Source organism: Capnocytophaga gingivalis ATCC 33624, assembly GCF_000174755.1.
GTDB lineage: Bacteria > Bacteroidota > Bacteroidia > Flavobacteriales > Flavobacteriaceae > Capnocytophaga > Capnocytophaga gingivalis.
On record NZ_ACLQ01000018.1, the window covers coordinates 1 to 115,343 of the forward strand.

The following is a 115,343-nucleotide window of genomic DNA, read 5'->3' on the forward strand; positions in this document are numbered from 1 at the left end:
CCTGCTCAGGAGGGATTGAGGTGAGGCTCATCCTAAATACCAATAACAATAAGATAATCAAAGTCATGATTATCGAAGTAAGAACAAAAGATTTTTGCTTATGAACTGTATCTAATACCATAATAATAATTATTTAGGACGTACTGCCAGTATCAGTTTATACTGATTTTGGTTGGCAATATCCATTACCAAGACAGCATTCTCAATAGGAACACTCTCTTCCACCCGAAGGATAATAGTAGGATTTTCGACTCCTGAGAGCGCACTTTTCAGTTCGTTCTCCATATCAGAGGTGGTTACATGCTTGTTATTGACAAAGTATTGCAAATCCTTATTGATACTCACAGCCACATTCTGAATGCCAGAAGTTTTTCCATGGGCTTTAGGCAACAACATATCCAAGACTTTAGGATTGTTGGACGCTGTAAGCATGAAGAAGATTAAGAGCAAGAAAACGATGTCCGTCATGGAGGACATACTGAATTCTGGCGTTACTTTATTGCTTGATTTGATACTCATTTTCTAAACAGGTTCGTTCAACATATCCAAGAAGTCTACTGTGGTAGCCTCAAGTTTTTGAGTGACATTATTAATTCTCATAACCAAGTGGTTATAAGCTAAGTAAGCGACAATGCCGACGATAAGTCCTGCGACAGTCGTTGTCATCGCGGTATAGATACCTCCAGCTAAGATACTCATATCCGCCTGTCCGCCACTGGTAGCCATAGCATGGAAAGACATGACCATCCCGACAACTGTTCCCAAGAAACCAATCATAGGACCTACCCCAGCCAGAGTAGCCAATAGAGATACATTCTTCTCTAACTTATATACCTCCAAAGATCCTGCATTCTCAATAGCTTTATGGATGTCGTCAATAGGCTTTCCTATACGAGAAATTCCCTTGGCTACCAAGCGAGCTACAGGATTATTATATTGATAACAGAGATTCTTAGCTGCTTCTATTCTGCCAGAAGAAATATTATCACGGATAACATTCATGAAATTGCTGTCAATCTTCTTGGCGGCACCAATGGCAAAACTTCTCTCGAAATAAATGTAAAGACTCATGGCTAACATCAGAAACAAGATACCTATAATAATGCTATTGGCCAGACCACCATTGAAAATAAGGTCCATTATAGACAAACTCTCCTCTTGCACCTCAGCAGAAGGTTGTCCAGCATCTGCTAATGTATTTGCTTGTAATAATAACATATCTTTTTTTATTAGTTTTCGGTAGCAAAATTACATCTTTTCCTATAAAGAAAAATATTTTTAAATATTTTTATCATTTTACCTTTCAAAACGCAATAGTATTAACAGATTTAAACAAAAAAACGAAGGGAATTATTTTTAACTTTTTTTATCATTGTTTTTTTTGTTGGTTCAAAAAACCTTTGTATCTTTGCACTCGAAATAAAGAGGTATTATATACTGCAATTTTTCATAAGTATTGAAATAATAAAGTGAGTTATCAAGGATATAGCTTACTTATAGAAGATAATCTTATAATTGTTTAGTTTTTTCACGAAAGTCCGAGCTACAAAAGTACTCGGATTTTTTGTTTACAAATCAGAGTACAAAGGTAAGAAAAAAATGTAGAAGGAAAAAACAAATTTTCTTATGTAGGGGGTGGAAAAATTCCTATTTTTTCGGTGGATTTAAGGTTGTTTCTCGGATAATAAAGCAATTATATTTGTAATATATTGATAATCAAAATATTATAAAGGTGTAAATTTTTTCAATATAATTTTGGATATACCAAAAAAAAGTGTAATTTTGCAACCTGAAAAAAATGATGGCGAGGTAGCTCAGTTGGTTAGAGCGTTGGATTCATAACCCAAAGGTCACGGGTTCAAATCCCGTCTTCGCTACAAAATGTAAATCTTTGAAAGAGAGTGATTTGTATTAAAAATCACTCTTTTTTTATTGCTGAAATTTTCTATATTTTACGAACCGAATACGCTATCGAATACATTATGAGTAACAGAGGTCAGTACTCAACGTCCAAAAGAGAATTAGGATAAGAGTATAATAATTGAGGGCTAAATATAGAGTAAGAGGTAGAGGAATCGGCAAAGTGTAATTTTTTTACTTTTTTCCTTGTGGAATAGATTTAAGTTTGTATCTTTGCCCCGAAGAAATCAAGTCCCATAGTTTTTAGCTATAGGGCTGATTTTTTAGTATTTACGTCATTCCAGACAGAGAGGGATTAGTCATTTGCTTAATTGGACTTTGCTGGAGTGTCATTTTTTTATTAATTTGTCAAACTAAAAAAGAAATAAATTATGAAAGTAGCTTATTATACAGAAGAAGGATTAAAAGCACTTAAGGCAGAGCTAGATCAGCTACGAGATGTAGAGCGCCCAAGAGCCTCACAAGCTATAGCAGAAGCCAGAGATAAGGGAGACCTTTCTGAAAATGCTGAGTATGATGCTGCTAAGGAAGCACAAGGGCTTCTGGAGATGAAAATAGCCAAGTTAGAAGAGCTTGTCGCTAGTGCCCGTGTGATAGATGAATCACAGTTGGATACCTCAAAAGTATTGATCCTCTCAACAGTAAAACTCAAGAACAAAGCCAACAATGCTGTAATGACCTATACTTTGGTTGCTGAAAGTGAGGCAGACCTAAAGACAGGGAAGATTTCGGTAAGTTCTCCTATAGGGCGTGGGCTTTTAGGTAAGTCTGTAGGCGATATAGCTGAGATAAAAGTACCTAATGGTATCCTTCAGATGGAAATTATAGAGATAACCCGCTAATAAAGAATAACCATGGCATCTATTTTTACTAAAATTATCAACGGGGAGATACCCTGTTATAAGATAGCAGAAGACGAACATTGTTTTGCCTTTTTGGATATCAACCCCAATGCAATAGGACATACCTTGTGCATTCCCAAGAAAGAAGTAGATAAGCTTTTTGACTTGGATGAGACACTATATCACCACCTATTAGAGTTTGCCCGCAAGATAGCAATAGCTCAAGAGAAAGCTATTCCTTGCGAACGAGTAGGGATGGCGGTAGTAGGACTGGAAGTACATCACGCACACATACACCTGATTCCTATCTCGAGGATGAAAGAAATGACCTTTGAGGAAAAGGTAAGCCTTACAAATGAAGAATTTCAAGAGGTAGCCGATAAGATAAAATCTTACCTATAATACAATAGGATTCAAGTATATTACAAGAGAACTTTGTCAAGGGTTTTATGCTTTGACAAAGTTTTTCATTTAAAAAATAAAACAATAAGGCTTATTTTTGATAAAAAATTCTTATATTTGCAATCTGAAAAAACAGTCTGTTTTTCTCATACAAAAAATCTATTTTAGAGAGACATTATCAAAAGATTTATGACAACATATGGGGTTAATCACAGCAAAAGAGTTAGCTAAAGCTATCAAGATAGATAAGTTAGGATTTGTAGGGACTTCTGTGGGCTGGGGGCTTTTACACCTACTACGCTTGGCACCATTGAATAGAATATATGATAGGAACAAGCATTTGCAAGGGGTGGAGTTTCTTTCAGCATTGCTTAAGGAGTTCAAGGTACATTATGAAGTTCCAGAGGAAGACCTCAGAAAGATCCCCAAGGAAGGACCTTTTATTACTATCTCTAACCACCCTTTAGGAGGATTGGATGGAATCATACTCCTAAAGATGCTCATAGAGCAGCGGCCAGACTATAAAATAATGGCCAATTTTTTGCTTTCCAAGATAGAACCTTTGGCTCCTTATATATTCCAAGTGAATCCGTTCGAGGATCATAAAGAGGCTTCCTCTAGCCTGCAAGGTTTTAAGCAAGCCATGGCACACTTAGCTGAGGGAAAACCCTTAGGAATGTTCCCCGCAGGAGAGGTTTCTACGCAGATTAGTGGGAATATTTATGTGGATAAGACTTGGGACAAATCGGCTATTAAGCTTATCAAAAAAGCGAATGTGCCTATTATCCCTATCTATTTCCATGCTAAGAATAGTCCTTTGTTCTACCAATTGGCTAAGCAGAGTGATATATTGCGTACAGCTAAGCTTCCTTCAGAGCTACTTACCCAGAAGAATAAGAGCATAAAAATCCGTATAGGGCGACCTATATTACCTAAGACACAGGATGAAATAGAGGATTTGTATGAGTTCTCCAATTTCCTTCGCAAGAAGACCTATCTGCTCTCGAATACTTATGAGCAGAAGAAGCATTTTAGACCCTTTGCCTCGATGATAAAGGTCAATACTAACAAGGATCCAGAGGAAGTAGCCCCTCCTATAGCTGAGGAACTATTGGAAAAGGAAATAGAAGCTCTACGTCAGCAGAAGGGTACACGCTTATTACAACACAAAGAATATGAGATATTTTTAGCTAAGGCTGAGTATATTCCTAATATTCTTCATGAAATAGGTCGATTAAGAGAAATTACTTTCCGTGAAGTAGGGGAGGGTACCAACCTCTCTATTGATTTGGACGAATATGATACTTACTATCGTCATCTTTTCCTTTGGGAGAGTGACACCAAGCGAATAGTAGGCGCCTATCGTATGGGCTTAGGGAGTGATTTCTTCGATATGTATGGGGTGAATGGTTTTTATACTCATAGCTTGTTCCGATTTGATTCTGAGCTACATACCATGCTTCGGCAGACTATAGAGATGGGTCGTGCCTTTGTAGTGAGTGAGTATCAACAAAAGCCGATGCCTCTATTCCTACTCTGGAAAGGGATTGCCTTGACAACACTACATTTCCCAGAACATAAGTACCTATTGGGAGGTGTGAGTATCTCCAACCAATTCTCGGACTTTTCCAAATCGCTGATGATAGAGTTCATGAAATCCAATTTCTATGACCCTTATATAGCTCAGTATGTGAAGCCTAAGAAGGAATATAAAGTAAAGCTCAAGGATGCTGATAAGGATTTTATCTTTGATGAGACCCAGTCAGACCTTAACAAATTCGACAAAATTATAGACGAATTGGAACCAGGCGACCTACGCTTACCTGTACTCATTAAGAAGTATATAAAGCAGAATGCCAAAGTGATCGCTTTCAATGTGGATCCACTCTTTAACAATGCAGTAGATGGGCTTATGTATATTCGCATAGATGATCTCCCAGAAAGTACCATCAAGCCAGCTATAGAGGAGTTCCAGTCCCAGTTGGAGAAAGGAGAATCCTGAGAAGAGTTTTAAGAGTAAGCTAAGATAATAGAAAAATGCGCAATAAAAGGCGTCTCTACAGGAAAGCCATCTTTAGATGGTGATTAAGTGTAGAGGCGCCATTTTATTGCGCTTGATTAGAGTGCTTGCGTTTTTATTTTAGAAAGTAAAGGTGATTCCAACCATGCTATTGAGCTCAGCAGCAGGAAAATATAAAGGTTTTCCAGAAGCATATCTTCCATGAGCTACATACTTCTTGTTAAGTAAATTGTTGGCTGTTACAGAAAAAAGCACAGACTTGAACAACTTTTGAGGAAGAAGTTCATAAGAAAGGTGAAGAGAATGTACTAAAAAATCTTCAAGCAGGGCATTCTCTTGGTTTTCATTGGTCAAGTATCTTTCTCCTATATATTTAGAAATCAGACTAATCTGGAAGTTATCAATAGGAGTGAAAGAGATTGTATTGCCCACAACCCAATCAGGAGAAAAAGAAATGTCAGTATTCCCTAAGTTAATTTTCTGAGTAGGTGTATTGGGATCCTGAATGGTATAGTCAATATTTTTATTTTTACTAAAAGACACATTAGGAGCCCACTCCCAGCGAGGGGCAAGTGCTACAGTAGCATCAATTTCTACCCCAGTACGATAGCTTTTTCCACTATTTTTGCGTAAAGAATAGCCCGTATTGCTGATATCACCAGTGAGCACCAACTGATCCTTATAGAGCATGTAGTATACATTGGCATTTAGTTTTACTTTTTCAGAGATATAGCGCCATCCCAGCTCGAAGTCATTAACCTTTTCCTGGCGAGGAAGTTCAGCTCCTTTCTTGATATTCTTAGCATATTCCTTGTAATCACTTCGGTTAGGCTCTTTGGTAGCATGAGCAAAAGAGAAATAGAGAGTACTGGCAGGGGAGAGAAAATAGCTAATACCTGCTTTAGGATTGATCATAGGAATAGACTCATTGACTTGAGTTTTCTTAAGAGTAGATCTGAAATTGACTCTTCTGTATTGAATATCCCCGAATAGGCTTAGCTTGGGAGCTATCTGCCAAGTGAGCTTAGTGAAGGCAGATACTTCCTGCTTGTTCCCGTATACCCAATCGGAGATGTCTCTGTAAGGGTTAGTAGCATTCTCAGTCCAAACGGTTTCGTTATAGTGATTTCCTTCGTATACATTGGCGGCTCCTCCTAAGATAAGCTCAATAGCCTGTTTGCGGTAGTTAGCAGAGAATACAGTACCATAGAAATCATTGTCCAGCTGATAGCGAATCACGAAGTTTCCCTTACTGTCCCCCCAATTGTCCATCTGTTCCCAGTATCCTTTTCCTTTGGTATAGTGGAGAGAAAGATTGGTATTCCAATGCTCATCCCACTTTTGAGTCCAATGAAGTTGGGCGTGATCTTGTTGGTAGTTATCAGTCTCGTTATCATAGAAAAATGTTTGTCCACCAACAGTATATTTTCCTGCGGGATTGTACCTTCTATCCTTTTGTAATTGTTCGGCAGATATTCCCTTGTAAGTAAGGTAAGTCTTTTCTGTACCTCCGAAGACCAATCCCTTAATCAGTGTGTTGCTATTGCTATAAGCTCCCTGAAGGAAATAAGACTTAAGGTCAGAAGAAGCCCGATCAATATACCCATCAGAATTGATTTTGGAGAAGCGTCCGGCCAGTTCGAAATGCTCCTTGAGTTTTCCTGTAGAGAACTTAATGGCATGCTTATGGGTCATATAAGATCCGAGGTAATTGGCAATTTGTGCATAAGGTTTTTCCGATGAGGCATCGGAAAGGATATTTAGGCTAGCCCCGAAGGCACCTGCCCCATTGGTAGAAGTACCTACTCCTCGCTGTAGCTGGATATTTTCGGCAGAGGAGGCGAAATCAGAGAGATTGTAGAAGAAAACCCCTTGAGATTCAGCATCATTGTAAGGAATCCCATTGATAGTCACATTGGTTCGATAAGTGTCATTTCCACGAATAAAGAGCGCAGTGGCACCATAGCCTGCCCCATCTTCAGAATAAGAAACCACATTAGGTAGGTTGCCCAGCAAGATCGGTAGCTGTTGCCCAGTGTTTTTTTGTTGGATTTCTTTTTTAGACACATTGGAGAAACTTATAGGAGTGTTTTCTCGGGCGCGGATACCTTGTACCACGACCTCATCCAATGAGATAGTTTTCTCTGAGAGAGAATCCTTGATAGCGGGCATCTCTTGAGCAAAAGAGGGAAGCGAAAGAACTAATGCCCCACAAAACAATGTTTTTTTCATTGTAAAAAAGCGTTTTTTACAAATAAAGGGGCATTATTTGTCATTAGATAATAAAAAAAGGCTTATCTTTGCTACCCAAGTGCAAAAATAAGCCAAGTGATATAGTAATTAGATAGACTTCATTTTTTCCTTTGACTGCATTACCAGCCTAAGTTCTATGGGTATAATCTCAGCTTTTTACAGCACCCCTTGAGATGACCACAAAATTACGAATTATTTTTGAATACGAATTATATTTTAAGAATTTATTTAGAATCGTAAATAAAAATTTTTGGTAAGTTCTTGATATTCTTGTGTATATTGATGGCGTTCTTTTTCGATAATAAGCTTTTCAGCAGTAGGCAAAGGGCTTTCCTGAGCACGTAATAAAAGTAGGCTTCGCTTTATAGGAGAGAGGGAATTCCCCTGAACATGAAGGATTTGAGTAGGGAAGAGGCCGTTTTCCATTGCTATTTGTAAAAAAGACTCCTCTTCTCTGTAGGGAATAATCACAGAGAAAAAGCCCTGAGGGGCTAATAATAAAGGAATACAAGAGAGTAAATCGGAGAAAGGGAGATACTCATTGGAACGTGCCATAGCTCGTACCCTGTCGGGTGAGAGCGTATTTTCGGAGAAAAAAGGCGGATTACTGATGATAAGATCATAGGCAGTAGCACTTGTCGAGGCGAAATCACGGATATCCATTTCGAAGACTTCAACAGCCTGATGCCAAGGGGAGAGAGATACGTTCAGCCTACATTCCTTGGCCGATAGAGGGTGAAGCTCTACCGCATGGATATGGGAGAGAGGGAAGCGCTGTGCCATCATCAGGGAAAGTACTCCCGTTCCGGTTCCTATATCTAATATATAATTAGGATTGATAGCAGGTGTCCATGCTCCCAGTAATACACTATCGGTGCCTACCTTCATAGGGCTATACTCCTGAGAGATAGAAAATTGTTTGAAGCGAAAAGGACTGCTCATAACTATTGGTAAGCCTTTTTGATACGATCCAGCTGACGCTTGTTGTCCCTTTCCTTGATCGTCTCACGTTTGTCATGAAGTTTTTTACCCCTTACCAGAGCAATTTCCATTTTAGCGAACCCCTTTTCACTGAGAAATACCCTTAGAGGTACGATAGTAAGCCCCGAGTTTTTGACTTCTTTGTGTAACTTTTTGAGTTCCTGTTTTTTCAGTAGTAGCTTTCTTTCACTTTTAGGCTTGTGATTGTAGTAAGTACCCCAAGCATATTCCTCAATAGTCATATTGATCACGAAGAGTTCTCCCTTCTCATTGAACTCGCAGAAACTTTCAGCGATGGAGGCCTTTCCCAAGCGGATAGATTTGATCTCGGTACCCCTAAGGACGATACCCGCAATATATTTATCTAAGAGTTCATATTCGAAACGTGCACGTTTGTTCTGTATATTGACGTTATTTTGCATAGTTAAAGTAAATAATAGAATAGAAAACAACCTTTAAAAATTCAGGCGCAAATATACGTTATTTTTATCTAAAAATACTTTTATATGAATTAAAAGTTGTACTTTTGCACCATATTCACAGAGATATTAATTTATGGCACGTGTACTTACTGGTATCCAAAGCACAGGAACTCCTCACTTAGGGAATTTGTTAGGCGCCATATTGCCCGCCTTAGAAATGGCAAAGGATACCCAAAATGACTCTTTCCTTTTTATAGCAGATTTGCACTCCCTTACCCAGATCAAAGATGGCGCATTACTTAGGAGAAACACCTATGAAGTGGCAGCTACTTGGTTGGCTTTTGGATTGGATTATGAGCGAGTTACCTTTTACCGCCAGAGTGATGTAGCGCAAACTGCGGAATTGGCATGGTATTTGGAATGCTTTTTTCCCTATCAGCGACTTACCTTAGCACATTCTTTCAAGGATAAGGCCGATCGTTTGGAGGATGTCAATACAGGTCTTTTTACCTATCCCATGCTCATGGCCGCCGATATATTACTCTATGATGCTGAGATAGTTCCTGTGGGTAAGGATCAATTGCAACATTTGGAGTTTGCTCGCGATGTAGCTGGTCGCTTTAACTACCAGATGGGAGAGACCTTTGTACTCCCTAAGGAAAGTATTCGAGAAGATATTATGATTATTCCAGGAACTGATGGGGAAAAGATGAGCAAATCTCGAAGGAACTATATCAATATCTTTTTGTCAGATAAAGAATTGAAAAAACAAATCATGTCTATACAAACGGATAGTACCCCCTTGGAAGCGCCTAAAGATCCAAACAATTGTAATGTTTTTGCCCTGTATAAGCTATTAGCCACAGAAGCACAGACCGCCCAGATGGCCGCCAATTACAGAGGAGGGAACTATGGATTTGGACATGCCAAAACTGCTCTATATGAGCTTATTTTAGAAAAATTTGCTCAACCCAGAGAGAAGTTTGCCTACTATATGGATCACCTTTCTCAAGTGGATGAGATACTCAGAGAAGGTGCTGAAAAAGCCTCCCAAGTGGCAAAGCAAACCCTACAACGTGTAAGAGAAAAATTAGGATATTTGTAAAAAACATAAAGAATGAGAAAAATACTATTATTTTTGTGTGTACTTACAGGATTTAGCCTATGGGCACAACCTAAACAACACAATAGCTATACAGTAAAAGAGGGAGATACCCTTGAGAGTATAGCCAAGGTATTCCGTGTATCCCCCAGTGATATAAAGTCCCTAAACCCTACTTTGGAAAAAGGCTTACAGAAAGGAATGCTGCTTATCATACCTGGAGATGAAATAAGCTACTTTAACAAAAAACAACCTACTGGTTTTGAGAAGTATACAGTAAAAGACAAAGAGACACTTTATGGACTGGCGCAGAGGTTCCATATTACACAAGATGACCTACGTCGCTACAATATGGTATTGTACAAGAAAGAGTTGCGCAAAGGACAGGAAATTACGATTCCTCTTTACCGAGATGCCCCTAAAGAAATATCCAAAGGCAAGGAAGGACTTACCAAATATATCGTAAAGCCAGGAGAAGGCTTATGGCGTATAGCTCAGAACTATGGAGTAACTCAAGAAACCCTAGAACGACTCAACCCCAACCTGCCCAATCCGCTAAAAGAAGGCATGGAAATATGGGTACCTGCAGGGAAATCAGGTGTTCCAGAAGTGACTACAGACAAGGCTTTGGTACTTTATCAAGTAGAGAAAGGGGAAGGGTTTATGAGCTTAGAACGCAAGTTTGGCCTTTCACAGAAAGAGCTGGAAAAGCTCAATCCGGAGCTCAAAGACGGAATCAAGTTAGAAGCCCAGATCTGGATACCTAAGAACAATTTCTTAGACTATGTAGCTACATTAGGAGGAGCCTCCCAAACAGATGTAGCCACAGGCAATGCCACTGATGCAAATCCTAAGATAAAATCCGGCATGAATCCCTCCAATATCAAGACAGTTTCCTTCGTATTGCCATTTAGAGTTAATGGAATACAGGCGGGGAATATAGCTGATATTAAGATCAAATTGCAGAAAGAAAAAATAACAGCCATAGCCTCAGATTTCTATTCAGGAGCTCTAATGGCCTTGGATTCTCTGCAGAAAATGGGATTCTCCCTTACGGTGAATGTGTATGATAGCAATGGGAATGCTCAAGGAGTGAAAGCCATATCCTCCAGTGAAGGTCTGAAGAACTCACAAGTGATTATAGGTCCCTTTTCTCCTTCAGCCTTCAATGCTCTATCGGAGACAATCACCTCCGACAATATTGCTATATTGGCACCTCTTTCCAACAGAAATATAGAACTCCGTCCCAATGTATTCCAGACAGTCCCTACAATAGAGGTACAACAGAATAGCATGATAAGCTTTATCAATCAGAAATATCCAGATGCCAATATTGTATTACTATCCGATGCCAAGAGTAAGGATATGAATGAAAAACTATTATCCTCTTTTTCTCAGGCTAAAAATGTAGATAATATACAAGGTATACAAAGAGCATTGAACAAAGAGGCGACAAATATAGTTTTTGTATCATCAGATGATGTGGTATTCCTCTCCGATGCGATACGTATACTATACAACATAGCTGGAATCAATGGGAAGAATAAGAACTATAATATTATTATGGCTACTTTGGATAAGGGAGATGCTTATGACCACAATAGTATATCCAATAGCCAGCTATCAGCACTGAAATTCACCTATCCAGCAGCCAATAGATATGCAGGTGAGAGCAATCCTTTTATAAAGAAATACCTCAAGACCTATAAAATATCGCCTAGCAAATATGCCTTTAGAGGATTTGATCTCACGATGGATGCAGTATTGCGAACTAGTTTGGTAGGGAATTTTATCAAAGAAGCCAATATAGGAGAAACCTCCTATCAGGAGAACAAATTCCAATATGTAAAGAATGCAACAAAGGGAGGAGGATATGAGAATAGAGCAGTTTACATATTGCGTTATGAGGATTTGCAAATAAGTGAAATTTATTAGAAAACAGCCAAAGAAATTATAAAATACCGAAAGAGGGGTAAAAAGTTAAAGAAAAGTTTTGTTGAAATGAAAAAAAGTTATACCTTTGCCCCTACGTTAATGAAATTTAATTAAGGATTAAAAATCACATTTATGAGAAAGCAAATTTTAGCTTTGACAGCACTTGTAGCCTTGGGAGCAAACGCTCAAGAATACAACAAATGGTCGATAGATGTAAATGGAGGGGTTAACAAACCTGTTCGCGAATTTACATCAGGATATGCGACAAAAACCCCAAACTTCTTTACAGTTAACGGAGGTGTTCGTTATATGTTCAATAACAAGTTTGGTTTGCGATTAGGAGGAGGATACGATAAGTTCGAAGAAGGTGATAATTCTCCTAAATTCAATTCCAACCTATGGAATGTAAACTTGCAAGCAGTGGCCAATGTAGGTCGTGTGCTTTCTTTCGAAGATTGGACTCGTGATCTTGGTCTATTGGTACACACAGGTGTAGGAATTGGCCAATTGAAAAGTGATAATTTTGACAAAGCAGACAACTTAGGGTTCGTTACCTTTGGTGTTACTCCACAAGTTCGTCTTAGCAATCGTGTAGCTTTATTGCTTGATGGGTCTGTATACTGGTATGCTAGACAAAACAAAACTTTCGATGGTCTTAGCAATACTACTCACGATGGTTTCAAAGGGTTAAACTTTACTGGAACTATTGGTCTTCAAGTAGCTTTGGGTCGTCACATGATCCACGCAGACTGGTATAGTGAAGGAAAAGAACTTGAAAGAAAACTACAAGCTGCTGAAGATCGTATAGCAAAAGCAGAAAGCGATGTAGCAAACTTGGCTAAAAAATTGGATGAAAAAGAAGATAGAATGGTGGATACTAACGGAAACCGTATTCCAGACGAATTGGAAAACTATCTTAATGAAAAATATGGTTCCAATGCTCAAAACAAATATGCTACAGGAGATGCTGCTCGTGAGCTTATCGAAAAAGGATACATCAATGTATACTTCGATTTCAACTCCTCAAAACCTCAAAAATCATCTTTGTGGGCAGTGGACTTTGTTGCTAACTACTTGAAACAAAACTCTGGTGCAAGTGTGAACGCAGTAGGTTATGCTGATGAAAAAGGAAGCGAAAACTACAACCAAAAACTATCTGCTAAACGTGCTGAAGTTATCAAACAATTGTTAGTAGACAGAGGTATCAATGCTTCACAGCTTTCTTTCGAAGGAAAAGGAGAAGATAAGACAGTTAATGCTAATTCTTCTAACGCTCGTCAGTTAGCACGTCGTGTAACATTCGAATTGAAATAATTGAAAATATTAGTATTTTGAAAACCGCCCTCACATGAGGGTGGTTTTTTTATAAAAAAACTTTTCATATTTGAAGAAAAGTAGTATATTTGCGCTCTCTATAGGAGATATATTATTTAGGTAAATAATAATCTAATTGCTTGATAATCAATGAAGAAACTTATTGAGCCTCCCTCAATTTCTTTTTCCATAAGAAAGACTCTGCAGCTGCTTAGGTGTAGAGCTTCTGTTCTTTTTCCTATTTTAATAACAAAGGAGCCACTACAGAGAATAGATAAGAGGACTTTTTCCCTAAGAATTTGAATTTTATTTTCTATTTATTCAGTACCCATTAATTTTCAACAATTAAAATAAATACGTAAATAAAATGAAAAATAAATATATAGATCTGATAGATCAAACCTACTATTTCCCCCAAGATGAATTTACTTTGGAGGGGGACGAACTTCGCTTTCATGATATAGACCTAATGGAACTTGTGCGTGAATATGGGGCACCACTGAAGTTCATGTATCTGCCTAAAATATCAGAGAATATCCAAAGAGCTAAAAAATGGTTTGAAAAAGCCATTAAGAAGCATAAGTATAAGGGTGCTTATAACTATTGTTATTGTACCAAGAGTTCTCATTTTAAGCATGTGATGGTTGAGGCTCTCAAGAATGATATCCAGATGGAGACCTCATCGGCGTTTGATATTAATATCATTAATAACCTCATTAGTGAAGGGCTTATCACCAAGGAAAATTATATCCTATGCAATGGCTTCAAGCGTGATGCTTATATAGATGGTATCGCTGATCTTATCAATCGAGGATATGATAAGTGTATGCCTATCATAGACAACTATGAAGAGATTAATCTCTTTGATGAAAAAATAAAGGAAAATTACAATATAGGAATCCGTATAGCCTCCGAAGAGGATCCTCGTTCGGAGTTCTATACCAGTAGGTTAGGGATAGGCTATAAGAATATTGTGCCTTTTTATAACAAAGAGATAAAAGATAATAAGAAGGTAACCCTCAAGATGTTACACTTCTTTATCAATACAGGGATTAAGGACAATGCTTACTACTGGAATGAGCTACTCAAGTGTTTGAAAGTGTATATACAGCTTAAGAAGGTAGCCCCAGAGTTGGATAGCTTGAATATAGGAGGAGGATTTCCGATAAAGACCTCTTTGGCTTTCGAATATGACTATGCCTATATGGTAGATGAGATCATTCGACAGATAAAGATAGCTTGTGACCAAGAGAAAGTGCCTGTACCAAATATCTTTACTGAGTTTGGTAGCTTTACAGTAGGAGAGGCAGGAGGTGCCATTTATGAAATCATGTACCAGAAACAACAGAATGACCGTGAGAAATGGAATATGATCAATTCCTCCTTTATTACCACCCTTCCCGATACTTGGGCGATTAACAAGCGCTTTGTGTTGCTCCCTATCAACCGATGGAATGATGAGTATGAGCGTGTGCTCTTAGGAGGACTCACTTGTGATGGCGATGATTACTATAATAGTGAGCAGAATATGAACGCTATTTACCTACCTAAGTATAACAAAAACAAGCCTTTGTATATAGGATTTTTCAATACAGGAGCTTACCAAGACTCTATAGGAGGGGTAGGAGGATTGCAGCACTGCTTGATCCCTCAGCCTAAAATAGTTCTTATAGATAGGAACAAGGATGGAGCGCTCACTACACGCCTATTTATGGAACAACAGAAGGCGGAAGAAATGCTCAAAATACTTGGATATTAGTGAAAAATAAGAAAAGGTAATTATATGAAAAAAGTGAGTTAGACTTTGTCTAACTCACTCTTTGTATCTGAGAAGTGCTAATTCTATTTAGAAAAAGCCTCTTTGAGTTGGTCAAGTGCTTTTTTGATTACCGAGCGTGGAGAAGCTAAGTTGATACGCATAAAGCCTGTACCTTCTTTGCCAAAGACACTACCATCGACCAAGGCTAAGTGAGCTTGATTGGTACAGAAGGCAACCAATTCTTTTTGGGAAAGGCCTAATGCTCTGAAATCCAAAAATACCAAGTAAGAAGCCTGAGGAACAAGGTATTTTACCTTAGGCAAGTGTTCATCAATATACTGGATTAGAAAATCAATATTCCCTTGCACATAAGTCAGTAGTTGGCTGAGCCATTCTTCTCCTTCTCGGTAGGCAGCGACCGTTGTCTGGAAAGCAAAGATATTTCCATCGGTGAGCATATAGCCTACGGTTTTGTCCAAGAATTTTTGCCTAATCTCTGGATTGGGGATAATGGCATAAGCACTGGCAAGCCCTGCCATGTTAAAGGTCTTGCTGGCAGAAGAAAAAGTAACACAGTTGGCTGCTACTTCCTGCGAGAGGCTTGCTAAGGAAACATGCTGATAGGAAGGAAGTGTCAAGTCAGCATGAATCTCGTCAGAGATCATCAGTACCTTGTACTTGAGACAGATAGCAGCCAAGCGTTCCAATTCGGCTTTTGTCCACACACGCCCCCCAGGGTTATGAGGATTGCAGAGGATAAAGAGCTTGCAAGTTTTAGCTTTTTCTTCAAAGTCTTCAAAATCGATATGATACTGTCCCTCTTGGAGTAGTAGAGGATTGGTGACTACTTTTCGTCCTGTATTGCGGATAGCTGCGGCAAAAGGATAATATACAGGTGGTTGTATAAGTACATTGTCGCCTACATGAGTGAAAGCCTCAATAGCCATGACCAAGGCAGGTACCACTCCTGGGATGAAACAAATCATCTCCTTATCGATGGAGAGTTGATGGCGTTTTTTTTGCCAATCAATTATAGATTGATACCAAGCTAAGGGTTTTTCAGTATAGCCAAAGATTTCGCATTCTATACGTTTTTTTACCGCTTCTACGATGAAGGGAGGTGTTTTGAAATCCATGTCGGCTACCCACATAGGGATCAAGTCTTCGCGTCCCCAGCGAGGGAGAAGAGCTTCCAATTTTAGAGAATCGGTACCTCTTCGGTCGATAATTTCGTCAAAATTATATATCATAGTTAAATAATTTAGTTACAATGATAAAAGAAAAACAGGAGTCTATGAGATGACAATCTCCTTTACCACTTCCTTTTTCAGGAAATCATTGATGAGTTGGACTAATTCACTTCTGCGGAGGTTTAAGTCCTCTCTCAGGGAGGCATTGTTTAGCGAAATGAACAATTTGTCTCCTTGCAGACGTACATTTTCGGTATATTTCACCACTCCCATACCTGCAATTTCTACCCAAGCCTCCTTTACACGTACCTTGTCAAGGCCATAGTTAAGGTTGTATTGGCTAAAGAGAGCAGGGATAATCTCCTTCAGGGAGCTTTCATTGTAAAAGTTGGCCATATCTTCATAAAAAACAGTACAAAGGTAGTGATATTTTTTTGAAAAAACATAAGAAAAAGAAGAAAATATATTAACCCATAACTAAGAGATTTTTTAGCAAAAAACCATATAAAAAGGGAGTGTAGAAAAAAATTGCGAAAATAATTTGGTTACTACTAAAAAAAATCTTATTTTTGCCGAGTTTTTTAACAACTATTACACCCATGATAAAAATTACACTGCCTGACGGTTCTGTCAAGGAATACAAGAAGGGAATCACCCCTGCTGAAGTAGCCCAAAGTATTAGTGAAGGCTTGGCTCGTAATGTGATATCAGCCAGCTACAATGGTAAGACTATAGAGACGGTTACGCCCCTTGAGACGGACGGAAGTTTAGTGTTATATACTTGGGATAGTCCTGAAGGGAAGAAAGCCTTTTGGCACTCTTCCGCGCACATATTAGCGCAAGCCTTGGAGGAACTATACCCTAATATCAAGCTTACTATAGGGCCAGCTATTGCCAATGGTTTTTATTATGATGTGGATTTCAATGGAAATACGATTACAGACAAGGATTTTCCAGCGATAGAAGCCAAGATGCTTGAGATAGCTCGTGGTAAGTATGAGTTCAAGATGCGCCCAGTGAGCAAGGCAGAAGCTCTTTCTTACTATAAGGGAAAAAATGAGTATAAGACAGAACTGATAGAAGCCTTAGAAGATGGTAGTATCACCTTCTGTGATCATAGCACTTTTACAGACCTCTGTAGAGGAGGGCACTTGCCTAACACAGGCTTTGTAAAAGCTGTAAAGATACTCAGTGTAGCGGGTGCTTATTGGCGAGGTAATGAGAACAATCCACAACTTACACGAGTGTATGGTATCTCATTCCCTAAGCAGAAAGATCTCACAGAGTATCTTACACTCTTGGAAGAGGCCAAGAAGCGTGATCACCGCAAGCTCGGTAAGGAGTTAGAGCTCTTTACCTTCTCCAACAAGGTAGGACAAGGGTTGCCCTTGTGGTTGCCTAAAGGAGCTGCGCTGAGAGAACGATTAGAAGCCTTCTTGCGCAAAGCACAGAAACAAGCGGGATACGAACAAGTGGTAACCCCACACATAGGACATAAGAACCTATATGTAACCTCAGGACACTGGGAAAAATACGGAAAGGATAGTTTCCAACCTATTGCAACCCCTAACGAAGGAGAGGAATATTTGCTCAAGCCAATGAACTGTCCTCACCACTGTGAGATATACAACTCTCACCCATGGAGCTACAAGGATCTGCCTAAGCGCTTTGCGGAGTTCGGTACTGTATATCGCTACGAACAGAGTGGGGAACTCCATGGACTTACTCGTGTACGCTGCTTTACTCAAGACGATGCCCACATCTTCTGTACGCCAGAGCAGCTCGATGCTGAGTTCAAGCATGTGATAGACTTGGTACTCTATGTGTTTGGTTCCTTAGGATTTGATAACTTTACCGCACAGGTATCCTTGCGAGATCCAGAGAACCTATCCAAATATATAGGAACTGATGAGAATTGGGCAAAGGCAGAGAATGCTATTATTAATGCCGCTAAAGAAAAGAATCTAACCTATGTGATAGAAACTGGAGAAGCAGCTTTCTATGGTCCTAAGCTTGACTTCATGGTCAAAGATGCATTAGGCAGAAGCTGGCAACTGGGAACTATCCAAGTAGACTATAACCTACCAGAACGTTTTGACCTATGGTACAAAGGAGCTGATAATGAACTGCATAGACCAGTGATGATCCACAGAGCACCTTTTGGTAGTATGGAACGCTTTGTTGCCATCCTACTGGAACATACCGCAGGAAACTTGCCACTTTGGTTGGTGCCAGAACAGGTGAATATTCTCTGTATCAGTGAGAAATATGAAGGCTATGCCCACAAAGTAGCCAATTTATTACAAGAAGCAGATTTGCGCCCTCATGTGGACAATCGCAACGAGACTATTGGGAAGAAGATTCGTGAAGCAGAAACACAGAAATTCCCTTACATGGTCATCGTAGGAGAAGAAGAGGAAAAGAATGCTACTCTTTCGGTACGTCGTCATGGAGGTGAAGACTTAGGTAGTATGAAGATAGCTGATTTTATCACCTTGATACAAGAAGAAATAAACAAAAATGTACGACCTTTCTCAATAGAAGTTTAACCTAAAAATTGAAAAGCCATTAATAACAAAGTACCCAATAGTAAGAGCGCTGGTGAAGAAAAGACTTCACATCGGATCAACAGAGACATACGTGTCCCCGAAGTGCGTTTGGTAGGAGACAATGTGGAAACAGGTGTCTATCCTACAAAGGAAGCCTTACGGCTTGCAGAAGAAATGGAATTGGACTTGGTAGAGATCTCTCCCAATGCCCAGCCTCCTGTGTGTAAAATCGTAGACTATAAGAAATTCCTCTACGAGCAGAAGAAACGTGCAAAGGAACTAAAAGCAAAAGCAACTAAGGTGGAAATCAAGGAGATTCGCTTTGGTCCTCAGACCGATGATCACGATTATGAATTCAAGAAAAAACATGGGGAGAAATTCCTCAAAGAAGGTGCTAAGGTAAAGGCTTATGTATTCTTCAAAGGCCGTTCCATCGTCTACAAGGATCAGGGGCAAGAGCTCCTCTTGCGCTTAGCGGTGGACTTGGAAGAGTATGGAAAGGTAGAACAAATGCCTAAGCTCGAAGGAAAGCGTATGACGATGTTCATCGCTCCTATCAAGAAGAAATAACAAAATAACAGATATTTTCCTCATTAATTTTTAAGTAACAAAATGCCAAAGATTAAAACTAAGTCCAGTGCTAAAAAACGTTTCAAACTAACGGGCTCTGGTAAAATCAAAAGAAAGCACGCTTTCAAAAGTCACATCTTGACTAAAAAAGCTAAAAAACGTAAGTTAGCTCTTACACACGCTACCTTAGTACATACTAATGACGAGGCTAGCGTAAAGAAACAATTAGGCTTAAAATAATTGTTTCCAGGTTAAAAATAATTGTCTCACCTTGGAGTATGGCTCAAAAAGAACGTAAAGTCGCCTACTACAAAAAAAATTAGAAATTTATGCCAAGATCAGTAAACGCAGTTGCGCGTAGAGCGCGTAGAAAAAAAATAATGAAGCAAGCCAAAGGGTACTTTGGCCGCAGAAAGAACGTTTGGACAGTTGCCAAGAACGCGGTTGAAAAAGCATTAGTATATGCTTACAGAGACCGTCGTAATAAGAAAAGAACTTTCCGCGCTTTGTGGATTGTTCGTATCAATGCAGGGGTTCGTCCTTATGGATTGTCTTATTCAAAGTTCATGGGAGCTCTTAAGGCTAATAAGATAGAGCTTAACCGTAAAGTTCTCGCTGACTTAGCCTTGAATCACCCAGAGGCTTTCAAAGCAATTGTAGAAAAAGTAAAATAAACGTTTCATCAAAGAAAATATCTGTTTGTAAAAAAGGCTATCTCACAAAGGGATAGCCTTTTAATATTTTATAAGTCAATCTCTACTTGGTTGCGCAGTAAGTCCTCAAGGGTTTCTGCCTTGCGTATGAGCTTGGCTTGCCCATCTATCCAGAGGACTTCGGCAGGGCGAGGACGTGAGTTGTAGTTGCTTGCCATAGTATAGCAGTAGGCACCTGCATTCCTAAAACAGAGGATATCCCCTTCGGAGATTTCTGCAATTTGTCGGTTAGAGGCAAAAGTATCTGTCTCACAGATGTAGCCCACCACCGAGTAAAAGCGTTTCTTTCCCTCTGGGTTAGAGATATTTTCTATAAAGTGAGTAGCCCCATAGAACATAGGGCGGATCAGGTGATTGAAACCCGAATCAATTCCGGCAAAAACGGTAGAGGTAGTTTGCTTGACTACATTGACCTTTACCAAGAAAAAGCCCGCTTCACTGACCAAGAATTTCCCAGGTTCAAAAGCCAAGGTCAGGTCTTTCCCATAGAGCTTGCAGAACTCCAAAAAGCGCTGGCTGAGCTTCTCCCCCAGTTCCTCTATATCTGTCTGAATATCACCTTCCTTATAGGGTACTTTAAAGCCACTACCAAAGTCAATAAACTTCAGTTCCCTAAAGTGCTTGGCGGCATCAAAGAGGATTTCAGCGGCGTAGAGGAAGACATCTATATCCAAGATATCGCTACCTGTGTGCATGTGAATCCCATTGATGTGCATTTTGGTATTCTCTACAATACGCAGAATATGAGGTACTTGGTGAATACTTATACCAAACTTACTATCTATATGCCCTACCGAAATCTTAGAGTTGCCTCCAGCCATAACATGTGGATTGATGCGGATACATACAGGTACCTGTGGGTGCTTGCTGCCGAATTGTTCCAAGATGGAAAGGTTGTCTATGTTGAGCTGTACCCCCAGAGAAGCAGCCTCCTCAATCTCCTCCATAGAGACCCCATTGGGAGTGAAGATAATCTGTTCGGGAGCAAAACCTGCATGCAGGCCTAACTTAACTTCCTGTATAGAGACTGTATCCAAGCCTGCTCCCAGCTTTCGCATAAGCTTGAGAATAGAACCATTGGACAGCGCTTTCATTGCATAGTTGATCCTAAGGCTGGGCACAGCGGCAAAAGCCTTGATAAGTCGCTCATACTGAGATCTGATTTTGTAAGCATCATACACATACACAGGACATCCATAAGTATGTGCTATAGAAAGTAAATCTTTGATTTCCATATGAATAAGGGTTAATGGGTTTGTCGGGACAAAGATACAATTTTAAAAAGAAAAGTAAAAGGTAATGGGTAAAAGATTAAAAAAAATTATTCATTAATCATTCATCATTGCTTATTATTTCGTATATTTGCGCAAAGTTAGTCATAATATGAAAGCCCCTACTAAGTATATATTGTTGTCTTTGCTTGTAGAGTATGTGCTTTTTTGTCTCTTTATGCATTTTGTAATAAACCAAAAATCAAATACTTACGTTACCACAATGGGTACCATACGCACCTATGCCGCTATTACAGCACTCTATATACCTACTTTGGTTTTGGCTTATTTTGTAGGGCAAAAGGTGAAATTTCATCTCTATAGCAGGCTAAAGAACTTTATCTTAGGGGTTTTGCTCATTTTTATTTTCTATATCACCACTTTTTGGTTTACAATGATGAGTTTTACTTATTTTCTCTGCCCTGAAGATGATAGACGTTATTGTATGGAGATAACACAATTTGTAGTGTTTGGATATACAATATATGGAATAGGGAAATGGTTGTTTGTCTTTGTGGCATTGCTCTTAGGAGGGCTTTTAATGATGATAAATAATGGCAAGCGAATGACTAATGGTAATCGTATATAAATATGGATGAAATTAGATATCCTATAGGTGCTTTTGAACTTCCTAAGGAAATTACTCAGAAGCATATAACCATTTATATAGAAGAACTCAGGCGATTTCCTTATTTGTTAGAGGAAGCAGTGAAGCAATGTCCGCCGAATATACTCAACCTTACCTATAGAGAAGGAGGCTGGACAATAGCTCAGATAGTACATCACTTAGCCGATGTGGATATGAATAGCTTTATTCGCTGTAAGCTCGCTCTGACAGAGGAAAACCCTATGGTAAAACCCTACGAAGAAACCTTGTGGGCAGAGATTCCTGAGGCAAAAGACTTTTATATATCTCCCTCCTTACGTATCATAGAAGGAGTACACTGGCGCTGGTGGAAGTTCTTGAGAGCCCTCACCCCAGAGGATTTTGAAAAGACTTACCGGCACCCACAGAGTGGACAAACGATATCTATAAAACAAGAAATAGCCAAGAGTGTATGGCATGGCAAGCACCACTTAGCTCATATTGAGTTGGCTAAAAAGCTCCAAATAAGTAATAATAAATTGTAAAATAAGAATATATGAAAAGAAGATTTGTATATCAAGATGCCAAATCGGATAAGTTTTGGGATATTGAGTTTGAAGGTACTACCCAAACTGTCGTTTATGGAAAAACAGGTACCGCAGGGCGTGAAGCTGTAAAGGAATTTGCTACAGCTGAGGAATGTATCAAGGAAAGCGAAAAGCTCATCGCACAAAAACTCAAGAAAGGCTATACCGAACTTGCCGAAGGCGAAGCAGCTCCTGAGAAAAGAGAATACTCTGAAGAGGAAAAGGCTGACTATTTCTTCTGGGAAGCTATAGAAAAGAGCTACAAATACAATAAAAAAGACTGGGAGGCCTATGATTTGGACGAACATATAGAAAAACTCACCACTTACCTTTCCAAATACAGCGAGGAAAAACTGATTCTTTTTGAAAAAACTTTGCAACAGAAGCTCATCTCTCTTTATACAGCTCCTATAGCAGAACTTTCTATTATTTTAGAGAATGAATATGAAAAAGAAGGTGACACTTACAACTTTGATGGTTATATTTCTGATGATGGTTTTATCTATTTCCGCTGTTGGCTACTACTCAAAGGAAAGGAATTTTATGACGATATTACTAAAGATATAGAATCTTTTGTTTCGGGTAAGTACCATTTTGATATAGGAGATACTTGGGGAGAAGGATTACTTTATGTAGCTAGTAGAGCTAATTCCGAAGCCCGTCCAGATAGTGATGAGGATATCATTCGCGATACAGTATATGAAAAATGGCCTGAAATCAATTATGACAGTGGTGACTTTGCTATGGACAGGGAACCCAAGAGTGGAAGAGAACTCCAGAAAATGTATCCTAAATTGGTGGCTGAAATCATGCCCATCCGTTAGTAAATAAATTCTTTAATAACGTAACGATATTCTTCAAAAAGTAGTACCTTTGCTGCCAGATATGGAAAAACAAGAAAGATACGACCGCGCCTATATGCGTATGGCTCAGGAGTGGGCAAAACTCTCCTATAGCCAGCGAAAGCAAGTAGGGGCTATCATTGTCAAAGACCGTATGATCATCTCTGACGGGTATAATGGTACGCCTACAGGTTTCGATAATTGTTGTGAGGACGCTCAGGGGGATACCCTATGGTATGTGCTCCATGCTGAAGCAAATGCCATTCTCAAGGTGGCGGCCTCCACCCAGTCTTGTGCTGGAGCGACGCTCTATATCACCATGTCACCCTGTAGGGAATGTAGCAAACTCATACACCAAGCTGGCATTGTCCGTGTAGTGTACAAGGATTCCTATAGAGATACCAGCGGGATAGAGTTCTTAGAAAAAGCTGGTGTAGAGATTCTACATTTGCCAGAGACCTCTTCAGAGGGAGATAGTCTGTAACCTTTTCCTTTTGTCATGGCCTTAGTATTAGAATGGGACTTTGAGTCTTACCAAGAGGAAGAGCTTCTGGTTGCCCTACATGCGAGATTTGCCCCTTGCAAGATGGCTTATTGGCTCAATACCTCCCTTCATATCGGCCTTAAGCGCGAAAGGAAAGACTTGTATGACAAGGAATTTGATACCTTTTTTCCGTTTTTCTCCTATGAAGGAGAGAAAAAGTGGTATCTGATAACCAACAAAGTACGCAAAGAAGTCTCTGTAGGGATGTTTTTGCAAGTAGAAGAAAATCAATTGCTTATAAAAGAATTGCCTAAAGTAGATTATTTCCTGAGAATCACCCCCTTGGAGGAGCCTCTTAGTGCGACAACACTGCTAAAGGAGCTTCGTTGGATAGACTTTTTCTACGAGATAGCCCTTTTTCCTGAGGGGAAAATCCCAGCCAAAGAGCAGCGAAAACTCAATGAAATCAAATCAAAATTAATTTTTTAAATATATAGTATGATAGGACGAAAAAAAACTAAAATAGTAGCTACCTTAGGACCTGCTACTGATAGCCCAGAAATTCTCAGACAGATGATTTTAGCAGGGGCTAATGTATTCCGTATCAACTTCTCTCATGCCAACTATGACGAGGTGAAGCAACGTATAGCCCAAGTACGTGCTATAGAAGAAGAACTCAAAACCCATGTAGCCCTATTGGGAGACCTGCAAGGACCTAAGCTCCGTGTAGGAGTGATGGAGGACGATGTGGTAGTAGAGAATGGAGATCAGATATCCTTCATCACAGGCGAACCTTTTGTAGGGAATAAAGAGCGTGCTTATATGAACTATGCCCAGTTCCCCCGCGATGTAAAAGTTGGGGAACGTGTACTTTTGGACGATGGTAAGCTCATTTTCGAGGTGATTTCCACCAATGAGAAAGATACAGTAGTAGCCAAAGTACTGCAAGGAGGTGTGCTCAAATCCAAAAAGGAGTAAACCTACCCAATACTAACATTTCCTTACCAGCTCTTACTGAAAAAGATATCAAAGATGCTATCTTTGCTATAGAACAAGAGGTGGATTGGATAGCACTTTCCTTTGTACGCCATGCCAAGGATATAGAAGACCTCAAGACACTGATCAAGCAGCATACTACTGAGAATGTTCCCATTATTGCCAAGATAGAAAAACCAGAGGCTTTAGTCAATATAGATGAGATTATCGCCAACTGTCAGGGACTGATGGTAGCTCGTGGTGACTTGGCTGTAGAGACTCCTGCTCAGGAAGTACCCCTTCGCCAAAAAGAATTGGTACGCAAAGCCAAGGAAGCACGTATTCCAGTAATCATTGCTACCCAGATGATGGAAACCATGATAGAGAGTCTGACCCCTACTCGTGCCGAGGTAAACGATGTGGCCAACTCCATCATAGACGGAGCCGATGCAGTGATGCTTTCCGCAGAAACTTCCACAGGGAAATATCCAGTACAGGTTATCGAGAGAATGTCCAGCATTATCAATAGTGTAGAGGATTGCGAGTTTATCAATGTTCCTCGTATCCCGCCAGTACGTGAGGGCAATGAACGTTTTGTTACTCAATCTGTATGTTTGAGTGCTGCCAAGCTTGCCGATGATATGGATGCTAAGGTTATTTCCACCCTTACAGGTAGTGGCTATACGGCATTTCAGGTATCTGCCTTGCGCCCCAGTGCTCATATCTTGGTCTTCTCCTCCAACCGACGCCTGCTCACCAAGCTCAGCCTATTATGGGGGGTAACGACCTACTACTATGATCGTTATGTATCCACCGATGAGACTATAGAGGACATCAACCGTATCGCTACTCGAGAGGGACACGTGCAAGTAGGGGATATTGTCATCAGCCTTAGCGCTATGCCTATCAGCTACCAAGGCCGTGTGAACACTGTACGTGCTACACAGATATTAGCCTAATTTAGAGAAAAGTGAATAGTAAAAAGGTTGCCATTTTGGCAACCTTTTTTACTGAAAAAGAGGATTAAAATTTGTAAGAGATAGAAATATTGACATTGCGGGGGGCTCCAGGGAAGGAACGTAGCTTGTCATAGCCGCCTACCCAGTGGGTTTTATTTAGGATGTTATTCAGGTTGGCTTGGAATTGTATTTGGTTAATCTTGTAGTAGAGTACTGCATTCACCAGACCATAACCTGGGTATACGGTGGTATTGGCACGGCGACCTACTTGTCCATAGCGTTCGGTAACAAAGTTGTACCCAGCCCCAAAGCCTAAGTGCTTGAGAGAACCTTCAGTGATGATATACTTTGTCCAGATATTCCCAGAGTGGCGAGGGGTTGAGGGACGCTGCATATCGAAGTCCTTTTCGCTATTGGAAGCGGTCTTGGTGATACGGGCATCTATATAAGCATAGCTGGCTAAAATGCTCCAGTTGGGGGTGATTTCTCCCGCGAGGTCAAACTCGAATCCGTTGGACTCCTCTTCTCCGATCTGCATTCTTAGGTCAGGCTTACCAGGTACAGCAGGGGAAGCAGGGTAGAGGGAATTCTGCTGGATAATCTTAAAGACAGAAGCGGTAGCACTCAGGCGCTTTTGGAACCAATCCGTCTTGACCCCTACCTCATAGAGCTCACTATAGACAGGGTCAAAGGGGCCTCCATAGCGGTCAGGGTCTGCCTGTATCGAAGCGGACTGAGGTTCAAAGCCTTTGAGCCAAGTAGAGTAAAAATTAATGTTGTCAGTAGCGGTCACTACCAAGCCTATACGGGGAATAAGAGCTTGTTGTTCTATCTTTTCCTCATTGTTTTCCTTATAGTTGGTATAGTCCACGAAGAACTCCTTACGAAGACCTAAGAGTACTTTTACCATGCTGATTTCCAATTGTTCTTGTAGGTAAACCCCGTGGGAAGTCTGTAGGGAAGGCTTGGTATTGCCAGAGGTAAAGATGTATTTGTTGGTCTCTTTCATTACATTACCAGCAGTAGGGTTGTTTAGGTCAAATACAGCCACATTGGTCAAAGGTTTGCCATTGGCATCCAGTACATAGGTATTGATTTTAGCAGGGTCAAAGGTAGTGGTGGTCTTTCCATTTTTAAGCAAATAGCCTCCTGCGGTAAGCTGTGATGCTCCAGGGAGTAGCTCTACCTGGAAGTAGTCATAGCCAACCAAGAGGGTGTGTTTCAGGGCACCTGTGGCAAAGGTATAGTTCAGGTAGTTATTAAAGCTATTGTTGCGGAAGGTACGCTCTCTGAGCAGTGCTTGCATAAGGATTTTGCTTTGATCCCCCGTGTTGATTTTGTTTCCTTGTTGCATATAGTAGCTATTGGCTTGGTTATGCTCTCTGAGGTCTTCGCTATAGGAGGAATTCAGGTAGGTACTATTGAAGGAAAGGTCTTCAGTGATCTTGTGAGTAAGCCCGAGTGTGATGTTCATTTGAGTTTCCCTAAGGAAGTCATTGGTGGCACTGAGAGATCGGGTAATAGGTACCGAGTAGAGGTCAGCATCACCGAAGATGGTCTGACCACGGTCTACCTTACCATCCAAGCGTTGATAGCTTATATCCACATTGAATCGGGTCTTTTCATTGGGGATAAAGGAAAAGGAAGGAGCAATGGTCAGGGTGTTGCGTCCTTGTAGATCACGATATCCGTCAGTGGTTTCATAGCCAAGATTCAGGCGGTAGAGCAGGCTCTTGCTTTCGTTCAAGGGGCCAGTGAAGTCGCCATAGGCCTTGAGCGTACCCCAGCTACCAGTATTTACTGAAATGGTATGTTGGCGCTCCAAGAGCGGTTTTTTAGTAACTCGGTTGATGATTCCCCCAGGCGCGGCATTGCCAAAAAGCGCTGCGGCGGGACCTTTGATGACTTCTACACGTTCCACATTGGCCAAGGACGAGGAAGACCAAAGGCTTGTTTGGGCACGCATCCCATTGAGGAGGTTACCCGAATTGCGGTTTCCTGTAGTTCGGAACCCACGGATACTAAAATCATTATAAGTGGTGTATTGGCTCACTCCACTGATGTTCTTTACCACATCATTCACAGTGGAGGCACCTTGGTCGAGGATTACTTCCTTGGTTACATAATTGATTGTCTGAGGAATATCACGAATAGCGGTAGCTGTTTTGGTGCCTGAGAAGGAAGAGGTATTCTTGTAGGAACTCTCTCTTCGTCCGATGATTTCCACCTCTTGCAGTTTTTGGGTTTCCTCCTGTAGGGCAATATCCAAGTGGGTATGGTTGCCTGAGGGATTGGGAGTGACCTCGAAGGCCTTTTTGACAGTCTCATACCCGATGGAGCTAAAGATAAAAGTCTGTGAGCCAAGAGGCACACGATGAATCTCGTAGAAGCCTTTTTCATTGGTGGAGGCCCCTTTGGTAGTTCCTTCCAATATAACACTAACCCCTAAAAGAGGGCTCCCTTGTGTATCGGTAACACGTCCGCGTACCGTAATTGTCTCTTGGGCACATAGCGAAGGGATACAGCACAATAGCAATCCCCAGAACAATAAATATTTGTACATAAATAATAATTTATTTAAACTAATTTTAAATAGTATTTTTCAGCGTGCAAAAATAATATATTCTCATGAATTATAAGTTATAGGAAAGTTAATTAATCACTAATCATTAATAATTGATAATTAAATTCGTAATTTTGCATGTTTGTAAAGTGCTATTCGATGATAAAAATAAAAACAAAAGAACAGATAGAGATTATGTATGAGAGTGCACAAGTGGTCTCTCGTACCTTAGGGATGTTGGCCCGTGAGATAAAACCAGGGGTAACTACTTTGTATTTAGACAAGTTGGCTGAAGAATATATACGTTCGCAAGATGCCAAGCCTGGATTTTTGGGCTTATATGGTTTTCCCAATACTCTTTGTGTAAGTCCTAATGCACAGGTAGTGCATGGGATTCCTAACAACAAGCCTTTGCAGGAAGGGGATATCATCTCGGTGGACTGTGGAGCGCTGAAGAATGGCTATTATGGAGATCATGCCTATACCTTTGCAGTAGGAGAGGTGAGTCCAGAGGTAGCACAACTGCTGAAAGTAACCAAGGAGTCACTTTATATAGGTATCCGTGAGTTTAGGCTCGGCAATAGGGTAGAGGATGTGGGCTATGCCATACAGACTTACTGTGAAAAACATGGCTATGGAGTAGTACGCGAGCTGGTAGGCCATGGGGTAGGTACCAAGATGCATGAAGACCCAGAGATGCCTAACTATGGAAGGCGAGGGCGCGGAAAGAAGTTTGTAGAGGGAATGGTAGTAGCCATAGAGCCTATGATCAATATGGGAACTAAGAACATCAACCAGCTGCGTGATGGATGGACGATTCTCACCCGTGATGGTAAGCCCTCAGCACACTTTGAGCATGATGTTGCCCTTGTAGATGGTAAGCCTAAATTGCTCTCCACCTTTAAGTATATTTATGAAGCCTTGGGGATAGAAAGCCACGAGGAGGACGAATTTTTGTATAAGTAATGCGCCTGGTTAAGACCCTTCTCAATACAATACCACGTCCGTGGCTGATCCGTGCCAGCTATTGGGTGAGGCCTCTTTTGGCATTTTACTATAAAGGGAGTCGCTATACGGATCCGATAGATGGGCGTAGCTTCCGTCGTTTCCTGCCCTATGGTTATGGAAAGGTGCGTGAGGGGGTGCTCTCGCCCTCTACCTTATCACTGGAGCGCCACCGGTTGCTATGGCTGTATCTCAAGCGGAAAACCTCTTTCTTTTCAGCTCCGCTCAAGGTATTGCACATAGCCCCAGAACAGGCTTTTTATAAGCGCTTTAAGCGGCAAGCCAACTTGGAGTATATCACTTCAGACCTTTATTCCCCTTTGGCTGATGTCAAAGCCGATATTTGCGCCTTGCCTTTTGAAGATGAATCCTTTGATGTGGTACTTTGCAACCATGTCTTAGAACATATACCAGACGATACCCAAGCGATGCGAGAACTCTATCGTGTACTCAAGAAGGGAGGTTGGGGAATCTTCCAAGTGCCCCAAGAGATAGAGCGAGCCGAGACCTTTGCTGATGATTCTATTACTGATCCCAAGGAGCGGGCGCGTATTTTTGGTCAATATGACCATGTGCGGATCTATGGTATGGATTATTTTGACAAGCTGCGCAGTATAGGCTTTTCGGTGCTGCCCTTGCCATGCACGGAGGTAGCCTCTGCTGAAGAAATAGAAAAATACCGATTGGTAAAAAATGAAATACTCCCTATTTGCTCTAAGTAATAGGGAGTATTTTTATAGGTAGAGACGCAATTTATTGCGTCTTTTTTATAGGGTTATTGTGTGTTATGCAAAGAAAACAATCAGCAACTGAGCGACCATGATACGCATGAAAGTTGTCAGAGGGTATACACTGGCATAGGTCAGAGCCGGTACATCGGAGCCGGTAGAATCATTCGCAAAAGCCAAAGCAGGAGGGTCTGTGGAGGCGCCTGCCAAAAGCCCACAAGTCTCTAAATAATTGAGTTTTCCTCTCCAGCGAGAAATCCAAGCTGTGACTACAAGGGGTACTAAGGTAATGATCGCTCCTAACCCCATCCATAATAGTCCGTCCCCCTCGGTAATGGTTTTGATAAAGTTCTGTCCAGCACCCAAGCCAACACTGGCCAAGAAGAGGACAATCCCAATCTCACGTATCATTAGGTTTGCACTCTGGGATACATAGTGTGTTACCGAAAGGCGTCCGCCATAGCGGCTGATAAGGATAGCAACGATAAGAGGACCACCTGCTAAACCTAATTTGACAGGTACAGGAATACCTGGAATATTGAAAGGAATACTTCCTAAGAGTACCCCTAAGGTGATTCCTAAGAAGAGTTCAGCTATATGAGGGGTGCTTAGGCGCTTCTTTGAGTTACCAAATTCCTTGGTAGCAGTCTTTATGCGTTCTTCATCCCCTACGATGGTAATCGTATCCCCAAACTGTAATTTGGTATCAGGGGAGGCTACAAACTCAATACCAGCTCTGTATACACGCGTAACAGTGACTCCAAAACGCTCATATATGTTCATTTCAGAGAGTTTTTTGGTATAAGCCTCTTTTTGAGTAACATTGATACGGCGGGAAATAAATTTCTTTTCTTTGGCAGCTTCAGTGAAATATTCTTCAGTCTTGACGACAGCCCCAATGAGGTTATTGAGTTTTTCAGTATATTGCTTATCTACTACAAAGAGAATAATATCTCCTTTTTCTAGAATTATATGGTCATTAGCTAGGATTACTTCCCCATTTTTCGAAATTCTTGAACAGATAAAGTTGAAATCTAATGTCTGGCGAATAGCATTTAGTTTTTTTCCGAAAAGTGCGGGATTTTCCAGTTGGAAAGCTATTCGCACTATGGTAGAATGCTCGCCTCTGTGCTTGAAACTATGTAGGCGTTTTTCAGTCTCTATATTGATTCTAAGAAAAGCTTTCATGCCGAGCATGACAAGGATAATTCCCAATACCCCAAAAGGATAAGCCACAGCATAGCCAGTGGAGAGTACTGAGTCAGAAGCCGTAGGGGAGAGGTCGCTTAGAGTGGCCTGAGCAGCTCCCAGTCCTGGGGTATTGGTTACCGCTCCGGACATAATCCCTACCATAGTAGGCATATCTATCCCTGTGAGGTAGTGGAGGGCAATGACAGTAAGCATACATAGCCCTACAACCAATACAGCCAAGGCGTTGAACTTAACTCCTTCTCGCTGGAAGGAAGCAAAGAAACCAGGTCCTACTTGTAACCCAATGGTGTAAACAAACAGAATAAGGCCAAATTCCTTTACAAAATGCTGTACTTCACCATTGACAGTGAAACCAAAATGAGAGGCTGCAATCCCAGCAAAGAGTACACAAGCAATACCGAAGGATACTCCTCCTATACGTACCTTCCCAAGAGCTACTCCTACAGCAATGACTATACTGTAAATTATGACAGTATAGGCGACACTTTCGTGGTTGGTCATTAGATTAAAAAACCAGTCCATAAATACAATTGTTAATTGTTAATGGTTAATTATTAATTATTAATAAGTTGATGAGTCAATATGCTAATAATCATTGGTAGTTCCTTGAGTTTTAGTTTAGGATTTAGGGAATAAGCAATTAACAATTAACAATTGACAATTATTGTTAGTCTCCTTTCTCCTTAGAGAGGAATCCTTTGTCTAAGCTATTAACATCCAGTGCATTGGCGATAAGTTCTTCATTCTCAGTACGTCTTCGGAAGATGTCGATGGCGGTATAGACAGCTTGTCGGAAGGAGCTTTCATCAGCTATACCCCTGTCAGCAATAGCGTAAGCTGTGCCATGATCAGGAGAGGTACGTATTTTGGAAAGTCCAGCAGTGAAGTTGACCCCCTTGCCAAAGGACATCATCTTGAAGGGGATCAGTCCTTGGTCATGATAAGGAGCTATAACCCCATCAAAGTGCTTGTAGTCAGATACAAAGAAGCTGTCAGCACTGTAAGTGCCAAATACTAAAATTCCTTCTTTGTAGAGCTTTTGAACCACAGGGTGAATGATTCTCTCCTCTTCATTGCCGATGACCCCTTGGTCGCCACAGTGAGGGTTGATACCCAATACTGCTATTTTGGGGCGAATAACTCCAAAATCCATACGTAAAGAGGCTTCCATCAGGCGGATTTTCTTCTCTACCAATTCCTGACTGAGGTTTTTTACGACATCCTTTAGAGGGAGATGATCGGTAAGTAAGCCTACACGAAGCTCATCGGAGACCATGAACATCAGGCTATCTCCTTCCAATTCCTGAGCCAAGTAGTCTGTATGGCCAGGGAAGTGAAAACTTTCGGATTGTATATTTTTCTTATTGATAGGAGCTGTAACCAGTACATCGACAAGCCCCTCCTTCAGGGCAGCTACTGCTGCAGAAAGAGATTCCAAGGCGCACTGACCACTCTCGGGAGTAGGAACCCCCAACTGAATGGGAGGTAGCTCCCGCCAGATATTCATGACATTGATTTTGTGATCGATAATAGAATTGAGGTGAACTATACCATTGTAAGTGAAATCAATCCCAAATTGTTTTTTTCCAAAGGCAATCACCTTGTTGGAAGCAAAGAGTACAGGTGTACAGAAGTCCAACATACGCTCATCGGCAAATGTCTTCATTACCACTTCCAAACCTACCCCATTGAGATCCCCTATGGAAACTCCTATACGAATATTTGTTTTTTCGCTCATTTTTTTGTTAATTTGCATCGTCTTTCAGCGCGTGCGTTTGAAGGTGCAAAAATACATAAAATTATTGAAAATGTTTACAGGAATTGTTGAAAAAATTGGTCGTGTGGCAAAAATTTCTCTTCAAGATAAAAATCGCCACTTTTTTATAGAGAGTGAGCTTGCTCCAGAGCTCAAGATAGACCAAAGTGTAGATCATAACGGCGTGTGCCTGACAGTAGTAGGAATCGAAGGAAAAGTGTATGAGGTAGTAGCCATTGATGAAACCCTACAGAAAACTTCTTTAGGTACTTGGCAGGTAGGTGACAGGGTCAATCTCGAACGTGCTATGAAGCTCGGTGAGCGCTTGGACGGACATATTGTACAAGGACATGTAGATCAGACAGGGCTTTGCCACTCCATAGAGGACGCTCAGGGGAGCCGGATCTTTACCTTTCATTATGACCCGTCAGTAGGCAATATGACCATAGAGAAAGGTTCTATTACCGTCAATGGAGTGAGCCTGACGGTGGTTGGTTCACAAAAAGGTGTTTTCTCAGTGGCAGTGATACCTTATACCTATGAGCATACTTCTTTCCATACTCTCAAGGTAGGGGACAAGGTCAATCTGGAATTTGATGTCATAGGCAAGTATGTCTTGGCCAAGGTTGGGGCTTTGGAACTTAAGATCTAACGATTATGAAAAGAATATCTATTAGTTTGTTTTTTCTGCTCTTCTCAGGGACTATGGTGGCACAAAATGGTTTTTTTATGGGCTTGGGAGTAGGAGCGGCGTTCCCTTTGGGAGACAATCAGCAGGCGGGGGTTATGCTAAACCCTATATCGGTGAGCCTACAGCTAGCAGATGAAGGGAGCTTTTTGGGACTTACCGCAGGCTTTTTAATGGCTACAAAAAGACAATATCCAGTCCACTATCAGCGAGACACAGGAGAGAAAAAATATGTCTATGACTATGCGAAAGGAACGTTTTCCTCCACTCCTATCTATGAACATTTTACCTCCGAGAAAAATAGCCTCTCAGGCGTATTTGTGCTTTTGGAATACTCTTATCCTTTCTTTGAAAATGACTACTATCACTTTGGTGCTTTGGCTTCTGTGGGAGGCTGTGGGGTAAGTTTCACTCCCAAGGATGAGGGACTAAAGGATAGAAAAGACTTGGATAAGAACGAGAAAACGCGTATGGTCTTCGCCTTAGGTGTACAGAATACCTTTGAGCTGGAACGGCATATCGTACAACTGAGCCTTCAGTATTTTTTGCAGAACCCAACCCTATCAGGAGTAACACCTTCACTTGAGGGTAATTATTTCCTGATGAGAGTAACCTTTTCAGGAGGATGGTGGCAGTAATTAAGGTAAAAAGTAAAAACGACTAATCACTAACAACTAACGACTAATCCCTAAAACCTAAAAGAAATGACAAATAAAATTCCTCAAGAATGGAACGTTTACCGAAGCTGGCTTGACGATGATCCAGCGGTGTTCCGATTGAACTTAGCCCTTAATGAAGTAGCTCCTTTGGAAGGTTTTTCCTATTGCGTAAGGATTACAATAGAGCTAAAAAATCCTGACAAAAATGGCTTCTCTTCCGATGAGGAACGTCCTACGATTTATGCGATAGAGGACAAAGTACTATGTCCCTTGCAGTCCGATAAAGATATACTAGTGGCTGTGCTTACCGTGCAGGGTGAGGTTACTTGGTATTTTTATTCACAAGCACCTGAGGAGTTGCAAGAACGCTTAAGTGCTACTTGGGATAGTGAGATAGGCTACACTTATCAGGTGGAATGCTCCGAGGATAAGCCCTGGAATTTCTTCCTGAAGGGTTTGTATCCTAATATTTATGAAAAGCAGACCATCTATAATCGGGAGATTCTTTCCGCTTGTGAGAAACACGGCGACCAAGTAGAGGTGCCACGCCCTATAGAGCACTGGCTTTATTTTGATACTGAGCAGGATATGCTTAGTGCTATAGAAAAAGCAGCGACTTTAGGCTTTACCGTGTATAGTAGTGAAAAAGTAGTACCAGAAGAGGGTGAGGAGTCGCAAGAAGATTTAGGCTATTGTCTGATCCTCTCCAAGGAAAATACACCTATGGATATAGATGGTGACACTTGGAATCTGATAGATATAGCCTTGGACACTCATGGTAATTATGATGGTTGGGAGACTATTTTGGTAACAGAAAAAACTAATTAAGCATGAAAAAAATCATTTATATTGTAGTTGCATTATGCATAGCAGGTTGTAACTTTTTTTCTAAACCGTCTTCTTCTGATTCGGATGAGCTAAAGGAACCGCCTATTGTGGCTGGTGATTATTCACAAGAAGATGATGGTTACCCACAGGTGGATACCATGCCTGATTATAGCCCCAATATTCCCGATGGGGTGAGTGATATTACCTTCAAAAGAGAGAAAGGGGAGGCTATCCTTATGGGGGATACTATTGCTACCTATGATAAAAAAGGGAAATTCTTGGAGTATCGCATGGATCTGGATCGGAAGTTTGTTACAATCAAGGCTATTTCGGAGCTAATGTATAATGATACTCAAGAATATTGTAATGAGTATCATTTTGTAAAGGCTGAATTGCCCAATGGAGAACCCCTTATTCTTGACGGAAGGCGTGCCTATAAGCTCTTAGAGAAGCCTTTTGAAAAAGTATTTGGCGCTTCACAGGCAATTCGGATTTATCGAACAGAATATTATGGACAACCTATCTTTACAGATGAGCTTACAGGCTGTGGCTCTCCTTTTGACCCTGTAGTATTGGTCTCCATAGATGGCTTCAAGGGCTTGGTTACTTTGGAGAAAAATGATATCGCTCATCAGGTATTTAATTATGATCATTCTTCAAGGGGAAAAGTAGATTTTTTAGAATTTTGTAATGACGAAGGTTGCGGAGAGAAAGTACTTAATGCAGCACTAACTTCTGATGGAATCGTGCTTAAAATGCATAGAAATTTCCAAGAAGGCTATACTAATTACAAGATACTTTTGACCAAAGAAGAACAAGGGTATAAGGCTACTTACTTGGACTACCCAGAGCCCTCCTATGAGGAATAAAATATAAGTATATCCTAATCAATGCATCAAGATACTAAACAAAAAAAGCTCCAGCAGCATAAGAACCTTGCCTTAGGACTTTTACTACTCATGTTAGCCCTCTATATAACAGCTGTTATCTGTCAGCGTAAAGCACCTCAGTGGAGTTGGGTGGGCTATCTGAAGGCTTTTTCAGAAGCGGCTATGGTGGGAGCCTTGGCGGACTGGTTTGCCGTGGTAGCACTCTTTCGCCGACCTATGGGGCTGAATATCCCACATACCAACCTTATAGAGGAGAGAAAGAACGATATAGGGGAGAACTTAGGAGCCTTTGTAGTAGAAAACTTTCTTTCCTCAGGCCAAGTACGCCCTTATATCATCAAAATAAAACCTTCCTCTTTCCTCTTGGAATGGCTCTCTAAGGAGCGTACCCTCACTCAGCTAACAACTTTTCTCGAAAGTTATCCCCTGCATACCAAAGTAAGTGCCCTCTTGGAGCAGTTTCTTGAGGAACATAAGCATGAGGGGATGCTCACCGAGGGGCTTAAGAAGGTGGCTATCTATCTTGATACCCATCGAAAGACTCTGGAGCGAGAGATAGATGATCAGTTTCCCCTCCTTGTTCCTGCCTTTATCCGAGAGGCTATCGCCCAGAAGGTTGCCGAGGGGCTCTATCAGTATATACTGAAGATGGCACAAGATACCACTCATCCTATCCGAGCAGAAATTACTCAGGAACTTTACCGTTTTGTCCAACAGCTTGATACTCCCCAATGGCAGGGACAACTCACCAGATTGCTGCACAAAGGAATCTCTCACCTCACCGAGGAGCTACGAGCCAATACCTCCTTACAATCTCAGATAGATACTTGGGTGCAGAAGGCAGCCTATCAGTTTGTACTAAGAAACAAACAAGAAGTAGGACATCTCATTTCAGCTACGGTAGCACAATGGGAGGGCAAAGAGTTGAGTGAAAAATTGGAATTGGAGGTAGGCAAAGACCTGCAGTTCATCCGTGTTAATGGTACTTTAGTAGGCGGAGCAGTAGGGCTTATTATTTACTTTATTACACAACTTTTCTAAAAGCTAAATTTTGACTATCTTTGCACCCTGAAAATAAGGTACTATATGAATTTTGAATTACAGACTACAGATACCACCACCAAGGCACGTGCAGGACGTATTACCACAGATCATGGTGTGATAGAAACTCCTATCTTTATGCCAGTAGGGACAGTGGCTTCTGTCAAGGGAGTACAACAGCGTGAACTTACCGAGGATATCAATGCAGATATTATTTTAGGAAATACCTACCATCTCTATTTGCGTCCTACTACTTCTATACTGGAGCAGGCAGGAGGTTTGCATAAGTTTATGCATTGGGATAGAAATATCCTTACCGATAGTGGAGGGTATCAAGTATATTCTTTTTCCAGTACTCGAAAGATAAAAGAAGAAGGAGTGCGTTTCAAAAGCCATATCGATGGTTCCTATCATTTCTTTTCTCCGGAAAAATCCATGGAGATCCAGCGCAGTATAGGAGCTGATATTATTATGGCCTTTGACGAGTGTACTCCTTACCCTTGCGAATATGGCTATGCCAAGCGCTCTATGCATATGACCCATCGCTGGTTAGACCGTTGTATTGCCTATTTGGGAGAGAATGCTCCTAAGTACGGATATAATCAATCTTTGTTTCCTATTGTTCAGGGTTCTGTATATCCAGATTTGCGCAAAATCTCCGCTGAGTATATAGCTTCTAAGGGGGCTGATGGCAATGCTATCGGGGGACTTTCGGTAGGAGAGCCTGCTGAGAAGATGTATGAGATTACCGAGATTGTCTGTGATATACTCCCCAAGGATAAGCCTCGCTACCTCATGGGAGTAGGAACCCCTATTAATATATTGGAGAATATTGCCTTGGGAGTGGATATGATGGACTGTGTGATGCCTACTCGCAATGCGCGTAACGGGATGCTCTTCACCGCTCATGGAACCATTAATATCAAGAATAAAAAATGGGAAAATGACTTTTCCCCCATCGATGAGAATGGCTATACCTTTGTAGATACTTACTATACCAAAGCTTACTTGCGCCATCTCTTCGCTGCTGAGGAATCTTTGGGCAAGCAAATAGCCTCCATTCACAACTTGGGCTTCTACCTCTGGCTGGTGCGTGAGGCCAGACGACATATCATGGAAGGGGATTTCTCCCAGTGGAAAGACCAAATGGTCAGACAAATGAACAACCGCTTATAAAATAGCGAAATTTGATAAGGAATGAAAATAATTGACCGATACATACTCAAGCGCTATTTCTTAACCTATTCGGCGCTCTTTCTGATGTTTATCCCCATTGGTATTTTGGTGGATTATGCGGAGAAGAACCAGAAGATGACGGACAACCATGCTCCCACCGAGGCGATTATCAAGTATTACGCCAACTTTGTGGTGCATTTTGCCAATATCCTTTTTCCTATTTTTCTCTTTCTTTCGGTGATATGGTTCACCTCCAAGCTGGCCGAAAAAACGGAGATTGTAGCCATGCTCAGTTCGGGAATTTCCTACAACCGATTCCTCAGACCTTACTTCTATGGAGCGACAATACTCTCGGTCTTTGTACTGTTGATGGGGATGTTCGTGGTACCTTATTCCAGTGGAGTGTACAATGAGTTCTATGGCACTTATCTTTCTAAGGATCTTTATAGCAAAGGGAGTCGATTATACAATCAGGTGAATAAGAATGAGTATATCTATGTCAGTAGTTTCGATGCCAATACAAACCAAGGGGCGAACTTTGTCTTGGAGCGTTTCGATGGACTGAGGATGACCGATAAGATTACAGCCAATTCCATAGAATGGGTGCAGAATGATAGTGTAAAGACCTATCGCCTCTATAACTATACCCATCGCAAGGTAGGAGACTGGAATGATATCTATGAGAAGGTGTATCAGAAGGATACTCTCTTGAACTTCAAGACCACAGACTTACTCCCGATAGAGTATGCCGCCGAGACTAAAAATTTCTTTGAACTGAACAAGTTTATTGCTGAGGAGCGTCAAAAGGGGTCTCCTAATATCCGCATTTATGAGCTGGTATATTATCGTCGCTGGGCAGCTATCTTTAACGTATTTATATTAACCATTATAGGAGTAGCGGTTTCATCGGTCAAGAAAAGAGGAGGTATGGGAGTCAATTTAGCCTTTGGAGTACTTATCGGATTTTCCTATGTCTTTTTCGAACGTATCTTTGGAATCATGGCCGAAAAGTCAGGGATTACCCCCCTTATGGCGGTGATTATACCGAATGCCATGTTCGCCCTATTGGCAGTGTATATGATACGAAAATCAAGGAGGTAACCTATGAAAAACTATGTGCTATTTCTTGTAAGTATCTTATGTACTTCGTGTTTGGTTTCGCGGATGGCAAGACCTATTATCACAGGTCGGGTGCTGGATTACCAAGGAAATCCTATAGGAAAGTGTCAAGTAGGAGAGGTTTTTACCGATAAGAAAGGATATTTTAGACTTCCAGAGAAAAGGTATCACGAATTTACCTTTATAGGGTTTGAAGCACCGCCAGTCTATGTAAGTGAAGAGGTTAAAAAGGAAGGTTACGAGCCTGATGTGATTGTTATGATGAGTCGTTATGGAGGTGGAAATCGCAGGGGAACCCTTTGGCCTGCAAACGATATTTATCTAAAGCGTATAGGAGAAAAAATAACCTTAAAAGAAGTATTAGACAATACAGAGAGAGAAGTCATCTATACAAAAGAGGGGCAGCTTATGGGCTTTCTTTGTACAGATACAGGAGATATTCCGGCTACACTCAGGGTAAATGATAGGTGGAAAATGTTTGATAGTATAAAAAAAGCAGTATATTATCAGCAGCGAAGGGCATACTATGTGGCAACTAAGATGCTTTTTGATAAAGGAGAATTGTGTTTTTCAGAATATTTGGATGATGAAATGATTCGAGACACTACTTATTACGGGAGGTATGAATTTCTTTCCGATAGTATTGTGCAGATAGAAATGAATCATCCTAAGATAAAAAGAAAATATCGCGCGGAGGATTTTGATAGATATTTTTTCAGTCTCCAACCGATAGAATAAAGAATATAACGTATAAATATATAAAAAATGAATTTATTACAAGGAAAGACCGCGATTGTTACCGGAGGTAGCCGTGGTATAGGGGCTGGGATCGTAAAAGCCTTTATAGAACAAGGAGCCAATGTAGCTTTTACTTTTTATGGTACTGCACCCGAAGAAGCTGAAGCTGAGATACAAGAACTAAAAGACAAAGGAGCTAAAATAAAGTCTTATCAGAGCAATGCTGCTGATTTTGAGGCTTGTGAAGCCTTAGTGAACCAAGTGTTGGAGGATTTTGGAGGAATCGATATATTGGTCAATAATGCTGGAATTACCAAAGACAACCTACTGATGCGTATGAGTGAGGCTGATTTTGATAAAGTTATAGCCGTGAACCTCAAGTCTATTTTTAATATGACCAAGGCGGTACAGAAGGTATTCCTCAAGCAGCGCAGTGGTAATATTATCAATATGAGCAGTGTAGTAGGCGTACAAGGAAATGCTGGTCAGGCCAACTATGCTGCTTCTAAGGCAGGGATCTTAGGCTTTACCAAATCAATAGCTTTGGAATTGGGTTCTCGCAATATTCGTTGTAATGCCATAGCTCCTGGTTTTATAGAAACGGAAATGACAGCTAAGCTTGCTCCAGAGGTAGTACAAGGCTGGCGTGATTCTATCCCTCTTAAGAGAGGCGGAACCGCCCAGGATATAGCCAATGCTTGTGTGTTTTTAGCCTCAGATATGAGTTCCTATATCACAGGACAAGTACTGAGAATAGATGGAGGAATGATTACAGCATAAGGGAAAATAAGATTACTGGTATGAGTTACAAGCTCATACCAGTTTGCGGTTTTTTAACAGCCGTGTTAATAACTTTGTTTTGTCAATCGCAAAAATAGCCGTACTTTTACCCTCTGAAAAAAGAACAAGATATTATGGGCAAAATCATAGCTATAGCCAACCAAAAAGGAGGGGTGGGTAAGACTACTTCCTCTATCAATTTAGCGGCTGCCTTAGGTGTTTTGGAAAAGAAAGTACTCCTGATAGATGCCGATCCACAGGCCAATGCTACCTCTGGATTAGGGATAGAGGTAGAAGGAGTAAAGAGAGGAACCTACGATGTATTGGAGCATTCTGCTACAGCAGAAAGTGCCATACTTCCTACCTCTTCGCCCAATTTAGATCTGATAGCCGCACATATTGACTTGGTAGCTATCGAGATAGAACTGGTCGATAAGTCCCGCCGTGAGTATAAGCTCAAGGAGGCTCTCGCACCTATCAAAGACAGATATGATTATATTATTATAGACTGTGCTCCTTCCTTAGGACTGCTAACCCTCAATGCTCTTACCGCTGCGGATTCGGTGATTATCCCTATCCAATGTGAATATTTTGCCTTGGAGGGCTTAGGAAAGCTTCTCAATACAATCAAGAGTGTACAGAAGCTCCATAATCCAGCATTGGATATAGAAGGTCTCTTGCTCACGATGTATGATTCACGCTTGCGCCTATCGAACCAAGTGGTCGAAGAGGTACAAAAGCACTTTAGTGAAATGGTCTTTGAGACTGTTATCCAGAGGAACATACGCTTGAGTGAGGCTCCCAGCTTCGGGGAAACAATCATTAGCTACGATGCAGCAAGCAAAGGAGCTGCGAACTATATCAGCTTAGCTGAAGAAATTATTAAAAAGAATACCAAGGCATAGCATGGCAAAATCCAATAAAACACAACGATTGGGAAGAGGATTAGGAGCATTGCTCCCTTCCGAAGATATACAATCAGCTACCGATGCACATGCAGAGAAGCTCATTGGCAATATCTTGGAGCTTCCCTTAGATCAGATTACAGAAAACCCCTACCAGCCCCGAACAGTTTTCAGTGAGGAAGCCCTTGAGGAATTGGCTTCTTCTATCAGGGAATTGGGGGTTATTCAGCCTATTACCGTACGAAAGATAGCCACAGATAAGTATGAGCTTATCTCTGGAGAAAGACGCTGGCGAGCCTCCAAAATAGCCGGACTTACTGCCATCCCTGCCTTTATCCGTATAGCCAATGATGAGGAATCTCTCATGATGGCATTGGTGGAGAATATACAGCGACAGGACTTAGACCCTATAGAGGTGGCTCTGAGCTATAATCGTATGATAGAGGAGCTTAGCCTTACTCAAGAGCAGATGAGCGAAAGGGTAGGGAAGAAGCGCTCTACGATCACCAACTATTTGCGCTTGCTCAAGCTTGACCCAATTATACAAACAGGGATACGCGATGGCTTTATCTCCATGGGGCATGGACGTGCCTTGATCAATATAGAAGATAAAGAAGAACAACTCGAACTATACAACCGTATCATAGCCCAAGACCTTTCAGTACGCGATACTGAACAGGCAGTACAACAGCTTAAAAATCCTCAAAAGGTAGCTGTCATTACTCCAAAACAATCCAAAGAGACTACAGCCTCCCTTCCTCCCTTGGTGGCAGCGAAGGTCGATGGATTGCGCCAACGCTTTGGCAAGCACTTATCGGTGAAAATGGATAAAACAGGTAAAGGAAAAATAGAAATTCCTTTCCAAACAGAAGAAGAATTCGAACGCATACAAAAAATATTACACGGTGAGGCTTAGTTTTTGGATAGTAATAGCATTTCTTTTGACGGCAAAGTCTTGGTCACAGTCCGATACTCTTTCTGTAAAGATGAAGGATACCATAGTGGCCGCCAAGGCTATTGTTCCTAAGACATGGAATACCGATCCCCTCTCCCCAGCCAAAGCTGCTTTCTACTCAGCTATATTACCAGGCTTAGGTCAGGCTTATAACAAAAGCTATTGGAAAATTCCTATTGTGTATTTGGCCATAGGGATTCCTACCTATTTGTATTTTAAGAATGATAATGAGTTGCAGCGATATCGTACAGCTTACAAACAGCGCTTAGATGGACGTACCGATGATGAGTTCTATCAAGGGCGTACCGACGGAAATCCACGCCTAAGTACCGATGCCCTGCGCCGTGCTCAAGACCTATATCAGAGAAACAAAGAGATGTCCATGCTCTTTGCTATAGGCTTTTATGCACTGAATATCATAGAAGCTAATGTAGATGCCCACCTCAAGCAATTCAATGTAGATGAAAATCTGGCCATAGAGCCCTTTATGCAGCAGGATATTTACCGTGTTTCCTATGTGGGACTTTCTCTTACTTATAATTTCTAAGAACACTATATAACAAACTTTAAATAAAAATCGAAGAAATGAAAAAGGTAGTATTTGCTTTTGTTCTTTTATTTTCTTTTTCCCTACAAGCACAAGTAAGAAAGGTGCAATTACAGATGAAACCTGCCTTTATAGCCCCCAAGGAATTGGATTTCCCTAAAGAGGACTTGGACTATGCTTTTGAAAAAATCCGCCTTCAGAGACAAAGATGGTATAGCTTCAATTCTTTTGGCCTGAATATGAGTGAGGCAGCATACTCCAACTGGAATGCCGGTGGGGTCAATTCTGTATCTTTCCTTGCCGATGTAAAGCTCCGTCGCCGCTATGTTGTAGAAAAATACTTCTGGGATAATGAACTCACTGCCAATTATGGAGTGAATATCCAAACAGGAGAGCAATTGAGAAAGACCGATGACCAGATTTCTCTTTCTTCGGCCTATGGTTATCGTACTGGATTCAGAGATTGGTACTATTCGGGCAAAATCACTTTCAATACCCAGTTCAGCGATGGGTATGACTATCCCAAAAAGCCCGATGCGGATCCTATCTCTCGTTTTATGGCACCAGGATACTTGTACTTAGGGGGCGGTTTCGAATATGCTCCAGAGAAGACAAAGCTAACACTCTTTATCTCTCCTCTTACTATGAAGGCTACCTTTGTAATGGATCAGAAATTGGCCGATAAGGGTTCTTTCGGTTTGGATCCTGCCGAGTATGATCCTGCCGGTAACTTGCTAAAACATGCCAAACAGCAGGTGGTGGAAGTAGGTTTCCTATTCTCAGGAAAGCATACGGTCGATCTATACGAAAATGTACAGATGACCAACCAATTCTCTTTCTATACACAATATGATAAAAGTTTTGGCAACATAGATGTAGACTGGCAACTTGCTGTAGATATGAAGATCAACAACTATCTACAAGCACGTGTGGGTACTCACTTGAAGTATGATGATATCAAGTTCAAAGAAGAGGTACTCCCCAATGGTACAAAACACCTCTATGGAGCACGCGTTCAGTTCAAACAGATATTGGGGGTAGGACTCAAGTATACCTTCTAAAGCATAAACAGATCACTGGCAATACCATCGGAGAGAAACAATCCTTTCTCAGAGGTGATGATATGCCCATTGTGATATACTAATAAGCCTTTCTCTATATAGGGAAGGGCTTCTTTTTTTAAATAATTTAGAAAGAACTCCCCAAAGTCCCTTTCGATAGCCTCTGTAGAGATGCCCTTTTGTATCCTAAGCCCCGTCATGATACGCTCATTATAACGATCTTTCAGAGAAAGTGTTTCCCTTTCCTGAGGCAATATCCCTTGAGAAATTTGTTCTATATACTTGATATTGTGAGAGATATTCCACATACGCTCTTCTCCTGTATAGCTATGAGCAGAAGGGCCTATGCCTATATAAGGTTTTTGTTCCCAATAGGCGGTATTATTGCGACTGAAATAGCCTTCTTTGCCAAAATTGGAGAGTTCATAATGGATAAACCCCTTGGCTTCTAAGAGGTCTTTTAGTAAGTAAAAATGCTCTTTGGCTTGCCCATCATTGGTAGGGGGGATTTTTCCTTTTTTGATAAACTGATAGAGGGCTGTTCGGGGCTCTACGGTAAGGGCATAAGCCGAGAGGTGAGGAATCCCAAAGGAAAGTGCTTGGAGGATATTCTCCTTCCAGCGAGCAAGTGTCATACCAGGAATCCCATAGATAAGGTCAAGTGTTATATTGTCAAAATATTGTATAGCCTGAGCAATAAAATCCTTAGCTTGCTCAGCCGTATGTGCTCTATTCATCAAAAGAAGATCCTCCTCAAAGAAAGATTGTACTCCGATACTTAACCGATTGATACCTAATTCTTTTAATAACTCTAAGGAGAGTTCACTCTTAGGGGTAGAGAAATCGTCCGGATTGACTTCCATAGTAATTTCTGCCCCCGAAGCTATGCGGTAATGCTTGTGAATGGTAGAAAAAATCTCCTGAAGTTCTACAGAGGTAAGTACTGAGGGGGTTCCTCCACCAAAATAGATGGTCTGCAAGGGCGTAGAGGCTTCAACTCTCCTTAGCTCCAATTCCTTACACAATGCCTTGACCATCTGAGGTTTTCGCTTGAGGGTTGTGGAGAAGTGAAAATCGCAATAATGGCAAGCCTGTCGGCAAAAAGGGATATGTATATAGAGACTATACATTCGGCTTAAGAAATTCTGTTCTCATTGTGCTTTACAAAAGCCTCCCAAGAGGAGTAGCTCTTATTCTTCTCAGTCTTTCCCCCATTGAAAAAATGGCAGACAGCTACAGCTAAACCATCGGTGGCATCCAAGTGTTCAGGAAGTTCTCTAAAGTGAAGTAGTTGTTGTAACATTTTGGCTACCTGTTCTTTAGAAGCATTTCCATTGCCAGTGATAGCCATTTTTACCTTTTTAGGTTCATATTCAGTAATAGGTACTTGGCGCGCCAGGCCTGCTGCCATAGCTACCCCTTGGGCACGCCCCAGTTTGAGCATGGATTGTACATTTTTCCCGAAGAAGGGGGCTTCTATCGCGAGCTCGTCAGGCTTATAGGTGTCGATAAGTTCGGTAGTACGCTCGAAGATGAGCTTTAGCTTTAGGTAGTGATCATCATATTTGCTTAGGATGAGTTCGTTCATTTGGACAAACTTCATTTGATTCTTCATCACCTGAATAATGCCAAAGCCCATCACCGTAGTACCAGGGTCTACCCCTAAGATAATTTTTTCCATCACAAGGGTAGTTTTAACAATGAACCTGCAATACCTCTACCTCTCCCTTGAGCGTAATAGCAGTACAAGTGGCAGGTACAAGTATGGTACTTCCTTTTTCCAAAATCAGCTCAGTATCTCCATAGTGCAGGCTTCCTTTTCCTTCTACTCCCATATATATATGGAAAGAATCTCCAGAGAGTTCCAAGGGAGTCTCTTGAGTGATTTTTAGGTAATCTGTAGTAAAATAAGGAGAGGACACGGCAGGATTGACAGTGTTTTCCTTTTTGGAGTAGGACTTGCGGAAATCATCTTTTCGCTCAAAATCAATAGCCTCCAAAGCAAGTTCTGTATGGAGTTCTCGATAGTTGCCATTTTTGTCCTTGCGGTCAAAGTCATATACACGATAAGTGATATCACTGGTTTGCTGTATCTCAGCCAGCAGTACCCCAGCTCCTATGGCATGGATTTTCCCTGCAGGAATAAAGAACATATCTCCATGACCTACCTTCTCATAGTGAAGCAGTTGGCTAAGAGTCTTATCTGCCAAGTGGGTTTGGTACTCTTCACGACTTACATTTTTATTAAAGCCAATGATAATGGAAGCCTCAGGGTCAGCCTCCATGATATACCACATCTCCGTTTTTCCAAAGGAGTTATGGCGTTTTTTAGCCAAAGCATCATCGGGGTGTACCTGTATCGAAAGATCTTGAGCTGCATCGATGAACTTGATGAGCAGCGGGAAGTCTGTTCCAAATCGCTTATATACCGCACGACCTAAGAGAGCCTCAGGTGCTTGCTCTATGAGTGTCTGTAAGGAAGTACCCTTTAGAGCACCATTGCTAATGATAGAAATATCGCCTTTCACCGTAGAGACCTCCCAACTCTCCCCTATAAGAGGCTGATGGATAGGCTTATGGAGTTCCTTCTCGAGTTTCTCTCCACCCCAAATACGTTCCTTAAAGATAGGGGTGAAAGTAAGTGGATATAAGTTCATTTGTATCAATATTTGAAGGTACAAAAGTACAATTTTTTTTAGAATTACAAGCAGACTTAGGAGTGTTCTATATATTGGCTATTTTTGTTATTTATTTGTTAATCATAAATGGTTTGATTGTAAATAAAAGGATAAATTTTATCTTTGTACCTTATAAGGAGTAAGCATTTATAATAGAGATGAACTTATTTTTGCAGGGAAAGCAACCCCTTTTCTGCAAAGAAAAATAGCAAAAGCCCTTGGGTACAACCCTAAAAAGATAGAAAGATTAAATAAATAACCTGAGTTTTACAAACTATTTTTTAAACTCACTATAGAATAATTGTATAAAATGAAAAGAAAATTACTCATTTTGTTTATAGCCCTTTTAGCTATAGCTTGTAATGGACAACAATCCTCAAAAGAAAATGTAAAACCTCTTACCGAGCAGGAAGCACTTGAGGCTTTCAAAAAACAAAAACATCGTTTTGAGATTAAAGGGTATAAGGTGTATTATAATGACCAACTGATGAAGTTGGATACTATTGCTAACTTCTTCGATACTTTTGGAAAGCCTTCATATAAAGAAGGATATGAATTTGTTTATGACAATATACCTCTTTGGTCAAGAATTTCTTTAGGAGAAGTTAAAGATAAAAAAGGTAGATTTATAGGGAATGTAGATCGTTTTTTTATCTATTTTCGACCTTATGCAGAAGGGAGAGAGGAACTATCAGATCTTTACCCTTTTTATTATGCAGTAAAGAGAATGCCTGAGATAGATGGATATATGCTGGTAGAGGGACATCCTATTCATAAAGATACTACTCCTAAGGAGCTTTCAGAAATACTGAAACCTATCTATGGAGAGCACTTTGTAAACCTGATGGGGACTCCTACAATCGTTTTTGAGCTTAAGGAAGACGAAATCAAGGAAATTATTCCCCATTGGGGGGCTGATAAGTCCTATAAGAATATTTTTATAAGTTTTGATTATTTGATTGATGAACAAACTAAAAAAGTTATTGGATTAAAAAGTGTAGATTATTCTTATTTTTTGTTATAGGTTTTCATAAGACATATTGTATAAAATGAAAAAAGGAATATGGATACTTTTATTTTTGTATGTCTGTCTCCCTATAAGGGCACAGAACTCTAAAGAGTTGATAGAGATATTACTTGATTTCTGTCAGCAGGTAACCCAAGAAGAGCCTTCAGAGGAAAAGATATATGCTATTTTTCAAAGTATATCCCCTGAAAAAAGGTATCTTCTTCTTGAGGAAAAGAAAAGCAGCTTTACAGGATTCACCCAAGAAAAAGTAGCTTATATAGATTTGGATGAGGAAAAATATGATAATAATGCCAAGCTAATATCTTATAAAAGAGCAGCAGCGCGCACATACACCTTAGACCTATCCCTCCATAGTCCCTATAGTATCAAAGCAGGAAAAGTGAGTTATGAAAGGGCTACATATCCTATTTCTTTTCCTCTGCTGACAGAGAAGTTGGGGCGTGTTTTCTATGATACTATTTTCCAAGCCAAGGATACCAAAGTGAGTAACTATATTTATCAGAATCCCCAGACACACAAGAAAGTAGTATTTTCTATACTATCCTATAATCCACCTGAGGCGCCCTATAATATCATATATCGCATTGAGATAGAGGATATTCGTTTCTTTGATGAAGCTTCCTTGAGCAAAGGTAAGTTTTATATGAAAGAAAAGAACTAAAATCACTTGAGGGTGGAATTGGCAACAAAAACTTCCACATTGTAGGTGGAATTGGCGGGCGAGTAAAAAATAAAAAAATAAATTTGCAGATTTGATAAATTGTTGTACCTTTGCACGCTGTTAGAAATCCCAAAAAATGAGAGGGCTAACACAATAGGAATGTTTAATTAAAATAATTTAAGTGTGGACACATTAAGTTACAAAACACGCTCAGTGAACAAGCAATCCGCTGAAAAACAATGGGTTGTAGTGGATGCTGAGGGGCAGAAATTAGGGCGTCTTGCCTCTAAAGTAGCAAAGCTTCTTAGAGGGAAGTACAAGCCAAGTTATACACCGCACGCAGACTGTGGTGATAACGTGATTATTATCAACGCTGAGAAAATAGAACTTAGCGGACTAAAGACAGAAACTAAGGAGTATCTTCGCTATACAGGATACCCTGGTGGACAACGTATTCAATCTTTCAAACAGGTGCTCTCTAAGTTCCCTGAGAGAATTATTGAAAAAGCTGTAAAAGGAATGTTGCCAAAGAACAAATTGGGTGCGGCTCTATTCCGTAATCTTAAAGTATATGCAGGTAGTGAGCACAATCACGATGCGCAAAAGCCTGTTTCTATTAACCTAAATGACCTTAAATAATGGAAGTAATTCACAAAATTGGACGAAGAAAGACCGCTGTGGCTCGTATCTACATGAAAGAAGGAAGCGGAAAAATCACCATTAACAAAAGAGATTTGGCTAATTATTTTACCACTCCTACCCTTCAGTACGAGGTAAAACAACCATTTGCTCTATTAGGATTGGAAGATGCTTACGATCTTAATATCAATGTGTACGGAGGAGGAATCACTGGACAAGCAGAAGCTATCCGCCTTGCGATCTCCCGCGCTTTGTGCGAAGTGGATATCGAAAACAGAGCGATGCTTAAGCCAGAAGGATTGCTCACTCGTGACCCTCGTATGGTAGAGCGTAAAAAATTCGGTCAGAAGAAAGCTCGTAAAAGATTCCAATTCTCAAAACGTTAATATTATATTCAACATTTATTTATTGCCGTATTTCCTTGTCGCATAAGGAAGTTAGTTTAGCATCCAAATACAATGGGCATAAGATATTCAACCACCATTTATTGCTAAATCATACGGAACGTAAACTATTAAAAAAAATGGCAAATTCAATAGAAGTAAAAGACCTATTAGAAGCTGGAGTGCACTTCGGGCACCTTACCAGAAAGTGGAACCCTAATATGGCACCATATATCTATATGGAAAGAAATGGTATCCACGTGATTAACCTCTACAAAACAGCTGCTAAGATAGAGGAAGCTAATGAAGCTCTTAAGAAAATTGCTGCCTCTGGCAAAAAGATTCTCTTTGTAGCTACTAAAAAACAAGCTAAGGATATCGTAGCTGAAAAAGCTACTTCCGTAGGAATGCCCTACATCACCGAAAGATGGCCAGGTGGTATGCTAACCAACTTTGTTACCATCCGTAAGGCAGTTAAGAAGATGTCCTCTATCGACAAAATGAAAAAAGATGGTACTTATGATACCCTCTCTAAAAAAGAAAAATTACATATCACTCGTCTTAGAGAAAAGCTCGAAAAGAACTTAGGCTCTATCGCGGATATGACACGCCTTCCAGCAGCTCTTTTCGTAGTAGATACTTTAAGAGAACACATCGCTGTCAAAGAAGCCCAAAAATTAAACATTCCTATTTTTGCTATGGTGGATACTAACTCCGACCCTCGTGAGGTGGATTATGTAATCCCTGCCAATGACGATGCTTCTCGCTCTATCGAAAAAATCCTCTCCTATGTAGTCGAAGCTATCAAAGAAGGACTTGAAGATAAAAAAGTAGAAAAAGCAGACGAAAAACCTGCTGAAAATTAAATTGTTAAATTCATAAAGTGATTATTTAAAACGCCTATTTTAAATAATCACTTTTTAAAAAAATATAGAAAAATGTCAAAAATTACTGCCGCAGACGTAAACAAACTCAGACAAGCTACTGGTGCTGGTATGATGGACTGCAAGAATGCCTTAGTAGAAGCAGAAGGAGATTTCAATAAAGCTATTGAAGTACTTCGTAAAAAAGGACAAAAAGTAGCTGAAAAACGCGCAGATAGAGAGTCTGCTGAAGGTGCTGCTATTGCAAAAGTTAATGCAAACCATACCAAAGGTGCTATTATCTCTCTTAACTGTGAAACAGACTTCGTAGCTAAGAATGAATCTTTCGTAGCCTTGGCTAACCAATTAGCTGAATTGGCTCTTAACTATAATGACAAAGAATCTTTCCTCGCTGCTCCTTTCCAAGGAATCACTGTAGCAGACAAGCTCACAGAACAAACAGGAGTGATCGGTGAAAAAATAGAAATAGGTCAGTTTGAGATATTGGAAGGAAACTATGTAGATTTCTATATCCATGCAGGTAACAAAATTGCTGCTTTAGTTTCTCTTTCTGCTGCGACTGACAAAGCTCACGAAGTGGCCCGCAATGTATGTATGCAGGTAGCTTCTATGGGGGCTATTGTACTTTCAAGCAAGGATTTCGATCCTGCTTATGTAGCTAGCGAAACAGAAGCACGTATCGCCGCTATTATTAAAGACAACGAAGAGCTTCGCCGTCTTGGAAAGACAGAAAAGCATGTGCCTAAATATATCTCTGCCCTTCAGCTTACTCCTGAAGTACTTAAAGAAGCAGAAGAAGCTGCTAAGGCTGAACTTAAGGCCGAAGGAAAACCAGAACAAATATGGGATAGAATCCTTCCAGGAAAAGTACAACGCTTTATCGATGACAACACTACTCTTGACCTTGAAAAAGCATTGCTTGACCAATACTATATCAAGGATGAAAGCAAAAAGGTAGCAGACTACGTAAAAGCATACAATGTAGAAATTACAGGATTTAAAAGAGTTTCCCTCGTATAATTTTCCTATAATACTAGTTAAAAGGTGTTTCCTTAATCACTTAAGGAAACCCTTTTTTAGTTTTTAGATAATAAGTAAAGCCAGCAAGAGCTCACCGCTGGGGAGGTAAGTAAAGCCACATGAGCGAATATATGTAACAGATAATAATCTCTAAAACCTAGCTTAAAACTCAAAACTCATAACTCAAAACTCTGTATAATTATGAATTCTAAGATTATCATATTCTCAGCTCCTTCAGGGAGTGGGAAATCTACGATTATTCGGCATCTTCTGCAAGAGGCAGACCTGAACTTAGCCTTTTCCATCTCTACAACTTCACGTGCTCCCCGAGGAACGGAAAAGGATGGGGTAGAATATTATTTTATTACCGCAGAGGATTTCAAGAGAAAAATAGCCGAGAATGCCTTTGTGGAATGGCAGGAAGTGTATGCTGGAAACTATTATGGTACTTATCAGAGTGAGATAGATAGGCTCTCCAGCCAGGGAAAGAATATTATCTTTGATCTGGATGTTTTCGGAGGGATCAACCTTAAAAAACATTTTGGAGCACAAGCACTTTCTATCTTTATACAGCCTCCTACCCTTCAGGAATTACGAAGAAGGTTAGAGCATCGCAATACCGAGACCGTGGAGAAGATAGAAATGCGTATTGCTAAAGCACAATATGAGATGGAACAAGCAATCCATTTCGATAAGGTTATTATCAATGATGATCTCTCGCAGAGTGTAGCAGAAGCCCTCCAAATGGTTCGCAATTTCCTCAATCAATAATATAAATTAACTTATCACTCTTCCCATTATGAAACGAAAAATAGGACTTTACTTTGGTTCCTTTAATCCTGTACATATAGGACACCTTATTTTGGCCAATCACTTAGTAGAACACAGTGATCTGGATGAAATATGGTTTGTTGTGACTCCGCAGAATCCTTTTAAAGAAAAGAAAACACTCTTGGATAATGCCAATCGGTTAGAGATGGTTTCACTTTGCTTAGAAGAGTACGAAAAATTGCGTCCTTGTGATATAGAATTTCATCTGTCACAACCCAATTATACCATTGATACACTCATCTATATGGAAGAGAAGTATCCTCAGTATACTTTTGCACTGATTATGGGAGAGGATAATCTGAAATCCTTTACTAAGTGGAAGAATTATGAAACTATTCTAAAAAGTTATTTTATTTATGTATATCCACGTATTAGCGAAGGAGAAGTTTCTGAATTATTGAAGGGAAATGAACATATCATATATGTGAAGACACCTATTATAGAAATATCGGCAACGGATATACGAGAAGATATTGCTTTAGATAAAAATGTAAAACCTCTCTTACCTACAGAAGTATGGAATTATATAGATAAATGGGGTTTTTATAAATAAAAATACCTTTTTACTTATGTGAAAAATAAAAATTAAGGAATGAATTACAATTCATTCCTTAATTTTTATAGTAGTATATAGCTATTTTGTAGATTTTATAATGTTTTTTACTGTATAATTATATCAAATCATCTACTTCTAAAGAATTTCCGATTTCTAACAAATGCAATCTCTTATGTGCATCACTGAATTTTCTTTTTGAAGCCTCTTTATCAATCTTTATAACATCAAAAGTATCGTAATGTACCCCTAATACATTATTTGTTTCTACAAATTTGGCAGCAGTAAGTGCATCGCGTACGCCCATAGTATAATTATTACCAATAGGAAGAATTGCTAAATCCACTTTATACTGATGAGGAATGATTTTCATATCCATGGTAAGGGCTGTATCTCCTGAGATATAGATTGTTTGATCCTTGTAGTTGATAAGAAATCCTGCGGGATTTCCTCCATAGCTTCCATCAGGGAAAGAAGAAGAGTGATCGGCTTTGACCATTTTTATCTTTACCTTCCCGTCCAAGAAACGGTGAGAGCCTCCTATATTCATATCGTACCCATCAAGCCCTAACTTGCGGTAGTGGCCAAGAATTTCAGGGTTGGTGATAAGAGGGGCACCTGTACGCTTAGCGATGGCCTCAGCATCCAAAATATGATCCGCATGTGCATGTGTCAGAAGGATGTAGGTAGCCTCAATACTATTGATATCAATGTGTCCAGCAAGCGGATTGGCACTGATGAAAGGATCTACGAGGAAGTGAGCCCCTTCGATTTGGATATTGACACAAGCGTGTCCTAAGTAAGTTACTTTCATAATGTTCTATTTTTGAGTGTTTTTATATGAAATATTCTATACATTCTCCCTCCCGACAGGAAGTATCATAGCATAGGATAACAAAGCGAAAATCAAACGGGTTGAGGTGCTTGATAAGCATTTCTATCAGCTGGCCTTGGGTCTGGATCATATATTCGCTAAAGTTGTCCACCCGTTCTTGTAAGGATTCCTTCGGAAACAAACTGATACGTAGCGAGAGAATTCGCTCCAACTGCTCTTTGTACTTCTTCTTCTGAGCCTTTAGCAGGCGCTTTTCTAACTGTTCCAATCCCTTGAGTTGCTTCTTCTCCTGAGCTTTTACGGCACCTAAGAAAGACTTATCTGTATGTAGAGCTATTTCCAATAGGTCAGCAAATTGTTTTTCTAACATCTGTTTTTGAGAGGAGAAGTCAATGGGAAATTCTGAGAGCTTTTGGGTGATTTTATTCTCTAATATATTGTTTTTGAGAAAAATATTATGATAAGAAAGCCCTAATTTCTCTATATTTTTTCGCTGTTTGTCACTTACAAGAAGTACCGAATTGCGTAGTATAAGCATAGGAAAAGGCACCCCATAGACGGCAAACATAGTTTTGAGCTCCAACCAATAGGCAATCTCTCCCCCTCCACCTATATAAGCTAAGTTAGGTAGTATAATCTCCTGATACAGTGGGCGTAGAATCACATTGGGAGAGAAGCGTTCAGGGAACTGAGTTAGTTCCTCTTCGAGTGCTTCAGGGGTGAATTCTATATGGGTATTGAGTACTTTATAGACCCCATTCTCCTTGACAATACGTTCTCGAATCCCCTTGCTTAGATAGAAAATATTAATCTCACGAGGGTGCACCTGCTCAGGGTAACTCTTGTCTGTTTGTTTGATATAAGAAAGTGTTTTTTTCACTTCTTTTTGGGAGAGCTGTTCGAAGAGTTCTCGCTTGAGATAAGGAGCTAAGCATCCCTTGAGCTTAGGATTATCGCCATCAATGATGACCAATCCGTAGGGAGCAAATAGTTCATTGACCAAGTAGCGAGTAGCTTCCGCGAGAGTAGCATGTTCTATATAAGCCTTCTCAAAAAGTCGCTTGAGAGATTCTCCTTGATGACTTTTACCTAATAAAATATTGAGAACGCTGGCCACTTTATCCAATCCTTCTGTAGAGAAAGTACCTACTGCACCCCCTTCTTTAGAATGCCAAGAGAGCTTTTGCCCTTGAAAAGTAAAATGGTTAATTTCCTCAAAATCATGATCCTCAGTAGCCATCCAGTAGATGGGAACAAAGGTGTAGTTAGGATATAGTTGTTTGAGTTGCTGACAACTAACAATGGTCGAGACGATTTTGTAAATAAAATACAAAGGTCCTGTGAAGAGACTTAGTTGGTGTCCGGTAGTTATGGTAAAGGTATGCTCCTGTTGTAGTGCCTCTATATGGTTATGGGTCTTCTCAGATATGGATAGATTTTGATATTGCTCCTTGAGTACTTGAAAAAGAAGAGTTCTGTGCTCCTTTGGGAAATGTGCTTGTTTATCCTTTATCTGTTCTAAGAAATTTGTTGTCAAAGGGAAGCGGTGATACAAACATTTGAGAGGTTCCTTTTGAGCGAGGTAGTCCGTGATGAACTTAGAGAAATATCCTGTATCCTCAAAGGGTATATATTGTGTCATAATATTCTTATTAGTCAAGGGTTTAGTCATAGAAAAAGTCAAAACAGAAAGGCAAAAGATTCTTCACAGAAGGAATCTCCAGCACCTTTCCTTTGGAGCTTACACAGAGTACAGTGATAGGGCTTCCCTGTGTGCATTCGTATTCTAATAATGCCTGACGGCAGTTGCCACAAGGGGTGGTAATCTCCCCCTTGGGGTGCTCCATATGATCACCACTGATGGCTATTTTGATGATTTTCGCCTCAGGGTAATTGGCCTTGGCATAGAACAAAGCTGTACGTTCGGCACATAAGCCAGAAGGGTAGGCTGCATTTTCTTGGTTATTCCCCAAAACAATCTGTCCATTGTCAAGTAATATAGCGGCGCCTACGCCAAAGTGGGAGTAGGGAACATAGGCATTGGTTCTACACTGAAAAGCACTCTCTATAAGGGCTTTATCCTTTTCGTTAGCCTCGCTTAATAAATATGTTTTATAGCTAAATTGATAATCTTTCTCACTCATAAAATATTGAAATAGAATAATTTACAATTATTTTTTCTCCTTACATGTTCTAAGGGGAGAATAAGAGCAAAGGTAATGAAAAAATAAATAAAATCCAACAAAAAAGAATTTTCTTTTTTATAGTCCAATAAAAAGTGAGAAAATTTTGTAAAGTATGATTTTTTTTGTACATTTGTTGCCGATTAAAAAATAAAATTATGGAAATATTTTCAATGATGGATACCTACTTACAAGGATTTTGGTTTATAGCCATTCCTGTATCTATTATCTTTATCATTCAGACAATTATGGCTTTCGTTGGGGCTAATGCCTCAGATGGTTTGACGGCCGATTTTGACGGAGATTTCTCTGGAGCAGATGCACCTTTTCAGCTCTTTTCACTAAGAAATCTCATTAACTTTCTATTAGGTTTCAGCTGGACAGGTATTTCTTTCTATGAGGTCATAGATAACAAAATAACGCTTACTATCTTTGCCGTATTGGTGGGATGCCTCTTTGTCTATATTTTCTTTCTCACAGTACAGGCTCTTATGAGGCTTGCTGAAGACAATTCTTTTAAGATAGAAGAAACCCTTGGCAAGGTGGCACAGGTATATGTACCTATCCCAGAATATCTGTCAGGAACAGGGAAGATTACTCTAAGTATTCGCGGCTCTATTCGTGAGCTTGATGCCATGACCGAAGGGGAACGCATTCCCTCCAGTGCTATGGTACAAATAGTCAAGATAAAGGACGCTATTGTTTTTGTACAGAAGATCGCAGGGTAGTCAAGAAAGAAGAATGAATAGAGGATAGGGCTAAGTAGTTAATAATTAACAATTAAATAAAATGGATTTTTCATCACCAATTAGTTTGATTGCGATATTTGCAGTCGTATTATTTGTAACGATTGTGTCGCTTACTGCGCGTTACAAGCGTTGTCCTTCGGACAAGATATTAGTTATTTATGGGCGTACGGGAGGCTCTTCTGCACGCTGTATACATGGAGGAGGGGCTTTTGTATGGCCTGTAATTCAGGATTTTGCCTATTTGGACTTGCGCCCACTCTCTATCGAGGCCAATCTATACAATGCACTGAGCCGTCAGAATATCCGTGTGGATGTGCCCTGTCGCTTTACCATAGCTATCTCCACCGAGCCAGAGAATATGAATGCTGCTGCAGAGCGCTTGTTAGGGCTTTCTCCTGAACAAATTCAAGAATTGGCCAAGGATATTCTCTTCGGGCAACTTCGTTTGGTGATTGCTACTATGACTATTGAGGAGATCAACTCCGACCGAGATAAGTTCCTTGACAACATTTCTAAAAATGTGGATAGTGAGCTCAAAAAAATAGGTCTGAAACTCATCAATGTCAATGTAACCGATATTAAAGATGAGTCAGGTTATATAGAAGCCCTTGGTAAGGAAGCCGCAGCTAAGGCTATCAACGAAGCTAAGATTAGTGTAGCTGAACAAGAAAAGATAGGGGAGACTGGTAAAGCTCTTGCTGATAGAGAGCGTGATACACAAATAGCAGAAACACAAAGAGATAGGGATGTAAAAATCGCTATTACTCAAAAAAATAAGGAAATTAGTATCGCTCAGGCCAAAAAGGATGAAACGGTGGGTATCGCTGAAGCTAAGAAAGATGAATCCATAGGGAAGGCAGAAGCGGATCGTGATAGCCGTATCAAAATCTCTGAAGCTAATGCCTCCGCCATCAAAGGGGAGAACGAGGCTAAGATAGAGATTGCCAATTCTGATGCCCTTCGTAGAGAAAAAGAAGCAGAATCCTTGCGTATCGCTATCTCAGCAGAGAAAGTACAGCAGGCTAAGGCCTTGGAAGAAGCCTATTCTGCTGAAGAGAAAGCCGAATCGGCTCGTGCAGAAAGAGAGCGTGCTACCCAACAGGCCAATATCATTGTCCCTGCTGAAATCGCTAAGCAACGCGTCATTATAGAAGCTCAAGCGGAAGCAGACCGCTTACGTGAGAATGCCAAAGGGGAAGCCGATGCCATCTATGCGAAAATGGAAGCTGAAGCGAAAGGTCTCTTTGAAATCCTCACCAAGCAGGCACAAGGATATAAGGATGTGGTAAGTGCTGCAGGAGGTGATCCTACCAAAGCCTTCCAATTGTTGCTCATAGAAAAGCTTCCTGAACTGGTAAAAACCCAAGTGGAAGCAGTTAAGAATATCAAGATTGATAAGATTACTGTTTGGGATTCAGGTCAGGGGGAAAATGGTAATACTTCTACTGCCAACTTTGTCTCTGGTATGATGAAGACCGTACCACCACTTAACGATCTCTTCAATATGGCAGGACTTAATTTGCCAAATTATTTAGCCAAGGCAAACGAAACTCCTCAAGAGATACCCTCCGAAGAGGTACCCACAGAGGATAAGTAAGAGGTAATACAAAAGATAAAAAGGTATAGCTAAAATCAAACTTAGCTATACCTTTTTCATTTTACGCACTTTGTTTTTACTTAGTAATGATAATAATCTTGGAATCTCCTCTTTCTTTTGGATGCTTGTCTAATGCATTAAAACTAAATTGTAATGTATGTTCATCTATCTGCTGGAGGTAAGGATGATTTCCTTGAATAGATTTTATCTTTCGATCAAATTTACAAAAGAGATTGATTTTCATCTGAAAAGGGCTTTCTATTTTTTGTATAGTTTCAGAGGAGGCAGCTGCTTCGGATGTTTCATCAGAAGTAGCTTTAATCTCTTCTTTTGAGGTCTCACTACTTTCTTCTTCGGGACAGTTTAATTTTTCTTTTTTACCGATCTTAGTAAGCTCTTGGGGATCGAATATAAGAGTTTTTCCATCCCACTTGAAAACAGAAGCAAATAAATCTCCATACTTAGTATTTTCACTCTTGGAAATTTTTTCCATTCCACTCCATTGTTTTTGACTTATGCGATCGGCTTTGAGGGCAAATCCATAAGGTACCTCTCCTTTGTAAAGTCCTTTGAGGAACATTCTTTTGGCCAATTCTATGGAATCTTTATTGGTTATAGGCTCTCCTTTTTCTTTACTTATTTGGTAAAGACTTTTCCAGTTCTTCGAAAGTTCCTTATTAGTAAAAGACTTCATTATGCTATCTCCTGTAAACTTGAGGATACCTTCCATATCTACTTCTGCTAAGAGAGAGGTTGTTTGGTTCTTATGGAAAGTAAAAGTAGCATTAGTTGTACAGGAACTAAATCCCCATAAGACTACTAAGATGATCAATAAATGTCTCATACATTTGTCTTTTAGAACTCAAAACTTCCTACTTCTATGACTTCTCTTTGGTTAGAGAGACGTACGGTAGTTTCCTGTTTTTTCTCTTGAGGAGTACCATAGTGCGTAAAGAAAGTAATACGAAGGCTTACAGGGAAAAGCTGCTTTTGGGAGCGATTTCCATAGTAATTTACCGCTATTTTATAGGTGCCCTTAGGAGCTTTTTTGAGCATAAACTCTTCAGGCCCATAGCCCCCTGTTACGTCTTGGCTTATGATACCCCCTAAGTAAGTTTGTCTATGTCCATAGTAGCATTTTTCATCTTCAGGGTCGGTAACCCACAAGTCCATATCGGAGTTGTCCGTATCCCAAGTGAGTACCACGCGAATATCTACGGGTTCCTTCTTGAGCAAGCGCTTGTCTATAAAAGAAGTGCGGATACCCTTTTGTGTATTTACAAGATCATTAATTTCGTTCATAACGATTAGTTGTATATCCCTAAAGCGATCATCCCAAGGACGTTCCACAACCTTGTAGAGGGTCTCTACAGCCTGTTGATATTCTCCCCCTTGGGAGAGAGCCTGTCCTAAGTCACGATAGGACTGAGGTTCTTCCTCACGGATAGAGAGCACCTTACGGAATATTTCTATAGCTTCCTTATGAGCCTTGTAGGAAGAGAGTTTGTAGCCCAATACACGGAGTAGTTGGGCATCCTCCAAGCCCAATTCGGCCAAGTTGGACACCACTAAAACAGCCTGCTCGGTATCCCCTTTTTTGAAGAAGTAATCCGCCACATCCACATAGAAAGAAGGTGTTTGCCCATATTCCTTCTTGAGCTTATAGTAAGTCTCTATCGCTTTGGCAGGATCGGCATACTCCATCACCTTTAGGTAGGGGGTGTCAGGATTATATTGGTTTAATGTTATTTTGGAAGGGTTCATTGTCGGCTCACCACTACGATCTTCATAGTCCTCACTTTGCTCTTCATAATTAAGAACCTGTGCAGTTTCTTTAGCAGCGTTTTTGTTCTGTCGTCTTTTTTTTCTGGAGGAGCGACTATAGCCTACCATTACTTCAGCCAACTCAGCCTGGCTACTCTCTGAAATAGAACCTATACCACGTATAACGAGCGTGGAGGCACTAGCACGGGCATTTATACCAGCGGTACTCTCGTTGGAAGATTGATCTGCTGTATTCTTGACAGGTTTGGTACCTGCGATAGGGAAGGAGGTATTCCACCATTTGCTTTGAGCCTCAGAGAGTTTTACAATATGGTCAAGGTGTGCTTTCTTTGTTTTTTCTTTATTTTGTTTTTCGGTATTAACAAGACGATTGTACTCTCTTTGGAACTCCTCGGGAGGAGTGATCTGGTAACGTACATAATCCGCTACCGTTTCCAATACGATCAGAGAATTTCCTTCGGTTACGATACCATATTGGCGCCCTACAGCATCAATATCCTTGGCCTGTGCTCCCTCTCTTTGGAGTTGGGTAATCTTCTTTTCTGCCCATATACGGCGTAAAAGAGCAAATTCTCCAGCAGAGGCAGAGTTGTTTTTAGAAAAAGTAACCTCTTTTTCTACGACAACCTTTCCTGAATACCCTAAAGACACCACCAAAGTAGCCTCATCCGAGTTTAGTTCTCCAGAGAAAGTAAAGTTTTCCCCTACCAATGCTCCTTTTTGAGGATATAAGTCAGTTACATTCCCACTTTTTACCTTATATCCTAAGAGTTGGAAGGACTGATAGCGTAATGCCTTGACCGCATCGAGTAGTTCTTGAGAGGAGAGGTTGATAAAACTACCTCCTGTAGCCCCTGCTAAGTACTGTAGTTTGTCCATATTGGCCACCAGCTCAGAGGTGATGACACACACAGGAGCATGAAGTCTTTTAACGAGATTGTTGATTTGGAATGCCTCCTTGCCAAAATTAAAAATACCATTGGAGAAGAGGAAGTATTCGTCTGCTCCAGCAGGGAATGTCATGGCATTGCCATCGGTAGCCCCATCATAGGTAAGTTTGTCCAAATGATCCTTGAGAGCTTGCCAGTTACCTTCTTTGATTTCGAAAGAAATAGGTTTAGAAGCGTAGATGTGGAAGGTAGTGAGAACTACCTTTACGTTTTTTACTTCTTTGAAATAGCTGTCCAAGAGCATATATTCTTTGGCAAAGTCCCTTTTTTCGCTTGAAGAAGAAACATCCCAAAGGATTCCTAAGGTTTTCGGAGCTTCTTTAGCCCTTAGTTCTTGTTTTTCCAAAGCAATATTTCCATAGAGGTAACTTTTATCCCCTTGGGAAGCGGTAAGTAGTTGTGGTTTGTCTATCTTAGGAAAGAGTAGTGCTATATTTTTGTTCAAAGTAAAGTTAGTTTTCTCCACCTCACTGAGATAGCTGTTGCGGCTTTGGATAAAGTCCAGTTGTAGGGAGTTTTGGATATCGGCCTTGACAAAGCGAGAGACCACCTCGGTACGAATCTTGAACTTCTTGAGTTTCGCCGCATTGGCAATAGGAAGGAAGTAGAAATCCTGTCCGTTCTTTTGGGAGAGTTCCTGCTCAAAAGCAATCAAGATACGGCGAGAGCCCTTGCGCGGCATAGGATATACACGAGCGCGGAAGTTGTTTCCTTCCGTTTTCTCTAAAAGACCAGGGTCTACCCCACGGCGGACGATATCCTCGAACGCCTTGCGTCCTAAGGATTTGTCCACGACTACACCCTCACGGAGCTTGCCGTCAATATCCAAGGCAAAGCGAGAGACTTGCTGCCCTTCGGCGAGGGGAAACTCAAACTCGCCTTCCATCACACGGTTGTTAGGATTGTAGAAAGTCATTTCCATCGTAGTTACGGCCGTTTGCCCTACTACGAGAATATCCACCGAGAGGTCTTGTAGCTGCATAGGATGAACATTGTCCTCGCTGACTACTTTTACTTCTGGGATTATTGTTTTTTGCGCCATCGCTACAGATAATCCCCCAAATAAAACGAGAAAAGATAGGAGTTTTTTCATAAATTTTCTTTTAAAAAATTAGGATAGAAATATTTACACAAAAAACATGCCAAAATTTTGATTATAGTCTTAAAAAAATCATTATCTTTGCGCCCAAAAAAATAATAACATGTTAAAGCATTTGTGTTTTCTTTTCTTTTCATTACTTCTTATAGGATGTAAGGAAAAAAACAGCAAAGCTGTAGTAGACGAATTTGCCGATAGGGAGATTAACGAATCCTATCAGTCTGTATCCCTGCAAGATACCGCAATGGCTACCCTCAAGAAGGTAACCATCAAGGATCCCTTGTACAAGCCCGCCATAGAGCGAGAGGTAGTTGATTTTTACAAAAAATATAATTACCAAACCCGTTGGCTCTATCAGAATAAGCCTTCACCTCTTTTTACCTCTTATATACAGGTACTTACAGCACTTTCGGATTATGGATTTTTTCCAGAGAACTACCGCCAAAAGGAGCTTTCTCAGAAAGTAGATTCCCTATATAAGGGGAGACTATCCTTGACAGACTTGGAGGAGACCGATAGGGAGATTACTGCTTCTTTTCTGCTATTTACCCGTCACCTTACCCGAGGAAGAGTTCCTAAGGTAGGGGATGAGAAGCGTGTATGGAAGCGTACCCGTCCGCTATTGGACAATGTGGAGCTGCTCCTCAAGCTCAAGGACAATGACAACCTCTCTCAGATCATAGAAGCCCTACAGCCCCAACAACCTTTCTATAAGGCGATGGCTCAGCGCTATAGAGAGTTAGAGAAGGATACCGCCGAAGTACTAACCCCTTTTGCTATCACAGATCTCAAGAGCTATACTATAGGCTATGCTGATAGTACCATCTTAGCCCTACGTGCTTGTCTGAAGCATAAGGGATATGAATCCCCTGTACAGGAAAATCCTGAACAGGTGGATTCACTATTGGTGGAAGCAGTGAAAGATTTTCAACGAAGTATTGGAATTCCTGCAGATGGGGTGCCAGGAGCCCAAACAATGGGTTATTTGTTAATGACAGCCAAGGAAAAAAGAGACTTACTGCTCTTGAATATGGAGCGTTTGCGCTGGCATAATAAGGACTTAGGAGAGGATTATATTTTGGTGAACATACCCGAATATCGCTTGCGCCTCTTCCATAAGGATTCTTTGGTCTTCCAAACCCGTGTAGTGGTAGGCAATCCAGAGACTCCCACTCCTATTTTTTCTGATAGCCTAAGGTATGTAGAGTTCCGTCCTACTTGGTCTGTGCCTCAAAGCATTGTACGTAAGGAGATGATACCTAATATCATAAGCAGTAGAGACTCCCTCAAATATGCTAAGCGTGGTTATAAGCTCTATGAGAATAATAAGGAAATAGACCCTGCAAAGGTCAATTGGCATGACGAACGCATTAGCAAGCGGGCATTTTACTTTGTAGAAGCTCCCTCTGAGAACAATTCGTTGGGCTTGGTCAAGTTTGTCCTCTACAATGATATGAGTATATACCTACATGACACTCCCTCCAAGCGCCTTTTTGGCAATACCCAACGCACCTATAGCCATGGATGTATCCGTGTGGAATATCCAGAAAGATTGGCTACGAAACTGCTCAGAGGCTCTGAAGAATGGGATGCTGAGAAGGTGAAAGAAGCCATGACCACAGGGCGTGACCAGCGTAGGGTACGCCCTAAGCAGCACTTTGTCATTGATGTCTCCTACCTTACCGCTTGGGTAGACGAAGAAGGTAAGCTCATTATTCGAAATGACCCTTATCAGTTTGACAAAGAGCAACTTAAGATACTCAATCGCTATAAGAGTATGTAGTACTTAGGCCAATGTAGCCGAAAATACCTCTAAGAAATGCTGGGTGATACGCTCTCGCACCTCCTGTAGTGACACCTGGTGTCCCAGCTCGCCCTCAAGCGAAGCTACAGCCTTATCGGCAATACCACAAGGGACAATATAATTGAAATAGCTTAGGTCGGTATTGACATTCAGGGCAAAGCCATGCATGGTCACCCAGCGAGAAGCTCTTACCCCCATGGCACATATCTTGCGAGCACGCGGGGTACCTACTTCTATCCAGACACCTGTTTCTCCCTTGCTACGTTCCCCCTTGATACCATAGTCAGCAAGAGTGAGGATAATCACCTCCTCTAAGGAGCGTAAGTATTGGTGAATGTCTGGCGAAAAATTGTCCAAGTCCAAGATAGGATACCCCACCACTTGCCCTAAGCCATGGTAAGTGATATCCCCTCCGCGGTTCACCTTATAGAAAGAAATATGTTTTTCCTTAAGAAACTCCTCACTCATGAGCAAGTGCTCCATGACTCCACTTTTGCCAAGAGTCAGTACATGAGGGTGTTCTACAAAAATCAAATAGTTAGGAGTCTCGATAGGTAAGGGGAGGTTTTTGTTGGCCACTTTCAGGTCGATAGTGGACTGGAAGAGCTTCTCTTGTTCTTCCCAAGCTTCCTTATAGTCCTTTAATCCCCAATCAATTAGGGTAATTTTTTTGTTCATAAGATCTGTCAAGATAAGAGAATGCAAAGTTACGAAAAAAAAGAATTTTTTCCTATAGAAAAGAGTGGAACTTTGAGAGGAAAATTGTATCTTTGTTGCTTTAAAAAACAATCATGAGCAGATTATCTGAGTTTAAAGAGTTTTACCTGAGAGTAGTGCTACCTAATACTTCTTTACGAAGAAGGAAAAGTGATAGAAGATATTCGTCAGGTGAGTGCTTATGCACGCTTAGAAAAGGTTTATAAAAAACTCGGCTTAGAAAACAGTAACCAACTCATAGACTGTCTTATCATTTATCCTTCGTTGGAAGAAAACAAAGATTTGAATTTTAATAAATTAGAGACTATTGAAGGCTATGCTAAAATCTATAAACAAAGTCTCTCCATCCCATTAATCATTGAACATTAATCATTGAGCATTAATCATTGAGCATTAATCATTAATCATTATTTATTATGTCTCAGTTCTATAACTGTATTGCGGAAAAATACGATTTTATCTTTCCACTATCTCCAGCTCACCAAACATTTTTTGCGGATGAGCTTCGAGGGCATACTGTCCTTGATGTAGGTGCCGCTACGGGCAATCTTACCGCTTACCTAAGCTCACAAGGATACGAAGTTACCGCTATCGACCTCAGTGAGCGATTGATTGCCAAAGCTGCTGAAAAGGGCGTTAGCGTACAACAACGTGATATGCTTACTATTGATGAGCTTTCCACCTTTGACAACATTGTTTGTATCGGTAATACACTCCCACATTTGGATAGTAAGGTCTCTGTACAGCTCTTTTTACAAAAAGCTTATGGACAACTCACTCAAGGGGGTAAACTTGTCCTGCAATTGGTCAATTTTGAAAAATATTTTGCCCAGCAACAAGGCGATTATCTCGGTAATCTCCCCTTGATAACCAATGATAAGGTGAAGTTTGAGCGATTTTACTATCTCAATGAGGAAGGGAAAATTCGTTTCAAGACTATTTTGGACGATACCATAGAAAATGAGGAACTGTTACAGCCTATTTTCGCTGACGAACTTACCCAATGGCTTACTCAAATAGGATTTCAAGCCATCAACCTATATGGTAATTTCAAAAAAGACCCTTTTGATAAGGGAAAATCAATGGCACTGATAATCACTGCAGAGAAGTAATTTCCATATCTTACAAATATTCCGTACTTTTGCATTTTCTAAACTTTAGAATAAACAATATGGCACGATTAGGCGTTTTTTATGCACTTAGTGATGAGCAAGTAGATGCTATTGCAGAACAAGATGATGACAAGATGTATGCTTATATGCTCAACACTATTGAAGAAAATCTCTTGGGTACACCCAAAAGTTATCAGATAGATAAAGCGTGGGAAGGCATTCATTATTGTCTTTGTGAGGGTGATTGGTACAAAGAAGAAGGAATAGCTCCTAATATTGTTTTTGGAGGTTATTTATTATTGGATCATAATGATTGTGTAATATTTGTGAATGACCTCGATAATATTCAAAAAATTGTAGACTATCTTGAAGAGAATAATCTACAAGAGATTATCAAAAAGAATTTTGAAAAAATTCCCTCAGACTATTCATATACTAAAAACAAGGAAGAACTTAACTATTTGTTGAGTTGGAGCAAAGGGGTATTAGATTTTTATAAATATGCTTTGAAGAACCAACTAAATACTATTTTTACCGTAGATCTTTAATTAATCATTAAACATTAATCATTAACAATGTTATCAGTATCCAATTTATCCGTACAATTCGGAAAACGCGTCCTCTTCGATGAGGTAAACGTAACTTTTACACAAGGCAACTGCTACGGCATCATCGGTGCCAATGGAGCAGGCAAATCTACTTTCCTAAAAATTCTTTCAGGCAAGCAAGAACCTACTTCGGGGCGTGTGATCCTCGAACCAGGCAAGCGTATGTCGGTGCTTGAGCAAGACCACTATGCCTATGACGACTACACCGTTTTAGACACTGTGATTATGGGCAACAAAGTCCTCTCCAAAGTCAAAAAAGAGATGGACGACCTCTATGCGGACTATTCCGATGAGCACGCCGAACGCATCGGTGAGCTACAAATACAGTTTGATGAGATGAATGGCTGGAACGCCGAGAGTGATGCGGCAGCCCTGCTCTCCAATTTGGGCATCTCTGAGGATATGCACTATACCCTAATGTCCGAAATGGACGGCAAACTCAAAGTGCGAGTACTTCTCGCGCAAGCACTCTTCGGTAACCCCGATGTACTCATAATGGACGAGCCTACCAACGACCTCGACTTCGAGACTATAGGCTGGCTGGAGAACTTTTTGGCAAACTATGACAATACAGTGATTGTAGTTTCCCACGACCGTCACTTCCTTGATGCCGTTTGTACCCATATCTCCGATATAGATTTTGGGAAAATCAACCATTTTTCGGGTAACTATACTTTCTGGTACGAAAGTAGCCAGTTGGCAGCCCGTCAGCGTGCGCAACAGAATAAAAAAGCGGAAGAGAAAGCCAAAGAGTTACAGGAATTTATTGCGCGCTTTAGTGCCAACGTGGCAAAATCAAAACAGGCAACCTCTCGTAAGAAGATGTTGGAGAAACTCAATATCGAGGAAATCAAACCGTCCTCTCGTCGTTACCCTGCGATCATTTTCGACCGCGACCGTGAGGCTGGCGACCAAATCCTACACGTGGAAAACCTCGCTGCGTCTATCGATGGCCAGGTATTGTTTAAAAATGTGGATATTAACCTTGCCAAAGACGACAAAGTAGCCGTGATTTCTAAGGATTCACGCGCCACCACTGCTTTTTATGAGATTCTCAACGGCAACCTCAAGCCCGATACGGGTACTTTTGCGTGGGGAATTACCACTTCGCAGTCTTACCTGCCCGTGGATAACTCCGATTTCTTCACCCAAGACCTTTCCTTGGTGGATTGGTTGCGCCAATGGGCAAAAACAGAGGAAGAGCGCGAGGAAGTATACGTGCGCGGCTTCTTGGGCAAGATGCTTTTCAGTGGCGAGGAAGCCCTTAAAAACTGCAAAGTGCTCTCAGGAGGCGAGAAAGTGCGCTGTATGCTCAGCCGTATGATGATGTTGCGCGCTAATGTGCTAATGCTGAACGAACCTACCAACCATTTGGATTTGGAGAGTATCACCGCCTTCAACAACTCGCTGAAAAACTTCAAAGGCACCGTGCTTTTCACCACTCACGACCACGAATTTTCGCAAACCGTTGCCAATCGTATCATCGAGCTTACCCCTAGTGGTATTATCGACCGCTATATGACCTTTGATGAGTATATGGACGACAAAAATATTCAAGAATTGAGAGAAAAGATGTACAAACAATGATTAATTATTAATGATTAATGGTTAATCACAGCACTTTGGCAAAGGTCATTGCACAAAAAGGTGATTAAAATGAGCTTTGCCAGAGTCTTTTTATAATGAAAAGCCCAAAACAGAATTATATGGAACTTAATCAATTCATCTGGAACAATTATAAAGAGAGTAAAGAAGGGCAAGAAGTTATTAAACTTTTTGAGGAAGGATATTTGGAAGATATTATTTCTAAATTTGTAAAAGATGGTTCTAATAAAGACTTAGAACAATATTTATTTATTATTGATGATATCGTAAATTCATCTCCTCTTCCAGAAAATATTAAGTATAAAGACTTTTATCCATATATTTTGGAAAATGGTTTAAAGATATTGGATGAGTCTGAAAAAGAATATGATATTTTTAAACCAGAAGAATATGATATGATAATAGCCTTTATAGAGCCTTTTTCTTTATGCCTGTTTTCTTCAAACGAAGAACGAGAGGAAGACTTCTATATTCCTTATTTTTTCCAAATGAACTTTGGTAACTTACAAAAAATAGCAGATACTTTTAATATTGAATTACCAAAAGTTCCTTTAAGAAAAGACAAAAGAGAAAGAGCTTTATACTACTTAGAATTTTGTAAGCTTTGGAATGAATTTAGGAAGCAAAATAATCTTACCATATTTGAGTTATGTGCTTTCCTTTATGATTTTGCTCCTAAATTTATAGGAAAAGAAAAGGAACAGACTTTACCTGAGCCTACTAATATTTGGATAACAGGGGGAGGAATAAAAAATGGGGACTACAAATTTCTGAGTGAAGCAAAATCTGATAGTACTTGTTTTTGGTCAGGAAATGAAGATGCTGTAAAAGGTGATATAATTCTTATGTATTGTCTTTCTCCCAAAAGTAGTATAGAATTTGTTTGTAGAGCAGTTACCGATGGTATTCGTGACCCTTTTTTCTGGTATTATGGAGAAACACATATAGGACATATCCAACATATTAAACCTATTACTCTTGCTGAAATAAAAGCAGATGAGCATTTAAAGGGACTTCCGATTGTTCGCAAGAACTTTCAAGGAGTGAATGGCATAAGACTTCAAAATGAAGATTATGCTTGGATTTTAGAAATACTACAACAAAAAGGAGAGGATATTTCTCAGTTACCTAAACTCTCGTCTGCCAACTTTACTCTTAATCAGGATTGTAAAAACGAACGAGAAGTAGAGGTTAAAATAGTAGAACCTTTTCTGAAAGGCCTCAATTATTCTGAAAATGATTGGGTTCGACAGCTTCCTGTAAGAATGGGACGAGGAGAACGCAATTTTCCTGATTATGTGTTCTTTGCTGAAACCAAAAAAGGTTATGAAAGAGGTAAAATGATATTAGAAACAAAGTTTTATATCAAGTCTAATGCAGAGTTGGAAGAAACTTTTCAGCAAGCACAATCGTATGCTCTTAGATTAAATGCCAATAGGATAGTTATATGCGATAAAGATTTCATTTGGATTTATATGAGGGAAAACAATAACTTTGACCGAACTAAGTATTTAAAATACAATTGGCAAGAAATGAATAATCCTGAAATTTTTAATACCGTTAAAAAAGAAATAGGAAAGGATTTTATAAAATAAATTGAAATTTATTGCGAATATAAAATAGCTGATAAAACTTAATAGAGACTCAAAATGGTACAGGAGCAGGGGGCTATGATGTTTGTTGGCAGATCGTAAAGGGCGTTTATAAAACAAGAGAGGTAGGGCATTTTAATTAAAAGGAAGAAAACCCCAACTTTTAGAGCGTATCAGCAAGTTTGTAAGAAGTTAAAGAGAATTTATTAAAAACTATTTAAATAAAAAGAAAATGACAAAGAATATTACTATTTGGATCTTTAGCGTATTGTTTTTACTGATTACTTGCGTAGGTATCAATGATTTTTGTCATACAATGACCTACAATGAAGCGTATATCGGCAGCCATTTTGGAGCAGGAGGACTGATTTATTTCAAAAATTATCCTTTGGCATTAGCTATTTTATTCGGTATTACCGTATTCTTGCCTCCTATAAGTGTTATTACGGTGTTGTTGTTTCGCAAAAAGGTCGCCACTTCTATAATGATGTGTGCACTTGTAGCAATGTTGCTTTTAGACGTTTATACCTTTTGCTTTCGTCAGCGTTGGCAATTATTAGGGGAGCAAACCTCTATATATGATGTAGTCATATTAGGGATTTTTCTTTTATACTACCTATATCTTTTGTTGTTAAAGAGGAAAAATATCATTAAGTAAAGTAAGTTAAGGAGTTAGAGAAAAATTTAACTATTAATAAAGTAACTAAAAATATCCAAAGAAGATGAATACTAACATTATCAGTCAATTAGAAAACTTTTTATCTAAGGCAGGTGAGGCTGTACAACGTGTGTTATTTGTTGCAGACGTCAAAAATCCTATCTATGAAGATAGTCAAGAAGTTTTACAGTTAGCTCAAAAGCAAATAGTAGCACCTTTAGGAGCTATGCCCAACGAAGAAGTGTATGCTTTCATTGGCGTACATTCCAAAACTGTACTTTCAGGAAAAAGAGATAGTGTAGGCTTTGTCATAACCAATTTTAGAGTCCTCACTCAAACAGATGTTTCTGTAATAAGTACCCCTAAAAAAGCTAATAGTCATCTCTTTACCAACAAGGATAACCCTGATGACCTTGCTAGTGAGTTATGGCAAAATTTCATTACGAAAGTAGATGAAACGATCCCAAAAGAGTATGCCACTATGTTGGAAGTTCCTTTGAAAACGGTACTTACCATTGTTCTACTTCAATTGAAAACAGAAGGGCAATTGCCTGATGAGATTAAAAATGCTACAGACCTTAAAGGGAGAATCAAACAGTTAGGGATAGAAGATCAATTGAAATTCTATGCTGAAAATGAAAAGAAATATAAGAAGTTTGCTAACAAACATAAGATAGAAGGCATTCTATTAGGAAGTTTAGCAGCTCCTCTCTTGTTTGGAGGGCTTTATGGCTTTGTACTTACCAAGGAGGGCTTAATAAGTAGGGACTTGATGGAAGAAGCTGTAAGAAGTAGTTGGCAAGAGATCAAAGAACACCCTGCACAAAAGAGCCAAGAAGGTGATGCCTTCACCATAGGTGATAAAAAGCACTTTATCCCTGCACATCAAAAGGAATATATAGAACCTTTTTTAACGCTTATCAATGAAATAGCACAAGAAGAAGTCTCTTTAAACTCATAGATTAATCATATAGAAAATGGAAATCATCGGAATTAGTGTACGCACTACCAATCAGAACGGACAAGCGATGCAAGATATCGGGAACCTTTGGCAACGCTTTTTTAGTGAGCAAATTTTGGCAAAAATACCCAATAAGGTAAGCGATGCCATTTATAGCATCTACACCGATTACCAAAAGGACTATACCGAGCCTTATACTTGTATAATAGGAGTAGAAGTTACCACACTCAGCACGATTCCCGACGGCTTAGAGGGCAGGGAATTCCCTGAACAAACCTTTCAAAAGTTTGTAGCCAAGGGCGCAATGCCTCAAGCAGTAGGGGCAATGTGGCAACATATCTGGGACAACGACGCCACGCTCAATCGCACTTATATATATGACTATGAGCGCTACACCGAGAAGTCTCAGCAAGGCGATGCCTCCGAAGTAGATATTTTTATAGGTGTAAGAGAGAACAAATAACCCTAACAAACAAATGAAAAATTTATATAACGAAGCAGATAAGAACGAAATACTCAATCGGTTAGAAAATCTGAAAGTAGATGCCGTACGTCAGTGGGGAAAGATGAACATTGTACAGATGTTAGCCCACTTGAACGTTTCTTTAGAAACTCCTTTAGGTAAAAACTTCCCCAAGCGGGCATTTATCGGTAGGCTTATAGGAAAATTGGTAAAGAAAAAGTTTATCAACGACCAGCCTATGCCCAAAAATTCCCCTACTGATAAGATGTATGTTATCACAGACATCTCTATGGAGGATTTTGAGAAAGAAAAGCAACGAGCTAAAGAGCTGATAACCCTTTTTTATAACAATGGAAGGGAAAAATGCAGTCAGCACCCGCATTCTTTCTTTGGCAAACTCACTCCCGACGAGTGGGGAATCCTGCAATGGAAACATTTTGACCATCATCTGCGACAATTTGGAGCATAATGAGGATTTTCAAAGTGCAAAAGAGCAAATTCCAAAGTGCAAAATTTGTACTTTGAATTGCACTTTGAAGAGAACAAACAAGTAATTCCTAATGAAATGAATTTAGAAGCTGAAATTGACAAAATTATTCAAACAGATTTCTTTACTAAAATGGGCGTAAAGGAATTTTTGGGCAGTAATGTCATTCTTCTCAAAGATGTGGAGCAGGCTTTTGTAAATCCTACGGAAGAAGCCTTTGCAGGAATGTATAAAGAAGTGCAATGGTTACCCTCAGCTCTTACAGATGCAGACCCTTTTTATAAAAACATACAAATTCCAGAAAATCTGTTACCTTATAGAAAGGAAATTGTGCAGTTCTTCTTGAAAGAGCATAGAAATTTGAACAAAAAATTGTTTTCATTCGGACCGTATGACTTTACAGAAGTCGCAAAGAAAGCAATTGCTTTTGCTTTTAGGCAATATTTGGTAGAAAAACAACTAACTTTGGGTCTTTACTGGGAGAATATAGTGAATGTCTACTACTCAGGGCATTGGCCAATAGGATATTATAAAGAAAAAATATTTGCAATTTAAAAAGTAACTTTTATTATGATAACAACTTTCAATTTTGAGCTTTTTAAAAAGCGTTTAGATCTATTCTTAGAAAAGATAGAAGACTTTGGTGGTGAGACTGACCCTCTTACGATAGAAAAACCCGCTACAGAGGACGAAATCAAAGCAGTAGAGGCACAATTAGGCTATACATTACCTCCACATTTCCGAGAAGTACTCTTGGAAAACACCGCTCATTTGGAATTTTATTGGAGTATCTATACAGATGAAGACGAGGACTATGAGGACGAAGAAAATGGGGTTTTTCTCCCTGATGAATTAGCAGAGATCTCCTCTGGAGAGTTGCTTTTTGGATTAGATTTGCTTTTAGGCTATGAAGAAAGTCGCAAGGGCTGGGAAGAGGATGTATATCCCGATTACAATAACGAATATGACCGTGTTTGGCATAACAAAATGGCTTTTCACCAAGTAGGTAACGGCGATTATATCGCTATTGAGTTAGAGCCAGAGAACTATGGTAAGGTTGTGTATGTGAGCCATGATGGTAGTGAAAACCACGGGCTTTATATAGCTGATAACTTTAAGGAATTCCTAATGAACTATGCTGCTGTGGGTTGTACTGGGAGCGATGATTGGCAATGGGAGCCTTTTTATACCAAAGGCAAAGGGATAGACCCTACCTCAAAGAACGCCAAAACTTGGTATAAGGTATTGGGGATAAATCCAAAGGAGTTGGAAGGGTAAAAAGTATTAGTTACACTGGAAAAATAGAAATATGTTAGGTAATCTATTCAAAAAGAAGCCTACTTTTACTCCTGCAATGCAAGAGTTATTTGTAAAAATAAGTCTTGCACTGCCTCAGCGTTTTCATTTCCTGCAAAAACAACTTACAGAAGGAACCATCAAAGGAATAAAGAAGCCCGAAGGACAGCGCTATCAACTGCGTTTGGATATTCCTTTGCTCAACAAGTATGAAGATAAAAAAGGACGGAATTTCTTAATTGAAAATATCGTAATACAGTCGGTTGAGACAGGCAAAAGTAGTGTGGTGAGTTGGAATGTAGCTTATGGATTGTTATTGATGTATATTACAGCTAATAACGACTTTCTAAAATGGCAAGCTGAGGCGGTAGGGATAGATACTTCCCACATTCGCATAAAGTATTTAGATGATAGCCCTATTGAAAAACTTCTTTCCAAAGAAGAACGGCAATATATAACTCCTAATGACTTATACGAAGTGTCTTTAAACGACAAAACCTACTATCACGTACAGGATATAACCGATGGAGATGGCGATTTTATCGGGATAGATGCCGATAAGAATGTTTATGAGTTTAGGCACGACCCTTTTGAAATCACTTTGCTAACAGAACCCTTAGAAACCATCTTAAAAAATAATAAATAACCTCAAAAAATGAATATACCATTTAATTTTGAGCTTTTTAAAAAGCGCCTGAACTTATTTCTTAGTAAAATAGAAGCTCTTGGTGGGGCTACAGAACCTCTTGCGATAGAAAAACCTGCTACAGAGGAGGAAGTCAAAGCTGTAGAGACACAATTGGGCTATACATTGCCTCCTCATTTCCGCGAAGTGCTTTTGGAAAACACCGCTCATTTGGAGTTTTATTGGGATGTGAATGATGTAACTATTGAAGATGAATCTATAATACCCGATGCCTTGGCGCACATCTATTGCGGGGAATTACTCTTTGGGTTGGATTTGCTTTTGGATTATGAGGAACATCGCAAGGAATGGGCAGCTGATGTTTTCCCTAATTACGAAGACCCAGAAGACCGCATTTGGTATAACAAATTGTGTTTTCATATCAATGTTAACGGTGATTATATCGCTATTGAGTTAGAGCCAGAGAACTATGGTAAGGTTGTGTACCTCAGCCACGATGGTGCAAGCAATCTCGGTACTTATTTAGCTGATAATTTTAAGGAATTCCTGATGAACTATGCTGCTGTGGGCTGTACTGGAGGCGAGGATTGGCAATGGGAGCCTTTTTATACCGCAGGCAAAGGCATAGACCCCACCTCAAAGAACGCCCAAGCGTGGTATAAGGTATTGGGGATAGATTCTAAGGAGTTGGAGGGATAAAACAAAAGCAAAAATAAACAATGATAACCAAGGAACATTTACAGAAAATACTTTCAGATACCGAAAGCTATCACATAGAAAAAACAGTCGCTACGGACAATATGGATAAGTTCTCTCAGGCGATATGTGCTTTTTCTAATGATGTGGCAGATAGTAAAAAGAAAGGATATCTACTTATAGGGGTCAGGGACAATGGGGAGTTAGCAGGGCTACAAGTAGATGACAAGTTGCTACTGCAAATCTCCAATATCCGTACCGATGGTAATATACTGCCTCAACCAGTGATGACAGTAGAGAAGTTTTCTTTTGCTCAGGGAGATATTTTGGTCGTGGAGGTAACTCCTTCTCAAGTGCCTCCTGTGCGTTATCGTGGGCGTATTTGGGTAAGGGTAGGTCCAAGAAAGAGCATTGCTACAGAAGCAGAAGAAAAGCTCTTGACAGAGCGTCGGCTTTCTAATATTCGCACCTTTGATGCTATGCCTTGCTTGGGAACCACTCTTGAGGATTTAGATATTACATTATTCAAAAAAGAGTACCTCTTTAAAGCAGTTGCTGAGGATATTCTACAAGAGGACAAACGTACTATTGAGGAACAAATGGCCTCTTTGGGTCTCTATGACCTGCGCTATCAGTGTCCTACCAATGCCGCTATTGTCTTATTTGGTAATAATCCAGAACGTTTTTTGCATGGAGCTTATATTCAGTATGTCCGCTTTAAGGGATTGGATAGGGCAGGGGATATCATTAACGAACATAAGTTCTCAGGAAATCTCTGCAAGGTACTCCCAAGGATAGACGTCTTTGTAGAGACAAGCATAGCACAAAAGCGTCCTATTCCTATCAGTGTATTGAGGGAAAAGACAGTATCCAAATATCCTTATTGGGCAACTCGTGAGCTCTTGATGAATGCTATAATGCATCGTGATTATGAGAGTAATGCACCAGTGGCTTTCTATGAGTATGATGACCATATTGAGATACAGAATGCAGGAGGGCTTTATGGTAAGGTAAGTGCTAATAATTTCCCCAATGTAAGTGATTATCGCAATCCTTTTATAGCTGAGGCTATGAAGGTATTGGGTTATGTGAACCGCTTTAGTCGTGGTGTATATAGGGTACAGAAAGAATTGGAAGAGAATGGCAATGGAAAGGCTTCTTTTGATTTTTCACTTATTACCGCTTTTAGGGTTGTAGAACCTATTTCTACAACCTACTTTGAAGAAGGTTTTGGAGAAGAAGAATCTGACAATAAATTAGGAGAATCTACCAATAAAACACCCATTAAATCGGAAGAACTACCCAATAAACTACCTAATAAATCAGGAGAACTACCCAATAAAATAGAGAAAACACCCAATAAATCTACCGATAAAAAGGAGGGATCTACCAATAAATCTACCAATAAATCAGGGGAAATACCCAATAAATTTGAGCAACTACCTAATAAATCAGAGGGACTACCCAATAAATCGAGGGGGACTACCCAAGAAAGAATTTTAGTAGCTATTCAAGCAAAGCCAGAAGTTACTCAAAAGGAGTTAGCTCAAACTATAGGTATTACTCTTGATGGCATTAAATACCATATTAAGAATATGACCAAATTGGGGATCATTAAGCATGAAGGTTCTACAAAGTCAGGTAAGTGGATTATAAACAATAATTAAAACATTACAAATATGTCCATAGAGCAAAAAGACAAAGAACAAATGGAGCAACTTATTGCCTCTGAAAAGTATCAGCAGATATTAGATAAGCTTTGTGATATTATAGATATGGTATTCGAGGAAGAAATGCCGAGCTTTACTGTGCTGAATTACACACATAAAGCACTAAAAGATGCAGGTGTTACCTTGGAAGAAATCGCCCCAGTGGCGTTGGCGGACGACCACTTCTTGAACTTTACCATTCTCAAGATGGATTATATCAAGAGTGGGAAAACGATGCACTTTAGCAAGGACTTCCTCATTCGCAATATGATAGAATTTTATTTTCTAAAAACAAATCCCAAAGCACTACCTGATTATTTGAAGAAAGCAGGATTAAAAAACTATATGGTTCCTCTAAAAAAATGGTTCACAGAGGCTACTGATACAGAGCTTGTCACAGCTGTTTCCACTTCTCTCAAAGAACTCAAGGAGAAAAGAAAAGGCGCAGAGCAGACAAGCTCACAAACAGCTACCTTTGAAGATTGGGAGCGACTCTCGGCGGTATATCCCAAACTTACCAAGCAGGTACTGAAGGATTTTGACGAATATAATGTGGTTACCGCAGGCATTCTCTTAGCCGAGATTACCCAAAAGAGCCAAGACTTGGGCGTTACTTTCTCTGAGGAACTTACTTTGTTCTTCCAGCATATAGGGGAGCTTAGGTTGGAAGGGGTAGAAATCCGCTTTGCTGACTTATATACCGATGTGTTCAATGGCAAAGACTATTTGGTGCTTGGGGAGTTTTGGAAATACGGCGATGGCGACAAACTGCTCTATGCTCCCGACACTCAAGAAATATTTTGCTTTGCCCACGAATACGCCAAACCCAAGGTCATCAAACAAGCTGATACTATGACCGAATTTGTAGAAAAGAAATTAGTAGCTTATTTAAAAAATTATTAGACCGTTATGAATATAGAAATATTAGCACCTTATTGCAAAACTACAAAACAGCAAAAACTCCTTGAAAAGCTCCGCAAAAAGTTTTCACTCAAAAGTAGTAAAGACCTACAAACTGTTACTGAACTCGTGGAGCGTCTGTTTGTAAGCAAACAATACGAAGGCTTATTAGCTTTCTTGCCTGAAGTACTTGCAGTACCTTTTGCCGCAAATTTTAACCTATGGTATCCCATAGAACACTCTTTGGCTCTCATTGCTGAAGTGCCTACCATCACCCCAGAACAACGCAAAGCGTGTTTCCTACACTTTAAAACCGTTACCGAATATAAAGGCTTGCCTGATTTTCAAGAGATATATGATTACTATTTCCAAGATTATTTAGCGCTCTGTTTTGTTAATGATGCTTTGGAATATATTCAGAAGAGTATAGCAGATAAAGAAACTTCTTATGAATTTTCATATCGTATATACTTAATCACAGCTGCTTCACTTGTAAAACTTATCAATGAAGAAGTAGATTACAAAACACTTGAATTTCCCAAGGAGGATCGCCAACCTACTTATAACAGCAGGGAAGAGCTCCAATACTATATGAATACCCTTATAACAGAACAACTCACTGCCTTGCAGGATAAGAAATTTGTAAAGTATTATTAATAATGAATATAGAAATTTTAGCACCTTATTGCACTACTGTAAAACAGCAAAAACTCCTTGAAAAGATCCGCAAAAAGTTTTCACTCAAAAGTAGTAAAGACCTACAAACTGTTTATGAACTTGTAGGATGTCTATTTGTAAGCAAACAATACGAAGGCTTACTAACTTTCTTACCAGAAGTACTTGCGGTACCTTTTGCCGAAAATTTTGATCTATGGTATCCTATAGAAAATTCTTTTTGTTTGATTGCAGTTATACCTACCATATCTCCAGAAGAGCGTAAAGCGTGTTTCTCTCATTTTAAAACCGTAAGCGATTTTAAAAGCACCAAAGGAGCTCAGGAGGCTTTTGATTACTATTTTCATCGATATTTATCACTCTATTTTGTTAATGAAAATTTAGACGATTTAGAAGAAATAGATGAATATCCCGCCTCTTCTCAACTTTGGATTCATATAGCAATTATTGCCAGTGCTTCTGCTGTAAAACTCATCAATGAGGAAGTAGATTATAAAACCCTCGACTTTCCCAATTGGCTCTCAAAACCTACTTATAACAGCAGGGAAGAGCTTCAAAACTATATGAATACCCTTATAGCAGAACAACTCACTGCCTTACAGGATAAGAAATTTGTAAAGTATTATTAAAAGAAAAATATTATGGGCATCGTACTCCGACAATCGCTTAAGAATGTAGTGGCTACCTATCTTGGGTTTGCCATAGGGGCACTGAATACCCTTTTCTTATTTACTTACTTTCTTTCCAAAGCACAATATGGTTTGGTAAGCTACGTTACTTCCACTGCTACGATTCTCTCTCCATTGATAGCCTTTGGGGTGTCCAACACTTGGGTGCGTTATTACTCCGCTTACACCGATAGACAGGAACAAGGCAGACTCAACCTAATGCTTTGCCTTTTGCCATTACTGGTGATTCTCCCTGCTACTCTTTTGGGAAGTATGGCATATGAGCAAATTGTTCAGTGGCTTTCGGCAAAGAATACAGAAGTACGTCCGTATGTGTGGCTTATCTTCCTTACGGCGGTGGCTATGGCCTATTTTGAGATAGCTTACGCGTGGATGCGAGTACAACTCAAAACAGTCTTTGGCAATTTCCTCAAGGAGGTATTCCATAGGGTAGGGGTGATGCTTCTATTAGTAGCCATTTACTTTGATGTTATTGATTTTCATCAACTAATGTGGGGGGTGTTTTGGGTGTATGCCCTGCGTATGTTCTTGATGTTTGTTTCCGCTTTTTATGTACGCCGACCTACCTTTGCTTGGGGACTACCACAGGGGAAAAAGGAAGTCTTTTTATACAGTTTGTTTGTGATTTTATCAGGTTCGGTAGCTTCCGTATTGATGGACATAGATAAGTTTATGCTCAACCAATACCTGCCTATTAGTGAGATTGCGGTGTATAATGTGGCTATCTTTACCGCCACAGTGATTGCCATTCCTTACCGCAGTATGTATCAAATAGTGAGTCCGCTAACGGCACAGTTTATGAACCAACAGAAGCCTCAAGAACTTGCAGACCTCTATAAGCGCAGTACGGTAAATACCTACTTTGTGAGTATGGTCATTTGTGTGCTTATTGTGGTGAATGCCCAGCAGTGTTATGCCCTCTTGCCTGATAAGGATTACAGCACAGGGCTTTGGGTGCTTATCATCATATCCGTAGTAAAGCTCTCCGATGCCTTAGTAGGTTTTAGCAATGCCGTATTGCTGAATTCTCCCTACTATCGCACCGTGCTATTTTTGGGCGTTTTTTTAGTGATAGGTGCCGTTCTGATGAATAGGTGGCTGATTCCCCTTTATGGGATCAATGGGGCAGGCGTAGCAACTCTGATTGCCTTTACTTCGTATAACCTACTCAAGTCGGTTTTTGTGTATCGCAAGTATGGCTTACAACCCTTTTATAAGGAAACATTGCAGACTACTCTCTTTGGTTTGGTGGCGATAGGAGGCTTTTTCTTTTGGGACTTTCTATTTCACCCGTTGGTGAATATTGGTTTGAAATCCTTGCTTGTAGGGGGGATGAGTGTATTGTTTCTTCTTAAATATAAGGTTTCAGAAGAGTTGGTGAGGCTGATTAGTAAATTTAGAAATAGACAAATGTAATAAAATGACTTCAGAAGAAATAAAAGCCATTGTCTATTATATACAAGGCTTACAAGCTCTTTGGAAAGAAGGTTATAATGCGGAAAAAGTCGCCCTTTACAATTATCAATTTAGCTTAAGGGCAGAAATGGATATGCCTGATGGCTTACTTGATGTTATTGAAATGTTGGAGATGTGGGACGATAATTGGATATATGGAGCAGCTCCTCTTACTGAAAAAGAAGCCGCTGCAATTATTCAAGAGGAATTAAATATTGATATATACCACCCAGAGAAAGATATTATGGCATTGGTTACCAATGAGTTTATTCGTCAACTGAAAGAGGAGTGTTCCTCAAATATGATTATTGTTAAAGCATTTGAAAATGCTCAAAAACTCATTGTCTATGATGAATATTTTTTAGCGCTTCAAAATATATTAGGCGAATTACTTACTTATCATATCCGTATTCCAGCTGATACTTTAGCTATTATTGATGTAGTGGAAGACCCTCATATTCAGAGATTACAGGCTTCGTTATGGGGAATATAAAACAAGATTGATTATGATAGATATCACCACCTTAGACCTTCTTAAATATATGGGACAGCGACCCCCAATGTATATTGGGGAATATGATATTTTTTCCTTAAAAGCCTTTCTTGACGGCTTGGCATTTCAGCGTAAAAGCGAAGACGAGGGTTTGGTATTCCTACAACAGGTTTTCTATCCTTGGCTAAAGGAAAAATATGCCTTAGAAGAAGAACAATTATGGGCACAACAGCTTTCTTTGCTATGTGATACTCAAGAAGAAGCGGTACATTTTTTCTTTACCTTGTTTGATGAATGCTACAAAGAGTATACCTCAGGTCATATAAAACCCCGCTCTCAATCACCATCTTCTAAAGTATCTTATAAGGAAATGACCACTATAGAACTGATGGAACTTATCAGGGAAAATCCCTCTGCCTATTTATCCAAATATAGTCTTCGGTGCTTTAATGCATTTCTTGGAGGGTGGGATATTCACCAAGAGAGTGATGAAACTGATGAGGAATTACGAGATTTTGAACACTGGATACAAAAGCGATATAGTATATTTGATTCCAGAGGAACGATAGGAATTCTTGAATTGGTAACAGAAACAGAAGGCGAGGCTTTGGACAAATTCTTTGAGTTGTGGGATATATTCCGAGGTAAAATAATGGATGCTCCCATAGAGCTAACTCCCAAGCAACTGGAAGTCAAACGGCGTTTTATACAAGAACTCCAAGAGGTATTCCGCAAGGGCTATGATCCGAAGGAAATAGGCCACTATACCCGATTGTTTTCCTATGACAATTGGAGGGAAGCAGTAGCATTGCGCGATATTGTTGCGGCACTGTATTGGTTTTCTGAAGAAAAGGAAGAAACCTTTGTACAGCTTGTACAAAAATACCTTGGAATAGATATATACCAATCAATTACTTCAGAAAAGAAATAAAGTTGTATATTTGCACAACTTTTAAAACAATGAAGAACATTATCATCACAGGTACCAGCCGAGGAATAGGCTTTGAACTGGTACAACAGTTGGCATCGCAAGGGCATAACATCTTAGCTCTTTCTCGGCATACCGCTCCCATAGAAGCACTGAAGTTACCCAAAGTACGTTGTTTCTCTTTTGACATTACCTTAGCTACGGATAGAGAAGCCGTAGCGCAGTTTGTAAAAGAGCAATGGCAAAAGGTAGATATCTTGATTCACAACGCAGGCAAACTTATCAACAAATCTTTTGAATCCCTTACAGAAACCGACTTTTTAGAAGTATATAAAGTGAATGTATTTGGGGTAGCACACCTCACACAACAACTACTGCCTTTTATGGAGAAAGGTTCACACGTGGTGAGTATTAGTAGTATGGGAGGGATACAAGGGAGCTTGAAGTTCGGTGGTTTGGCAGCATATAGCTCCTCCAAAGGTGCCTTGATTACCCTATCGGAGCTTTTAGCCGAAGAGTACAAAGAGCGTGGTATCGTTTTCAATACCTTAGCCTTAGGAGCCGTACAGACTGAGATGCTCACTGAAGCCTTTCCTGATTATAAAGCTAATACCTCCCCACAGCAAATGGCAAGCTACATCTCCAATTTTGCTTTGAATGGGGGTGAAGTATTCAACGGAAAAGTATTACAAGTAGCCAATACAACGCCTTAGGGAGTGAAGAATGAAGCCAGCGAGTGTCCACAGCTGGGTATGTGGTGAAAAGTGAAGAATGTAGCCAGCGAGTGCCCACAGCTGCGTATGTGGTGAAGAATGAAGAACTAACGACTAAGAACTAAAGATTATGTATGTCATTATTTTAACGTATCAAAAAGACCTTTCAGAGGTTGAAAAACACTTAGAAGCCCATCGTGCTTATTTAGATAGGTATTATACTTCAGGGCATTTTATTGCTTCAGGAGCACAAGTGCCTCGCAAGGGTGGGGTAATTTTGTGTAAAGCTGGCAGTAAGGAAGAAATACTGGACATCATTGCTCAAGATCCTTTTCACGAGCATCGAATAGCTGCCTATCAAATTATTCAATTTACCCCTACCAAATTCTCTGAAGCATTTGGGAAGGTACTTTCTTAAGACTATAACAAATGGACTTACAACAGCTAATTAAAAATTTCCCGTGGCGAAGATTTGGTACTCCTTACGAAACCAATGCCAATATAGTAAAGCAAAGTATAGTAAAAATACTTGATGGAGTAGCCACTGAAAAAGACTATCAAAACCTTATCTATAGTTTTGAATCACAAGCGTGGCTGATAAAGCTCTCTCCTTGGGGAATGAGATTTTATCTCGCTTTGTTAGAAGAGGATAAAGCGGACAAAGCAATACTATTACGTGATATGCTCACACTTTTTGAGGCTGCAAATTATAGCTCTCAGTCTCCACAAGCTAAAGATTTTAAAGCTACTAAAGGAAAAGTTGCCAAATATGAAGCCTACAAAGAAAAACTATTCAATGATGCTTATGATGGCACTATGGATGAAGAGTTTTTAAAACTTATCAAATCCTTAGACCGACACTATTACCACGTGGCTATTATGGAATTATTAGAAGCAAATATCCCTTTGCTTCAGCGTTTCACTACTTCCGAAGATAAGACAATAGCCCAGAGAGCCACCTCTCTGATAGAAGCAATTAAGCATCCTAAAATATATCCTATTAATCAGTGAACAGTGAACAGTGAGCAGTGAACAGTAAGCTGCAAACAGTTATTACAATTCAAAATTAAAAACTCAAAATTAAAAACTCAAATGATGGACTGGCAACATCTACTTTCCTTGCGTAAACAAGGAGATACTAAAACCCGCTCACGAGAGCAAGAAGATCCTACACGACTAAGCTATGATGTGGATTACGACCGCATTGTCTTCTCTGGAGCTTTCCGTAGTCTACAGGACAAGACTCAGGTGATTCCCCTCTCTGGTTCTGGATTTGTACATACACGCTTGACCCATAGTATGGAAGTCTCCGTTGTGGGGCGCTCTTTAGGGCGTGCCATAGGAGCAAAGGTACTCCAGAAGTATCCTCACTTACAAGAGTTGGGCTATCAAATGAATGATTTTGGTACCATTGTTGCCTCGGCAGCTTTAGCGCACGATATAGGGAATCCTCCCTTTGGACATAGTGGCGAAAAAGCTATAGGAGATTTCTTTCGCTATCATGAGGGGAGTGTACTTAAGGGACAGATTTCCGATCGTGAATATGCTGACCTATGTAGTTTCGAGGGCAATGCCAATGGTTTTAAGATACTTACTGAAAGCAGAGCTGGGGTACAGGGGGGCTTGCGCCTTACTTATGCTACTTTGGGGACTTTTATCAAATATCCTAAGGAATCCTTACCTATAAAACCCTCAGGAGCCGTTTATGACAAGAAGTATAATATCTTCCAATCGGATAAGGCTTTTTTCCACGAAGTTGCCCAAGAACTTTCCCTCAGGGCAATAGGGGACGGAGATCAAGCACGCTATGTACGTCATCCTTTGGCCTTCTTGGTCGAGGCAGCCGATGATATCTGTTATACTCTTATCGATTTCGAGGATGGTATCAATTTAGGTTGGATTCCCGAGGAACATGCCTTGGAGTATCTCATTCAGCTGATACGTGGCAGCAAGATTAAGCCAGAAAATATTACCGAAAAATACTATCAGCTCTCTCATAAGCAGGATAGAATCGCTTATCTCAGGGCGCTCTCTATAGGAACCCTTATAGGAGAAACGGTGGCACTCTTTGAGGAAAATGAGGAAAGCCTCCTTAGGGGTGATTTTACTACTTCTCTTTTGGAAAAGAGTAAGTATAAGCACCAGATTAAGGATATCATTGACCTGAGTGTAAGCAATATCTATCAGTCCCCTCAAGTCGTAGAGAAAGAGCTGGCAGGGTATGCGATTCTTCAACATTTGCTAAGGGTCTACTTTACAGCGGTCTATCACAAGTGGCATGGAACGACCTCTTCTTATGACCATATTATTCTTAAGACGGTTCCTACTCGCTATCTCTTAGAAGAAGAGAAACTCTATGAGCAGATATTGGCCATTACTTGCTATGTAGCCAGTCTTACAGATACACAAACAACCAAGCTACATTCTAAGCTTAATGGAATCCTTTAATGATGAATACCAATAATCATTAACACTAACAACTAATTTCAGATGAAAGATTTACGTATTATATTTATGGGGACTCCTGATTTTGCAACAGGGGTACTCCAAAGAATGGTAGAGGAAGGGTTACAAGTAGTAGCCGTAGTAACAGTAGCCGATAAGCCCGCGGGGCGTGGGCAGAAGTTGCAAGAATCCTCTGTCAAGAAGTATGCACTCTCTCAGCAGATTCCGGTTTTGCAGCCTATTTCCCTCAGGGATGAGGCTTTTTTGGCAACACTTAAGGAGTTTCAGGCCGATGTACAAGTGGTAGTGGCTTTTCGTATGCTTCCTAAGGTTGTCTGGCAGATGCCTTCCAAAGGTACTTTTAACCTACATGCTTCTTTGCTTCCAGACTATCGAGGGGCAGCTCCTATTAATTGGGCAATTATCAATGGAGAAACCACTACAGGAGTGACTACTTTTCTCATTGATGACCAGATAGATACTGGGGCTATCCTCCTGAAGAAGGAAGTGACTATTGCTCCTCGTGAGACCGCAGGAACACTCCATGATAAGCTCATGACAGTAGGTGCCGATCTGGTGGTGCAGACCTTGGCTCTCATCGCCTCAGGGCAGGCCGTAGCCAAGCCTCAACCTAAGGAGGTGATGCCTAAGGAAGCCCCCAAGATACACAAAGAAACCTCTCGTATTCCTTGGGAAAAATCCCTCTGCGAGATAGATCGTTTTGTACGTGGCATGGCTCCCTATCCTACAGCATGGGCATGGCTCCATCATCAGGGAGAGGAATATGCGATAAAGATCTATGAAGCTACTCCTGTAGACGAGCCCCATACTCTTAAGATAGGAAGTATTCGCTTGCAGCATAAAAAAATAGAAGTAGCTGTCCGAGGAGGGTTTTTACAGATTGAAATATTGCAGTTCCCGTCCAAAAAAAGAATGACTGCTCAGGAGTTTTTGAACGGATTTCACTTCACAGAGGGGGATTTTTTTGCTTAGATATGTATGCTTTTAATTCATAAAAACATATAATAAAAACAAATAAAAAGATAAAGTTGCTCATTTTCAAATATTTTTCTTGTTGAAGTGATTGTTTTCTCAATAAAAATATTACTTTTGTACTGTATTTAACGATTTAAGTATTTAATTTTATGAACAAGACAGAACTCATCGACGCTATTGCACAAGAGGCTGGACTTTCAAAAGCCGATGCAAAAAAGGCCTTAGAAGCTTTTTTAGCAACCGTAGAAAAAACCTTAAAAAAGGGAGATAAAATCTCTTTGGTAGGATTTGGTTCTTGGTCAGTAACTGAAAAAGCTGCCCGTGAAGGAAGAAATCCTCAGACAGGTAAAACTATCAAAATACCTGCTAAAAAAGTAGTGAAGTTCAAAGCTGGAACTGAACTATCTAATGCAGTAAACTAATTTTAAATAGTTTGAAGAACAAAAGCTATCCTACAAGGGTAGCTTTTTTTAGGGGGTATAGTAAGGAAAAAAAATGATTTTTTTCTTGAAAACTTCCAAAAAAAATAGTAACTTTGAACCTTGAAAACACAGATGTTTTCCATAAAATAGAAATGAAAGATATAACCTTTGTGAATCCTGAATTTTTTTGGCTTTTTCTACTTTTTCCTCTTCTTGTGGGGTGGCTGTGGATTGGGCGAAAAAAAGAAATTCCTTCTGTACTTTTCTCCTCTTTGCAGGGAGTAAGGTCTGTTTCTACATGGCGTACACGGCTAAGACCTATATTGTATATCCTTCGAGGGTTGTCCTTGGTTTGCTTGATAATTGCCTTGGCACGCCCTCGCTCTTCTTCAGAAATTACCAAGACAAAAACCACTGAGGGGATTGATATAATCCTCTCAATAGATATGTCCTCCAGTATGCTTGCCAAAGACCTCAAACCCAACAGAATAGAAGCGCTTAAGAGAGTCGCTGCTCAGTTTATCCAGCAGCGTGCTTCTGATCGTATAGGGATTGTTGTCTATTCGGGAGAAAGCTATACAAAAGTACCTGCTACGACTGATAAATCTATTGTACTACAAGCTCTTAAGGAGATTAGGCAAGGAGAAATAGAGGATGGTACAGCCATAGGAATGGGCTTGGGTACGGCCATCAATAGGCTTAAGGATAGCAAGACCAAAAGTAAGGTGATTATCCTAATGACCGATGGGGTTAATAATACGGGGGTGATAGACCCGCTTAGTGCTGCTGAATTGGCCAAAGAATATGGAATCCGTGTCTATACTATAGGAATAGGGACCAATGGAAAAGCACTCTCTCCTGTAGCTTATAATCCTGATGGCTCCTTTCAGTATGATATGGTACCAGTGGAGATAGATGAAAAATTATTAGCTGAAATATCAAAAATTACCGGAGGAAAGTACTTCAGGGCTACCGATAATAACAAGTTAGCACAGATCTACACCGAGATTGATAAGTTAGAAAAATCTAAAATAGAAGAACTAAAATACTACCAACATCAAGAAAACTTTCGCCTATGGGCTATCTTAGCCTTGGTTTTTCTTGTAGGCGAATTTGGATTAAGACATACTATTTTTAGAAGTTTTGTATGATACACATAGAAGAAAAGATATATTTTTACTTATTATTACTACTTCCCTTGATTGTGTTACTCTATTTTGGAGTACAGTTTTGGAAAGCAAAAGCCAGTAAGCACTTTGCTCAGAAAGCTACTTTCTCCCGCTTGGTGCCTCAGCGCTCTTTTTTTAAGCCATGGGTGAAGTTGGTTTTCTTTGCTTTGGTTTTTGTCTTCATTGTCATAGCCCTTGCCAATCCCAAGGTAGGGACTAAGTTGGAGACAGTCAAAAGGGAAGGGGTCGATATTGTCTTTGCTATTGATGTTTCCAAGAGTATGCTTGCCGAAGATGTCAAGCCCAATCGTATCGAAAAGGCAAAGCATATCATCTCCCAGCTTATAGAGGTACTCCATGGCGATAGAGTGGCTTTCATTCCTTATGCAGCACAGGCTTATCCACAGTTGCCACTGACCTCAGATTATTCCTCAGCCAAGATATTTCTGGAGGGTATCAATACCAATATGCTTTCCTCCCAAGGAACAGCTATAGGAGAGGCTATCCAGATGGCTATCAATTACTTTGAAGAGAGTTCTCAGACCTCCAAGATACTTATCATTCTCTCCGATGGAGAGGATCACCAGCAGGGGGTGGATACGGTTATACAGGAGGCTAAGGATAAGGGAATACGCCTTTTTACTATAGGATTGGGAACAGCTCAAGGAGCTACAATTCCTGTGAGTGAGAATGGGCAGATAGTGGCTAAAAGAGATAACAATGGACAGGTGGTTATCACCAAGCTGAACCAAGCTCTCTTGGAGGAAATAGCACAAGAAGGAGGAGGAAAATATTTCAATGGAGCCAATACCAAGGAGGTTTTGGATGCCTTACAAAAAGCATTGGATACCATAGAGAAAAATGAATACGAATCTCAGGTGTTTTCCGATTATAAGGATCAGTTCCAGTGGTTTTTAGCTATTGCCTTTGCTCTTTTGGCGATAGATATATTTATCTCATATAAGAAAACTTCTTGGGTACGCCGATTGAACCTTTTTGGGGAGCGAGAAAAGGTAGAAGTGAGAAGAAGTGAAAAATGATAAGTTTCCTCTTTAGGGGAAGGGGAGAAGGGGACAAATATAATTCTTACTTCAATCCTTAAAAACATAAAACTCAAAATTCAAAACTCAAAACTTATAAAAAATCTTTTTATGAAACGAAAAAAAATTCTTTTTATCTTAGCCCTATTGGTATTGGGGATATTGGCTTATTTCTGGTTTAGCCAGTCTGCCCCTAAGGAAACTACTTCTACCACAAGTATTGAAAATAGGGATATCAAAGAGGAGATATACATCCCAGGCAATGTATATCCCGTGAAAGAAATCGAGCTAAAATCCCAACTCTCAGGGGTATTGGATAAAATCTTTGTCAAGATAGGAGATGTGGTACAAGAGGGATCTCCTGTGGCTTCTATCAGTCTGGTACCAAGTACCTTGGAACTTGAGCGTTTGGAGAACAATGTCAAGATGGCACAGATCAATTATGATGCTGCCAAGCTCTCTTACGAGCGTTCACAGAAACTTTTTCAGGCACAGACAATCTCTCAAGCAGCTATGGAAAGTGCTCAGAGGGAATATGGTACCGCTAGGGAACAGCTTTTATCCGCTCAGAATCAGTTGGCTATCCAAAAAACGGGCAAGGTAGTGGGCAAGAAGGAGACTTCGAACATCGTCAAGTCCAGTATCTCAGGTACAGTGATAGATCTTCCTTTGGAAGAAGGGGCTTCTGTCATAGAACGAAATACACTGAACTCTGGTATTACAGTGGCTATCTTGGCCAAAATGGGGCAATTTATCTTCCGTACCCAATTGGCCGAACAATATTTGGAGAATATACACTTAGGAGATAGCATATCTTTAGCCTTCAATGCTTATAAGGATCTTAATACCAAGGCAAAAATTACTAAAATATCTTCTAAGGGTACTTTAGAAAATGGAATTATGAAGTATACCCTTGAGGCTGAATTTCCTGTAAACTCACAGATGCCAGTGATTCGCTCTGGATACTCAGCTACTGCGGAAATTGTGCTCAGTAGTAAGAAAAATGTACCTAGCATTGAGGAAAAATACATTACTTATAGAAATGATTCTACTTATGTGTGGGTAAAAAAGGGTGAAAAGATAGAGAAAAAGTATATCGAATTGGGTATCTCTGATGGTAAATATACAGAAATAACTCAAGGGCTTACCAAGGATGATAAAATTGTACAAAATGATTCAGCTAACTGATATAAAGAAGGCTTATCGTACTGAGTATGATACCCTTCAGGTGCTAAAAGGAATCAATTTGGAAATAGAAAAAGGAGAAATGGTTTCTATCATGGGTGCATCAGGTTCAGGGAAATCTACCTTGATGAATATTATTGGTTTGCTGGATACTTATGATAGTGGTACCTATCTGTTTGATAATAAGGATATGAAGAACTTGGACAGTATAGAGCGTTCCGCTTATCGTAGTCGGAATATAGGTTTTGTCTTCCAAGCGGCTAATCTTATTTCTTATAAGAATGTAGTAGAGAATGTAGCTCTTCCTTTGTTCTATCAAAATGTTTCCAAGAAGGAGCGTGAACAAAAAGCCATGGAGAAGCTCGAGCCCTTGGGGATTGCCAATTGGGCAAAGCACTTTCCTAATGAACTCTCCGGAGGACAGCGCCAGCGTGTGGCTATAGCACGGGCTCTTATTGCCGATGCTCCCTTGCTTCTTGCCGACGAACCTACAGGTCAGCTGGATTCCAAAACTACTAATGAGGTGATGCAAATCTTTAAAGAAATTAACCAAAGGGGAACTACTATTGTGATTGTAACCCATGAAGAGGATATTGCTGCACAGACCCAGCGAATCATACGTATTGTAGACGGACTCATACAATAAATTATTATTGATTCATGTAGGTTATTTCAAGGAAAAAACGTATCTTTGCATAAAAATATAATTTAGAGATAAAGAGTTAAGTAAATGAATGATATAGAAATAGAAGACTTTGTAAGAAATGTATATGATTTCCCTAAAAAGGGTGTAGTATTCAAGGACATAACACCTCTGCTGAGAAATCCTCAGATTACTCAGAAAGTGCTACAACAACTCATAGAGCCTCTCAAAGGGTTGAAAATAGACAAGGTTGCTGGGATCGAAAGCCGAGGTTTTCTCTTTGGGATGCTCTTAGCACAAGCCCTGCAAGTGGGCTTTATTCCTGTAAGAAAACCAGGGAAACTGCCAGCAGAAACCATCAGTGAGAGTTATGATTTGGAGTACGGACACAGTAGCTTAGAAATACATACCGATGCCATACTCCAAGGGGAAAAGGTCTTGGTACATGATGATGTCTTAGCCACTGGAGGAACGGCCTTAGCCGCTGCTAAGCTGGTAGAAAGACTTGGAGGAGAGGTCGTACGGTGCTCTTTTTTGATGGAAATAGCTTTCTTAAAAGGACGAGAAAAATTACACAAATATCAAATAAATAGTATTCTAAATTATTAATTATGAGAGAGAAAATACTTTCAGTACTCGCTTTAATGAGTATCAGTCAGGCTTTTGCTCAGGATAATCTTATCAACGCATTGGCCAACAATCAAGGAAAAGATGTACAAAAGTACTATCAGATCAAACCTGTTTTCGCAGTAGGGGTTACCGATGTGAAGGATCAGGGACACAGTGGAACTTGCTGGAGCTATGCAGGGTCTTCTTTCTTGGAATCAGAAATGATCAAAAAGAAAAAGCAACCTGTAGACTTGGCTGAAATCTATACCGCTCGTAAGGTGTATTTGGAAAAAGCCATCAACTACCTCCGTATGCATGGAGCTCTTACTTGGGCTGATGGGGGAGAAATGCATGATGTGATCAATATGTATCGCAAATATGGAGCTGTACCTCAGTCTGCTTATACAGGACTTATCAATGGCGCTACTAAGAACAATTTCAAGGAAATGCAGAAAGATCTAGAAGCATATCTTAAAGAAATTGTAGCTTCAGAAAAAGTACCTGCTAACTGGAAAGAAGTCTTCGAACAAAAAATGGACTCTTATTTGGGAGCAGTACCTAAGACCTTTATGTATAATGGAAAAATGTATACTCCAGAGACTTTTGGTAAGGAAGTAGTAGGCCTACAGGATGAAAAATACATGAGCCTTATCTCCATCGAAAGCCGTCCTAAGTATTGCAATACCCTCATGGCTGTTCCTGATAACTGGTGCTACGAATATGCTTTCAATGTCACTATGGAAGATCTTATCCGTACTATTGACTATGCACTAAGCAAAGGGTATACAGTAGGTTGGGGAGCCGATGTTTCTGAAAAATCTTTTAGCTGGAGAAATGGTTTAGCACTTGTTCCTGAGAAAGATTACAAAGACCTCAGCGAAGCAGAACAAAAAGACTATTTCCATGTATATTGGAATGAAAAACAAATCACTCCTCAGATGCGTCAAGAAGCTTTCGATAACTATGAAACTACCGATGATCATGCTATGCAAATCGTTGGACTTGCCAAAGACCAAAAAGGAAGAGAATATTACATAGTAAAGAACTCTTGGGGAACTAGCAATGATAACAAAGGATACCTATATGTAAGCAAAAACTATGTTCGTTACAAAACTATGAACATTATAGTGAATCAGAAAGGTACTCCTAAGGATTTGGTTAGAAAGTTCAAAAAAGCTCCTTATATAAGCTAGTAAAATCTTTTCTTGACACTGTTTGAGATATCAAAACCTAAATTGCTATATGATGATACAAAGATTTTTTTCTGTTCTTGTACTCCTTGGTGCAGGACAAGCCTTTGCTCAGGAGAACTTGATCAACGCATTGGCCAATAACAAAGGAACAGATATACAAAAGTATTACCAAATCAAACCGATATTAGCCTTGGATGCTACTGAGGTGAAGAATCAGGGTTGGAGTGGTACTTGCTGGAGCTATGCTGGGTCTTCTTTCTTGGAATCAGAAGCCTTGAAGAAGAAAAAACAACCTGTGGATTTGGCCGAAATCTATACCGCACGTAAGATCTATTTGGATAAGGCGATTAATTATGTACGTATGCATGGCGCGCTCAACTGGGGCGATGGGGGAGAACCTCATGATGTGATTAATAGCTATCGTAAGTATGGGGTGATTCCTCAGTCGGCCTACACAGGGCTTATCAATGGAGCAACCTATAATAATTTCGATGAGATGCAAAAAGACTTAAAACCATACTTGGAACAGCTTGTCAAGATGAAAAAGCTCCCAAGCGATTGGAAGGAAGTCTTTGAGAAAAAAATGGATACTTACTTAGGTGCCGTGCCCAAGACCTTTATGTATAATGGTAAGATGTATGACGCTCACTCTTTTGCCAAAGAATATGTAGGCTTGGAGGATGAAAAATACATCGAAATGATTTCCGTAGAGGACAGACCTAAGTACCAGAATGTACTAATGGCTGTACCTGACAACTGGAGCTATGACTATGCTTTCAATGTGAATATGGAGGATTTCATCACTACCATTGACTATGCTTTGAGCAAAGGCTATACAGTAGGTTGGGAAGCCGATGTATCTGAAAAATTCTTCAGCTGGAAGAATGGTCTGGCAATCGTTCCTGAAAAAGATTTTGATAACCTCAACCCAGCAGAACAGGAAAATTATTATCATACTTATTGGAAGGAAAAAACGATTACTCCTCAAATGCGCCAACAGGCTTTTGATAATTACCAGACCCTCGATGACCACTCTATGCATATCGTAGGACTTGCCAAAGATCAGAATGGTAGGGAATACTATATTGTAAAGAACTCTTGGGGAACTGAAAATGATAACAAAGGTTATCTTTACGCAAGTAAGGACTATGTTCGCTATAAGACCATAGCTATTTTGGTAAACCAAAAAGGAGCTCCTAAGGATTTGGTTAAAAAATTCAAAAAAGCTTCTTATCTAAGTTTATAGTTTTTCCATATTTATATGGAGGCCACCCTTTTGGGTGGCTTTTTTTGATTCAGTGTAAAAAAAATCCTATCCTACTCACCTAAGTAGGATAGGACAACACACAAAGTTACTCAGTATTATCGCAGGCGGTCTGCCGATTTTACCAATTCTTCGTCCCTGTGAATGGCACGATTGGCCAAATACAAAAATACGATAGAAATGAATGGAACTACGAGCTGAACACCTTTCTCAGAAAAAGAATTTTCTCCAGATGATTGTAGCACCCTCCACGAGAATACACCTAGTAAAATAAGGTTACACAAAATGTTGATTCTATTTAAAACAAATTGGTTTTGGCGGTTCTTAAAAAGAAAAATACTTGTTATTGCCAGCAGGCAACTGACTCCTAAGAGCCCCAAAGTAGTCCAATCTCCTATACTATAGAAAGAAAAAACTCCACTTATGATGCTGACAATCAATAGATAAATGGTTTGTATACGCTGTATCATCTTATTGATTTATGAGTGGCAAAGATAGTGAAAAAAATTTTTATAAAAAATTTTTTTCAAAAAAAAATATGTACCTTTGCAATCTCAAAATTAAGTATTTCAGGGATAGGTAATTCCTCTGTATAGTTCCAAAGTGACACCATCCTTGAAGAAATATTCTATCTTATTTGATGGCTTATCTAAGAGCAGTGTACAATACGGCTGCAATATTCATATAAGCAAACTTTCTATCAACAACAACTCATATCAACTTACCAATATATGTTTGAAATTTCCGATTTAAAGGAGAAGAAACTTCCTGATTTGCAAGAAATTGCACAATCTTTAGGGATGAAAAAAACAAAAACCCTTAAAAAAGAAGAGCTTATCTATCGTATTATAGATTTCCAAGCAGAAAACCCTTCTCTGATTACCCCAGCCAAAGAATCCTTGCCTAAGGAAAAAGAGAAAAAAACAAAAACTCCAAAAAATAATAAAGAACAAGAAGCTCCTACTCCACAGGTGACTACTCCACAGGGAACGCCTAAAACAAAAGAAGTACATCCCAAAAAGGAAAAATCTAAAAATAATACCCCTCTGCCTAAGGAAAATACTCCAAAACCACAAGATACTCCAGCCAAGGATACGGGTGCTCCTGCTCCAAAGAAAAAAAATGATGCTCAAGGAAAGGGTGAAGGCAAAGGGAAATATACACCCAATAAAGATAAAAAAGGAAATAATAATTTCCCAAAGCAGGAACGTAAAGAGGTAACTGCCAATGCTCCTATAGAGAATTCTACTGTAAGTAACAATAATACCAATCAAAACAATACTCCTTATAATACCTCTCCTAAGGTAAATAATGGGGAGAATTATGATAAGGAAAAGAAGAATCGCTACCGTTCTCCTGATTTCGAATTTGAAGGGATTGTAGAGTTGTGAAGGGGTTTTCGAACTTGTTGCTGACGGCTATGGTTTCCTTCGCTCTTCGGACTTTAATTACTTGGCTTCTCCCGATGATATCTATGTATCTCCTTCTCAGATACGCCTCTTTGGTCTCCGTACTGGAGATACAGTATTGGGGACTGTACGCCCTCCTAAGGAAGGAGAGAAATACTATCCCTTGATTAAAGTGCTTAAAATCAATGGATGTGATCCTCAATCGGTACGCGATAGGGTGTCTTTTGACAATCTTACTCCAATATTCCCTAATGAAAAATTCAATCTATCGGGCAGAAGAAGTTCTACTTCTACTCGTATTATAGACCTTTTTGCACCTATCGGAAAAGGACAACGAGGAATGATTGTGGCTCAGCCTAAAACAGGGAAAACAACACTGCTTAAGGATATTGCCAATGCAATATCAGACAATCATCCAGAGGTATACTTGATGGTATTACTCATCGATGAACGTCCAGAAGAGGTAACTGATATGCAAAGAAGTGTAAGAGGGGAGATCATCTCCTCTACCTTTGACAAAGAAGCTACCGAACATGTCAAGATCGCTAATATTGTATTGGAAAAAGCAAAACGCTTGGTAGAGTGTGGGCATGATGTGGTTATTCTCTTGGATTCTATTACCCGCTTGGCTCGTGCTTATAATACAGTACAGCCTTCTTCAGGGAAAGTACTTACAGGGGGGCTCGATGCCAATGCGCTACACCGTCCAAAACGCTTTTTTGGAGCTGCGCGAAATATAGAAAAAGGTGGCTCTCTCTCTATTATTGCTACAGCACTTACCGATACTGGTTCCAAAATGGACGATGTGATTTTTGAAGAGTTCAAGGGTACAGGTAATATGGAATTGCAATTGGACAGACGTATAGCCAACAAGCGTATATTCCCTGCGATTGATCTGATAGACTCCTCTACGCGTCGTGATGACCTATTGCAGGATGAAAAGACACTTCAGCGTATGTGGATTGTTCGTAAGTATCTTTCAGAAATGAATGTAGTAGAAGCTATGGAATTTATCCATGATAGAGTGAAAAAAACAACAGATAACAATGAGTTTCTCATGACTATGAATGAATAAAAAATCGGGATTTTTTTCCCGATTTTTTTTATTAATCATCTACTCTAAGAAATTTTCCTTTGGAGTTGAACTCTAAGTCAATATCTCCTGTGAGTTCCACTTCATAGCCATAGCGTTTTTTCTTAATATCCTTAATAGTAGAAGAGGCATAATTCTTCTTTACATAATCTCTAATACCTGAAGGAATGATGGAAGCAGGAATTTCAGAACCTCTTGATTTTATTTCTTTCCATTCTCCATTAGGAAGGAATTCTACTTCGGTTCCATTGCTTAGAGCTACTGTATAATCTTCTACACGAAGCATCTCTGTATCTTTCCATACTGAAGCGACTTCTTCTTTAGGGAAATGGGTTTTTACAAAATTCTGAGCCTTGGCAGGAAGTTTGTCAAAAGTGATTTGTACATCATCCTGTGCCATAGCAGCCTGCAAGGCAAAAAGAGCAGTAACTACGGTTACCATTTTTCTAAATCTGTTCATAAAAATAATTTTATATAGTTTTATGCAGCAAAGATAAAACATATAATTGAAAAAAAATCAGAATAGAAAGCTATTTTTTTGTAAATTTGCAGTTCTAAATAACAACGATGAAAATACACTTTATTATAGAGAGGATGAAAATACACTCCAGCGTATGAGGATTGTTCGTAAGTACCTATCCGATATGAATATAATGGAAGTTGTCGGGCTTATCCAAGATAGAATGAAGAAAACAAAGGACTATGAAGAGTTCCTTATGAGTATGAATGAATAAAAAATCGGGATGTACTCCCGATTTTTTTATTTTTGATTAGTCGCCTATACGTAGGAATTTTCCGTTTCGGCTAAATTCTAAATAAGTTCCTCCAATGAGTTCTACTTCGTATCCATTGCGTTCTTTACTGATTTTCTTAATAGGATGACCACTGTAATTCTGGCTTACATATTGGGCAATCCCATTAGGAATAATCTTTGCAGGAATTTCAGAACCTCTTGATTTTTTTATTTCTTTCCATTCTCCATTAGGAAGGAATTCTACTTTGGTTCCATTGCTTAGAGCTACTGTATAATCCTCTACACGAAGCATTTCTATTTCTATGTCTTTCCATACTGAAGCGACTTCTTCTTTAGGGAAATGGGTTTTTACAAAACTCTGAGCCTTGGCAGGAAGTTCGTCAAAAGTGATTTGTACATCATCTTTAGGGGAATAGGCTTTTACAATACCCTCATCCTTGGCAGGAAGTTTGTCAAAAGTGATTTGTACATCATCCTGTGCCATAGTAGCCTGCAAGGCAAAAAGAGCAGTAACTACGGTTACCATTTTTCTAAATCTGTTCATAAAAATAATTTTATATAGTTTTACGCAGCAAAGATAAAACATATAATTGAGAAAAAATCAGAATAGAAAGCTATTTTTTTGTAAATTTGCAGTTCTAAATAACAACGATGAAAATACACTTTATTACTCAGGGAGAACCTTTTTTACAAGCCCTTATAGAGGGACTCTCTCCACTACATGAGGTGTCGGAGAGCGTCTCTGGGGCAATGCCTACCTCTGATACAGAAGTGGTGGTTATAGCTCAAGATATCTCCACTTCCGATCCGCAATGGCAAAAAGCCCAAGAACTCCAGTTGCCTATTTATTCTTATGGAGCTTTCCTATACCAACTTCATAAGCTAAAAACCCGAGTGGTTGTCACTGGCACCCAGGGTAGGGAAGAAATAGCGGCTATGGTACTACATACAATGGAATATTTCTCCAAAGAAATAGACTATTTTTTAGAAACGCCCATAGGGGATAAGCCTTCTTGTAGATTTTCTACAGGAGCGGAATTTGTTTTGATAGAAGGCAATGAATCCTATAGTGAAGTGGATAAGGCTCCAATATTCCATACCTATGCACCTACCTTGGCTTTGGTTAGCCATATTGAGGAGACTTCAAAGGAGGTATATGCTGATTTTATCAATACTATCACCAAAGGTGGAATCTTGGTGTATAATCAAGAAGATTCCCCGCTCTCTTCTATAGCAGAAGCTACAGAGAATCAACTACGACTCATGCCCTATGTCACTGCTGATTATATAGAAAATGGACAAACTACCTATCTTGTTACTCCTGAAGGGGAAATGCCTCTTATGATCTCAGGAAAGGAGAGGATGAACTACCTATCAGGCGCTAAGTGGCTTTGCCAAAATCTTGGTATCGATGAGCAGGATTTCTATGAGGCAATGGCAACCTTTGAAAGTGAAGAGTGAAAAATGAAAAAGTGAAGAACTACCTTATAGTAATTCTTCACTTTTTACTTTTTATTCTTTGTTCTTTACTTTTAAATACGATTATAAGGTATTTACATTATTGAGGTCTTCGAAGGCTTTCTTCACACGAGCTATGAAAGTCTTTTCTCCTTCTCTGAGCCATACACGAGGGTCATAGTACTTTTTATTAGGTACATCCGCTCCTTCAGGATTTCCTATCTGGCTTTGTAGGTAAGCGGCTTTGTTCTTCATATAGTCACGTACCCCTTCGGTGAAGGCATATTGTAGGTCGGTGTCTATATTCATCTTAACTACCCCATAGCTAATTGCCTCACGGATTTCCTCGAGAGTAGAGCCTGAACCTCCGTGGAATACAAAGTCAATAGTGTTGTGTGCTACATTGTATTTCTTAGAGATATACTCTTGTGAGTTTCTTAGGATCTTAGGGGTAAGTTTCACATTCCCTGGCTTGTATACACCGTGTACATTACCGAAAGCTGCTGCAATGGTAAATTGTGGACTTACCTTGAGGAGCTCTTCGTAAGCATAAGCCACATCTTCAGGCTGGGTGTATAGGCGAGACTCATCCGCATCGGAGTTATCTACTCCATCTTCTTCTCCTCCAGTGATACCAAGTTCTATCTCAAGCGTCATCCCCATTTTGCTCATACGCTCAAGGTATTTCTTACAGATTTCGATATTCTCTTTCAGTGGTTCCTCTGAAAGGTCAATCATGTGAGAACTGAAAAGAGGCTTGCCAGTAGCCTTGAAATGTTCCTCAGAGGCATCCAATAGCCCATCTATCCAAGGAAGCAATTTCTTAGCACAGTGGTCAGTATGTAGGATAACTGTAGCTCCATAAGCTTCAGCTAACTGGTGTACTTGCTTGGCCCCTACGATAGCCCCTAATATAGCGGCTTTTTGACCTTCGTTGGAAAGACCCTTGCCTGCCATAAATTGAGCTCCTCCGTTGGAGAATTGGATAATTACGGGTGCTTTCATAGCCACAGCAGCTTCCAATACACCATTGATACTGTTAGAACTGATAACATTTGCTGCGGGGAGGGCAAATCCTTTTTGCTTTGCATATTGGAAAATCTCTTGCACTTCTTTTCCTACTGCAACTCCTGGTTTAATGTTGTGATTCATGGTATTACTTTTAAAATTGCCACAAATGTAATACATTTTCTTTAAAGAGAAAAATATATTTAGGAAATTACCCTAAAAATAATTTACTGACATTACCTTGCCCTGCCCATTGCATATCATAGACTTCATCGGCAAGGGAAGGGTCATCTACTTGTTGTAGACCTTGTGCCTCAGCCTTGATCGCCAGTAGGTTACCGATAGTGAGCTTGCTATTGAGTTTCTCTAAGAGGGTTTTTACCCCAATTATAGAAAGTGCTTGCACTACTTGTCCTTGGAAAGGGAGCTCCATCCAGATAATCTCTTTAGCCTCTACATCCAACACTCCAAAAAGGAGTCCCTTCTGTAAGGGCTGAGTAATACGCACCTGATGAATCACCGCAGAAGGGTCATAAGCAACCCCTGTACGTTCGGATACTTTCATCTTATGCTTACTATCCATCCAACCTACGACTAAGTTAGGCGACAAAGCACCATTGGAATACGCATTGCAGGTAAAAAGTACATATTTAGCCTTGTGCTGGCGTAGGGTATTGACATCAATATTGATATACTCGGCCGTACCTACCTTATCAGGAATACTGCGGATATCCCCACTATGCTGGCAACCTAAGGTGGTAAGATTGTGGAAATAGCAGATGTCTGTTCTGTCTTTATAGACAATACGGCAGGACAAGTCCATATCCAAGTGTTGAGCTGGCAGGTCTTTCCCCCATTGCATAAAAAGGCGTATTTCGTTGCCCTCCAATGGGAAGTGGGTACCCATAAGGGTGGCATTAAAGTCATGTACATTATTACTTCTATCCCCTATAGGTAATGGAATATGATAGAGTTGTGGGTCTATATAGATAGATTGGTTCTTGTTTTCTTCCTTAGCAAACTGACGTTGGATGCTCCATAAGCAAAGGTCTTCTATCTTAGCTTTCATCTCAGCCAATTGCTCCTCATTATAGCTTCCGACAACCAAAGGGTGCTTAGGGATTTCTACTCGAGTTCCTAAAATAGTCTGTACGCTGCGTTTACCTTCTTTGCTAAAGTACAAATCGGCATACATATTCAGGGTAAAGAGTAGGCGAGTAGGCACTTGGTCTATGATTTCCTTGAAAGCCTCAAGTGTCTCGTCAGCTCCCAGCCAAAGCATACAAGCAAAGAGAGAACGAGCAAAGACCCCAGGACGCTGTTTAAGCAAGGAAAAAGCCTTTTCACTATCCATGTTTAGGTAGGCGGTATTAAGCTCAGCTTGCCATACACTATAACGCTCATTATAGAATACGTCCAAAAGGGTAGCAAGCTTTTCAAAGCCCTTCTTTTTGCTGTATTCTGCCAAACGTAAGGCACGGATAAAGCGCACCCACATCTCACGCTTAGGATGCATAATCTCACAAGCCTTTTCTGCTGAAAGCGGTAAGGCATTGAGCCAACGAGCTACGCGAGCACATTCTTGGCGGGAGTACTTGAGCTTGAGTTCTTTTTGTGCTCTTTCTTTGGCAGAGAGGTGCTTGTCTAAAGATTTGGTAATATGGCTGTGATTTAGCGCTTCTTTCTTGATGATAGTCTTAGGCTCTACGATTTGTAAAAAACTGGTTTTTTTATACCACAAATAGCGCAATATATCGGTAGGAGAGCTAAAACAAGCACCCGCTTCCGCTTCCTTACCTTGAGCAATATAGTTATCTACTACCAAGACAAGGGTTTCCTTCATACCAATATGAGTCTGGGGATCCACCGAGAAATAAGGTAATAGCAATTTAAGCGAATCTGCCTGAGTGGCATCCAAGGCTGTTTTTGAGCTTAGTAGGTTTTGGAAAAAGGTATTCGCTTCTGCTTCACGCCATAGATCAAGGATTTTGAGTTTGCTGCCTTGCTCGGTATGTTCTATCTTACCTATCTCAAAAGGGGTTCCACAGAAAGGACAGCCATTGTAGCGCCACAAAGGGAAGGTGCCATAAGGGATATAGTGCCCACAGGCTAAAAAACGCTCATGCTTATGGGTGAAATATTCTCTATTGTAGTCCTTAATATCGTTTGCTTCGTAGTAATCATCATAATCATACCAATAGCTGACATAGTTGTCAGACTTTATCAAATCAGGATATTGATTATAGAAAGCGGTGATAAGGTGATCAATGAAGCTTTCCCCTGTAGGCACTTCCCAATTCTTGATAAGGGGTGCCCAGTTGAGTTTTACATTCAGTACCTCTTTTATCACCTTGACAACTGACTGACGATACTCATTGGTAGTACCATTGATAGCGTGCAAAAGCTCTTCAGTAACCCCAAAACCATGTTGGCGTAGGGCAGCTACTAGTTCCAAGGTACCTGGCTGTATGGCTCTTTGTGAGACCATACTATCAGGAATATAAAGGGTGTTTTGCCTAAGGGCAACTTTTTGTATGTTGATTGTTTTTCCCATAGTGTGATACAATAAAAAAAGAAAGGTAATCACAGAAGTAAATCTTAACCTAAAAGAGAGAAGTAACTTCTGTTTGACCTTTCTTAGTTGTTTTTGTAGGACAGGTGGGACTCGAACCCACAACCCGGGAGTTAGAAGCTCAGAAGTAAATGGTAATTGACCTCGCATGGAAATAATCTTACCATTACCTGCTCTACCCAATTGAGCTACTGTCCTAATATGTTATAAATTTGTTTTGTTATAGAGGTTCTTTTTCTCTTTCTGGGTGCAAAGTTACAACCCTATTACGCAATGTTTTTGCGTAGTTGTAAGAAAAAGATGTAATTAACAAAAATATAACAATTATATTAGTTTACACCGCCACATTAAAATCCCTAAGAGCCTCATTGAGAGAGGTTTTTAGGTCGGTAGAGGCTTTGCGTTGGCCAATGATAAGGGCGCAGGGAACCTGATAAGCGCCAGCAGGGAATTGCTTGGTATAGCTACCAGGGATTACCACGGAGCGGGCAGGGACATAGCCCTTGTATGCTACAGGTTTTTCGCCTGTTACATCTATAATCTTGGTGGAGGCAGTCAGTACTACATTGGCACCTAAGACAGCTTCTTTCTCTACACGTACACCTTCTACAATGATGGAGCGAGATCCTAAGAAAGCTCCATCTTCTATGATTACAGGGGCTGCTTGCAAGGGCTCCAACACTCCTCCGATACCTACCCCTCCACTGATGTGCACATTCTTTCCTACTTGGGCACAACTACCCACTGTAGCCCATGTATCTACCATGGTACCACTATCCACATAAGCTCCGATATTTACATAGGAAGGCATCAGTACAACTCCTGAAGCTAAAAAAGCCCCACGACGTGCGGTAGCAGGAGGTACTACACGTACACCCTTGTCTTCGTAATTATGCTTGAGGGGAATCTTGTCATAGTATTCGAAGATACCTACCTCTTTGGTTTCCATTTTGCGGAAAGGAAAGTATAGAATAACTGCTTTCTTTATCCATTCGTGTACTTGCCATCCCTTATCAGAGGGAGTGGCTACTCGGAGTTCTCCACGATCAAGCAAGTCTATGGTTGCATCAATGGCATTCATGGTGACCTCGTCGGAGAGGAGACGGCGGTTTTCCCATGCATTCTCTATTTTCTCTTGTAAAGTTTTTATATTCATAAGTAATCAGTTATTGTTTATGCAAAGATAATAAATCCAATGATTGATGGAGTAATGTTTAATGATTAATTAACGCTCTATGATTGGTATATCAGGTGCTTGTAGGGAGCTCCTGCTAACATTTTCATATCCGCATAGGCAAATCCCATTCGCTGGTATAGTTTTTCCGCTTGGGGGTTCTCCATGGATACTAATAGTCCTATAGTTTCTCCCTTGAGCTGTTCCTTGAGGTGAAGCAGTAGGGAGGAGCCTATTCCTTTGCCTTGTACTTTTGGCGACACACTTAGGGTATCTATATAATATTCCCCTGCCTGAGTCTCAGGCTCCAAGCGGATATGATGTCCGTAGGAGGAATGAACAAAGTCAAATACTGTTTGAGAGAGCGTGGCTATATGTGCTCCATTGTAATAGACCAATGAACCAAGAATCTGATTGTCCTTTTCGTAGACCAATGTATTCTCATAAGAATACTGGTTGTTTTTTTGGATAAAAAGTCTTTCCAAGAATCGGGTGGCCTCCTTGGGGTCATTTCGATTTATAAGCTTGAAAACAATGTCAGACATGGCCTGAAACATAAGGGGAGCTACAGAGGGAGCATCCTGGGGAAAAGCAGTTCGTATCATTGAAATAAATAGGTAATGGTTCCGATTTGTTTGATCTTGCTATCCTTGTTAAAGCGAGCTTTTCGCGCGTAATAGATAGCATTGTCTATCAAGCATCCATTGGCTGTAGAAGAAGCACTTTTGTTGTAGGAGGCTTCTATGACATGTCCTTGTCCATCTACAGTGATATTGATAACTACCTTACCCGAAGCATCGCACGTATATACAGGATTAGGTAGTTCAGAGACAGCATCTCTTCCTACCAAGGAGTAGGAAATAAGAGTACGCTTATTGGCTTTCTTATCTTTAGGCTGGGCTTTGTATTTCTCTAATTCCTTGAAAGACATTCCATCATTGACCTTGTGAGGTTCTACCTTAGGCGGTTCAGTACCTTCGCCTTCTTCAGGGCTATTTTCGCCTTCTCCAGAGGCGTTTTCAGCCTCTTGTTTGGCCAAGAGATCATCCAAGGTCTCGAGATCCTCGGCTTGTTTTATACGTGAATCGGCTTCGTTGTAGGCGCGGGTAGTTACTTGGGAGTTGTCAGCGGGTTTGTCTTCCTCTGTTTGGGGATCTTCGAGTTTTTCTTGTTCTTCCAATAGCTTAGTGATTTCTTCTGTGGAAGGTACTTCAAGCCATATCTCTTCGGGCTTGTTGTTCACTCTTACAATAATGAAAGAAACCAATATACAGAGCATGATTGAGAGGGTGATGACAAAGGCTGTTTCTTGCCGTGACATCCCTAAGGATTGGAATTCGCGTTTGAGGAATTGTGTTAGTTTCATATGTTGGTATTTAAAAGTTCTACAAAAGCATCGGGGGATAGGGCATCTGCAACGGAATGATTTCCTATCTGAGTGCGTCTGAGTGAGGTTAAGTGGGCACCACTTCCTAGGGCTTTTCCTATGTCATGAGCTAAGGAGCGTATATAAGTACCTTTGCTACAGTGCACTTCAAAGGAAAGGGTATTCTCTCCTGAAGGAGTGAGAGCTAAAGAATGAATGGTAATTTCTCTTTCTGGTATTTCGGTAACTTCTCCTTTGCGAGCCAGTTCATACAGGCGTTTCCCGTCTTTCTTAATAGCTGAAAATAGGGGTGGGGCTTGTAGGAGCACCCCAGTGAATTGCATTCTTACTTGCTCTATTAGTTCTTCTGTGATATGAGAGGTTGCAAAGCGAGCGTCTATCTCAGTTTCCAAATCATACGAGGGAGTAGTCGCTCCCAAGGCGATAGTACCAGTATAGGTCTTGGGGGCATCCTGTAGGGACGAAATCAGCTTGGTATGCTTCCCTGTACATAGGATAAGCAAACCAGTAGCCAAAGGGTCGAGAGTGCCTGCATGGCCTATTTTGAACTTTTTTAAGTGGTATTTTTTGATGATAGCCCATTTGAGCTTATTGACCGCTTGAAAAGAACTCCAGTGCAAAGGCTTGTCTATCAGTATAGTTGTCCCTTCTATAAGCGTATTCATCCTTGAAAATATTTGTATGATATTAAAAACTGTGGCAAAAATACATTTATTTTTTTAATTCTTGATATTTTTCTTGAAATAATTTGTTAGATGGACGAGTGAACAGCCGTTGGTCGCAGGTACTTAATGGTTGCTTCTTGTCCTTTAGGAAAACAAAAAAGTAATCTTTGAAAAATCGGACATATAAGTGTTAAAATATCTTTATTTAGAATAAGAATAAAATACTGAAAAAAGCTATTTTCATTTTGTAGAATGAAAGAAAACACCTATTTTTGCAGCAGAAAAGATATAAAAACAAAAATCAAAATGGCAACGTCTTCTAATGAAAGCAATCTTAAAAAAAATAAAATTTTTAAGTATCTGATTCCTTCTTTAGTAGGGATTGTGATAGGCTTGTGTGGGTATATATTCTACCTTTCCAAGGCGCATTCCTATCTTTCTGATGATCCTAAAGCATGTGTGAACTGCCATATTATGGAGCCAGAATATGCCACTTGGTTGCATTCTTCACATGGACGTAATACAGTGTGTAATGATTGTCATGTGCCTCATGATAATGTATTTCGTAAGTATTACTTCAAGGCTAATGATGGACTTAGGCATGCTACTATGTTCACCTTCCGTATGGAACCTCAAGTGATTAAGATGCATGCTCCAGGGCAGAAGGTAGTACAAGAGAACTGTATTCGCTGTCATAGTACGCTTGTCAGTGAAGTGAGGTTAGGTAAGGTAACGGCTCCTATGGCGCACGCTGACAATGGAAAACTCTGCTGGGATTGTCACCGAGAAGTGCCTCATAGTCGTGTAAGAGGGCTCAATGCAGCGCCATCGTCTCCAGTTCCTATCATTGATGATATGGGTGAGAATACTCCTCAATGGATACAAGACTTAGTAAAAGATAAAAAATAATTGATATAAAAACAAAACTAATTGATACAACGATGAAAAAGAGAAATTGGTTATTAGTAGGAATATTAGCTATCGTAACATTTTTGTTAGGATTGTTGGCTAATTCTATAATGAATAGGTCTCATGAGGCCGAGTTCATCGCTAAGGGAGGAAACAATTTGGAAGACCAAGAGTGTCGCAATGAGCTCTATGCTCAGTTCTACCCACGTCAGTATGATTCTTGGGAAGCGACTGCTGACACAACTTTCCAATCCAAGTACATGAGTAGTCAGGATGATGATCTCTTGGCACTACGTCCTGAAATGGTAATTCTGTGGGCTGGCTATGCTTTCTCTAAGGAGTATAATGCACCACGTGGGCATATGCATGCCATAGAGGATGTTACCAAGATCCTCCGTACAGGAGCACCTACCGACTCTACCCACTCTCCTCAGCCAGGTACTTGTTGGACTTGTAAAAGCCCTGATGTACCTCGCTTGATGAAGAAAGTAGGTTTGGAAGAATACTATAGCGCTCCTTGGGACAAGTGGGGTAGCGAAATAGTAAACCCTATTGGTTGTGCTACTTGCCACAATACTAAGACTATGAAGCTTGAAGTACATCAGCCTGCTCTTGCAGAAGCTTTTGCTCGCCAAGGAAAAGATATCAATAAGGCTACTCATCAGGAAATGCGTTCATTGGTTTGTGCTCAATGCCACGTAGAATACTACTTCAAAGGGGATAAGAAATATCTTACTTTCCCATGGGATGAAGGTATGACTGTGGAAAAAATGGAAGAATACTACGACAAAGAAGGCTGGACTGACTATGTTCATAAAGTGAGTCGTGCTCCTATTATCAAGGCACAACACCCCGATTATGAGCTTTCTCAGCTCGGTATCCACGGACAACGGGGAGTATCTTGTGCTGATTGCCACATGCCCTACAAGACCGATGGAGCAGTGAAGTTCTCTGACCACCAAATCTCCAGTCCTTTGCGTAATATTTCTGCCAGCTGCCAAACTTGTCACCGCCAAAGTGAAGAAGAGCTTAGAAAGAATGTATATGACCGCCAAGATGCTGTATATGGTATGCGTATAAAACTTGAAAAGGAATTGGCTAAAGTACACTTCAAAGCCAAATTCTTGTGGGACAATGGGGCAACTGAAGAACAAATGAAACCCACCTTAGCCCTTATCCGTAAGTCTCAATGGCGTTGGGATATGGTACACTCCTCACATGGAGCGGCTTTCCATGCTCCTATAGAGTCAGAGCGTCTCCTTAGTGATGGGCTTATTTATGCTCTTGAAGCAGAAAAGAACTTGGATGTGCTTAAAGAAAAATTGCATATCGCAGCTGAGTTCGTTATGCCTGATATCAGTACTAAAGCTAAAGCTCAAAAAGAAATTGGCTTAGATATACCTAAAGAAGAAGCAGCTAAGAAACAATTCCTTAAAACTATCGTTCCTAAGTGGATCGAGGAAGCTAAGAAGGAAGGTCGCTTAGTTACACAAAAATAGTGCGATCCGCAAAAAAACGTAGGGGCGAATGGCAATTCGCCCTTACTTTTTATATTTTGATTAATCATTGATTATTAACTATTAATCATTATTAATGAAGTCTTATCCTTTTGCTATTCTTTTTTCTCTTACCGCAGTGGTGGTAGGGCTTGTGTTACAAATCTCCTTAGGGAGTATCAGCAAGAATTGGTTTAGCTTTCCCTATAATGTGGTAGGGGGAGCTATCTTTGTGCTGCTCACTACCTTGAGCTATTTTCTTTTTCGCAAGACAAACTTTATTCTTCGTTGTTCCTCAGCTCCTTTTGCTATCGTTACAGTGGTGACTCTTGGGGTGCTTACCATTGGATTGGGGAGTATCAATGTAAAACCTCATCAGCTTAGTGGCTTTTTAGGAAAGATGGGTTTGGATGACCTTACCAAGACTTGGTATTTTGGTCTCGTATTTGTCTTGTCTTTGACCAATCTTTGGTTCTCTATTCTCAAGCGTTCTATGGTCTATCAGTGTAAAAATATCGCTTTTTTGCTCAATCATTTTGGACTTTGGTTAGTGATGTTTGCTGGAGTCTTAGGGCAAGGGGATATTGTACGCCTTACGATGGATTTAAAAAAAGATACTCCTCAGTGGCAAGCAAAAACTTCTGATGATAAGGTAGTAAGCCTCCCCATAGCCATAGAGCTTAAGAATTTTTCTATTGATATATATCCTAACAAGCTTTTTGTCATAGATACCACAGGGACTTCTCTACCTAAGGAGAAGCCCATAGGGTTCATGCTCGAAAGAGAGGGTGCACAAGCCACTTTGCTCAACTGGAAGGTGACACTACATAAGTATCTTGAAAAAGCAATACCTGATACCGATTCTACTTATATCAACCATACTATGTGGGGAGCTACCAATGCTGCCTTAGTCACAGTAGAGGATTTGCGTACGCACCAAGTGAAGAAGGAATGGATCTCCGCAGGGAATTTTCAACTTCCTCCACGTGCTATAGACTTAGATAAAGGGCATACCCTTGTTATGGCACCTCCGGAAGCACGTAAGTTTGAATCAGAAGTGCTTATTTATCAGAAGGGGAGCAACACTATTCTTCAGGAGAAAATAGAGGTAAATCATCCTATAAGCGTAGGAGGGTGGCGTATCTATCAGCTTAGTTATGATGAGCGTATGGGGCGCTGGTCAGACCTCAGCGTAGTGGAGCTTGTCTCCGACCCTTGGCTACCAGTGGTCTATACGGGTATTTTTCTACTTATCGTTGGTGGTATAGCGCTACTCTTTGAAGTAAAAAAAAGTTAGCGGTCAGTGATCAGTGATCAGTGATCAGTGGTCAGATTCAAATGACTAACGACTAACAACTAACAACTATTATTATGTGGACTTATTTCAATATTATTACCTACCTCACTATAGCCTTATGGCTTTTAGCAGGAGGACTTATTTACAGCAAGAGCAAAGCCCTCTGGAGCTTGGCTGTCATTAGTCATTTGGTGGCTACGATGGTTGTAGGAGGCTTTATTATTCTCTTGTGGAAGAATTTGGAACGCCCTCCCTTGCGTACCTTGGCGGAGACACGTATATGGTATGCCTTTTTTATGGGGCTCATAGGCTATGCAATCTTCCTGCTCTATAGGCAGAAATGGATGCTTAGCTATTCGTCTGTAATGGGAACCGTTTTTGTTGGGCTCACTTACACACACCCTGATACGATGAATAAAGCGCTGATGCCTGCGCTGCAGAGTGTCTGGTTTATCCCGCATGTGATCGTTTATATCTTTGCTTATGCCATGCTGGGTATGGCCTCCCTGACAGCTTTTTATGGCATCTATCGGTATAAGAAAGGACAGGAAATACATTCAGTTTTTGCCATTACTGATCAGCTTATCAAGATAGGTTATGTATTTCTTACTTTTGGGTTGCTCTTTGGAGCTCTTTGGGCTAAGGAGGCATGGGGACACTATTGGACTTGGGATCCTAAGGAGACATGGGCTTTTATCACTTGGTTGGGATATTTGATGTATCTGCATCACAAATATAATCACAAGGAAAAGAAACCCTTACAAAGCTTTATTATTGTAGGAATTGCCTTTGTCTTGCTTCTTATCTGTTGGTTTGGCGTTAATTACCTTCCTACCGCCCAGATGAGTGTACATACTTATTCGGGATAGAGGTCAGTGGTTAGAGATTAATCATTGTACATTAATCATTAATCATTATTTTTTTGTACTTTTGCCGATTGAAAAATTAGATGTCTATGAACTTTCATGTCCCTACTATGGCGGAGCTTAGCGCACAAGGGATTAAGCCCGATGTCCTTTTCTGGATAGGTTGTGCAGGTAGCTTTGATGAGCGGGCACGCCGAGTAACCAAGGCCTTTGCTAAGATTCTTCACAAGGCAGGGGTTTCTTTTGCTGTGCTTGGTGCAGAGGAGGGCTGTACAGGTGATCCTGCCAAGCGTGCTGGAAATGAGTTTCTCTTCCAGATGCAAGCCTTGACCAATATAGAAACGCTTAATAACTATGGTATTACAAAAATAGTAACTGCCTGTCCTCATTGTTTCAATACATTGCGTAACGAATATCCATCCTTGGGAGGACACTATGAGGTATTGCACCATACACAGCTTATTCAGCAGCTCTTGGAAGAAGGAAGACTCAAGGTCGAAGGTGGCATGTTCAAGGGGAAACGTATTACTTTTCACGATCCTTGTTACTTAGGACGTGGTAATGGGGAATATGAGGCACCACGAGCGATTTTAGAAAAACTCGAAGCAGAGATTCTGGAGATGAAGAAAAGTAAAGCACGTTCCTTCTGCTGTGGAGCAGGGGGCGCGCAGATGTTCAAAGAGGCCGAAAAGGGTACTGGTGAGATAAATAATGCCCGTGCCGCTCAGGCCTTGGAGGTACGTCCTGAAATCATCGTGACAGCTTGCCCCTTTTGCAATACTATGCTCACTGATGGGGTGAAGAACCAACAAAGAGAAGTAGTCCCCGTAACTGATATTGCCTTGCTTATAGAACAAGCAGAAGAACTATAATATATTAACGCCAATAATGATTAATGTTCAATTTCTTACATTCATTAATCATTGAATATTAATTTTCATGGGAAGTAAAAACAAACTAAAACGTTTTAAAGAAAACGAAACATTTGCCAATGTGATACAGCCCAGTAGGGAAGAGGTGCTCGGAGGAACTTTTCCTCTCAAGGGAGCATGGGCAAAAGAAGCCTTCAAGAATACCCATCCTATTGTGTTAGAGTTGGGTTGTGGTAAAGGAGAGTATACGGTCAATTTGGCCAAGCAATATCCTGATAAGAATTTCATAGGAATAGATATCAAGGGAGCTCGCTTTTGGAGAGGAGCAAAAACAGCTTTGGAAGAGCAGATTGATAATGCAATGTTCCTAAGAACTCAAATAGAACTCATTGATTATCTTTTTGCAGCAGAGGAAGTATCTGAAATATGGATTACTTTTCCTGATCCTCAGATAAAGTACAAGCGTACCAAGCATAGGCTTACCAATGAGGATTTCCTAAGCAAGTATAAAAAGATTTTATCCAAAGAGGGTATTATTCACCTAAAAACAGATAGTGAGTTCCTACATGGATATACTTTAGGACTACTTCACGGAATGGGGCAAGAAGTGCTTTATGCCAATCATAATATCTATCGAAATGAGGGAGCACCTTCTGAAGTGCTAAGCATACAGACCACTTATGAAAAGCAATATTTAGCACAAGGAAAACCGATTACTTATATCCGTTTTCGCCTACGATAACCAAGAAAAAGAGGCTATCCGAGAAGAATAGCCTCTTTTTTATTATTTTTTAGCATCAGCTAAGAACTTTTCTAAGCCAATATCGGTAAGAGGATGCTTGAGTAGCCCTAAGATTGCCGAAAGGGGAGCAGTGATCACATCGGCTCCGATCTTAGCACATTCTATGATATGCATAGTATGTCTTACAGAAGCAGCCAGTACTTGAGTCTCGTAGCCATAGTTATCATAGATTAGGCGAATATCGGCAATAAGCCCTAAACCATCAGTGGAGACATCGTCCAATCGACCAATGAAAGGGGATACATAGGTAGCTCCAGCTTTTGCTGCCAGTAGTGCTTGTCCTGCTGAAAATACCAAGGTACAGTTGGTACGGATTCCTTTTTGAGAAAAATAGCGAATGGCGCGTATGCCATCTTTGATCATAGGTACTTTTACGACAATTTGTGGGTGCAGTGCAGCCAAGGCTTCTCCTTCTTTGATGATTCCTTCGTAGTCAGTGGCAATAACTTCTGCAGAGACATCCCCTTGGACTATTTCACAAATATCTTTATAGTGTTTGAGAATGTTAGCTTCTCCTTTGATGCCTTCTTTGGCCATCAAGGAAGGGTTGGTAGTTACACCGTCCAAAACACCTAAGTGTTCAGCCTCTTGTATCTGGGATAGGTTGGCTGTATCAATAAAAAACTTCATTGTTATAATTTTTCTACAAAGGTACTATTTTCTTTTGAATTAGCGCCTTAAAAACCAAAAAAAATATTTTTTCTTTTTCTGGAAATATTCGTATCTTTGGCATTTATTTTAATACTCAAAAAGAGTCATATATGGGAACTTATATAGAAGGGGATCGCGATTTCGAAGAAATTCCCTCACTCAGTGCTAAGGCATTGCGTATCAATTTAAACAAACGTATCTATGGCACCTTCTCGGAGATAGGTGCTGGACAGGAAACAGTGCGTTATTTCTTCCGTGCAGGAGGAGCATCAGGCACTATAGCCAAGGCGGTGAGTGCCTATGACAAGAATTTTAGTGATGCTCTCTATGGTGCTGAGAAGGACGGACGCTATGTGACCGAAGGCCGCCTAAAGAAAATGCTCAGCCATGAGATCAAGCTCTTGGAAGAACGTTTGCCAAGAGAAAAATATCCTGATAAGCTCTTCTTTACCTATGCCAATACGGTTACTACGATTGATTTTGCTAAGCGTTACAAAGGTCATGGCTGGGTAGGAATACGCTTCCAAACAGAACCAGAAGGGGGGTACAATGATATTATTCTACATATTCGCTTTCACCAGATAGAAACTCGTGCTCAGCAAGAAACACTTGGAAAGTTGGGTGTCAATCTTATTCATAGTGCTTTTTATAAGGCTGATAAGCCTCATAGTATCATCAGGTATCTGTATGACCATATCGATAAGGATCTTATCGAGATTGATATGATTAACTTCTCAGGTCCTAAGTTCGCCACTATAGACAATCGCTTGATGAGTCTACAGCTTATCAAAAATGGAATGACCGAAGCTGTAATGTTCGATGCTCAGGGGAACAACCTACTTCCCGCCGAAGAGTTGTACAAGAAAAATATACTGACCATTAGGGGTAGTTTTCGCCCTGTAGCCAATGTGAATATCGATATGTTGGAACGTTCCTTGGAGCTATTCCTCAAGGAAAAAGGAGTAGAAAAGGACAATACAGAAGTGATTTTTGAGATTACTCTCTCCAATCTCTTAGCTTCAGGGGAGCTGGACGAACAAGATTTCATGGACAGGGCGCGTATTCTTTCCTCTTTGGGCTACAAGGTACTTATCTCCAACTTCAAGGAATATTATCGCTTAGCTGAGTATTTCTCCAATTATACCAAAGCACAGATGGGAATGGTCATGGGGGCGGACAATCTTATTGCAATTTTCAAGGAGGAGTATTATACTCATCTGAGTGGCGGAATTTTGGAGGCCTTCGGTAAGCTCTTCTATAGGGATATCAAAATCTATCTCTATCCGATGCGGGATAAGGATACAGGACAGATTATTACCAGCAATAATATTCAGGTACCTCCTCGTATGAAGGAGTTGTATAAATTCTTCAAGTTCAATGAAAAAGTGGTGGATATACATAACTATGATGCTAAGAACTTGGAGATTCGTTCGCGTGATATTGTTCAGAAGATAAAGAATGGAGAGGATGGTTGGCAATCTTCTTTACCACAGGGAGTCGCCGAGATGATTGAGACATATGGCTACTTTGGCTGGAAGAAAAAATAAAAGAAATAGGCTGAAATTCTTGCGAATCTCAGCCTATTTTCTTTCTGGAAAATAAAAGAATTGAATTATTTTTTGTATTCTTCTCTAAGTTTCTTAGCGGTAGCTACCATAGCTTCCAAGGCCAACTTAGTTTCTTCCCAATGGCGTGTCTTAAGTCCACAGTCTGGGTTTACCCATAGGTTGCGGAAAGGTACCACGGCAATGGCTTTTTTCATCAGGTGATACATTTCTTCTTCAGAAGGCACACGTGGGGAGTGAATATCATATACTCCAGGACCTATCTCATTAGGATACTTGAAGTCGGCAAATACATCTAAGAGTTCCATTTGTGAACGAGAACATTCGATGGTGATAACATCGGCATCCATATCAGCAATGGCTTCTATCATATCGTTGAACTCGGAATAGCACATGTGGGTGTGTATCTGTGTCTGGTCTTCTACTCCTGAAGCAGAGATACGGAAGGCCTTGATAGCCCAGTCAAAGTAAGTTTGCCAATCAGCCTTGCGTAGGGGCAATCCCTCACGAATAGCAGGTTCATCTATCTGGATAACTTTGATACCAGCTTTTTCCAAGTCAACTACCTCATCACGAATAGCAAGGGCTATCTGAGTGGCAGTCTCTGAACGGGGTTGGTCATCACGTACGAAAGACCATTGTAGAATAGTTACAGGACCTGTGAGCATTCCTTTTACAGGGAGCTTCGTAAGAGACTGAGCATATCGACTCCAGCGTACAGTCATAGGCTCAGGACGGGATACATCTCCGTAGATGATTGGAGGTTTTACACAGCGTGATCCATAGCTCTGTACCCAGCCAAATTTGGAGAAGGTGTACCCACTGAGAAGCTCTCCGAAGTATTCCACCATGTCATTGCGCTCAAATTCTCCATGTACCAATACATCAATACCGGTTTGCTCTTGCCAACGGATAGATTCTTCAATTTCTTTCTCTAACTTCTTGTCATAGTCAGCTTTAGAAAGAGTCCCTTTGTTGAAGGAAGCTCTCCAAGAGCGTACCTCTGGGGTCTGTGGGAAAGAACCAATAGTAGTGGTAGGGAATAGAGGCAAGTGTAGGGCTTCTTCTTGTACTTTTTGGCGAGTACCAAAAGCACTCTTACGCTTGCTGTCAGCATCGGTAATTGCTTTTACACGTGCTTTTACAGCTGGGTTGTGGATAAGAGCAGAGGTTCTACGGTTTTCTGCCGCTTTTTTGTTTTCCTCGAAAATAGCTTTTACCTCTGGGCTAAGGTCATGACCTATGGCAATAGCTTTAAGAGTAGCAAGTTCTTTTACTTTTTGTTTGGCAAAAGCCAACCATTGTTTGATCTCTGGAGTAAGTACCTTTTCATTGTTCTCAAGCTCTAAGTTACAAGGAGAGTGCAACAAGGAGCAAGAAGTACCTATATAGATATGATCATCACTGATCACTTCTCTTACCTTTTCTATAAGAGCTAATGAATGTTCGAAGTTGTTCTTCCAAATATTACGTCCATCTACTATACCAATAGAGAGTTTTTTGCTCTGAGGAAGAGCTTTTAGGACACTGTCAAGCTGTGCAGTAGCTCTTACCAAATCGATATGAAGTACATCCAAAGGCAAGGATACTGCCAGTTCAGTATTATTCTCTAATGCTCCAAAATAGGTAGTAAGGATGAACTCTGTATTGGCGAATTTTTGTTTGATTTCGGTATATACTTTTCGGTAAGTCTCTTCAGCGCCTTCAGGGAGGTCAAGCACAAGGTAAGGCTCATCTATCTGGATAGTTTTGGCTCCTGCATCTACCAAGCTTTGAATAATTTGGATATATACAGGGAGTAGGCGATCGGCTAAGTCCAAGCGGTGGAATCCGGCTTCTTTTTCCTTCCCTACCAAGAGGTAAGTAACCAAGCCTAAAAGTACAGGTTTGGTCTCAAAGCCATGCTTTTTAGCTAAGTTATACTCGTTCAAGGGTTTGTTTACCTTTATAGAGAAACTTTGGTCTTTGGTGAATTCTGGAACGATATA

The 115,343-nt window shown here is 40.2% G+C and carries 114 protein-coding genes, 2 tRNA genes and 2 pseudogenes (1 of these 118 running past the window's edge); 86 read left to right on the plus strand and 32 right to left on the minus strand.

Annotation, left to right across the window (positions count from 1 at the left end; genetic code table 11):
- Positions 1–129: 129 nt before the first annotated feature.
- A complete protein-coding gene (locus CAPGI0001_RS05655) occupies positions 130–519 on the minus strand; it encodes an ExbD/TolR family protein (RefSeq protein WP_002667780.1) in 390 nt (129 codons plus the stop codon).
- A gap of 3 nt (positions 520–522) precedes the next feature.
- Positions 523–1,218, minus strand: a complete 696-nt coding sequence (locus CAPGI0001_RS05660) for a MotA/TolQ/ExbB proton channel family protein (protein ID WP_002667662.1) — start codon at positions 1,216–1,218, stop codon at positions 523–525.
- 585 nt (positions 1,219–1,803) lie between these two features.
- Here CAPGI0001_RS05660 and CAPGI0001_RS05665 point away from each other — a divergent pair.
- The 4 genes from CAPGI0001_RS05665 to CAPGI0001_RS05680 all read left to right on the plus strand — a co-directional run bounded on the left by CAPGI0001_RS05665 (position 1,804) and on the right by CAPGI0001_RS05680 (position 5,166).
- A tRNA-Met gene (locus tag CAPGI0001_RS05665) sits at positions 1,804–1,877 on the plus strand.
- 411 nt (positions 1,878–2,288) lie between these two features.
- Entirely contained in the window at positions 2,289–2,762 is a 474-nt protein-coding gene (gene greA / locus CAPGI0001_RS05670) for a transcription elongation factor GreA (RefSeq protein ID WP_211205497.1), read from the plus strand.
- 12 nt (positions 2,763–2,774) lie between these two features.
- Complete coding sequence (locus CAPGI0001_RS05675; RefSeq protein WP_002667687.1) at positions 2,775–3,164, plus strand: HIT family protein; 390 nt, start codon at positions 2,775–2,777, stop codon at positions 3,162–3,164.
- A 199-nt stretch (positions 3,165–3,363) separates the two neighbouring features.
- Positions 3,364–5,166: a GNAT family N-acyltransferase gene (locus tag CAPGI0001_RS05680; protein ID WP_002667866.1), complete on the plus strand. Its 1,803-nt coding sequence runs from the start codon at positions 3,364–3,366 to the stop codon at positions 5,164–5,166.
- Between the two features lie 138 nt (positions 5,167–5,304).
- On the opposite strand, the gene CAPGI0001_RS05685 is transcribed toward CAPGI0001_RS05680, so the two are convergent.
- The 3 genes from CAPGI0001_RS05685 to smpB form a co-directional block, all read right to left on the minus strand.
- Positions 5,305–7,416, minus strand: coding sequence for a TonB-dependent receptor (locus CAPGI0001_RS05685; protein WP_002667743.1), 2,112 nt, complete (start codon positions 7,414–7,416; stop codon positions 5,305–5,307).
- 249 nt (positions 7,417–7,665) lie between these two features.
- Positions 7,666–8,379: a tRNA1(Val) (adenine(37)-N6)-methyltransferase gene (locus tag CAPGI0001_RS05690; RefSeq protein ID WP_002667733.1), complete on the minus strand. Its 714-nt coding sequence runs from the start codon at positions 8,377–8,379 to the stop codon at positions 7,666–7,668.
- A 2-nt stretch (positions 8,380–8,381) separates the two neighbouring features.
- A complete protein-coding gene (gene smpB / locus CAPGI0001_RS05695; RefSeq protein WP_002667833.1) occupies positions 8,382–8,840 on the minus strand; it encodes an SsrA-binding protein SmpB in 459 nt (152 codons plus the stop codon).
- Between the two features lie 133 nt (positions 8,841–8,973).
- Between smpB and trpS the strand changes: the two genes are divergently transcribed.
- From trpS to CAPGI0001_RS05715, 4 genes are all read left to right on the plus strand, one after another.
- Positions 8,974–9,945: a tryptophan--tRNA ligase gene (gene trpS, locus CAPGI0001_RS05700; protein ID WP_002667886.1), complete on the plus strand. Its 972-nt coding sequence runs from the start codon at positions 8,974–8,976 to the stop codon at positions 9,943–9,945.
- 12 nt (positions 9,946–9,957) lie between these two features.
- A complete protein-coding gene (locus tag CAPGI0001_RS05705) occupies positions 9,958–11,877 on the plus strand; it encodes a PBP1 and LysM peptidoglycan-binding domain-containing protein (RefSeq protein ID WP_002667681.1) in 1,920 nt (639 codons plus the stop codon).
- Positions 11,878–12,009: 132 nt separating this feature from the next.
- Positions 12,010–13,191, plus strand: coding sequence for an OmpA family protein (locus CAPGI0001_RS05710; protein ID WP_002667888.1), 1,182 nt, complete (start codon positions 12,010–12,012; stop codon positions 13,189–13,191).
- Between the two features lie 367 nt (positions 13,192–13,558).
- On the plus strand, positions 13,559–14,950 hold the full coding sequence (locus tag CAPGI0001_RS05715; protein ID WP_002667845.1) for a type III PLP-dependent enzyme domain-containing protein: 1,392 nt from the start codon (positions 13,559–13,561) through the stop codon (positions 14,948–14,950).
- Positions 14,951–15,033: 83 nt separating this feature from the next.
- On the opposite strand, the gene CAPGI0001_RS05720 is transcribed toward CAPGI0001_RS05715, so the two are convergent.
- Both CAPGI0001_RS05720 and CAPGI0001_RS05725 read right to left on the minus strand, forming a co-directional pair.
- Positions 15,034–16,200: a MalY/PatB family protein gene (locus CAPGI0001_RS05720; RefSeq protein ID WP_002667807.1), complete on the minus strand. Its 1,167-nt coding sequence runs from the start codon at positions 16,198–16,200 to the stop codon at positions 15,034–15,036.
- Between the two features lie 42 nt (positions 16,201–16,242).
- The gene (locus tag CAPGI0001_RS05725) at positions 16,243–16,536 is read right to left on the minus strand and encodes a DciA family protein (protein ID WP_002667715.1); all 294 of its coding nucleotides are present in this window, start codon (positions 16,534–16,536) and stop codon (positions 16,243–16,245) included.
- Between the two features lie 203 nt (positions 16,537–16,739).
- On the opposite strand from CAPGI0001_RS05725, the gene thrS reads away from it, so the two are divergent.
- From thrS to rplT, 4 genes are all read left to right on the plus strand, one after another.
- Positions 16,740–18,689 (plus strand): threonine--tRNA ligase, encoded by a 1,950-nt coding sequence (gene thrS / locus CAPGI0001_RS05730; RefSeq protein WP_002667895.1) that lies wholly within the window; start codon positions 16,740–16,742, stop codon positions 18,687–18,689.
- An 18-nt stretch (positions 18,690–18,707) separates the two neighbouring features.
- Positions 18,708–19,259, plus strand: a complete 552-nt coding sequence (infC, locus tag CAPGI0001_RS05735; RefSeq protein WP_081451923.1) for a translation initiation factor IF-3 — start codon at positions 18,708–18,710, stop codon at positions 19,257–19,259.
- A gap of 42 nt (positions 19,260–19,301) precedes the next feature.
- On the plus strand, positions 19,302–19,499 hold the full coding sequence (rpmI, locus tag CAPGI0001_RS05740) for a 50S ribosomal protein L35 (RefSeq protein ID WP_009641953.1): 198 nt from the start codon (positions 19,302–19,304) through the stop codon (positions 19,497–19,499).
- Between the two features lie 89 nt (positions 19,500–19,588).
- The gene (rplT, locus tag CAPGI0001_RS05745) at positions 19,589–19,933 is read left to right on the plus strand and encodes a 50S ribosomal protein L20 (protein WP_002667677.1); all 345 of its coding nucleotides are present in this window, start codon (positions 19,589–19,591) and stop codon (positions 19,931–19,933) included.
- Positions 19,934–20,001: 68 nt separating this feature from the next.
- Here the strand turns inward: rplT and lysA are convergent, their stop codons facing one another.
- A complete protein-coding gene (gene lysA, locus CAPGI0001_RS05750) occupies positions 20,002–21,207 on the minus strand; it encodes a diaminopimelate decarboxylase (RefSeq protein WP_002667795.1) in 1,206 nt (401 codons plus the stop codon).
- A 259-nt stretch (positions 21,208–21,466) separates the two neighbouring features.
- On the opposite strand from lysA, the gene CAPGI0001_RS05755 reads away from it, so the two are divergent.
- From CAPGI0001_RS05755 to pyk, 6 genes and pseudogenes are all read left to right on the plus strand, one after another.
- Positions 21,467–21,832 (plus strand): hypothetical protein, encoded by a 366-nt coding sequence (locus CAPGI0001_RS05755; RefSeq protein WP_155813449.1) that lies wholly within the window; start codon positions 21,467–21,469, stop codon positions 21,830–21,832.
- Between the two features lie 2 nt (positions 21,833–21,834).
- The gene (locus CAPGI0001_RS05760; protein WP_002667709.1) at positions 21,835–22,374 is read left to right on the plus strand and encodes a YfiT family bacillithiol transferase; all 540 of its coding nucleotides are present in this window, start codon (positions 21,835–21,837) and stop codon (positions 22,372–22,374) included.
- A gap of 11 nt (positions 22,375–22,385) precedes the next feature.
- Positions 22,386–23,240: a DUF4240 domain-containing protein gene (locus CAPGI0001_RS05765; protein WP_002667864.1), complete on the plus strand. Its 855-nt coding sequence runs from the start codon at positions 22,386–22,388 to the stop codon at positions 23,238–23,240.
- Positions 23,241–23,301: 61 nt separating this feature from the next.
- Positions 23,302–23,742 carry a deoxycytidylate deaminase gene (locus CAPGI0001_RS05770; RefSeq protein WP_040359798.1) on the plus strand — a complete coding sequence of 147 codons (441 nt, stop codon included), beginning with the start codon at positions 23,302–23,304 and terminating at the stop codon, positions 23,740–23,742.
- A gap of 15 nt (positions 23,743–23,757) precedes the next feature.
- Entirely contained in the window at positions 23,758–24,231 is a 474-nt protein-coding gene (locus CAPGI0001_RS05775) for an IPExxxVDY family protein (RefSeq protein ID WP_002667730.1), read from the plus strand.
- A 9-nt stretch (positions 24,232–24,240) separates the two neighbouring features.
- Positions 24,241–25,676 (plus strand): annotated as a pseudogene (gene pyk, locus CAPGI0001_RS05780) (pyruvate kinase).
- A 64-nt stretch (positions 25,677–25,740) separates the two neighbouring features.
- Here pyk and CAPGI0001_RS05785 read toward each other — a convergent pair.
- Positions 25,741–28,239 carry a TonB-dependent receptor gene (locus CAPGI0001_RS05785; RefSeq protein ID WP_002667728.1) on the minus strand — a complete coding sequence of 833 codons (2,499 nt, stop codon included), beginning with the start codon at positions 28,237–28,239 and terminating at the stop codon, positions 25,741–25,743.
- Positions 28,240–28,398: 159 nt separating this feature from the next.
- Between CAPGI0001_RS05785 and map the strand changes: the two genes are divergently transcribed.
- Positions 28,399–29,205, plus strand: coding sequence for a type I methionyl aminopeptidase (gene map, locus CAPGI0001_RS05790; protein WP_002667697.1), 807 nt, complete (start codon positions 28,399–28,401; stop codon positions 29,203–29,205).
- Entirely contained in the window at positions 29,205–29,966 is a 762-nt protein-coding gene (locus CAPGI0001_RS05795; RefSeq protein ID WP_002667748.1) for a class I SAM-dependent methyltransferase, read from the plus strand. Before map ends, CAPGI0001_RS05795 begins: the two co-directional genes overlap by 1 nt.
- A gap of 63 nt (positions 29,967–30,029) precedes the next feature.
- On the opposite strand, the gene CAPGI0001_RS05800 is transcribed toward CAPGI0001_RS05795, so the two are convergent.
- A complete protein-coding gene (locus CAPGI0001_RS05800) occupies positions 30,030–31,706 on the minus strand; it encodes a putative transporter (protein ID WP_002667896.1) in 1,677 nt (558 codons plus the stop codon).
- A 145-nt stretch (positions 31,707–31,851) separates the two neighbouring features.
- On the minus strand, positions 31,852–32,922 hold the full coding sequence (gene pdxA / locus CAPGI0001_RS05805; protein WP_211205495.1) for a 4-hydroxythreonine-4-phosphate dehydrogenase PdxA: 1,071 nt from the start codon (positions 32,920–32,922) through the stop codon (positions 31,852–31,854).
- Between the two features lie 70 nt (positions 32,923–32,992).
- On the opposite strand from pdxA, the gene CAPGI0001_RS05810 reads away from it, so the two are divergent.
- The 13 genes from CAPGI0001_RS05810 to CAPGI0001_RS05870 all read left to right on the plus strand — a co-directional run bounded on the left by CAPGI0001_RS05810 (position 32,993) and on the right by CAPGI0001_RS05870 (position 44,327).
- Positions 32,993–33,592, plus strand: a complete 600-nt coding sequence (locus tag CAPGI0001_RS05810; protein WP_002667758.1) for a riboflavin synthase — start codon at positions 32,993–32,995, stop codon at positions 33,590–33,592.
- Between the two features lie 5 nt (positions 33,593–33,597).
- Positions 33,598–34,266, plus strand: a complete 669-nt coding sequence (locus CAPGI0001_RS05815; RefSeq protein ID WP_002667862.1) for a hypothetical protein — start codon at positions 33,598–33,600, stop codon at positions 34,264–34,266.
- A gap of 66 nt (positions 34,267–34,332) precedes the next feature.
- On the plus strand, positions 34,333–35,115 hold the full coding sequence (locus CAPGI0001_RS05820) for a DUF695 domain-containing protein (RefSeq protein WP_002667859.1): 783 nt from the start codon (positions 34,333–34,335) through the stop codon (positions 35,113–35,115).
- Positions 35,116–35,117: 2 nt separating this feature from the next.
- A complete protein-coding gene (locus CAPGI0001_RS05825) occupies positions 35,118–35,984 on the plus strand; it encodes a hypothetical protein (RefSeq protein ID WP_002667820.1) in 867 nt (288 codons plus the stop codon).
- A 21-nt stretch (positions 35,985–36,005) separates the two neighbouring features.
- Entirely contained in the window at positions 36,006–37,046 is a 1,041-nt protein-coding gene (locus tag CAPGI0001_RS05830; protein ID WP_002667920.1) for a DUF445 domain-containing protein, read from the plus strand.
- Positions 37,047–37,091: 45 nt separating this feature from the next.
- Entirely contained in the window at positions 37,092–38,222 is a 1,131-nt protein-coding gene (tgt, locus tag CAPGI0001_RS05835; RefSeq protein WP_002667787.1) for a tRNA guanosine(34) transglycosylase Tgt, read from the plus strand.
- A 21-nt stretch (positions 38,223–38,243) separates the two neighbouring features.
- Positions 38,244–39,323: an LptF/LptG family permease gene (locus CAPGI0001_RS05840; RefSeq protein WP_002667679.1), complete on the plus strand. Its 1,080-nt coding sequence runs from the start codon at positions 38,244–38,246 to the stop codon at positions 39,321–39,323.
- A 63-nt stretch (positions 39,324–39,386) separates the two neighbouring features.
- Positions 39,387–40,079 (plus strand): carboxypeptidase regulatory-like domain-containing protein, encoded by a 693-nt coding sequence (locus CAPGI0001_RS05845; protein ID WP_002667772.1) that lies wholly within the window; start codon positions 39,387–39,389, stop codon positions 40,077–40,079.
- A gap of 27 nt (positions 40,080–40,106) precedes the next feature.
- Positions 40,107–40,859, plus strand: a complete 753-nt coding sequence (gene fabG, locus CAPGI0001_RS05850) for a 3-oxoacyl-[acyl-carrier-protein] reductase (RefSeq protein WP_002667841.1) — start codon at positions 40,107–40,109, stop codon at positions 40,857–40,859.
- A 134-nt stretch (positions 40,860–40,993) separates the two neighbouring features.
- Positions 40,994–41,764, plus strand: coding sequence for a ParA family protein (locus tag CAPGI0001_RS05855; protein ID WP_002667804.1), 771 nt, complete (start codon positions 40,994–40,996; stop codon positions 41,762–41,764).
- Between the two features lies 1 nt (position 41,765).
- Positions 41,766–42,680, plus strand: coding sequence for a ParB/RepB/Spo0J family partition protein (locus CAPGI0001_RS05860; RefSeq protein ID WP_002667734.1), 915 nt, complete (start codon positions 41,766–41,768; stop codon positions 42,678–42,680).
- A complete protein-coding gene (locus CAPGI0001_RS05865) occupies positions 42,670–43,266 on the plus strand; it encodes a DUF5683 domain-containing protein (RefSeq protein ID WP_040359804.1) in 597 nt (198 codons plus the stop codon). The genes CAPGI0001_RS05860 and CAPGI0001_RS05865 overlap by 11 nt, the downstream gene beginning before the upstream one ends.
- 38 nt (positions 43,267–43,304) lie before the next feature.
- Complete coding sequence (locus CAPGI0001_RS05870) at positions 43,305–44,327, plus strand: DUF3078 domain-containing protein (protein WP_002667718.1); 1,023 nt, start codon at positions 43,305–43,307, stop codon at positions 44,325–44,327.
- Here the strand turns inward: CAPGI0001_RS05870 and hemW are convergent.
- Genes hemW through CAPGI0001_RS05885 form a run of 3 tightly spaced genes read right to left on the minus strand, consistent with a single transcriptional unit; the run spans position 44,324 to position 46,984 of the window.
- Positions 44,324–45,457 carry a radical SAM family heme chaperone HemW gene (gene hemW / locus CAPGI0001_RS05875; RefSeq protein WP_002667784.1) on the minus strand — a complete coding sequence of 378 codons (1,134 nt, stop codon included), beginning with the start codon at positions 45,455–45,457 and terminating at the stop codon, positions 44,324–44,326. The two genes, CAPGI0001_RS05870 and hemW, sit on opposite strands and share 4 nt — an antisense overlap.
- 5 nt (positions 45,458–45,462) lie before the next feature.
- Positions 45,463–46,008, minus strand: a complete 546-nt coding sequence (gene ruvC, locus CAPGI0001_RS05880; protein ID WP_002667760.1) for a crossover junction endodeoxyribonuclease RuvC — start codon at positions 46,006–46,008, stop codon at positions 45,463–45,465.
- A 13-nt stretch (positions 46,009–46,021) separates the two neighbouring features.
- The gene (locus CAPGI0001_RS05885; protein ID WP_002667696.1) at positions 46,022–46,984 is read right to left on the minus strand and encodes a type I phosphomannose isomerase catalytic subunit; all 963 of its coding nucleotides are present in this window, start codon (positions 46,982–46,984) and stop codon (positions 46,022–46,024) included.
- 331 nt (positions 46,985–47,315) lie between these two features.
- On the opposite strand from CAPGI0001_RS05885, the gene CAPGI0001_RS05890 reads away from it, so the two are divergent.
- From CAPGI0001_RS05890 to nadD, 8 genes are all read left to right on the plus strand, one after another.
- Complete coding sequence (locus tag CAPGI0001_RS05890) at positions 47,316–48,029, plus strand: hypothetical protein (RefSeq protein WP_002667779.1); 714 nt, start codon at positions 47,316–47,318, stop codon at positions 48,027–48,029.
- A gap of 25 nt (positions 48,030–48,054) precedes the next feature.
- On the plus strand, positions 48,055–48,696 hold the full coding sequence (locus tag CAPGI0001_RS05895; RefSeq protein WP_002667906.1) for a hypothetical protein: 642 nt from the start codon (positions 48,055–48,057) through the stop codon (positions 48,694–48,696).
- Positions 48,697–48,879: 183 nt separating this feature from the next.
- A complete protein-coding gene (rplM, locus tag CAPGI0001_RS05900; protein ID WP_002667811.1) occupies positions 48,880–49,335 on the plus strand; it encodes a 50S ribosomal protein L13 in 456 nt (151 codons plus the stop codon).
- A complete protein-coding gene (gene rpsI / locus CAPGI0001_RS05905) occupies positions 49,335–49,721 on the plus strand; it encodes a 30S ribosomal protein S9 (RefSeq protein ID WP_002667884.1) in 387 nt (128 codons plus the stop codon). The genes rplM and rpsI overlap by 1 nt, the downstream gene beginning before the upstream one ends.
- Positions 49,722–49,858: 137 nt before the next feature.
- Positions 49,859–50,584 carry a 30S ribosomal protein S2 gene (rpsB, locus tag CAPGI0001_RS05910; RefSeq protein ID WP_002667894.1) on the plus strand — a complete coding sequence of 242 codons (726 nt, stop codon included), beginning with the start codon at positions 49,859–49,861 and terminating at the stop codon, positions 50,582–50,584.
- A gap of 72 nt (positions 50,585–50,656) precedes the next feature.
- On the plus strand, positions 50,657–51,622 hold the full coding sequence (gene tsf, locus CAPGI0001_RS05915) for a translation elongation factor Ts (protein WP_002667729.1): 966 nt from the start codon (positions 50,657–50,659) through the stop codon (positions 51,620–51,622).
- Between the two features lie 201 nt (positions 51,623–51,823).
- The gene (gmk, locus tag CAPGI0001_RS05920; RefSeq protein WP_002667813.1) at positions 51,824–52,393 is read left to right on the plus strand and encodes a guanylate kinase; all 570 of its coding nucleotides are present in this window, start codon (positions 51,824–51,826) and stop codon (positions 52,391–52,393) included.
- 28 nt (positions 52,394–52,421) lie between these two features.
- Entirely contained in the window at positions 52,422–53,006 is a 585-nt protein-coding gene (nadD, locus tag CAPGI0001_RS05925; protein WP_002667860.1) for a nicotinate (nicotinamide) nucleotide adenylyltransferase, read from the plus strand.
- Positions 53,007–53,124: 118 nt separating this feature from the next.
- Here the strand turns inward: nadD and CAPGI0001_RS05930 are convergent, their stop codons facing one another.
- The 3 genes from CAPGI0001_RS05930 to CAPGI0001_RS05940 are packed head-to-tail and all read right to left on the minus strand — an operon-like array spanning position 53,125 to position 55,985.
- A complete protein-coding gene (locus CAPGI0001_RS05930) occupies positions 53,125–53,820 on the minus strand; it encodes a metal-dependent hydrolase (RefSeq protein WP_002667909.1) in 696 nt (231 codons plus the stop codon).
- Between the two features lie 22 nt (positions 53,821–53,842).
- A complete protein-coding gene (gene bshC / locus CAPGI0001_RS05935) occupies positions 53,843–55,483 on the minus strand; it encodes a bacillithiol biosynthesis cysteine-adding enzyme BshC (protein WP_002667665.1) in 1,641 nt (546 codons plus the stop codon).
- A gap of 22 nt (positions 55,484–55,505) precedes the next feature.
- On the minus strand, positions 55,506–55,985 hold the full coding sequence (locus tag CAPGI0001_RS05940; RefSeq protein WP_002667750.1) for a cytidine deaminase: 480 nt from the start codon (positions 55,983–55,985) through the stop codon (positions 55,506–55,508).
- Between the two features lie 197 nt (positions 55,986–56,182).
- Here CAPGI0001_RS05940 and CAPGI0001_RS05945 point away from each other — a divergent pair, with 197 nt between their 5' ends.
- The gene (locus CAPGI0001_RS05945; RefSeq protein WP_002667777.1) at positions 56,183–56,752 is read left to right on the plus strand and encodes an NfeD family protein; all 570 of its coding nucleotides are present in this window, start codon (positions 56,183–56,185) and stop codon (positions 56,750–56,752) included.
- 61 nt (positions 56,753–56,813) lie between these two features.
- Positions 56,814–58,370 (plus strand): flotillin family protein, encoded by a 1,557-nt coding sequence (locus CAPGI0001_RS05950; protein ID WP_040359808.1) that lies wholly within the window; start codon positions 56,814–56,816, stop codon positions 58,368–58,370.
- Positions 58,371–58,446: 76 nt separating this feature from the next.
- Here the strand turns inward: CAPGI0001_RS05950 and CAPGI0001_RS05955 are convergent, their stop codons facing one another.
- Both CAPGI0001_RS05955 and CAPGI0001_RS05960 read right to left on the minus strand, forming a co-directional pair.
- Entirely contained in the window at positions 58,447–59,214 is a 768-nt protein-coding gene (locus CAPGI0001_RS05955; protein ID WP_002667899.1) for a hypothetical protein, read from the minus strand.
- Between the two features lie 11 nt (positions 59,215–59,225).
- A complete protein-coding gene (locus CAPGI0001_RS05960; protein ID WP_002667831.1) occupies positions 59,226–62,198 on the minus strand; it encodes a VIT domain-containing protein in 2,973 nt (990 codons plus the stop codon).
- 109 nt (positions 62,199–62,307) lie between these two features.
- On the opposite strand from CAPGI0001_RS05960, the gene CAPGI0001_RS05965 reads away from it, so the two are divergent.
- The gene (locus CAPGI0001_RS05965) at positions 62,308–63,987 is read left to right on the plus strand and encodes a L,D-transpeptidase family protein (protein WP_002667752.1); all 1,680 of its coding nucleotides are present in this window, start codon (positions 62,308–62,310) and stop codon (positions 63,985–63,987) included.
- A gap of 3 nt (positions 63,988–63,990) precedes the next feature.
- Here the strand turns inward: CAPGI0001_RS05965 and lipB are convergent, their stop codons facing one another.
- A complete protein-coding gene (lipB, locus tag CAPGI0001_RS05970; RefSeq protein ID WP_002667785.1) occupies positions 63,991–64,686 on the minus strand; it encodes a lipoyl(octanoyl) transferase LipB in 696 nt (231 codons plus the stop codon).
- Positions 64,687–64,875: 189 nt separating this feature from the next.
- Here lipB and CAPGI0001_RS13195 point away from each other — a divergent pair, with 189 nt between their 5' ends.
- The 33 genes from CAPGI0001_RS13195 to CAPGI0001_RS06135 all read left to right on the plus strand — a co-directional run bounded on the left by CAPGI0001_RS13195 (position 64,876) and on the right by CAPGI0001_RS06135 (position 93,359).
- Positions 64,876–65,094 carry a hypothetical protein gene (locus tag CAPGI0001_RS13195; RefSeq protein ID WP_002667683.1) on the plus strand — a complete coding sequence of 73 codons (219 nt, stop codon included), beginning with the start codon at positions 64,876–64,878 and terminating at the stop codon, positions 65,092–65,094.
- A 47-nt stretch (positions 65,095–65,141) separates the two neighbouring features.
- Positions 65,142–65,837 carry a class I SAM-dependent methyltransferase gene (locus CAPGI0001_RS05980; RefSeq protein ID WP_002667763.1) on the plus strand — a complete coding sequence of 232 codons (696 nt, stop codon included), beginning with the start codon at positions 65,142–65,144 and terminating at the stop codon, positions 65,835–65,837.
- A 59-nt stretch (positions 65,838–65,896) separates the two neighbouring features.
- Positions 65,897–66,385, plus strand: a complete 489-nt coding sequence (locus tag CAPGI0001_RS05985) for a DUF1877 family protein (protein WP_002667835.1) — start codon at positions 65,897–65,899, stop codon at positions 66,383–66,385.
- A gap of 27 nt (positions 66,386–66,412) precedes the next feature.
- Positions 66,413–68,032: an ABC-F family ATP-binding cassette domain-containing protein gene (locus tag CAPGI0001_RS05990; RefSeq protein WP_002667736.1), complete on the plus strand. Its 1,620-nt coding sequence runs from the start codon at positions 66,413–66,415 to the stop codon at positions 68,030–68,032.
- 119 nt (positions 68,033–68,151) lie between these two features.
- Complete coding sequence (locus CAPGI0001_RS05995; protein WP_002667907.1) at positions 68,152–69,645, plus strand: hypothetical protein; 1,494 nt, start codon at positions 68,152–68,154, stop codon at positions 69,643–69,645.
- A 229-nt stretch (positions 69,646–69,874) separates the two neighbouring features.
- On the plus strand, positions 69,875–70,300 hold the full coding sequence (locus CAPGI0001_RS06000) for a hypothetical protein (RefSeq protein ID WP_002667713.1): 426 nt from the start codon (positions 69,875–69,877) through the stop codon (positions 70,298–70,300).
- Positions 70,301–70,364: 64 nt separating this feature from the next.
- Positions 70,365–71,261, plus strand: a complete 897-nt coding sequence (locus tag CAPGI0001_RS06005; protein ID WP_002667826.1) for a hypothetical protein — start codon at positions 70,365–70,367, stop codon at positions 71,259–71,261.
- Between the two features lie 16 nt (positions 71,262–71,277).
- Positions 71,278–71,724 carry a GyrI-like domain-containing protein gene (locus CAPGI0001_RS06010; protein ID WP_002667857.1) on the plus strand — a complete coding sequence of 149 codons (447 nt, stop codon included), beginning with the start codon at positions 71,278–71,280 and terminating at the stop codon, positions 71,722–71,724.
- 13 nt (positions 71,725–71,737) lie between these two features.
- A complete protein-coding gene (locus tag CAPGI0001_RS06015; protein WP_002667695.1) occupies positions 71,738–72,193 on the plus strand; it encodes a DUF1569 domain-containing protein in 456 nt (151 codons plus the stop codon).
- A gap of 96 nt (positions 72,194–72,289) precedes the next feature.
- Complete coding sequence (locus CAPGI0001_RS06020; protein WP_040359829.1) at positions 72,290–72,766, plus strand: hypothetical protein; 477 nt, start codon at positions 72,290–72,292, stop codon at positions 72,764–72,766.
- 15 nt (positions 72,767–72,781) lie between these two features.
- Entirely contained in the window at positions 72,782–73,489 is a 708-nt protein-coding gene (locus tag CAPGI0001_RS06025) for an SMI1/KNR4 family protein (RefSeq protein WP_002667745.1), read from the plus strand.
- A 31-nt stretch (positions 73,490–73,520) separates the two neighbouring features.
- A complete protein-coding gene (locus CAPGI0001_RS06030; RefSeq protein WP_002667870.1) occupies positions 73,521–74,153 on the plus strand; it encodes a hypothetical protein in 633 nt (210 codons plus the stop codon).
- 9 nt (positions 74,154–74,162) lie between these two features.
- Complete coding sequence (locus tag CAPGI0001_RS06035; RefSeq protein ID WP_002667722.1) at positions 74,163–74,852, plus strand: SMI1/KNR4 family protein; 690 nt, start codon at positions 74,163–74,165, stop codon at positions 74,850–74,852.
- A 20-nt stretch (positions 74,853–74,872) separates the two neighbouring features.
- Positions 74,873–76,516 (plus strand): RNA-binding domain-containing protein, encoded by a 1,644-nt coding sequence (locus CAPGI0001_RS06040; RefSeq protein WP_002667778.1) that lies wholly within the window; start codon positions 74,873–74,875, stop codon positions 76,514–76,516.
- 12 nt (positions 76,517–76,528) lie between these two features.
- The gene (locus tag CAPGI0001_RS06045) at positions 76,529–77,461 is read left to right on the plus strand and encodes a hypothetical protein (RefSeq protein WP_002667719.1); all 933 of its coding nucleotides are present in this window, start codon (positions 76,529–76,531) and stop codon (positions 77,459–77,461) included.
- 6 nt (positions 77,462–77,467) lie between these two features.
- Positions 77,468–78,115, plus strand: a complete 648-nt coding sequence (locus tag CAPGI0001_RS06050) for a DUF6707 family protein (protein WP_002667814.1) — start codon at positions 77,468–77,470, stop codon at positions 78,113–78,115.
- A 2-nt stretch (positions 78,116–78,117) separates the two neighbouring features.
- Positions 78,118–78,762, plus strand: a complete 645-nt coding sequence (locus tag CAPGI0001_RS06055) for a DUF6707 family protein (RefSeq protein ID WP_002667664.1) — start codon at positions 78,118–78,120, stop codon at positions 78,760–78,762.
- 12 nt (positions 78,763–78,774) lie between these two features.
- Positions 78,775–80,238 (plus strand): lipopolysaccharide biosynthesis protein, encoded by a 1,464-nt coding sequence (locus CAPGI0001_RS06060; RefSeq protein WP_002667822.1) that lies wholly within the window; start codon positions 78,775–78,777, stop codon positions 80,236–80,238.
- Between the two features lie 4 nt (positions 80,239–80,242).
- Entirely contained in the window at positions 80,243–80,770 is a 528-nt protein-coding gene (locus CAPGI0001_RS06065) for an SH3 domain-containing protein (protein WP_002667726.1), read from the plus strand.
- A gap of 13 nt (positions 80,771–80,783) precedes the next feature.
- The gene (locus tag CAPGI0001_RS12605; RefSeq protein ID WP_002667710.1) at positions 80,784–81,701 is read left to right on the plus strand and encodes a hypothetical protein; all 918 of its coding nucleotides are present in this window, start codon (positions 80,784–80,786) and stop codon (positions 81,699–81,701) included.
- 29 nt (positions 81,702–81,730) lie between these two features.
- On the plus strand, positions 81,731–82,411 hold the full coding sequence (locus CAPGI0001_RS06075; protein WP_002667701.1) for an SDR family NAD(P)-dependent oxidoreductase: 681 nt from the start codon (positions 81,731–81,733) through the stop codon (positions 82,409–82,411).
- A gap of 130 nt (positions 82,412–82,541) precedes the next feature.
- Complete coding sequence (locus CAPGI0001_RS06080; protein WP_002667724.1) at positions 82,542–82,829, plus strand: YciI family protein; 288 nt, start codon at positions 82,542–82,544, stop codon at positions 82,827–82,829.
- 11 nt (positions 82,830–82,840) lie between these two features.
- On the plus strand, positions 82,841–83,422 hold the full coding sequence (locus CAPGI0001_RS06085) for a hypothetical protein (protein WP_002667908.1): 582 nt from the start codon (positions 82,841–82,843) through the stop codon (positions 83,420–83,422).
- A gap of 84 nt (positions 83,423–83,506) precedes the next feature.
- Complete coding sequence (gene dgt, locus CAPGI0001_RS06090) at positions 83,507–84,859, plus strand: dGTP triphosphohydrolase (protein ID WP_211205496.1); 1,353 nt, start codon at positions 83,507–83,509, stop codon at positions 84,857–84,859.
- 42 nt (positions 84,860–84,901) lie between these two features.
- Positions 84,902–85,849 (plus strand): methionyl-tRNA formyltransferase, encoded by a 948-nt coding sequence (gene fmt, locus CAPGI0001_RS06095; protein WP_002667918.1) that lies wholly within the window; start codon positions 84,902–84,904, stop codon positions 85,847–85,849.
- Between the two features lie 152 nt (positions 85,850–86,001).
- On the plus strand, positions 86,002–86,274 hold the full coding sequence (locus CAPGI0001_RS06100) for an HU family DNA-binding protein (RefSeq protein ID WP_002667689.1): 273 nt from the start codon (positions 86,002–86,004) through the stop codon (positions 86,272–86,274).
- A 152-nt stretch (positions 86,275–86,426) separates the two neighbouring features.
- Entirely contained in the window at positions 86,427–87,425 is a 999-nt protein-coding gene (locus CAPGI0001_RS06105) for a vWA domain-containing protein (protein ID WP_002667868.1), read from the plus strand.
- The gene (locus tag CAPGI0001_RS06110) at positions 87,422–88,483 is read left to right on the plus strand and encodes a VWA domain-containing protein (RefSeq protein ID WP_002667706.1); all 1,062 of its coding nucleotides are present in this window, start codon (positions 87,422–87,424) and stop codon (positions 88,481–88,483) included. Before CAPGI0001_RS06105 ends, CAPGI0001_RS06110 begins: the two co-directional genes overlap by 4 nt.
- A 111-nt stretch (positions 88,484–88,594) precedes the next feature.
- A complete protein-coding gene (locus tag CAPGI0001_RS06115) occupies positions 88,595–89,671 on the plus strand; it encodes an efflux RND transporter periplasmic adaptor subunit (RefSeq protein ID WP_002667843.1) in 1,077 nt (358 codons plus the stop codon).
- On the plus strand, positions 89,655–90,314 hold the full coding sequence (locus CAPGI0001_RS06120; protein ID WP_002667727.1) for an ABC transporter ATP-binding protein: 660 nt from the start codon (positions 89,655–89,657) through the stop codon (positions 90,312–90,314). Before CAPGI0001_RS06115 ends, CAPGI0001_RS06120 begins: the two co-directional genes overlap by 17 nt.
- A gap of 93 nt (positions 90,315–90,407) precedes the next feature.
- Positions 90,408–90,920 carry an adenine phosphoribosyltransferase gene (locus CAPGI0001_RS06125; protein ID WP_198541672.1) on the plus strand — a complete coding sequence of 171 codons (513 nt, stop codon included), beginning with the start codon at positions 90,408–90,410 and terminating at the stop codon, positions 90,918–90,920.
- Positions 90,921–90,922: 2 nt separating this feature from the next.
- A complete protein-coding gene (locus CAPGI0001_RS06130) occupies positions 90,923–92,113 on the plus strand; it encodes a C1 family peptidase (RefSeq protein ID WP_002667834.1) in 1,191 nt (396 codons plus the stop codon).
- Positions 92,114–92,165: 52 nt separating this feature from the next.
- A complete protein-coding gene (locus CAPGI0001_RS06135; RefSeq protein WP_002667675.1) occupies positions 92,166–93,359 on the plus strand; it encodes a C1 family peptidase in 1,194 nt (397 codons plus the stop codon).
- A 116-nt stretch (positions 93,360–93,475) separates the two neighbouring features.
- Here the strand turns inward: CAPGI0001_RS06135 and CAPGI0001_RS06140 are convergent, their stop codons facing one another.
- Positions 93,476–93,847 (minus strand): DUF4293 domain-containing protein, encoded by a 372-nt coding sequence (locus tag CAPGI0001_RS06140; RefSeq protein WP_002667904.1) that lies wholly within the window; start codon positions 93,845–93,847, stop codon positions 93,476–93,478.
- Between the two features lie 261 nt (positions 93,848–94,108).
- Here CAPGI0001_RS06140 and rho point away from each other — a divergent pair.
- Positions 94,109–95,861: pseudogene (gene rho / locus CAPGI0001_RS06145) on the plus strand (transcription termination factor Rho).
- A 31-nt stretch (positions 95,862–95,892) separates the two neighbouring features.
- Here rho and CAPGI0001_RS06150 read toward each other — a convergent pair.
- Both CAPGI0001_RS06150 and CAPGI0001_RS06160 read right to left on the minus strand, forming a co-directional pair.
- On the minus strand, positions 95,893–96,339 hold the full coding sequence (locus CAPGI0001_RS06150; RefSeq protein ID WP_002667872.1) for a PepSY-like domain-containing protein: 447 nt from the start codon (positions 96,337–96,339) through the stop codon (positions 95,893–95,895).
- 310 nt (positions 96,340–96,649) lie between these two features.
- On the minus strand, positions 96,650–97,177 hold the full coding sequence (locus CAPGI0001_RS06160; RefSeq protein ID WP_002667756.1) for a PepSY-like domain-containing protein: 528 nt from the start codon (positions 97,175–97,177) through the stop codon (positions 96,650–96,652).
- A 107-nt stretch (positions 97,178–97,284) separates the two neighbouring features.
- Here CAPGI0001_RS06160 and CAPGI0001_RS06165 point away from each other — a divergent pair, with 107 nt between their 5' ends.
- Positions 97,285–98,094 (plus strand): hypothetical protein, encoded by an 810-nt coding sequence (locus tag CAPGI0001_RS06165; protein ID WP_002667911.1) that lies wholly within the window; start codon positions 97,285–97,287, stop codon positions 98,092–98,094.
- A gap of 81 nt (positions 98,095–98,175) precedes the next feature.
- On the opposite strand, the gene fbaA is transcribed toward CAPGI0001_RS06165, so the two are convergent.
- From fbaA to truB, 7 genes are all read right to left on the minus strand, one after another.
- Positions 98,176–99,243, minus strand: a complete 1,068-nt coding sequence (gene fbaA, locus CAPGI0001_RS06170) for a class II fructose-bisphosphate aldolase (protein ID WP_002667754.1) — start codon at positions 99,241–99,243, stop codon at positions 98,176–98,178.
- A 67-nt stretch (positions 99,244–99,310) separates the two neighbouring features.
- Entirely contained in the window at positions 99,311–101,653 is a 2,343-nt protein-coding gene (locus CAPGI0001_RS06175) for a TerD family protein (protein ID WP_002667847.1), read from the minus strand.
- A gap of 96 nt (positions 101,654–101,749) precedes the next feature.
- Positions 101,750–101,869 (minus strand) — tRNA-OTHER (locus CAPGI0001_RS12945).
- A 136-nt stretch (positions 101,870–102,005) separates the two neighbouring features.
- A complete protein-coding gene (locus CAPGI0001_RS06180) occupies positions 102,006–102,827 on the minus strand; it encodes a 2,3,4,5-tetrahydropyridine-2,6-dicarboxylate N-succinyltransferase (protein ID WP_002667874.1) in 822 nt (273 codons plus the stop codon).
- Between the two features lie 77 nt (positions 102,828–102,904).
- Entirely contained in the window at positions 102,905–103,450 is a 546-nt protein-coding gene (locus CAPGI0001_RS06185) for a GNAT family N-acetyltransferase (protein WP_002667799.1), read from the minus strand.
- Positions 103,447–104,211 carry an energy transducer TonB family protein gene (locus CAPGI0001_RS06190; protein WP_002667659.1) on the minus strand — a complete coding sequence of 255 codons (765 nt, stop codon included), beginning with the start codon at positions 104,209–104,211 and terminating at the stop codon, positions 103,447–103,449. Before CAPGI0001_RS06190 ends, CAPGI0001_RS06185 begins: the two co-directional genes overlap by 4 nt.
- Positions 104,208–104,897, minus strand: coding sequence for a tRNA pseudouridine(55) synthase TruB (gene truB / locus CAPGI0001_RS06195; protein WP_002667699.1), 690 nt, complete (start codon positions 104,895–104,897; stop codon positions 104,208–104,210). The genes CAPGI0001_RS06190 and truB overlap by 4 nt, the downstream gene beginning before the upstream one ends.
- A 306-nt stretch (positions 104,898–105,203) precedes the next feature.
- Between truB and nrfH the strand changes: the two genes are divergently transcribed.
- The 6 genes from nrfH to trmB all read left to right on the plus strand — a co-directional run bounded on the left by nrfH (position 105,204) and on the right by trmB (position 111,079).
- Positions 105,204–105,806, plus strand: coding sequence for a cytochrome c nitrite reductase small subunit (gene nrfH / locus CAPGI0001_RS06200; RefSeq protein ID WP_040359833.1), 603 nt, complete (start codon positions 105,204–105,206; stop codon positions 105,804–105,806).
- A gap of 32 nt (positions 105,807–105,838) precedes the next feature.
- Complete coding sequence (gene nrfA, locus CAPGI0001_RS06205) at positions 105,839–107,305, plus strand: ammonia-forming cytochrome c nitrite reductase (protein WP_002667808.1); 1,467 nt, start codon at positions 105,839–105,841, stop codon at positions 107,303–107,305.
- A 94-nt stretch (positions 107,306–107,399) separates the two neighbouring features.
- Positions 107,400–108,599 (plus strand): cytochrome c biogenesis ResB family protein, encoded by a 1,200-nt coding sequence (locus tag CAPGI0001_RS06210; RefSeq protein WP_002667776.1) that lies wholly within the window; start codon positions 107,400–107,402, stop codon positions 108,597–108,599.
- Positions 108,600–108,673: 74 nt separating this feature from the next.
- On the plus strand, positions 108,674–109,468 hold the full coding sequence (gene ccsA / locus CAPGI0001_RS06215; RefSeq protein WP_002667797.1) for a cytochrome c biogenesis protein CcsA: 795 nt from the start codon (positions 108,674–108,676) through the stop codon (positions 109,466–109,468).
- Between the two features lie 80 nt (positions 109,469–109,548).
- The gene (locus tag CAPGI0001_RS06220) at positions 109,549–110,337 is read left to right on the plus strand and encodes a (Fe-S)-binding protein (protein ID WP_002667693.1); all 789 of its coding nucleotides are present in this window, start codon (positions 109,549–109,551) and stop codon (positions 110,335–110,337) included.
- 67 nt (positions 110,338–110,404) lie between these two features.
- Complete coding sequence (gene trmB / locus CAPGI0001_RS06225) at positions 110,405–111,079, plus strand: tRNA (guanosine(46)-N7)-methyltransferase TrmB (protein WP_002667704.1); 675 nt, start codon at positions 110,405–110,407, stop codon at positions 111,077–111,079.
- A 42-nt stretch (positions 111,080–111,121) separates the two neighbouring features.
- Here trmB and fsa read toward each other — a convergent pair whose 3' ends face one another.
- Complete coding sequence (gene fsa / locus CAPGI0001_RS06230) at positions 111,122–111,769, minus strand: fructose-6-phosphate aldolase (RefSeq protein WP_002667824.1); 648 nt, start codon at positions 111,767–111,769, stop codon at positions 111,122–111,124.
- 131 nt (positions 111,770–111,900) lie between these two features.
- Here fsa and CAPGI0001_RS06235 point away from each other — a divergent pair, with 131 nt between their 5' ends.
- Positions 111,901–113,337, plus strand: a complete 1,437-nt coding sequence (locus CAPGI0001_RS06235) for a hypothetical protein (protein WP_002667673.1) — start codon at positions 111,901–111,903, stop codon at positions 113,335–113,337.
- Between the two features lie 65 nt (positions 113,338–113,402).
- On the opposite strand, the gene metE is transcribed toward CAPGI0001_RS06235, so the two are convergent.
- Positions 113,403–115,343, minus strand: the 3' portion of a protein-coding gene (gene metE / locus CAPGI0001_RS06240; protein WP_002667783.1) for a 5-methyltetrahydropteroyltriglutamate--homocysteine S-methyltransferase. The gene runs 366 nt beyond the window's last position; the window shows 1,941 of its 2,307 coding nt (coding positions 367–2,307); its start codon lies beyond the right edge, outside the window; its stop codon occupies positions 113,403–113,405.

Bases quoted from the DNA above. Each gene is read 5' to 3' on its own strand.
- CAPGI0001_RS05655 (WP_002667780.1), bottom strand. From the start codon at position 519: ATGAGTATCAAATCAAGCAATAAAGTAACGCCAGAATTCAGTATGTCC.
- CAPGI0001_RS05660 (WP_002667662.1), bottom strand. From the start codon at position 1,218: ATGTTATTATTACAAGCAAATACATTAGCAGATGCTGGACAACCTTCT.
- CAPGI0001_RS05675 (WP_002667687.1), top strand. From the start codon at position 2,775: ATGGCATCTATTTTTACTAAAATTATCAACGGGGAGATACCCTGTTAT.
- CAPGI0001_RS05680 (WP_002667866.1), top strand. From the start codon at position 3,364: ATGGGGTTAATCACAGCAAAAGAGTTAGCTAAAGCTATCAAGATAGAT.
- CAPGI0001_RS05685 (WP_002667743.1), bottom strand. From the start codon at position 7,416: ATGAAAAAAACATTGTTTTGTGGGGCATTAGTTCTTTCGCTTCCCTCT.
- CAPGI0001_RS05690 (WP_002667733.1), bottom strand. From the start codon at position 8,379: ATGAGCAGTCCTTTTCGCTTCAAACAATTTTCTATCTCTCAGGAGTAT.
- smpB (WP_002667833.1), bottom strand. From the start codon at position 8,840: ATGCAAAATAACGTCAATATACAGAACAAACGTGCACGTTTCGAATAT.
- trpS (WP_002667886.1), top strand. From the start codon at position 8,974: ATGGCACGTGTACTTACTGGTATCCAAAGCACAGGAACTCCTCACTTA.
- CAPGI0001_RS05705 (WP_002667681.1), top strand. From the start codon at position 9,958: ATGAGAAAAATACTATTATTTTTGTGTGTACTTACAGGATTTAGCCTA.
- CAPGI0001_RS05710 (WP_002667888.1), top strand. From the start codon at position 12,010: ATGAGAAAGCAAATTTTAGCTTTGACAGCACTTGTAGCCTTGGGAGCA.
- CAPGI0001_RS05715 (WP_002667845.1), top strand. From the start codon at position 13,559: ATGAAAAATAAATATATAGATCTGATAGATCAAACCTACTATTTCCCC.
- CAPGI0001_RS05720 (WP_002667807.1), bottom strand. From the start codon at position 16,200: ATGATATATAATTTTGACGAAATTATCGACCGAAGAGGTACCGATTCT.
- CAPGI0001_RS05725 (WP_002667715.1), bottom strand. From the start codon at position 16,536: ATGGCCAACTTTTACAATGAAAGCTCCCTGAAGGAGATTATCCCTGCT.
- thrS (WP_002667895.1), top strand. From the start codon at position 16,740: ATGATAAAAATTACACTGCCTGACGGTTCTGTCAAGGAATACAAGAAG.
- rpmI (WP_009641953.1), top strand. From the start codon at position 19,302: ATGCCAAAGATTAAAACTAAGTCCAGTGCTAAAAAACGTTTCAAACTA.
- rplT (WP_002667677.1), top strand. From the start codon at position 19,589: ATGCCAAGATCAGTAAACGCAGTTGCGCGTAGAGCGCGTAGAAAAAAA.
- lysA (WP_002667795.1), bottom strand. From the start codon at position 21,207: ATGGAAATCAAAGATTTACTTTCTATAGCACATACTTATGGATGTCCT.
- CAPGI0001_RS05755 (WP_155813449.1), top strand. From the start codon at position 21,467: ATGGGTACCATACGCACCTATGCCGCTATTACAGCACTCTATATACCT.
- CAPGI0001_RS05760 (WP_002667709.1), top strand. From the start codon at position 21,835: ATGGATGAAATTAGATATCCTATAGGTGCTTTTGAACTTCCTAAGGAA.
- CAPGI0001_RS05765 (WP_002667864.1), top strand. From the start codon at position 22,386: ATGAAAAGAAGATTTGTATATCAAGATGCCAAATCGGATAAGTTTTGG.
- CAPGI0001_RS05770 (WP_040359798.1), top strand. From the start codon at position 23,302: ATGGAAAAACAAGAAAGATACGACCGCGCCTATATGCGTATGGCTCAG.
- CAPGI0001_RS05775 (WP_002667730.1), top strand. From the start codon at position 23,758: ATGGCCTTAGTATTAGAATGGGACTTTGAGTCTTACCAAGAGGAAGAG.
- CAPGI0001_RS05785 (WP_002667728.1), bottom strand. From the start codon at position 28,239: ATGTACAAATATTTATTGTTCTGGGGATTGCTATTGTGCTGTATCCCT.
- map (WP_002667697.1), top strand. From the start codon at position 28,399: ATGATAAAAATAAAAACAAAAGAACAGATAGAGATTATGTATGAGAGT.
- CAPGI0001_RS05795 (WP_002667748.1), top strand. From the start codon at position 29,205: ATGCGCCTGGTTAAGACCCTTCTCAATACAATACCACGTCCGTGGCTG.
- CAPGI0001_RS05800 (WP_002667896.1), bottom strand. From the start codon at position 31,706: ATGGACTGGTTTTTTAATCTAATGACCAACCACGAAAGTGTCGCCTAT.
- pdxA (WP_211205495.1), bottom strand. From the start codon at position 32,922: ATGAGCGAAAAAACAAATATTCGTATAGGAGTTTCCATAGGGGATCTC.
- CAPGI0001_RS05810 (WP_002667758.1), top strand. From the start codon at position 32,993: ATGTTTACAGGAATTGTTGAAAAAATTGGTCGTGTGGCAAAAATTTCT.
- CAPGI0001_RS05815 (WP_002667862.1), top strand. From the start codon at position 33,598: ATGAAAAGAATATCTATTAGTTTGTTTTTTCTGCTCTTCTCAGGGACT.
- CAPGI0001_RS05820 (WP_002667859.1), top strand. From the start codon at position 34,333: ATGACAAATAAAATTCCTCAAGAATGGAACGTTTACCGAAGCTGGCTT.
- CAPGI0001_RS05825 (WP_002667820.1), top strand. From the start codon at position 35,118: ATGAAAAAAATCATTTATATTGTAGTTGCATTATGCATAGCAGGTTGT.
- CAPGI0001_RS05830 (WP_002667920.1), top strand. From the start codon at position 36,006: ATGCATCAAGATACTAAACAAAAAAAGCTCCAGCAGCATAAGAACCTT.
- tgt (WP_002667787.1), top strand. From the start codon at position 37,092: ATGAATTTTGAATTACAGACTACAGATACCACCACCAAGGCACGTGCA.
- CAPGI0001_RS05840 (WP_002667679.1), top strand. From the start codon at position 38,244: ATGAAAATAATTGACCGATACATACTCAAGCGCTATTTCTTAACCTAT.
- CAPGI0001_RS05845 (WP_002667772.1), top strand. From the start codon at position 39,387: ATGGCAAGACCTATTATCACAGGTCGGGTGCTGGATTACCAAGGAAAT.
- fabG (WP_002667841.1), top strand. From the start codon at position 40,107: ATGAATTTATTACAAGGAAAGACCGCGATTGTTACCGGAGGTAGCCGT.
- CAPGI0001_RS05855 (WP_002667804.1), top strand. From the start codon at position 40,994: ATGGGCAAAATCATAGCTATAGCCAACCAAAAAGGAGGGGTGGGTAAG.
- CAPGI0001_RS05860 (WP_002667734.1), top strand. From the start codon at position 41,766: ATGGCAAAATCCAATAAAACACAACGATTGGGAAGAGGATTAGGAGCA.
- CAPGI0001_RS05870 (WP_002667718.1), top strand. From the start codon at position 43,305: ATGAAAAAGGTAGTATTTGCTTTTGTTCTTTTATTTTCTTTTTCCCTA.
- hemW (WP_002667784.1), bottom strand. From the start codon at position 45,457: ATGTATAGTCTCTATATACATATCCCTTTTTGCCGACAGGCTTGCCAT.
- ruvC (WP_002667760.1), bottom strand. From the start codon at position 46,008: ATGGAAAAAATTATCTTAGGGGTAGACCCTGGTACTACGGTGATGGGC.
- CAPGI0001_RS05885 (WP_002667696.1), bottom strand. From the start codon at position 46,984: ATGAACTTATATCCACTTACTTTCACCCCTATCTTTAAGGAACGTATT.
- CAPGI0001_RS05890 (WP_002667779.1), top strand. From the start codon at position 47,316: ATGAAAAGAAAATTACTCATTTTGTTTATAGCCCTTTTAGCTATAGCT.
- CAPGI0001_RS05895 (WP_002667906.1), top strand. From the start codon at position 48,055: ATGAAAAAAGGAATATGGATACTTTTATTTTTGTATGTCTGTCTCCCT.
- rpsI (WP_002667884.1), top strand. From the start codon at position 49,335: ATGGAAGTAATTCACAAAATTGGACGAAGAAAGACCGCTGTGGCTCGT.
- rpsB (WP_002667894.1), top strand. From the start codon at position 49,859: ATGGCAAATTCAATAGAAGTAAAAGACCTATTAGAAGCTGGAGTGCAC.
- tsf (WP_002667729.1), top strand. From the start codon at position 50,657: ATGTCAAAAATTACTGCCGCAGACGTAAACAAACTCAGACAAGCTACT.
- gmk (WP_002667813.1), top strand. From the start codon at position 51,824: ATGAATTCTAAGATTATCATATTCTCAGCTCCTTCAGGGAGTGGGAAA.
- nadD (WP_002667860.1), top strand. From the start codon at position 52,422: ATGAAACGAAAAATAGGACTTTACTTTGGTTCCTTTAATCCTGTACAT.
- CAPGI0001_RS05930 (WP_002667909.1), bottom strand. From the start codon at position 53,820: ATGAAAGTAACTTACTTAGGACACGCTTGTGTCAATATCCAAATCGAA.
- bshC (WP_002667665.1), bottom strand. From the start codon at position 55,483: ATGACACAATATATACCCTTTGAGGATACAGGATATTTCTCTAAGTTC.
- CAPGI0001_RS05940 (WP_002667750.1), bottom strand. From the start codon at position 55,985: ATGAGTGAGAAAGATTATCAATTTAGCTATAAAACATATTTATTAAGC.
- CAPGI0001_RS05945 (WP_002667777.1), top strand. From the start codon at position 56,183: ATGGAAATATTTTCAATGATGGATACCTACTTACAAGGATTTTGGTTT.
- CAPGI0001_RS05950 (WP_040359808.1), top strand. From the start codon at position 56,814: ATGGATTTTTCATCACCAATTAGTTTGATTGCGATATTTGCAGTCGTA.
- CAPGI0001_RS05955 (WP_002667899.1), bottom strand. From the start codon at position 59,214: ATGAGACATTTATTGATCATCTTAGTAGTCTTATGGGGATTTAGTTCC.
- CAPGI0001_RS05960 (WP_002667831.1), bottom strand. From the start codon at position 62,198: ATGAAAAAACTCCTATCTTTTCTCGTTTTATTTGGGGGATTATCTGTA.
- CAPGI0001_RS05965 (WP_002667752.1), top strand. From the start codon at position 62,308: ATGTTAAAGCATTTGTGTTTTCTTTTCTTTTCATTACTTCTTATAGGA.
- lipB (WP_002667785.1), bottom strand. From the start codon at position 64,686: ATGAACAAAAAAATTACCCTAATTGATTGGGGATTAAAGGACTATAAG.
- CAPGI0001_RS05980 (WP_002667763.1), top strand. From the start codon at position 65,142: ATGTCTCAGTTCTATAACTGTATTGCGGAAAAATACGATTTTATCTTT.
- CAPGI0001_RS05985 (WP_002667835.1), top strand. From the start codon at position 65,897: ATGGCACGATTAGGCGTTTTTTATGCACTTAGTGATGAGCAAGTAGAT.
- CAPGI0001_RS05990 (WP_002667736.1), top strand. From the start codon at position 66,413: ATGTTATCAGTATCCAATTTATCCGTACAATTCGGAAAACGCGTCCTC.
- CAPGI0001_RS05995 (WP_002667907.1), top strand. From the start codon at position 68,152: ATGGAACTTAATCAATTCATCTGGAACAATTATAAAGAGAGTAAAGAA.
- CAPGI0001_RS06000 (WP_002667713.1), top strand. From the start codon at position 69,875: ATGACAAAGAATATTACTATTTGGATCTTTAGCGTATTGTTTTTACTG.
- CAPGI0001_RS06005 (WP_002667826.1), top strand. From the start codon at position 70,365: ATGAATACTAACATTATCAGTCAATTAGAAAACTTTTTATCTAAGGCA.
- CAPGI0001_RS06010 (WP_002667857.1), top strand. From the start codon at position 71,278: ATGGAAATCATCGGAATTAGTGTACGCACTACCAATCAGAACGGACAA.
- CAPGI0001_RS06015 (WP_002667695.1), top strand. From the start codon at position 71,738: ATGAAAAATTTATATAACGAAGCAGATAAGAACGAAATACTCAATCGG.
- CAPGI0001_RS06020 (WP_040359829.1), top strand. From the start codon at position 72,290: ATGAATTTAGAAGCTGAAATTGACAAAATTATTCAAACAGATTTCTTT.
- CAPGI0001_RS06025 (WP_002667745.1), top strand. From the start codon at position 72,782: ATGATAACAACTTTCAATTTTGAGCTTTTTAAAAAGCGTTTAGATCTA.
- CAPGI0001_RS06030 (WP_002667870.1), top strand. From the start codon at position 73,521: ATGTTAGGTAATCTATTCAAAAAGAAGCCTACTTTTACTCCTGCAATG.
- CAPGI0001_RS06035 (WP_002667722.1), top strand. From the start codon at position 74,163: ATGAATATACCATTTAATTTTGAGCTTTTTAAAAAGCGCCTGAACTTA.
- CAPGI0001_RS06040 (WP_002667778.1), top strand. From the start codon at position 74,873: ATGATAACCAAGGAACATTTACAGAAAATACTTTCAGATACCGAAAGC.
- CAPGI0001_RS06045 (WP_002667719.1), top strand. From the start codon at position 76,529: ATGTCCATAGAGCAAAAAGACAAAGAACAAATGGAGCAACTTATTGCC.
- CAPGI0001_RS06050 (WP_002667814.1), top strand. From the start codon at position 77,468: ATGAATATAGAAATATTAGCACCTTATTGCAAAACTACAAAACAGCAA.
- CAPGI0001_RS06055 (WP_002667664.1), top strand. From the start codon at position 78,118: ATGAATATAGAAATTTTAGCACCTTATTGCACTACTGTAAAACAGCAA.
- CAPGI0001_RS06060 (WP_002667822.1), top strand. From the start codon at position 78,775: ATGGGCATCGTACTCCGACAATCGCTTAAGAATGTAGTGGCTACCTAT.
- CAPGI0001_RS06065 (WP_002667726.1), top strand. From the start codon at position 80,243: ATGACTTCAGAAGAAATAAAAGCCATTGTCTATTATATACAAGGCTTA.
- CAPGI0001_RS12605 (WP_002667710.1), top strand. From the start codon at position 80,784: ATGATAGATATCACCACCTTAGACCTTCTTAAATATATGGGACAGCGA.
- CAPGI0001_RS06075 (WP_002667701.1), top strand. From the start codon at position 81,731: ATGAAGAACATTATCATCACAGGTACCAGCCGAGGAATAGGCTTTGAA.
- CAPGI0001_RS06080 (WP_002667724.1), top strand. From the start codon at position 82,542: ATGTATGTCATTATTTTAACGTATCAAAAAGACCTTTCAGAGGTTGAA.
- CAPGI0001_RS06085 (WP_002667908.1), top strand. From the start codon at position 82,841: ATGGACTTACAACAGCTAATTAAAAATTTCCCGTGGCGAAGATTTGGT.
- dgt (WP_211205496.1), top strand. From the start codon at position 83,507: ATGGACTGGCAACATCTACTTTCCTTGCGTAAACAAGGAGATACTAAA.
- fmt (WP_002667918.1), top strand. From the start codon at position 84,902: ATGAAAGATTTACGTATTATATTTATGGGGACTCCTGATTTTGCAACA.
- CAPGI0001_RS06100 (WP_002667689.1), top strand. From the start codon at position 86,002: ATGAACAAGACAGAACTCATCGACGCTATTGCACAAGAGGCTGGACTT.
- CAPGI0001_RS06105 (WP_002667868.1), top strand. From the start codon at position 86,427: ATGAAAGATATAACCTTTGTGAATCCTGAATTTTTTTGGCTTTTTCTA.
- CAPGI0001_RS06110 (WP_002667706.1), top strand. From the start codon at position 87,422: ATGATACACATAGAAGAAAAGATATATTTTTACTTATTATTACTACTT.
- CAPGI0001_RS06115 (WP_002667843.1), top strand. From the start codon at position 88,595: ATGAAACGAAAAAAAATTCTTTTTATCTTAGCCCTATTGGTATTGGGG.
- CAPGI0001_RS06120 (WP_002667727.1), top strand. From the start codon at position 89,655: ATGATTCAGCTAACTGATATAAAGAAGGCTTATCGTACTGAGTATGAT.
- CAPGI0001_RS06130 (WP_002667834.1), top strand. From the start codon at position 90,923: ATGAGAGAGAAAATACTTTCAGTACTCGCTTTAATGAGTATCAGTCAG.
- CAPGI0001_RS06135 (WP_002667675.1), top strand. From the start codon at position 92,166: ATGATACAAAGATTTTTTTCTGTTCTTGTACTCCTTGGTGCAGGACAA.
- CAPGI0001_RS06140 (WP_002667904.1), bottom strand. From the start codon at position 93,847: ATGATACAGCGTATACAAACCATTTATCTATTGATTGTCAGCATCATA.
- CAPGI0001_RS06150 (WP_002667872.1), bottom strand. From the start codon at position 96,339: ATGAACAGATTTAGAAAAATGGTAACCGTAGTTACTGCTCTTTTTGCC.
- CAPGI0001_RS06160 (WP_002667756.1), bottom strand. From the start codon at position 97,177: ATGAACAGATTTAGAAAAATGGTAACCGTAGTTACTGCTCTTTTTGCC.
- CAPGI0001_RS06165 (WP_002667911.1), top strand. From the start codon at position 97,285: ATGAAAATACACTTTATTACTCAGGGAGAACCTTTTTTACAAGCCCTT.
- fbaA (WP_002667754.1), bottom strand. From the start codon at position 99,243: ATGAATCACAACATTAAACCAGGAGTTGCAGTAGGAAAAGAAGTGCAA.
- CAPGI0001_RS06175 (WP_002667847.1), bottom strand. From the start codon at position 101,653: ATGGGAAAAACAATCAACATACAAAAAGTTGCCCTTAGGCAAAACACC.
- CAPGI0001_RS06180 (WP_002667874.1), bottom strand. From the start codon at position 102,827: ATGAATATAAAAACTTTACAAGAGAAAATAGAGAATGCATGGGAAAAC.
- CAPGI0001_RS06185 (WP_002667799.1), bottom strand. From the start codon at position 103,450: ATGATACGAACTGCTTTTCCCCAGGATGCTCCCTCTGTAGCTCCCCTT.
- CAPGI0001_RS06190 (WP_002667659.1), bottom strand. From the start codon at position 104,211: ATGAAACTAACACAATTCCTCAAACGCGAATTCCAATCCTTAGGGATG.
- truB (WP_002667699.1), bottom strand. From the start codon at position 104,897: ATGAATACGCTTATAGAAGGGACAACTATACTGATAGACAAGCCTTTG.
- nrfH (WP_040359833.1), top strand. From the start codon at position 105,204: ATGGCAACGTCTTCTAATGAAAGCAATCTTAAAAAAAATAAAATTTTT.
- nrfA (WP_002667808.1), top strand. From the start codon at position 105,839: ATGAAAAAGAGAAATTGGTTATTAGTAGGAATATTAGCTATCGTAACA.
- CAPGI0001_RS06210 (WP_002667776.1), top strand. From the start codon at position 107,400: ATGAAGTCTTATCCTTTTGCTATTCTTTTTTCTCTTACCGCAGTGGTG.
- ccsA (WP_002667797.1), top strand. From the start codon at position 108,674: ATGTGGACTTATTTCAATATTATTACCTACCTCACTATAGCCTTATGG.
- CAPGI0001_RS06220 (WP_002667693.1), top strand. From the start codon at position 109,549: ATGTCTATGAACTTTCATGTCCCTACTATGGCGGAGCTTAGCGCACAA.
- trmB (WP_002667704.1), top strand. From the start codon at position 110,405: ATGGGAAGTAAAAACAAACTAAAACGTTTTAAAGAAAACGAAACATTT.
- fsa (WP_002667824.1), bottom strand. From the start codon at position 111,769: ATGAAGTTTTTTATTGATACAGCCAACCTATCCCAGATACAAGAGGCT.
- CAPGI0001_RS06235 (WP_002667673.1), top strand. From the start codon at position 111,901: ATGGGAACTTATATAGAAGGGGATCGCGATTTCGAAGAAATTCCCTCA.